Below are 112,627 nucleotides of genomic sequence, written 5' to 3'. Positions count from 1 at the left end.
CGGGCGTGTGCCCGCAACAACCTGCTCAAGACCGCGCTGTTCGGCAACGACCCGAACTGGGGGCGGGTGCTGGCCGCGATCGGCACCACCGACGCCGCGTTCGCGCCCGACCGGGTGGACGTGACCATCAACGGGGTCACCGTCTGCCGGGGTGGCGCGATCGGCGACCCGCGGGAGGGTGTGGACCTCACCGGCCGGGCGATCAGCATCGACGTCGACCTGGGCGCCGGGTCCGAGCAGGCCACCATCTGGACCAACGACCTGTCCATCGCCTACGTGCACGAGAACTCGGCCTACTCCACATGAGCATCGACTCCGCACAGGACCTGACCCGCCCCGACACCGTGCAGGACCCCACCCCGCCCGACGTCCGCGTCGGCGAGGCGCCGCCCGGGATCCCGGCGCCCCCGGCGCCGTCCGGCTCCCGGTCGGGCGAACCGCCCTCCGGCGACAGCCCCGACGAGGCGCCGTCCCGGCGGCCGCGGCGCCGGATCGGCAGCAGCCGGGTCATGCGGACCTACGACCCGGAGGGCGACGCGCTCAAGGTCGCCGTGCTGACCGGGGCGCTGCCGTGGCTCAAGGAGTTCCACGGCAACGTGGTTGTGATCAAGTACGGCGGGCACGCGATGGTCGACGAGGACTGCCGCCGGGCCTTCGCCGAGGACATGGTGTTCCTGCGGACCTGCGGCATCCTGCCCGTCGTCGTGCACGGCGGCGGCCCGCAGATCACCAGCATGCTGCAGCGGCTGGGCATCCAGAGCGAGTTCCGCGGCGGCCTGCGGGTGACCACGGAGGAGAGCGTCGAGGTCGTCCGCATGGTGCTCACCGGCCAGGTGGGGCCCGAGGTGGTCAACCTCATCAACCAGCACGGGCCCTTCGCGGTCGGGCTGTCCGGGGAGGACGGCGGGCTGTTCACCGCCCAGCGCACCACGGCGGTCGTCGACGGCGAGGAGGTCGACGTCGGCCTGGTCGGCGAGGTCGCCGAGGTGGACCCCACGACCGTCGGCGCGATCATCGACGCCGGGCACATCCCCGTGGTGTCCACCGTGGCGCCGGACCCCAGCGGCCAGGTGCACAACCTGAACGCCGACACGGCGGCTGCCGCGCTGGCCGTGGCGCTGGGTGCGGTAAAGCTCGTCGTCCTGACCGACGTGGAGGGGCTCTACGCCGACTGGCCCGACCGGGGGTCGCTCGTGCAGAAGATCGACACGCGTGAGCTCGCGGAGATCCTGCCCAGCCTGGACTCCGGGATGGTGCCGAAGATGGCCGCCTGCCTGCGGGCGGTCGAGGGCGGGGTGAAGCGGGCCACCGTGGTCGACGGCCGTGCCCCGCACGCCCTGCTGCTGGAGATGTTCACGACCGAGGGCACCGGCACGATGGTCCTCCCGGCGGTCGACGAGGCGAGCCCGGGTCCGGCCGGCAACGGGGAGGCTGCGCGGTGATCCGCACGGAGGAGCTGGCCGGCCGGTGGTCGGCGGTGATGATGCACAACTACAAGGCCCCGCCGGTGGCGCTGGCCCGCGGCGCCGGGGCCACGGTGTGGGACGTGGACGGCCGCGCCTACACCGACCTGCTCGGCGGCATCGCCACCACCATCCTCGGCCACGCCCACCCCCGGGTCGTCGAGGCCATCACCCGCCAGGCGGCCACCCTGGGGCACGTGTCCAACCTGGCCATGCACGAGCCCGGGGTCACCCTGGCCGAGCGGCTGATCGAGCTGGCCGGCCGCCCGGGCCGGGTGTTCTTCTGCAACTCCGGCGCGGAGGCCAACGAGGCCGCCTTCAAGCTGTCCCGGCTGACCGGCCGCACCCAGGTGATCACCGCGCAGGGTGCCTTCCACGGCCGCACCATGGGCGCCCTGGCGTTGACCGGGCAGCCGGCCAAGGCCGCGGCGTTCGCCCCGCTGCCCGGCGGCGTGCAGTACGTGCCCTACGGCGACGCGGAGGCACTGGGGAGCGCCGTCTCGGAGCGGACGGCGATGGTGTTGCTGGAGCCGATGCTCGGCGAGGGCGGCGTGCTACCCGCCCCGGCGGGCTACCTGGCCGCCGCCGCCGACACCGCACGGGCGGCGGGGGCGCTGTTCGCCGTGGACGAGGTGCAGACCGGCACCGGCCGCACCGGGCACTGGTTCGCCTCCGCCGCCGACGGCGTGGCCCCCGACGTGATCACCCTGGCCAAGTCCCTCGGCGGCGGCCTGCCGCTGGGCGCCACGCTGGCCTTCGGCCCCGCCGCCGAGCTGCTGCAGGCCGGCTCGCACGGCTCCACCTTCGGCGGCAACCCGATCGCCGCCGCCGCCGCGCTGGCCGTGCTGGACACCATCCGCGACGAGGGCCTGCTGGAGCGCGCCAAGGAACTCGAACACCGGTTCACCGCCGGCATCGAGAGCCTGGCCCACCCAGGCATCAGCGGCGTCCGGGGGCGGGGCGCGCTGCTCGGCGTCGTCCTCACCGCGCCGGTCGCCGCCGCCCTGGAGACCGCGCTGCGGGACGCCGGGTTCCTCACCAACGCCGTCGCCCCAGATGTGCTGCGGCTGGCGCCCTCCCTGGTGCTCACCGACGCCCAGGTCGACGCCTTCCTCACCGCCCTACCCGCCGCCCTCGACACCGCTCTCCGCGAGGACGGTCGCTGACCCGGTAGGTCCCCGGCGGTCGACCGCTGTCGCTGCCCCGGGCGGACCACCCGCGGGCTCGGTGCTGCCTGCTCGCCCTGGGTGCTGCGCTGCGACGAGGACGTCGAGGCGCTCCCCGCTGCGGCGCGACACCCCCACGGCGGAGGTCCTCCCGCGCCACGACGGCCGTCGATGACCAGGTAATCGGTGTCCCGCCGTCCTCGGGAGGATGCGGTCAAACGGAACTGATGCGCTGCGCAACCGGATGGGGATAGTGACGCTCTGTAGATCTCGGCCCGGCGTGTACGTGACGCGTGCCTCAACCAGTTGACGCCCGCCCGGATCTCCACCAACAGTCGGTCGAGGTGACGGGGGGAGAAGACCCCGGTCGCACGCCACATCGTCGTCCGAACGGATGTGGTCCAGGAGCGGGAAGTGCAGACGAGCGGGGTCGACGACGCGAGGGTGTGCGGTAGTTCCGCGTCACTCTCCGTAGTCGCATCCCCCTCGACCGTGCTGCCGCCGTGGGCCCGTCGGGTCCTCCTCGTCGCCGTGTTCCTCGGGGTCGCCTGGGTGGCGGCGGTCGTGTCCGCCGGCTCCGCGGCTGCCCAGACGCCGGACGAGGCGCCCGCGGCCGAGCAGGGCGAGCCCCTGTCGCTGCCTGCACCGGCGGCCGACGGGCACGTCGTCGAACCGCCGGAACAGCCGGCGCCCGTGCCGCACGACCACGCCACGGACCAGGGCGAGGACGACCCGGCAACCGACCCCGGTACCGCCGAGGGGTCGGCGGGCGACGCCCCGCCGGCCGAGCCCGTCGGCTCCTCCGACCGCGGTGCGGCCGCTCCGGAGTCCCCGACCGGCTCCTCGGGGGACGAGCCGGCCACTCCTGCCCCGGCCCCGGTGGCCGAGCCCGCGCCCGTGACGCCCACCCCCGTGACGCCCGAGCCCGAGACGCCCGAGCCCGAGAAGCCCACGGCTGAGACGCCCCTCCCGGCGACGCCGGCACCGGCGTCGCCGGGAGGGGAGCCCCCGGCTGCCCCGGCGGCTCCTGGGTCGACGCCACCGGGCCCTCCGGGGGCCGTGACCCCCGGGACGACCACCCCGGGGAGCGCGATCCCCGGGACGCCCACGACCGGGACCGCGCGCCCAGGGACGACGTCCCCCACGACCACCACGCCCGGGACCGCGACGCCGGGGACCACGACGCCCGGGACCGCGACGCCCGGGACCACGACGCCCGGGACCGCGACGCCGGGGACCGCGACGCCCGGGACCGCGACGCCCGGGACCACGACGCCCGGCACCACGACGCCTGTGACGGAGACTCCGGGGACGACGACCCCCACGACGGCTGTCCCCGTGACCGCGGACGCCGCCCCCATGACCGCGGACGCCGCAGCGCCGGCCGTGGGAACCGGCGCACTCCCCGCGGCCGAGACGGCCACGACCACCACGGACACCGCGGTCGCAGGCCCCGAGGGTGCCGGTCCCGGCGCGGAGACGGTCGCCGTCCCCACCCCGCACGCCCTGCCGGCCCCGACGCCGTCGGTCCTCCGCGAGGTGCTGCTGGCCCCGGCCGACCACGACGCGCCGCTGCAGAGCAGTGCCACCGTGTCGCGGCAGGGGTTCGCGCCCTCGGCCGAGCGGGACCGCTCTGCTCCCGGGGCGTCCGCGCCCACGGCCGTCGTCGCCGCCGACGAGGTCCCGGCCACCCCGCTGCCGGCCCCGGCGCCGCCGATGCCCGCTCCCGCGGCCCCGCCCCCGGCCCCACCGGTCGCGCCGAGCGCGCCGATGACGGGCGCGCACGCGTCCTCGGCCTCGTCCGGTCCGGGCAGCGAGTGCGCGTTCGGCCTCCCGGTGGCGGTCCTGCCTGCCGCCCTGGCGGCACCGTCCCTCGGTGCCGCCGTCCTGGTCCGGTCCGGTGTGGCCGGATCGGTCGTCGGTGGTGCCGACGACCCGGGCTGCCGCCCCGACTGACCTCTCCTCCTCCCGGCTGATCCGCCTCGCCCGTCCACGGGCGTGCTGAGCGGCAGCCGGTCTCTGGCGTGCCGCCACTCCTGCAGTGCTGCCCACGACACCACACACGCCTGCATGCCCACGTGATCCGAGGAACTCAGCCATGAGGCCATCCCTGACCCCGACATCTGTCCCCGCCCCCTCCGGGCGGCGGTGGAGGACCCTGCACGCTGCTCCCCAGAGCCCGCCCGTCCTCGTCGGCACCGCCGGCCAGGCGGTGCTCCCCGCCACGGCCGACGCGCTCCAGCACGGCGCGCCGGTGGACCGGGCGCTGCCGGTCGACGGCCGCGGCTCCCGGTTCGGGGAGACGCTCCGCCCGCTCACCCCGGCGGACGTCCCCGACCTGCTCCGCTTCCTGACCTGCGCCGACCTCACGGGCAGCGGCCTCCGGGACCCGGCCGTGCGGCTGTGGGTGCTGCGCGACGCCACCGGACAGGTGCAGGGCTCTGCCGGGTACGAGCTGTCGGAGGACGGTCGGCAGGCGCTGATCCGGAGCGTCGCCGTCGACGCGTCCCGGCGGGGTGAGGGCCTGGGTCTGCGGCTGGCCGGCTTCACGCTGCAGCGGGCGGCCGAGGAGGGCGCCCGGCAGGCGTGGTTGTTCAGCCGCCACCGCGGCGCCTTCTGGCGGCGGCTGGGTTTCGAACCCGCCGACCGCGACGCCCTCGCCCGCGTGCTGGCCGGCACGCACCAGGTCCGGCTCTTCCACAGCAACGGCCAGATGCAGCACGAGGTCGCCTGGCGGCGGTCCCTCGTCGGGCTGCGCGACGGCGGGGGTTGAAGCCCGATGCCGCACCACCGGACGCGCGCTGACCTCGACCGCGGCTCCCGGAGGACCCCTCCCGGACCCGCACCCCGTCCCCTTCCAGACGTCTACGGGAACTCGGTGTACTCGTCATGACACAGCAACTCACGGAGAACTTCGTCGTCACCCCCCGGGTGGACCGCACGCTCTCGACGCCGCGGCCCCGTCGGCGGATCGGCACCACGCGCGTGATGCGTACCTACGACCCGGAGGGTGACCGGCAGAAGGTCGCCGTCCTGACCGGGGCGCTGCCGTGGCTCAAGGAGTTCCACGGCAACGTCGTGGTGATCAAGTACGGCGGGCACGCGATGGTCGACGAGGAGTGCCGCCGGGCCTTCGCCGAGGACATGGTGTTCCTGCGGACCTGCGGCATCCTGCCCGTCGTCGTGCACGGGGGTGGCCCGCAGGTCAGCGCGATGCTCGACCGGCTCGGCGTCGCCAGCGAGTTCCGCGGCGGCCTGCGGGTGACGACCGAGGAGACGATCGAGGTCGTCCGCATGGTGCTCGTCGGCCAGGTGGGCCCGGAGGTCGTGGGGCTGATCAACGAGCACGGCGGGCGCGCGGTGGGCCTGTCCGGTGAGGACGGCGGGCTGTTCACCGCCGCCCGCACGCACGCGGTGGTGCAGGGCCGCCCGGTGGACGTCGGCCTGGTCGGTGACGTGGTGGCGGTCGACCCGACCCCCGTCACCACGCTGCTGGAGGCGGGGCACATCCCCGTGGTCTCCACGGTGGGACCGGACGCGAGCGGCCGGGTGCACAACCTGAACGCCGACACGGCGGCTGCCGCGCTGGCCGTGGCGCTGGGTGCGGTGAAGCTCGTCGTCCTCACCGACGTGGAGGGGCTCTACGCCGACTGGCCCGACCGGGAGTCCCTGGTCCAGAAGATCGACACCCGCGAGCTGGCCGGGGTCCTGCCCACGCTGGACTCGGGGATGGTGCCGAAGATGGCCGCCTGCCTGCGGGCGGTCGAGGGCGGGGTGAAGCGGGCCACCGTGGTCGACGGCCGCACCCCGCACGCGCTGCTGCTGGAGATGTTCACCTCCGAGGGCACCGGCACGATGGTCCTCCCGGCCGTCGACGACGCGAACCCCGCTCCGGCCGGCAGCGCGGGGGCCACCGTGAGCCGCACGGGTGAGCCGTCCGGCACGGGCACCGGGCGGACGGCGACGCCGCAGCCGTCCCGAGGGCCGACCGACGCGCAGTTCGACGCCGTCCCCACCGCCCTGCCCACCGTCCTCGACCCCGCGACCGGGACGGCCGGCGCCAGGACGGACTCGAACCGCAGACCCCTGAGCGGCCGTGCACCGGTCGCCGACAGCGGGTCGCTCCCCACCGACCGACAGGAAGTGAACTGATGATGTCGCGTCAGGAAGACCTCGACTTCTTCTCCCTGTTCACGGACGGCCGCGAGGAGTCACTCGCCACGACGAGTGGTCCCCGGAGCCAGGGCAGCCCGACCGGGTATCGCTTCCACGACAACCTCGTCGCCGAGATCTCCGGGCAGCGCTCGCTGGTCACCCGGCTGAGCCGGTTCTTCGAGCTGTCCTGCGACCGCCGGCCGGCCGCCATCGCCCTGGAGTGCGAGGGCGAGCGGATCTCCTACGCGGACCTGGACCAGCGCGCCAACCGGCTGGCCAACCTGCTCATGAGCCGGGACATCCGGGCCGGGTCACGGGTCGGCATCCTGCTCAACCGCTCGGTGGACACCTACGTCGCCCTGCTCGGGGTCACCAAGACGGAGGCGACGTTCGTCCCGATCGACCCGGCAGCGCCGGCCGACCGGCTGCTGTACATCGCCGAGGACTCCGCCCTGGACCTGGTGGTGACCACGACGGAGTTCGCCGCGTCGACGGCCGCCCTGCCGTGCGCGAGCCTCCACCTCGACGAGGCGCGGCCGCAGCTGGCGATGCAGCCGAGCACGCGGCCGGCCCTCGGGACCGACGGCGACCCGGTCTGCTACATCATCTACACGTCGGGCTCGAGCGGCCGCCCCAAGGGCGTGGCGGTCGGCCAGTCGAGCATCTGCAACTTCGTCGGGATCGTGCCGTCGCTGTACGGGGTGGAGCCCACCGACCGCGTGTACCAGGGCATGACCATCGCCTTCGACTTCTCCATCGAGGAGATCTGGCCCACCTGGGCCGTGGGCGCGACCGTGGTGGCCGGTCCGACCGACGGCCGCCGGGTGGGGTCGGGGCTGGCCGACTTCCTCGAGGACAACGAGATCACGATGATCTACTGCGTCCCGACCGTGCTGGCGACGCTCGACCGTCTCCTCCCCCGGATCCGGACGGTGAACGTCGGCGGCGAGGCCTGCCCCCGCGAGCTGGTCGACCGCTGGGGCCCGGGCCGCCGGATCCTCAACACCTACGGGCCCACCGAGACCACCGTGACCTGCACGATGGCCGAGCTGCGGCCGGGCAAGCCGGTGACCATCGGCCGCCCCCTGCCGACCTACCGGGTGATGCTCCTGGACGACGACCGGCAGCCGGTGCCGGCGGGAGGGGTCGGGGAGATCTGCGTCGGCGGGCCGGGGGTGGCCGTCGGCTACGTGAACCGGCCCGACCTGACCGCCGACCGCTTCATCCCCGACCCCCGCGGCATCCCGGGTGAGCGCATCTACCGCACCGGCGACCTGGGTCGCTTCCTGCCCGACGGCGAGCTGGAGTACCTGGGCCGCGCGGACAGCGAGGTCAAGGTGCGCGGTCACCGCGTGGACCTGCAGGAGATCGAGAGCGTGCTCCTCGAGCACGACGAGGTGACCGGGGCGGTCGTGACGCTCCTGCCGTCGCCCGAGACCGGCGGGGAGCTCGCCGGGTACGTCGTCCTGCGGGACGGCTCCGCGGCGGACCCGTCGGGCGACCGGGTCGACGAGGTCGTCGACGAGCTCCACCGGCGCCTGACCAACCAGATGCCGCCGTACATGGTGCCGGCCTACCTGGACGTGGTCGCCGCCATCCCGATGCTGCCCAGCGGCAAGGCCGACCGCGGCCGGCTGCCCGCGCCGAGTCGTCCCCGGCTCATCCGCTCCGACCAGGAGTACCTGCCGCCGACCACGCCGGCGGAGGCGTGGATCGCCGGCGTGTGGGAGGAGACCCTCCGACTGCCCCCGGGCTCGGTCTCGGTGGACGCCGACTTCTTCGACGCGCTGGGCGGACACTCCCTCGTCGCGGCGAACGTCGTCTCCACGATGCGGGAGAGCGACCTGGGCGCCGGCCTGTCCATCCTGGACTTCTACCGGCACCCCACGGTGCGGGCCCTGGCGGCCTTCCTCGAGGCCGGTGTCGGCGCCCAGCCGGACGCCGACGGACTCCCGCTCCGCGAGCCGCGGCCCGAGCCGCCGTCCACCGCGCGTGTGGTCGGGTTCGGCGCCGCGCAGGCAGCCGTCGTCGTCGCCGTCGTCCTGCTGTTCCTGTGGCCGGTCGCGCTCGTCTACGGGCTGAACGGCGGTCAGCCCTCGCTGGCCATGGTGGTCCAGCTGGTGGTCGCGCTGCCGACCGTCTACCTCCTGACCCGGTGGGTGCTGCCGATCGTCGGCTCCCGGCTGCTGTCCCGCGGGCTGGCAGTCGGCGACCACCCGCTCTGGGGCGCCGTGCACCTGCGCGTGTGGACGCTCGAGAAGCTCATGACCATCTCGCCGCTGACCGTGCTCAGCGGCTCCCCGTGGGCGGCGACCTACCTGCGGCTGGCCGGCGCCCGGGTGGACGGCGAGTCCCACGTCGGGTCGGCGGCCATCTCGCTGCCCGCGCTCCTGCGGGTGCACACGGGTGCCACCGTCGGCTACGGCACGCAGCTGCACGCCCACCGGGTGGCCGAGGGGGTCCTCTCCATCGCCCCCGTCACGGTCGGCGCCGGCGCGGTCGTCGGGTCCGAGTGCGTGCTGGAGTGCGGATCGGAGGTGGGTGCCTCGGCCATCCTCCGCGAGCAGTCGCTGCTCCAGTCCGGGCAGACGATCCCGGACGGGGAGACCTGGGCGGGCTCGCCGGCTCGACCGGCACCGGAGGCGATCGACCCGGTCGTCGACCTCATGGCCAGTTGCGCGGCCGCGCCGCGGACCTGGTCGCGCGCGCTCCTGACCGGTTTCGCCGGTGGGGTCCTGCTGCTCGAGCTGCTGCCGTTCCTGGTCATGCTGCCGGTGGTGGCCGTCGTCTGGTGGGCCCTGCTGACCTACGGGACGGCGGTCGCGCTGCTCGCCGCCGCCCTCTCGGGTCCGCTGTTCGTGGCTGCCTCGTGCGCGCTGATCCTGGGGATCCGCCGCCTGGTCCTGCCCGCGACACCGGAGGGTGTGCACCACCTCCGGTCCCAGCTCGGCCTCGAGAAGTGGCTCGGCGACAAGCTCCTCGAGCTGAGCCTGCTGCTGAACAACACGATGTACTCCACGCTCTACACGCCCCTCTGGCTGCGCGCGCTGGGGACGAGGATCGGCAAGGGCGCCGAGGTCTCGACGATCTCCCACATCGACCCCGACCTGTTGACCCTGGGTGAGGGCTGCTTCGTCGCCGACATGGCCACCGTCGGCAGCGCGACGTACGCCAACGGCCACGTGGCCTTCCGGCGGACCGAGATCGGCTCCCGTGCCTTCGTCGGGAACGCCGCGTACGTCCCGTCGGGCACGGTCATGGGGAACGGTTCGCTGATCGGTGTCCGCAGCGTCCCGCCGCCCACCGGGGTGGAGGCCGGGACGTCGTGGCTGGGCTCCCCGCCCTTCTACCTGCCGCGCCGGGAGTTGTTCGAGGACTTCACCGAGGCGGAGACGTTCACCCCGTCCAGGCGGCAGGTCCGTGCCCGCTACGCCATCGAGTTCCTCCGGATAGTGCTGCCGAGCTCCCTGCTCGCCGTCGCCATGTTTGCCACGCTGTACGGCCTGTCCGCGCTCGCCGTCTCGTGGGGCACCGTGGCGACCGTCCTGCTCGCCCCCGTGGTGGCGCTGGGGTCCAGCGTCGGCGTCCTGCTGTTCGTGGCTGCGCTCAAGTGGGCCGTCGTCGGGCGTTACCGGCCGCGGGTGCGACCGCTGTGGAGCGGCTTCGTGCGCCGGACGGAGTTCGTCACGGGGATCTACGAGGCGGCGGCGGTGCCGGCGCTGCTGACCTTCCTCACCGGCACCCCGATGCTCGGCGCGGCGCTGCGGCTGTTCGGCGCCCGGGTCGGCCGGCGGACGCTGATCGGCACCACCTACCTCACCGAGTTCGACCTCGTGACCATCGGGGACGACGTCTCGGTGGGCGCCAACGCGTCGCTGCAGACCCACCTGTTCGAGGACCGCGTCATGAAGATGGACCACGTCACCCTCCGCGACCGCGCCACCATCGGCGACAAGGCCGTGGTCCTCTACGGCTCGGTAGTGGAGGAGGACGCCACCCTGTCGGCGATGTCGCTGGCGATGAAGGGCGAGGTGCTGCCGGCGGGCACGACCTGGTGCGGCATCCCGGCGCAGAAGGTCAACCGCGCGCCGACGCCACCGCCGGCACGGAACGGACGCCGGGGTCTGACCGGCTCCGCCATGACGGAGGCGCAGCGATGACGGCCGGCCCGCAGGTGCCGCAGCGGGAGGTCCCAGCCCCGTCCGGCGAGGCCGGCCCGGCAGACGCCGCGACGCCGCTGAGCCACGCCTGCGAGCCGGGCGCCTCGGGGGACGTCCCCGGCACGCCGACGAGCACGGGCACGCAGGCGGACGGGCGTCCGCGCGCCCGCCTGGTGGGCATCGACGCCGCCCGCGGGATCGCCCTCGTCGGCATGATGGCGGTCCACAACTTCGAGGCCACGGACCAGGACGGGGGGCTGTCCCTGGCGTGGAGCCTGGCCGCCGGGAAGTCGGCCGCGCTCTTCGCGCTCCTCGCCGGTGTGGGGATCGCCTTCGCCAGCGGCGGCCGGCGCCGTCCGACGGGACGCCGGTGGACCGCCGCGGCGGCCTCGCTGCTCGTCCGCGCCGTCCTGATCGGCGCGGTGGGCCTGCTGCTGGGCTACGTGGTGCCGGCCGACTTCGCGTCGGTCATCCTGCCCTACTACGCGGTGCTGTTCCTGCTGGCCGTGCCACTGCTGTCCCTGTCCATCCGCACCCTCGTGGGGCTCGCCGCGACTATCGCCGTGGCGATGCCGCTGCTGAGCCACGTGCTCCGCGCCGGCACGGAGCTGGTGGACCCCGTCCCGAACCTGACCTTCGGCGCGCTGGTCGACGACCCGCTCCACGCGCTGCGCGAACTGGCCCTCACCGGCGTCTATCCCGCGTTGCCGTGGGCGGCCTACCTGTGCGCCGGTCTGGCCGTGGGTCGTGCGCTGCTGACCTCGCGCCGCACCGTGCTGGTCGTCCTGCTGGTCGGGGCCGGCCTCGCCGTGGCCGCGCGGACCACCTCCTGGTTGCTGCTCGACGTCCTCGGCGGGCGGGCGCGGCTGGAGTCGGTCGCCCTGCAGTCCATGGGCCAGGAGGAGTTCGCGGCGTTCGTGCGGGAGGGGGCGACCGGGGTCACGCCGACGGACACCCCGTGGTGGCTGGCGACGACCCTGCCGCACTCCAGCACCCCGCTCGACCTCGCCTACACGATCGGCGTCGGGTTGGTGGTGGTGGCGGTCTGCCTCTTCGTCGGCCGTGCCACCACGGCGCTCCTCCGGCCACTGGCAGCTGCGGGGAGCATGACCCTGACGCTGTACAGCTTCCACCTGCTGCTGCTGAGCTCCCCCGACCTCCCCGGGGGCGCGAGCGGGTTCGTCCTCCAGTCCGCCGTGGTGGTGGTGTTCGCCCTGGTGTGGAGCCGCTACCACGCCCGGGGTCCCCTGGAGGAGATCGTCGCCCGGCTGTCGGGAGCGGCCGGTCGAGCCGTGCAGCACGGTCGAGGACCGGGTGCCGCCGGGGCGCTCCCGCCGGCGTGAGGGGCCGTCGCCCGCGGTCGACGGGCGGACCTCCCCGAAGGTGCGTCCGGACGACCCACGGGACGGGAAGAGGGTTCGGCCGGTCTCGCGGACTCGGGGCCGCGAGACCGGCCGGAGGCGACTCGTCCTAGGCTCGGGCGCCGGAGTCGCCCGTCCGGGATCGAGCGAGAGGCCGGGGTGCCCATGACGTGGCTGGTCACCGGCGGAGCCGGGTACATCGGGTCGCACGTCGTCGTGGCCCTGCGTGCCGCGGGCGAGGACGTCGTCGTGCTCGACGACCTCTCCTCGGGCGTGCCGACGCGGGTCGGCGGCGTCCCCCTCGTCCTGGCCGACGTCGCCGACGGCGGGGCGGTGACCCGGACCGTGCGCGAGCACGGGGTCCGCGGGGTGGTGCACCTCGCGGCGAAGAAGCAGGTCGAGGAGTCGGTCCGGCAGCCGCTGCGGTACTACCGGGAGAACGTCGAGGGGCTGCGCGCCCTCCTCGAGGCGGTCACGGCCGCGGGTGTGGAGCAGTTCGTCTTCTCCTCCAGCGCCGCGGTCTACGGCTCCCCGGACGTCGACCTGGTCGACGAGCGCACGCCGTGCCTGCCGGTGAACCCGTACGGGCGGACCAAGCTGATCGGCGAGCAGATGCTGGCCGACGTCGCCCCCGCCACCGGGCTGCGGTACGCCGCGCTCCGGTACTTCAACGTCGCCGGCGCCGCGGACCCGGCGCTGGCCGACCGAGGCGCGGCCAACCTCGTGCCGCTCGTGTTCCGGGAGCTGAGCCGGCAGCGCCCGCCGCAGCTGTTCGGCGACGACTACGACACCCCCGACGGCACCTGCGTCCGCGACTTCGTGCACGTTGCCGACGTCGCGTCGGCGCACGTCGCCGCGGCGGCCGCGCTGACCGAGGGCCGCATCGGGGCGCTGACGGCGAACATCGGCCGCGGCGACGGGGTGTCGGTGCGCGAGATGGTCGAGACGATCCGGCGGATCACCGGCACCGCGGATCAGCCGTGGTCGGAGCCGGTGGTCGCCCCGCGCCGCGCCGGCGACCCGGCGCGGGTGGTCGCCTCGGCCGAGCTGATCCGTCGCGAGCTCGGCTGGACGGCGGCCCACGGCATCGAGGAGATGGTCGCCTCGGCGTGGGCGGGCTGGCAGGCGCAGGCCGCGCAGACGGTCTGAGTCAGCCCCGGGCCCAGGCCAGCAGCTCCTCGGCGCTCCGCGTGTTGACCACCCGCTCCGGCGGGACGCCGCACTCGACCGCCCGCTCGCAGCCGTTGCCCTGCCAGTCGAGCTGGCCGGGCGCGTGCGCGTCGGTGTCGATGGCGAACGCGCAACCCAGCTCGACGGCCAGGGACAGCAGTCGCAGCGGCGGGTCCAGCCGCTCGGGGCGGGAGTTGATCTCCACCGCGGTGCCGTGCTCGACGCAGGCGGTGAACACCGCTTCGGCGTCGAAGGCGCTCTCCGGCCGCGGCCGCTGGCGTCGTCCCTCGCGCTGCTCGCGCGGGATGAGCAGCCGGCCGGTGCAGTGCCCGAGGACGTCGGTGTGCGGGTCTGCGACCGCGGTGAGCATCCGACCGGTCATCGCCGCGGCGTCCGCGCGCAGGTCGGAGTGGACGCTGGCGACGACGACGTCCAGCCGCCCGAGCAGCTCGTCGGTCTGGTCGAGGCTGCCGTCGACGTTGATGTCGCACTCGATGCCGGTGAGGATCCGGAAGGGAGCGAGCTCCTCGTTGAGCGCGGCGACGACGTCGAGCTGGCGTTCGAGCCGCTCGGGGGACAGGCCGTTGGCGACGGTCAGCCGGGGCGAGTGGTCGGTCAGCGCCAGGTAGTCGTGACCCAGTCCGATCGCGGCCTCGGCCATCTCGCGGATCGGGCTGCCGCCGTCGGACCAGTCCGAGTGCACGTGCAGGTCGCCGCGCAGCAGCGACCGGAACTCCGCGACGTCGTCGGCGAGCGGCACCAGCTCGCCGTACGTCTCCTCGAGGCGGGCCAGGTACTCGGGCACCTCGCCGGCGTGCGCCTGCACGATCGCCGCGCCGGTCTTGGGCCCGATGCCGCGCAGGTCCGTGAGCGTCCTCGTGCGGATCCGGCGGTCGAGCTCCTCGGGCCCGAGCGTGTCGACCACGGCCGCGGCGGTGCGGAAGGCCGAGACGCGGTGCGTGGGCTCGCGGGCGCGCTCCAGGAGGAAGGCGATCCTCCGGAGCGCGGCCGCGGGCGGGAGCGGGTCGCTCAGCGGGAGCCCTTCTTGTACTGCTTCTCGGCCTTCCGCTGGGCCTTGGCGGCCCGCTTCTGCGCCCTCTCCAGGCTCTTCTCGGTGCTGTCGGCGGCCCTCGAGGCGGCCCGGCGGGCGCGGTAGCCGACCGACGGCTTGCCCTCGGTGTCGACGGCGGCGATCAGCAAACCGCCGAGCATGCTCAGGTTCTTGAGGAAGTGCGCGGTCTGACCGAAGCGCTCCTTGGGGTCGTCGTGCTCCCAGAAGCGGTGCCCGGCCAGGGTCGTCGGCACCAGACTCGCCGAGAGGACCAGCGCCGACAGCCGGGGCAACCGGCCGAGGGCCAGCAGGGAGCCGGCCGCGACCTGCGCGGCGGCGTTGATCTTCACGTACTGCTCGACGTCGCGGGGCACCTGCACCGGCAGCTGCTGGTCGGCCGTCGTGGCGATCTGGTCGACGACCGGCGCGGCACCCGGCACCCGGCTCTGCGGGTTGCGCAGGGTGTCGATGCCGCCGTAGACGAACGACGACGCGAGCAGCGGCCGGGCGATCCGGCGGACCAACATGGGTGACCTCGTTTCGGTTCGGGGACTCTCGTCGGTTCAGTGCCCCGGTCGGCGCCGGGACACCCCTGCTCGGACCGTAGTGAGGTCGCCGCCACTCCGCTGGGTCAAGCCGTGCGGTGGCAGTAGACCGTCAGCGTCCCGTGCTTGGCGAAGTCGAACGCGGTGGCCGGCGCCGCGGTCTCACCGTCGTAGGCGACCACCTGCGGTCCCGACCGGGACACCACCCGCACCCGCCGCGCCTGGGTCTCGGCGTAGCCGGAGACGTGCGCGCTCACCCCCAGCAGCGAGCCGAGGACGGCTCGGGTGCGGCTCAGCCGGACGTCGGCGCGCAGGTACTGGACGTCGAGCACCCCGTCCTCGAGCCGCGGCCGCCAGGCAGGGGCCAGCCCGCGCGGGGTGTAGCGGCAGTTGCCGACGAAAAGGATCCAGACCGACACCGGCCGCCCGTCGAGCAGCAGCGACACCGGCGTCCCCCGGCGGAGAGTCTGGGCCGCGGCCCACGCCATGGCCGCCCACCGGCCCAGCCGGCCGGCCAGCGCGTCGCGGCGGCGCACCATCTCCGGGTAACTGCCGATGCTGGCGGTGTTGAGGAACGGCGTCCCGTTGACCTCGGCGACGTCCACCTCGACCGCCTCCCCAGAGGCGACGGCCTCGGCCGCGGCCTCGAGGGTGTGCACGCCGACGTCGCGGGCGAAGTGGTTGAGCGTGCCGGCGGGCAGCACCGCCAGCGGCAGCCCGGCGGCCACCGCCACGGCCGCGGCCGCCGCGACGCTGCCGTCGCCACCGGCCACGCCCAGCGCCCGCGCCCGGCCGGTGCGCGCCGCCTCCTCGAGCAGGCCCGCGATCGTCGTCCCCACCGTCTGCTCGCGCACCTCGGCGCGGGGCAGCAGCCGGCGCACCTCCGCGGCGGGGTCGTAGTCCGCCGGGCCCGACCGCGGGTTCACCGCGACGACCAGGCCGTCGCCGCCGGGGAGCGCCGGTGCGCGGCGCGCCGTCCGCACCCGGGCGGGCGCCGAGGGCCGCACCGGCCACCAGCGCCGACCGCAGGCGGCGACCGTCGCGCCGACGGCCAGCCCGGCGGCGACGTCCCCGGGGTAGTGCACGCCGACGTGCACCCGCGAGTAGCCGACGGCCACCGCCAGCGGGGCGAGCGCGACCCCGACCGCCGGGCACTCCAGCGCCACGCCGGTGACGAAGGCCCCGGCCGAGGAGGCGTGCCCGCTGGGGAAGGAGTGCGTGGTCAGCGACTGGTGCAGCAGTCGGTGCACCGGGTGGGCGCCCAGGTCGGGGCGGCGGCGGCCGAAGACCGGCTTGAGCGCGGTGTTGACCAGCCCGCTGGAGACCGCCAGGGAGGCCAGCCCGCGGATCGCGCCCCGCCGCAGGGCACCGCGACGGAGGAGGAGCAGGGCGCCGATCGCCGTCCACAGGCGGCCGTGGTCGGCAGCGGTGGTGAGCCGGCGCAGCCAGGTGTCGGCGGGAGACTCCGGCAGCCCGCCGACCAGGGAGTGCAGCCGCGCGTCCCAGTGCCGGGCACCCCGCATGCCCGCGACGCTAGTAGAAGGACCCCGTCCTCCTCACCGCTCGCACGCTCGCGGCGGGGCCCTGGAGGGAGGGCGCCGGGCTGCGGCCGCGCGGCGCTCCTCTTCAGCCCCGGCGGCGGGCGCGGTAGGCGGCGACCGTCGAGCGGCTGGCGCAGGTGTTCGAGCAGTACCGGCGGCTGGCGTTGCGCGAGGTGTCGACGTAGACGTCGTCGCAGCCCTCGGCCGAGCAGACGCCGATCCGCTGCCAGCCGTGCTGGACGACGACCTGCGACAGGCCCATCGCCACCGTGGTCGTCAGCTGCTCGAGCAGCGGCACGTCGGGGCGGGCGTAGTGCAGGTGCAGCTCGCCGTCGTGGTCGGTGGCGTAGGGCTGGGGGGAGGCCAGCGCGAGCAGCGCGTTGAGCCGGTCGATCACCTCCGGCTGCGTCGTGGCGACCGCGACCGCCCGCACCAGGTCGGCGGTCGCCGCCGCCTGGCCGGCCTCGTCGGGCGAGAGGTCCACGACGGTGCCCGGCTCGAACCACTCGCCGTGGGCGCGCAGGAAGGCCGTCGCCCAGTCCGGACCGGCGTCCCGGTCGGCGTTGGCCAGGTCGATGGCCAGCTCGACCGCACTGGACCCGTAGGTGTCGTAGTCCATGGAATCCCCTGCCGCTGGTGGGCCGCTGACACGCCGTAGGCGTCGTAGGTCGCTTGACCACCTACGCCGCCGTCCGTAGCGTGTAGGGAGTCAACAGTGTTTGACTCCCTACCCTTCCTGTTCCGCGTTGCTGATCGAAGTGAGCCCGTCGTGCGTTCGTACCTGTCCGTCTGGCGGCTGCCGTCCGCTCCGGTGCTGCTCGTCGCCGGCTTCGCCGGTCGTCTCCCGTCGGCCATGGTCCCGCTCGCGCTGCTGCTCATGGTGCAGCAGCAGACCGGTTCCTACGCCGTCGCCGGTCTCGCGGCGGCCACCTACGGGCTGGCGATGGCCGGGATGGCGCCGGTGCTCGGCCGGCTGGCCGACCGCCGCACCCCCCGTCCGGTGCTGCTCGCCCAGGCCGCGGCCTACCCGCTGCTGCTGACCCTGCTCGTGGCCGTGGTCCTCGGGGGAGCCCCGACCGTGGCGATCGTCGCCGCCTCGGCCGCCGCCGGCGCCGGGACGCCGCTGGTGTCCGGTGCCGTGCGCGCGCTGTGGTCCCGGGTGGACCCGCGGGTGCGGGGCACCGCGTTCGCCCTCGACGCCACCGCCACCGAGCTGGTCTTCGTCGCCGGCCCGACCCTCGTCGCCGCGCTCGCGGTGCTGGCCGCGCCGGCGTGGGCGGTCGCCGTCGCGGGGGTGCTGGCGGTGGCCGGCGCCCTCGGCATCGCGACCTCGACCGCGATGCGGGGCTGGGTGCCCGTGCCGGCCGCACACCGCGCCAGCCCCTTCGCCACGGTGCTCACCCCGGGCATGCCGAGGGTGCTGCTCAGCGGCTCGGCGCTGATGCTCGGCTTCGGCGCGCTCGAGGTCGCGATCCCCGCGTTCGCCGACGCCGCCGGGTCGCCGGGGCTGTCCGGCGTCCTGCTGGCCCTCTGGTCGCTGGGGTCGGTGGCCGGCGGGCTGTGGTTCGGCGCCCGGGTGGTCAGCGCCTCGCTGCCGCGCCAGTACCGCTGGCTGCTGCTCGGCGTGACGATCGGCCTGGCCCCGCTCGCCGCGGCGTCGAGCCCGTGGGTGCTCGGCGCGCTGCTCTTCCTCGGTGGGACGGCGATCGCCCCGACGCTGACGGTGCAGAACTCGCTGGTCGGCGCCATCGCGCCGGTGCACGCCACGACCGAGGCGTTCACCTGGCTGTCGACGATGGCCACCGGCGCCTCCGCGGTGGGCGCGGCGCTCGGCGGGGCGCTGATCGAGGGCCGGGCCGGGGTCAGCGGCAGCCTGCTGCTCGCCGTCGCCGGGGCCGCCGCGGCCGTGCTGGTCACCCTGGTGCCCGGCCGGCGCCCGGCCCGCGAGCAGGCGTCCGAGCCCGTCGCCGTCTGAGGTCGGGGCCCCTGGCCGAACGCCTCCCGGGGCGCTGGTAGTCTCTCCTCGGTGGTTCCGGGGGGACCCGGACCCCGGGAGGCTTCGCCTAGTCCGGTCTATGGCGCCGCACTGCTAATGCGGTTTGGGTTAATCCCCATCCCGGGTTCAAATCCCGGAGCCTCCGCGCACGACAACTGCACAGCACGCACCCGTAGCTCAACGGATAGAGCATCTGACTACGGATCAGAAGGTTAGGGGTTCGAATCCCTTCGGGTGCACGTCTGGTTGAGACAGCACAGCGGCTCCGTCCTCCGGGACGGGGCCGCTGTCCTCTGCTGAGCCACTGCCGCCGCGGACCCGTCGCCACGCCCGGCGGTGCGCGTGCGCCGCCCCTCGCCTCCCTCTTGCCCCCAGACCTCCGAGTTGATCATGGGGTCGTTGCAGGCGACTCGCGCAGACACGCCGGTCGCAGCGGCAACAACCCCATGATCACGGCGGACGGCGGACGGCGGACGGCGGACGGCGGCGCACGGCGGTCACGCCCGGCGCGTGGGGCCCCACGGCTTCCAGATGGCGAGGACCGCGGCGACCAGCAGGGCCGTGCCGGACACGACCGCGGGGAACAGCAGGTCCAGCGGGATCCGCCCCAGCCGCTCGACGAGACCCGCGTCGACGTGGCGGGCCTGCCGCGCCACCTCGGCCAGGCGCGGCTGCAGCAGTACCGGCACCAGCGCGACCAGCACGAGGTTGATCACCAGCTTGACCAGCACCCACGTGGTGCGGACGACGCCCCAGCGGCTGGCCAGCCCCAGCAGCAGGCCGGAGCCGAGGCTGCCCAGCCCCAGCACGAGCAGGACCGGGACGGCGAAGACGTGGAGCGCCGTGTAGCAGGCCGCCACGAGCGCAGGGTCCTCCGCGAGGAAGCCGGTCCCGGCCAGCACCCCCAGGACGAGGTCGGCACCGAGCCAGCCCAGCGACGTGGCGAGGTGGACCAGCAGGACGACCCGGCGGGCGTTCCGGCCCAGGTGGACGCGGACGGGTGGGGACGTCGGCATCGCGGTTCCCTCCGTCGGGACTCGGCCACGGACCAGTCTAGGCCGGATCGTGAGGTACCGAAAGGTCAGGCACCGAACGATCCTGCTAGCCTGCCGTCGTGCCCCGACCTCCCGGCGACCTGCCCATCGGGCTGCTCCTCGACCGCGTCGCCCGCGAGGTCAGCCGGGCGTTCGACGTCCGGCTGACGGCCGCCGGCGGGTCCCGCCCCGTCTGGCTGGTGCTGCTCGCCCTGCGCCGCGGACCGGTCGCCAGCCAGCGGGAGCTCGCCGACGCGCTCGGACTGCGCGCGGCCACGCTGACCCAGCAGCTCGACACCATGGAGTCCGCCGGGCTGGTCGCCCGGACCGCGGATCCGGCCAACCGGCGGGTGCACCGGGTGGAGCTGACCGAGGCGGGCCTGGGGTTGTTCGACCGGCTGCGGAACGCCGCGCGGGCGCACGACGAGCAGCTCCGCGACGGCCTCGACGGGAGCGACGTCGCGCGGGTCGCGGCCGCGCTGGAGCGGATGCGCCGCAACGTGGGCCGCAGCTGAGGAGTGTGGGGGCGGGGGGCCGGTCCTGACGGTCTGGCCGCGTTGGTCGGTCCTCCCAGCAGTGGGAGGCCACTCGTTGCCGGCTGCCCCCGCCCGCGACAACTGTGACCCACGCCACTCCCGAGGGTCAACCCCACCCCGGCGTGTCGGCAGGGCCCGTCGAGGGCACCGCCCCGAGCCTGCGAGGGATGGGGAGGACGAGCCCCTCCCTCAGCCGACTGCGCGCAGCACCTCGGGCGAGAGCTGGTCGACCGCCGTGTGGCCGGTCAGGCCCAGTGTGAGGTCGAACTCGCCCAGCACGTCGGACACCACCTGGCGCACGCCCTCCTCCCCGGCCAGCGCGAGCCCCCACACGAAGGGTCGGCCGAGCAGCACCGCCTGCGCGCCGAGCGCGACCGCGGTGAGGACGTCGGCGCCGCTGCGCACCCCGCTGTCGAGCAGCACCGGCGCCCGGTCGCCGACCGCGGCCACCACGTCGGGCAGGGCGTCGAGCGCCGCGATCGAGCGGTCCACCTGCCGTCCGCCGTGGGTGCTCACGACCACGCCGTCCACACCCTCGTCGAGCGCCCGGCGGGCGTCGTCGGGGTGCAGCACGCCCTTGAGCACGATCGGCAGCCGGGTGCGGGCGCGCAGCCAGGCGAGGTCGGCCCAGGTGATCGAGGGCCGGGAGTAGATGGCGAGGAAGGTCTCGACCGCGGCGCGCGGCAGCGGCGAGCGCAGGTTGTCCAGCGTCGATCCCGGCCACGCCCGCGCCATCCCGACCAGCGCGCGCACGGCCGCCAGCGTGGGCCGCGGCCGGCGGTCCCGACCGGCGGCGGCACCGGGGTCGGTGGGTGCCGGAGCCGCGGACGCCGCCGCCCGCTCCTCGGCGAGCCGCCGGAACACCGGGTCGGAGCTGTACTGCGCGATGCCCAGGCCCCGCGCGAACGGCAGGTGGCCCAGGTCCAGGTCGCGGGGCCGCCAGCCGAGCATGGTGGTGTCCAGGGTGACCACCAGCGCGTCGCAGCCACTGGCCTCCGCCCGTCCGACCAGGCTCTCCACCAGCTCGTCCGACGTCGACCAGTACAGCTGGGACCACCGCGGGGCCGAGCCCATCGCGGCGGCGCACTCCTCCATCGGGACCGATGCCTGGTTCGAGAAGACCATCGGCACGCCGAGGGACGCCGCGGCGCGGGCCACCGCGAGGTCGGCCGCCGGGTGCACCAGCTCGAGCGCGCCCACCGGCGCCAGCAGCAGCGGTGCGGGCAGCCGCCGTCCGAACAGCTCGACCGAGGTGTCCCGGACGCTCACGTCCCGCAGCACCCGGGGGACGACGGCCCACCGGTCGAACGCGGTGCGGTTGGCCCGCTGGGTCGCCTCGTCCCCGGCGCCGCCCGCGACGTAGGAGTACGCGTGGGCGCCCAGCCGCTCGCGGGCCCGGCGCTGCAGCGCCCGGGCCGCGGTGGGCACCCGCGGCCGGCGGCCGTACACCCCCGCGCGGTAGACCTCGTCCTGCCGGCGGCGCCCGGTGCCCGCTGCTGAGTCCACGCGGACACGGTAGTGAGCGCCGGGTTCCGCGCTCCCCTCGCCGGCGCTCGTCGACCACGTGCCGGTGGGTGCGGTGTCCCCGCGGGACCTCGCGGGCTCGGTTCCGTCCCGCCGGACGGTCGCGAGCCGGATTTCTGCCGACACGCCGGGAGGACACGCCAGTCCGGTCGGTGACCCCGGGTCACCGGGCCCGTTCCCCCGGCATCATGGTCGGCACCGGTGCGCCGCAGGCAGGCCGGCGCGGAACCAGGGGGAAGCGCACGTGCAGGTGGCCACCCGGCCTCGTCGTCGGTCGTCGGTCGTCGTCATGGCGCTCGCCCTGCTCGCGGCCGGCACCGCCCTCGCCGCGCCCGCGGCCGCCGTCGACGACCCCACCCGGCCCGACGTCCGCGTCACGCACGGCCCCAGCTGCCGTCCCGGCGGCGTCGTCGTCGAGGTCACCGGAGGCACCGTCGGCCACGCGGTCACGCTGGGTACCGGACGCCGTCCCGCGGGGGAGGACGCCGCCGACGTCGCGCCCGGTGCCGTCGTCGTGCTGACCACCGCGGACGTCGACTGGGGCGAGACCATCGACCCGTTCCTCGAGTTCACGGCCCTGGACGGCTCGGGCGCCGGCTGGGTCGACGAGCTGCCCGGCTACAGCTTCACCCGGCCGGCCGCCGAGGACTGCGCGGCCATCCGCCCGCCCAGCGGCGCCGCGGTGGTCCCGCAGGCCGGGCAGACCGTGCCGATGCCGACCGGCATCGCCGGCGGGACACCGGCCGTCGCGGTCTCCGCGCAGGAGGCGGCGGCGGTCACCGGCGGCGTCCCGTGGCCGCTGCTGGCCGCCGGTGGGTCCCTGGTCGTCACAGGCGCCGGCCTCGCCCTCGTCGCCGGGAGCCGGCGGCCGGGAGCGCGGCGCCGGGCACCGGTGTCCAGCGGGGGCGCCTGAGCGTTCCGTCGGCGACGATGGACCGGTGGCCCGCCCCGAGGACGCCCAGGCTCTCGACCTCCCCGCCGAGCACGTGCCCGGGGACGTCGCCGACGTCCCGGGCGCGGTACCGCGGCCGGCCGAGACCTGGCTGCGCATCGTGCAGGTGCACGACCGCATCACCCGCCGGGTCGACTCCGCCCTGCACCGCCGGCACGACCTCTCGCTCACCGGGTACGAGGCGCTGCGTCGGATCGCCGAGGCCCCCGGTGAACGGGCCACGATGGGGGAGCTCGCAGAGGCGCTCGGCATCTCCCGCGCCGGGGTGACGAGCACCGTCACCCGGCTGGTCGCCGAGGGCCTCGTCGTCCGCGAGCGCTCGTCGGGCGACAAGCGGCTGCTCCACGCCCGGCTGACGCGCGCCGGGTGGGCGAAGGTCGAGGAGGCCCGGCCGACCCACGACGACCTGGTGGCCCACCTGCTCACCCTGTTGGGGGACGACGCCGCCGTCGTCACCGACGCCCTCGCGCGCGTGTCAGCAGCCGCCCGCACGCGCCGCTGAGCTGCGCCTCCACGTCACGAAGGGCCCTCGTCGACGCTCGCCCACCGGACACTTCAAGCCCATAGTGTTTCCACTCCAGTCAGGACGGGCAGGACGCGATCATGCAGGTGGGGATCGAGCAGTGCTCCGTGGTCGTGCCGACCGTCGGCCGGCCGTCGCTCGACGTGCTGCTCGACGCCCTCGCGCAGGCCCCCGGTCCCCGTCCGGCCGAGCTGGTGCTGGTCGACGACCGGCCCGCCGGCGAGCCGCTGCACCCCGAGCGGCCCGGCCTGCCGCCCGTGCGCGTGGTGCGCACCGGCGGCGGTGGTCCGGCCCGCGCCCGCAACCTCGGCTGGCGCAGCGTGCGCACCGCCTGGGTGGCCTTCCTCGACGACGACGTCGTCCCCGACCCCGGCTGGTACCAGCGGCTGGCCGAGGACCTCTCCGACCTGCCGGCCGACGTCGCCGGCAGCCAGGGCCGGGTGCGGGTGCCGCTGCCCGCGGACCGCCGGCCCACCGACTGGGAGCGCGGCACCGCGGGCCTGGCCACCAGCTCCTGGATCACCGCCGACCTCGCCTACCGCCGCGCCGCCCTGGCCGCCGTCGGCGGATTCGACGAGCGCTTCCCCCGCGCCTTCCGCGAGGACTCCGACCTGGCCCTCCGGGTCATGGACACCGGCGCGCGGCTGGTCCGCGGGCGCCGCTGGATCACCCACCCGGTGCGCCCGGTCGACCGCTGGGTGAGCGTCCGCGTGCAGGCCGGCAACGCCGACGACGTCCTCATGCGGCGGCTGCACGGCCCCGGCTGGCGGGAGCGCGCCGACGCTCCGCTGGGCCGCCGGCCGCGGCACCTGGCCGTCACCGCCGCCGGGGTCGCCGCCCTCGGTCTCGCCGTCGCCCGCCGGCCGCGCGCCGCGCTCGCCGCCGCCGCGGCCTGGGCCGCCGGCACCGGTGAGTTCGCCCGGGCCCGGATCGGGCCCGGCCCGCGCGACCGCGCCGAGGTCACCACCATGCTCGCCACCAGCGCGTTGATCCCGCCGCTGGCCACCTGGCACTTCCTGCGCGGCGCGGTGCGGCACCGCCGGGTGCGGCCGTGGCGCGGGCTGCCGGACCTGGTGCTGTTCGACCGCGACGGGACCCTCGTGCGGGACTACCCGTACAACGGCGACCCCGCGCTGGTGACGCCGGTGCCCGGTGCGCGGGAGGCCGTCGACGCGCTGCGCGCCCGCGGCGTGCGGGTCGGCGTGGTGAGCAACCAGTCCGGCGTCGCCCGCGGGCTGATCACCCGCGAGCAGGTGGACGCCTGCATGGCCCGGCTCGACGAGCTGCTGGGCCCCTTCGACACCGTCCAGATCTGCCCGCACGGGCCGGACGACGGCTGCAGCTGCCGAAAGCCCGCGCCCGGCATGGTCAAGGCCGCCTGCGCCGAGCTCGACGTCGACCCGGCCCGCTGCGTGGTCGTCGGGGACATCGGGGCCGACGTCGAGGCCGCCGCGGCCGCCGGCGCGCGCGGGATCCTCGTCCCGACGCCGGTCACGCGGCGGGCCGAGGTCGAGGCGGCGCCCCACCGCGGCGCCACCCTTACCGAGGCGGTCGATCAGGTCCTGGCGGGCTGCTGGTGACGGCCCGCGGCCCCGCCCCCCGCCGCACGGTCCTGGTCGCGCGGCTGGACTCGGTCGGCGACGTCCTGGTGCAGGGGCCGCTGGTGCGGGCCGTGGCCGCCGGCGCCGAGCGGGTCGTGTTCCTCGCCGGCCCGGCCGGTGCCGACGCGGCGCGGCTGCTGCCCGGCGTCGACGAGGTGTGGACCTGGGCCTGCCCCTGGATCCTCGGCGACCCGCCGCCGGTCGACGCGGGGGACCTCGCGGGGCTCACCGACCGGGTCCGCGCCCTGGCCCCCGACGAGGCCGTGATCTCCACGTCCTTCCACCAGTCGCCCCTGCCCCTGGCACTGGTGCTGCGCACTGCCGGCGTGCCGCGGATCTCCGCGATCAGCGTGGACTACCCCGGGTCGCTGCTCGACGTCCGCCACCGGGTCGACGACGACCTGCCCGAGCCCGAGCGGGCCCTGTCCCTCGCCCGCGCCGCGGGCTTCGACCTGCCGGCCGGCGACGACGGCCGGCTCGCCGTGCGCCGACCCCTGCCCGACCTGCGAGATCTGCACAGTGGGGACCATCCGGGACCTGATGGCCACCACTGTGCAGATCTCGCGGGGGGCTACGTCGTCCTGCACCCGGGCGCGAGCGTGCCCGCGCGGGCGTGGCCCGCGCACCGCTGCGCCGAGGCGGTCGAGGCGCTGGCCGGCGCCGGCCACCGGGTGCTGGTCACCGGCGGGCCGGGGGAGCGGGAGCTCACCGCGGCCGTCGCCGGCGCCCGCGGCGTCGACCTCGGCGGTGCGCTGAGCCTGGCGGAGCTGGCGGCGGTGCTGGAGGCGGCGGCCGCGGTGGTCGTCGGCAACACCGGCCCGGCACACCTGGCCGCCGCCGTCGGCACGCCCGTGGTCTCGCTCTTCTCCCCGGTCGTGCCGGCCGTCCGGTGGGCGCCCTACGGCGTGCCGACCGTGCTGCTCGGCGACCAGGACGCCGCCTGCCGGCTGACCCGGGCGCGTGAGTGCCCGGTGCCCGGCCACCCCTGTCTCGCGTCGGTGACCGCCGCCGACGTCGTCGCCGCCGTGGAGAAGGTGATCGCCGCGTGAGGGTCCTGCTGTGGCACGTGCACGGCTCGTGGACGACGGCCTTCGTCCAGGGGCGGCACGAGTACCTGATCCCGGTGACCCCGGACCGCGGCCCGGACGGCCTCGGCCGGGCGCGCACCTGGGACTGGCCGGCGTCGGCCCGCGAGGTGACCCCGGAGCAGCTGCGCGACCAGGACGTCGACGTCGTCGTCCTGCAGCGCACCGGCGACCTGGAGCTCGTGCGGGAGTGGCTGGACCGCGAGCCCGGTCGCGACCTGCCCGCCGTCTTCCTCGAGCACAACGCGCCGGGGCTGGAGCCCGGTGACGGGCCGGTGCCCCACACCCGGCACCCGCTGGCCGACCGCGACGACATCCCGATCGCGCACGTCACGCACTTCAACCAGCTCTTCTACGACAACGGCCGGGCGCCGACGACGGTGATCGAGCACGGCATCGTCGACCCCGGCGAGCGGTACACCGGCGAGCTGGCGCGGGCCGCCGTGGTCACCAACGAGCCGGTCCGCCGCGGCCGCACGGTCGGCGCCGACCTGCTGCCCGGGCTGGCCGCCGTCGCGCCGGTCGACGTGTTCGGCATGGGGCTGGCCGGGCTGCACGAGCGCTACGGCCTCGACCCCGGCCGCGTCGCGCTGCACGACGACCCACCGCAGGCCGCGATGCACACCGAGCTGGCCCGCCGCCGGGTCTACGTGCACCCGGTCCGCTGGACCTCCCTCGGGCTCTCGCTGCTCGAGGCGATGCACCTGGGCCTGCCGGTGGTCGCCCTGGCCGCCACGGAGGTGGTGGAGGCGGTGCCGGCCGAGGCCGGCGTGCTCTCCACCCGTCCCGACGTCCTGTGGGACGCCGTCCGCACCTACCTGCACGACGAGGACGCCGCCCGGCTGGCCGGCAAGGCGGCACGCGCCGCCGCGCTGGAGCGGTACGGGCTTCCCCGGTTCCTCTCCGACTGGGATGCGCTACTCGAGGAGGTGACCCGGTGAACGTCGATCTGGTGTCCGAGCACGCCAGTCCGCTCGCCGCCATCGGCGGCGTGGACGCCGGCGGACAGAACGTGCACGTCGCCGCGCTCGCCGCGGGTCTGGCCCGCCGCGGGCACGCGGTGACCGTGCACACCCGGCGGGAGGACCCCGACCAGCCGGACCGGGTGACCACCGCCGACGGCTACGACGTCGCGCACGTGACCGCCGGGCCGGCCCGGGTGCTGCCCAAGGACGACCTGCTGCGGCACATGCCCGAGTTCGCCTCCGAGCTGCGCCGCGAGTGGGCGCAGCGGCCGCCGGACCTGGTGCACGCGCACTTCTGGATGAGCGGGCTGGCGTCGGTCGCCGCCGCCGGGCCGATCCCCGTGCTGCAGACCTTCCACGCGCTCGGCTCGGTCAAGCGCCGTCACCAGGGCGCCGCCGACACCTCGCCGCCGCAGCGGGTCGAGCTGGAGCGGTCGCTGTGCCGCAGGGTCACCCACGTCGTCGCCACCTGCTCCGACGAGGTCTTCGAGCTGCGCCGGCTGGGCCTGGACAGCGACCGGGTCTCGGTCGTGCCGTGCGGGGTGGACACGAGCGTTTTCACCCCGCGCGGCGCGGTCGCCCCCCGCGGCGAGCGCCGGCGGCTGCTGGTCCTCGGCCGGCTGGTCGAGCGCAAGGGGCAGGAGGACGCCGTCCGCGCGCTGGCCGCCGTCCCCGACGCCGAGCTGGTCGTCGTCGGCGGCCCGCCGGTCGCGCAGCTGGACGACGACGCCGAGGTGCGCCGGCTGCGCGCGGTCGCCGCCTCCCTGGGCGTCGCCGACCGGCTGGTCTTCACCGGCGCGGTGGCGCGCGCCGACGTCCCGGCGTGGATCCGCTCGGCCGACGTCGTGCTGGCCGTGCCCTGGTACGAGCCCTTCGGCATCACCCCGCTGGAGGCCATGGCCTGCGGCCGTCCGGTGGTCGCCACCGCGGTCGGCGGGCTGCAGGACTCCGTGGCCGACGGCGTCACCGGCGACCTGGTCCCGCCGCGGGACCCGGCCCGGCTCGGCGCGGTGCTCGCCGACCTCCTGGCCGACGACGCCCGCCGCGCCGCCTACGGCGCGGCCGGGGTGCAGCGCGCCCGCAGCCGCTACCGGTGGGCCCGCGTGGTCGCCGACACCGACACCGTCTACCGGCAGGTCCTGGCCAGCCGCGATCCCGTGGAGGTCGCCCGATGAGTGTTCCGCCCCACTCCGCCGGCGAGGTCGTCTCGCCGGACGCCTGCACCCACCTGACCGGCGCCGACCACGTCGCCTCGCTGACCACCGCGCTGCGGTCGCTGGACGGCCAGCTCGACACCCTGGACCGCTGGGGGCGGCTGCTCGCCGACGTGCTGTGCGGGGAGCACCGCGGCCGGCTGCTCGCGGCGGGCAACGGCGGCAGCGCCGCGCAGGCCCAGCACCTGACCGCCGAGCTGGTGGGCCGCTACCGGGCCGACCGGCCGCCGTTCTCCGCGATCTGCCTGACCGCCGAGACGTCGTCGCTCACCGCCATCGCGAACGACTACCCGGCCGACGAGCTGTTCGCCCGGCAGGTCGAGGCGCACGGGCGGGCCGGCGACGTGCTCGTGCTGCTGTCGACCTCCGGCCGCAGCCCCAACGCCGTCGCCGCCGCCCGCCGGGCCCGCGAGTGCGGCATCACCGTGCTGGCGATGACCGGCCCGGCGCCCAACCCGCTCGCCGCCGTCGCCGACGACGCGGTCTGCATCGACTCCCCGTGGACGGCGACCGTGCAGGAGTGCCACCTCGTCGCGCTGCACCTGGTCTGCGCCGCCTTCGACGCGGCCGTGCTCGTCGAGCCGGCGCGCGTGCCCGAGACCCGGCTCGGGATGGCCCGATGAGGCCGCTCGTCGTCGTCGGCGACGCGCTGCTCGACGTCGACCTGGTCGGGACGGCGTCCCGGCTCACCCCCGACGCCCCCGTGCCGGTCGTGGAGGACGTCGAGACCCGCGAGCGGCCCGGCGGTGCCGCTCTGGCGGCGGTCATCGCGGCCCGGGCGACCGGCCGGGAGGTCGTGCTGGTCACCCCCATGGCCGACGACGCCGACGCCGACCGGCTCCGGGCGCTGCTGGCCGGCCGGGTGCGGCTGGTCGAGATCCCGGCGACCGGCGGGACGGCGGTGAAGCGCCGCGTGCGGGTGGGCGACCACTCGGTGGCCCGCATCGACAGCGGCGCCCCGGTGGCCGGGCTGGGCGCGCTGCCCGCGGCCGCGGCCGACGTCGTCCGCGGCGCCGCGGCGGTGCTGGTCGCCGACTACGGCCGGGGGACGACGGCCGACCCCGCCGTCCGGTCGCTGCTGACCGGGGCCGGCGGGCCGATCGTCTGGGACCCGCACCCGCGCGGCGCCGACCCGGTGCCCCATGCCCGGCTGGTCACGCCCAACTGTGCCGAGGCCGCCCGCGTGGCCTCGTTGGCCGGGATGGCCGCCGGGGGCGACGGGCTGGCCGCGGTCGGGGCGCGGGCGGAGGCGTTGATCCGGCACTGGGGCGTCGGCGCGGTCGCGGTGACCCTGGGCGCCCGCGGAGCGCTGCTCTCCTACGGCGAGGGCGCGCCGATGGTCGTGCCCGCGACGCCGGTGACCGGCGGCGACCCGTGCGGCGCCGGCGACTCGTTCGCGGCCGCCGCGGCGCTCGCGCTGGCCGACGGCGCGGTGACCGGCGAGGCGGTGGCGGCCGCGGTCGCGTCCGCCGGCGCCTTCGTCGCCCGGGGGGGTGCCTCGGCGTGGGACGCGGTCGAGCCGGACGTGGTCGCCGAGCCCGGGGCGGAGGGGGTGATCGCCCGGGTCCGCGCGGCGGGCGGGACGGTGGTCGCCACCGGCGGCTGCTTCGACCTGCTGCACCCCGGCCACGTCGCGACGCTGCGGGCCGCCCGCGGGCTGGGCGACTGCCTGGTGGTGTGCATCAACTCCGACGACTCGGTGCGCCGGCTCAAGGGCCCCTCGCGGCCGCTCGTGACCGCCACCGACCGGGCCCGCGTGCTGGAGGCGCTGGAGTTCGTCGACGCGGTCGTCGTGTTCGACGAGGACACCCCGGCCGAGGTGATCGGCCGGCTGCGCCCGGACGTGTGGGCCAAGGGCGGGGACTACGCCGGCGCCGACCTGCCCGAGGCCGCGGTGCTGCGGCGCTGGGGCGGCCAGGCGGTCGTGCTGCCCTACCTCGACGGGCACTCCACGACGGCCCTGGTCGAGCGCTCGCGAGTGTGAGAAAGGACCCTGCTGCCCCCCTGGAAGGACCACGTCCCCCTCACCCCTCGCAGACTCGGGGCGAGCCTCCGGACGCGGCCGTAGAGGCTCGGCGCGGGCCCCTGCAGCAGGGCCGTTCCAGGCCCGCTGCGGGCCGGCCTGTCGCCGTCGTTCTGCGGCCGCTGGGGCTGGGCGACCTGCTCACCGGCGTGCCGGCCATCCGGGCGGTGCGCGCCGCGGTGCCCGGCCACCGGCTGGTGCTGGCCACGACGGCGGCGCTCGAGCCGCTCGCCTCGCTGGTCGACGCGGTCGACGAGGTGCTGCCCGCCCGCGAGCTCGAGCAGCTGGACTGGTCCGGCCCGCCGCCGGAGCTCGCCGTCGACCTGCACGGCAAGGGCCCGGCCTCGCACGTCGTGGTCGCCGGCCTGGGGCCGCGGCGGCTGCTGACCTTCGACAGCCCGGGTTATCCCGGGCCGACCTGGTACCCCGACGAGCACGAGGTGCGGCGCTGGTGCCGGCTCGTGTCGGAGGGGCTGGGGGTGGACGCCGACCCCGACGCGCTCGACCTCGCCGTCCCCTCGGTGCCCTCCCCGGCGCCGGCGGGCGTCGCGCTCGTCCACCCGGGGGCGGCGTTCCCGGGCCGGCGCTGGCCGGCCGAGCGGTTCGCCACCGTCGCCCGGCACCTGGCCGCCGCGGGGCTCGACGTGCGGGTCACCGGCGGCCCGGCCGAGGTGCCGCTCGCCCGGACGGTGGCCGAGGGCGCCGGGCTGGGGGAGCACGCCGTGCTCGCCGGGCGGACGACGACCCTCGAGCTGGCCGCTGTGGTCGCCGGTGCGCGGGTCGTGGTCAGCGGCGACACGGGCATGGCGCACCTGGCGACGGCCTACCGCCGTCCCTCGGTGGTGCTGTTCGGGCCGGTGTCGCCCGCGCTGTGGGGGCCGCCGGTCAGGGCCGGGGGGCAGGGGGCACTACACGTCGTCCTCTGGCACGGCGATGGCACCGGCGACCCGTGGGGCACCGAGCTCGACCCGGCGCTGGGGGAGATCACCGCCGAGGAGGTCACCGCGGCGCTCGCCGACCTGCTCGCTCGGACCTGAGAGAGGACCCCCTCCTCGCCACGACTCGCAGGCTCGGTGCGGGGCCCTGAGGGGGGCCGCGGGAGTGGGTCAGCGGCGCCGGACGAGTGGCACCCGGCCGAGGTGCGGCCCGGGGGACCGCGGTGTCAGCGCTGGCGCAGCGCGTCGAACAGCACGGTCTGCAGGTCGGTCGGGTCGACCGCGGAGTAGGCCGCGCCGCCGGTCGCGTCGGCGATCTGCTCGAGCGCGCCCAGGTCGGCGTCCGGTCCGAGGGCCACCCCGATGACCTTGATCGGCCGCTCCGGGTCGGCCTCGCTGCGCAGCGTCTCCAGCAGCTCGTCGAGGTCGACGCCCCGGGAGTCCTCGTTCGTCCCGTCGGTGACGACCAGCACGCTGTTGACGGCAGTCGGGTCGAAGTCGCCGCGCGCGGCCCGGACCGCGTCCAGCGTGGTGTCGTACAGCCCGGTGCCGCCGGGGCTCAGCCGGTCCGGGATGGTGTCGAGCTCCTCGTCGAGCAGGTCGCGCTGGAGGGTGCCCCCGACCTCCGCCTCGAGCGCCCGCGTGGGCACCGCCTCGGTCCAGTCGCGGTCGCCCTCCAGCTCGGCGGCGAAGAACCACAGACCCAGCGCGAAGTTCCCCGGCACCAGGGTGAGCGTGCTCTTGGCCGCGTCGCGGGCGAGCGTGGCGCGGGTGCCGTCGCCGGCCGGGGCCTCCATGGAGGTCGAGATGTCGAAGACGGTGAGGATCCGGGACGGCGCGGCCAGCTCCGACAGCTGGGCGAGCAGTGCCTGCACCTCGGCGGGGTCGAGCTGCAGCGCCTGTGGGGCGGCCTCCTGGATGCCGGCGGCCCCGGCGCCGGCCGGTGCGGTGCCCTCGGTGTCGCGGAAGCCCGCCTCCAGGGCGGCGGTGCGCGCCGCGTCCGAGGTCAGCGCCCGCACGGCGGCGTCGACCGCGGCGGCCTCCGGAGCCGAGGCGGTGCCGACCCGGACCAGGGGGTAGTCCAGCACCGGCGAGCCCTCCGCCGGGTAGACGGCGACCAGCTGCACGTCCTCGGCGTCGGCGTTGGCCGCCCACACCTCCTGCTCGCTCACCGGGACCAGCGGTGCGTCGGGCGAGCCCTCGCTCCCGTCCCGCAGCGCGTCGGCCGGCGAGACCGCCGGGCCGCGCCCGGCGGCCAGCACCGTCTGCACCACGGCGTTGTCGGCCTCCTCGCCACCCCCCAGCGCGGTCCGGACCGCGCTCAACGCGGTCAGGGCCTCGGCGCTGGTCGCCAGGTCGGGGACGGCGATGCCCTGCTCGCCGGCCAGCGCCGCGGCCCAGCCCGGTGCCCCGTCGGCCCAGCCCAGCGCGTCGACGGCGGCCTGGCTGGTGGCCAGCACGACGGGGGAGGCGGCGACCGACCCGACGGCCTCCAGGGCGGAGTCCTGGGCGCGGGCGGTCCACAGCGAGGAGTCGGGCACCCACAGGTGCGGCAGGTCCCCGGCGTCCAGCGCCCCGAGGTCGCCGACGGTCTGGACCGGCTCCTGGGCGGTGACCCGGGCGGAGGCGCAGTCCTCGGGGCGCAGGCCCTCCGCGTCGGTGAGCACCTGCTCGGCGACGGGGGCCAGCTCGGGGGCGACGGCGACGCGCACCACCGCGGTGCGGTCGCAGTCGCCGCTCCCGGCACCGACGGCCCACCACGTGATGCCGCCGGCCAGCAGCACCACCGCGGCCACCGCCAGGGCGATGAGGACCTGCGGCGTCAGCTGGAGCGACCGGCGCCCGGCTGAGGTGTCGGCGTGGCGCCCCATGGTGCAGCTCCCCCGTCGAAGTGGTCAGGGTCTCCGGCGACCCCGCGACCGCCCCTTACACCGTAGAGGCGATCGCTGACCGGCCGTGGCTCACCCGGCGCGGACGTCGGCCGCCTGCAACTGCTCGGCGAACCACGCCACGGTGTGCCGCAGCCCCTCCTCCGAGGGCACCGTCGGCCGCCAGCCCAGCAGCTGCTCGGCGCGCGTGGTGTCGGGACGCCGGACCTTCGGGTCGTCCACCGGGAGGTCGACAAAGGTGATCTCCGACGACGAGCCGGTCAGCTCGACGATCCACTCGGCCAGCCGCAGCATCGACAGCTCGTCGGGGTTGCCGATGTTGACCGGCCCGGTGTGGTGCGAGAACGCCATCGCCAGGATGCCGCGCACGGTGTCGTCGACGTAGCAGATCGACCGGGTCTGCGAGCCGTCGCCGGCGACGGTCAGCGGCCGGCCGGAGAGCGCCTGCCCGACGAAGGCCGGGATGGCGCGGCCGTCGTCCGGGCGCATGCGGGGCCCGTAGGTGTTGAAGATCCGGACGATGCCGGTGTCGGTGCCCTTCGACGTCCGGTAGGCCGTCGTCATGGCCTCGCTGAAGCGCTTCGCCTCGTCGTACACGCCGCGCGGGCCCACCGGGTTGACGTTCCCCCAGTACTCCTCGTCCTGGGGGTGCACCAGCGGGTCGCCGTAGACCTCCGAGGTGGAGGCGAGCACGTACCGGGCGCCCTTCTCATGGGCCAGCCCCAGGGTGTGCAGCGTGCCCAGGCTGCCGACCTTGAGCGTCTCGATCGGCATCCGCAGGTAGTCCAGCGGGCTGGCCGGCGAGGCGAAGTGCAGCACCAGGTCGACCTCGCCGGGCACGTGCACGAAGTCGGTGACGTCGCAGCGGACCAGCCGGAAGCCGGGGTGCTCCATCAGGTGGACGACGTTCTGCGGGGAGCCGGTGAGGAAGTTGTCGAGGCAGACCACCTCGACGCCCCGGTCGAGCAGCTGCTCGCAGAGGTGGGAGCCGAGGAAACCCGCGCCCCCGGTCACCACCGCCCGCCGGATCGTCCGTGCCGCGCGCACCATGCCTGCTCCCTCCGCACCCGGACGCGCGACCACGCGCGCCGCGGCGGCTCCTACCCGGAGATCACCAGCGCACACTTCGACGTCTAAGTGTTCGGCCCCGTCCCGGCCCCTCGCAGGGGCCCGCCGCGAGCCTGCGGGCGGTGGGGGGCGAGGGGGTCCTCTTACTGCAGGTAGCCCTCGACCTGCTGCTCGGACCGCGGCTCGGCCTCGTCGGGGTCCTCGCCGTACTGGCGCTTGGCGTCCCGCTGGCGCAGCAGGTCCCAGAGCTGGTCGCGGTCCTCCTCGATCTGCTGCAGCCGGGCGCGCTGTTCGGCGGTGTGCTCGCCGCTGTTCCGCAGTCGGTGCTCCTCCTCGACCAGCGCCTCGATGCGGCCGCGGATCTCGCTGTCGTCCATGGACGCTCCCTGCCCGCCGGGGGGCGGGCGAAACGGTCAGCCGGCGTCAGTCGACAGCCGGCACGTAGCCCTCGACGAACGCCGCCAGCCGCCGGGTCACCGCTCCGCCGGCCCGGCCCAGCGACAGGAGCGCGGCCCGCTCCAGGGGCACCCGCACCGGACGCCGTCCCGCCGGGCTCCCCGCGCGGACGGCGTGCCCGGCCGCCACCAGCTCCGGCCACGGCCGCGCCAGCTGCGCCAGCACCCGGGCCAGCGCGGCCGCCGTCGGACCGGCGTTGCCCTGCACCATCGCGGTGACGAAGCCCGGGTCGCTGCCGATCACCCGGGTGCCGTCGCGGAAGCTGCCGGCGGCCAGCGCGAGCGCCAGCGGGCCGGCCTCACCGGCGGCGGCGGCCAGGGCCGCGGCGAGCAGATGCGGCACGTGGCTGACGGCCGCGACGGCGTCGTCGTGCTCGGCCGCGGTCGCCGGCACCACCTCGGCGCCGACGGCCAGCGCCACCTCGGCCACCCGCAGCCAGCGCGCCAGGTCGGTGCCGGGCTCCACGCACAGCGCCCAGCGGGCTCCGGCGAACAGGCCGGGGTCGGTCGCCCCGTGCCCGGAGCGCTCGGTGCCGCACATCGGGTGCCCGCCGACGTAGCGCCCGCCCAGCATCGGCCCGAGCTCGGCGAGCACCGGTGCCTTGACCGACCCGAGGTCGGTGACGGTGGCCTCCGGGTCGACGCCGAGGCCCGCCAGCGCCCCGGCCATCGCCGGCAACGGGACGGCGAGGACCACCACGCCGGTCAGCTCGCGGGCGATCCGCACCCCGCGCGCCGCGGCGGCGTCCCGGGCGGCGGGGTCGACGTCCCACCCGGTCACCTCCCGGCCGGCCGCGACGAGGGCGGCGGCCAACGACCCGCCCAGCTGGCCCAGCCCGACGACGCCGACCGGCGGAGCGGGCACGGTCGGCACGGGGAAGGCGGTCACCGGTCGGCCCAGGCGGTCTCCGTGCGGAACACCCTGGCCAGCGCGGTCGCCACCAGCCGACCGTCCTGGGCGCGGGCCTCGATGCGGTAGACCGCGGTGCGGCGGCTGCGGTGCACCTCGGTGCCCTCGGCGACCAGCCGGTCGCCCGGCCGGCCGGGGGCGAGGAACTCGGTGTGCACGTCCTGGGCCACCGCGATCGTGCCGTGGCTGTTGCTGACCGCCGCGTGGACGACGTCGAGCAGGGCCATCGTGGCGCCGCCGTGCGCGGTGCCGACCGCGTTGAGCAGCTGCGGGCCCACCGTCATCGCCGCGCGGGCGTACCCGGGCCGGACCTGCTCCAGCTCGATGCCCAGCAGGTCGGCCAGGGGGTCGGCGGCCAGCCGGGCGAACAGCGCGGGGGCGACGTCGGCTCCGTCGTCCGGAGCGGGATCGGCCATGATCAGAGGCTATGACGGCCTCCTCGTCGACCTGCGGCTCCACGCCATGACCCCGCGGTCGTTCCTCCTGACGCCGGAACTCGCCGACTACGTGCGCGCCAACTCCGAGCAGCCGGACGACGTCGCCGCCGACCTGCTCGCCGAGACGGCGGCGATGGCCGACCGCGGGGAGGTGCCGGCGACCTTCCAGATCGCGCCCGAGCAGGGCACCTTCATGCAGCTGCTCACCCGCGCCCTCGGCGTCCGCCGGGCGGTCGAGATCGGCACCTTCACCGGCTACTCGGCGCTGTGCGTGGCCCGCGGGCTGCCCGCCGACGGGTCGCTCCTGTGCCTGGACGCCAGCGAGGGGTGGACGGCGGTGGCGCAGCGGTACTGGGCCCGCGCCGGGCTCGCCGACCGGGTCGTGCTGCGGCTGGGTGACGCGCACGAGTCGTTGCGGGCGCTGCCGACGGAGCCGACCTTCGACCTGGCGTTCGTCGACGCGGACAAGACCGGCTACGCCGATTACGTCGAGCAGCTGCACCCGCGGATGACCGACGGCGGCGTCGTGCTGCTCGACAACACGCTGCGCAACGGCCGCGTGCTCGACCCGCAGACCGACGACGACCGGGCGCTGGTCGAGCTCAACGCGGCGCTGGCCACCGACCCGCGCTGGGAGACGGTGCTGCTGCCGCTGGCCGACGGCCTGACGATGCTGCGGCGCCGATGAGCGCACCCGGGGCGCCGGCCAGCTGGGCGGTTCGGGTCAGCCGTCCGGGCGGGGGCTGGCGCGTGGAGATGCTCGCGGCGGACGCCGGGGACGAGCTGCCGGCCCTGGAACGGGCCCTGGGCGACCCGGGCGGCGCGGACTGGCCGGGGCCGTTCGTCGTGGTCGTCGACTCGCGGCTGTACTTCGTCGTCCTGCGGCACGGGCCCGGCGGGCTGGTGCGGGCGCTGATCTCCGACGCGACCATGCAGGAGTGGCTGCTGGCCGCCGAGGTGGTCGAGCGCTACGGCATCGCGGTCGACGACGAGGGCGCCTTCGACGACGACGAGACCGGCTGGCCCGGCGGCGACCTCGACGTCTTCGCCGACGACGGCCTGCCCGCCGACCAGCTGCGGCCGATCGTCACCGCCGACGACCTGTGGGCCGACGAGATGGTCGCCGCGATCGCGACCCGGCTGGGCTTCGCCGACGAGCTGGCCGCGGCGGTGCGGTCGTGAGCGGCTCTGCCGTCCCACCGGCTCCGCCGGGCGGGAGCGAACCGGAGGACGTCGTGAGCGCGGTGGCGTCGGCGGTCGTCTTCGACCTCGGCGGGGTGATCACCGAGAGCCCGATGACCGCCTTCACCGCCTACGAGACCGAGGCGGGGCTGCCCGAGGGCCTGATCGTGCGGCTCAACAGCACCGACCCCGACACCAACGCCTGGGCCCGCTTCGAGCGCAACGAGCTCGACGCCGCCGGGTTCACCGACGCCTTCGAGGCCGAGGCGCTGGCTGCGGGACACCAGGTGGACGCCCGGCGGGTGCTCGCCGCGCTGGCCGGCGAGCTCCGCCTGGAGATGGTCGAGGCGGTGCGGCGGCTGCGGGCGGCCGAGGTCCCGCTGGCGCTGCTGTCCAACAACGTCGCGCCGATGGAGCGCACCGGCCGGCTGGGGGAGCTGCTGGAGCTGTTCGACGCGGTGGTGGAGTCCTCGGTCGAGGGTGTGCGCAAGCCCGAGCCGGAGATCTATCGCCGCGCGCTGGCCCGGCTGTCGGCGGCCGTCGGCCGGGACCTCGCGTTCTCCGACTGCGCCTACCTCGACGACCTCGGCATCAACCTCAAGCCCGCCCGGGCGATGGGCATGCACACCGTCAAGGTGGTCGACCCGGCCGTCGCCCTGGACGAGCTGTCGGCGCTGGTCGGCATCGAGCTGCGGGACGGCCCCGCCTCGTGACCCCGTCCCCGGCACGTGTGCCCCTCCCGGTGCTCGGCCCCTGCTCACAGGGGGAAGCAGGGGCCGACTCCCCGGGGACCTGGTCGGTACCGGCCTCTCCGGAGCAGAACCGGTGACCGGAGACGTCGACGCCGCGATGGGCCGCGCGCTCGAACTGGCCGCGGCCGCCGTCGCGTGGGGCGACACGCCCATCGGCGCCGTCGTCCTCGGGCCGGACGGCGGCGTCCTCGCCGAGGCGGCCAACGAGCGGGAGAAGCGGGGCGACCCGACCGCGCACGCGGAGGTGCTGGCGCTGCGCGCCGCCGCGCGGGTGCACGGCGACGGCTGGCGGCTGACCGGGACGACGCTCGTCGTCACCCTCGAGCCCTGCACCATGTGCGCCGGTGCGAGCGTGCTGGCCCGGGTCGACCGGGTCGTCTACGGCGCCGACGACCCCAAGGCGGGCGCGGCCGGGTCGCTGTGGGACGTCGTCCGCGACCGCCGGCTCAACCACCGTCCGCAGGTCACCGGCGGGGTCCGGGCCGAGGAGTGCGCCGCGCTGCTGCGCGCGTTCTTCCGCCGTCAGCGGGGCCTGTAGTCTGTTCGACGGTGGCGTGTCCGAGCGGCCGAAGGAGCACGCCTCGAAAGCGTGTGAGGTGCAAGCCTCCGTGGGTTCAAATCCCACCGCCACCGCCCGCAGGAACCGACGGCGGCGCCCTCCCGGGGGCGTCGCCGTCGTCGTTCAGGCCCCGTCCAGGGCACCGCCCCGAGCCTGCGAGGGGGAGGACGGGGTCCTTCGTCAGGCGACGAGGTCGAGGTCGACCAGCCAGTCCCCGCCGTCGGCCCGCACCAGGCGGACCTGGTGCCGCTCGGTGCGCTCGCGGCCGTCGTCCCCGGTGAACTCGACCTCGGTCGTGGCCGTGATGACGCCCTCCTCGGGCTGCTGCACCCCGCGCACCTCGCGCAGCTCGACTTCTGCCCACGGCTCCCAGAAGTCGCGGAAGTAGCCGGGGCTCGCCTGCGACTGCAGGAACGGGCCGGTCAGGTCGTAGGCGGTGTCGGGGTCGTCGGGCAGCAGGCCGTAGTACCGGTCGAGGGTGTCCTCGACGACCTCCTCCGGGTCCTCCACGGGCGACGGCGCCGGCTCGGACCCCGCGGTCTCCGACGAGGGGGACGGCTCCTGCGTCGGGTCGTCCTGCGTCGGGGTCTCCTGCGCCGGGGTCTCCTCCGCCTGGCCGTCCGCCGGCGCGGGGCTGGTGTCGCCGGCGGGAGCGGACGACGCGGCGGGGGCGTCGGCGCTGGTCCCGGCGTCGCCGCGGCTGGTCAGCCACAGCGCGCCACCCCCGGCCAGCAGGACGGCGAGCAGCAGCGCGGCCAGCACCGGTCCGCGCCGGCGCCGGTGGCGGTCCGTTGCGACCGGGCGCGGTGGGGCCGCCGGCGCTGGGGTGGCCGGCCCGGCGGGCACGTCCTGCACGACGGTGCCGGGGTCGCGGGCGTCGACCGCTGCCGCCGTGGCCGCACCGGCGGCCGGCACCGCCCCGGAGCCCAGCTCCGCCGTCCGGTCGCGGTTGGTGGAGGAGCGCAGCCGGGTCCGGGCCATCAGCACGGTCGTCGGGTCGCCGTCGCGGCCGACCGCCAGGCGGGCGAGCTCGTCGCGGACCTCGGTGGTCGTGGGCCGGTCGGCCGGGTCGGTGGCCAGCATCCGGGTGAGCGTGTCTCTCATCGAGCCGGCGCGGCGCGGCGGGATGATCTCGCCGCCGGCGACCCGGTGCATCAGCCGCAGGGCGTTGTTGTCCATGCCGAACGGCGGCTGGCCCTCCAGGCAGGTGTAGAGCGTCGCGCCGAGCGAGAATATGTCGCTCTCGGACGTCACCTCGCTACCGCGCGCGACCTCGGGGGCGAGGAAGGCCGGCGTGCCGGTGATCTGGCCGGTCTGGGTGAGCGTCACGTCGTCGCTGGCGTGCGAGATGCCGAAGTCGGTGATCTTGACCAGGCCCTCGACCCCCGGCCCGCGCCCGATGAGGATGTTCGCCGGCTTCACGTCGCGGTGCACGATGCCGGCGGCGTGCGTGGCGGCCAGTGCGTCGGCCACCTGGGCGCCGACCTGCGCGACCTGGTCGACCGGCAGGACGCCGTCCTCGTGCAGCACCTCGGCCAGGCTGCGCGAGGGCAGGTACTCCATGACCAGCCAGGGCGCGCCGTCCTCGACGGCGACGTCGTAGACGGTGACCGCGTGCGGGTGGGACAGCCGGGCCGCGATCCGCCCCTCGCGCAGCGCCCGCTGGCGCTGCTGGGCGACCGCGGCCTCGTCTGCGGTCGGCGGCGGGAGCACCTGCTTGACGGCCACCTGGCGCCCGAGCAGCTCGTCGGAGGCCAGCCAGACCGCCCCCATCCCGCCGCCACCGATGCGGTCGAGCAGGCGGTAGCGACCGGCCACGAGGTGGCCGGGAACGCTCACCGGGCGTCCGCCATGCTCGCCGTCGGGGTCCCGGTCAGACGCCGGTCGGGACGCCGTACCGGCGGGCGTACTCCTCCTGCGCGCCCGCGGGGAGGACGTCGTAGAGCTCGCCGAGCTCCTCGACCACGTCGGCGGAGAGGTCGTCGAAGAGGCGCTGCCAGGTCGGGGGCTCGTCGTAGCTGCGGGTCAGCAGCAGCTCCCACGCCCGGGTCTGCCGGTCCCGCTTGCTGCGCTCGGCGACGAACTCCGACAGGTACCTGTCCTTGGCGGCGTCCTTCTCCTCCTTGGTCGCGGAGGCCGGCAGCTCGGAGGGGTCGGCACCCTTCAGGACCGCGACGATCGCCTCCACGACGTCGGGCCGGAGCCGTTCGGTGTCGCTCATGGGGGCTGCTCTCCTGTCGTCGGCGCGCCGGGGGCCCGGCGTTCCGGTCCAGCGTGCCCCACCCGGTAGAGCCGTAACCACCCGATCCGCCACCGCGCCGGGTGCCCGGCGACCCGGCGCGCGGGGCCCGGTATCCTGGCGGGCGCAGTTGGAGGATTCGCCTAGTGGCCTATGGCGCTCGCTTGGAAAGCGGGTTGGGGGCAACCCCTCGGGAGTTCGAATCTCCCATCCTCCGCCGGGACGGCCGGGCCCCTCGGGGCCCCGCAGCCGTCGTTCCCGGGCGCAGCCGTGCGGTACGCGGGCCTCGTGCCGGGCCACGGCCGGACGCCGCAGGGAGAGCCCCGCCACCGCCGCCAGCACCGGCGCCCCGAGCGGCAGCCGCTCGCCCAGCAGGGCCGTGGCCGGCACGGTCGCCATCACGGGCTCCAGCAGCGTGACGATCCCCGCGATCGCGCCGGGCACCGTCCGCAGTGCGCGGAGGAACGGCGCGTGGGCCGCGGCGCTCGGCACCGTCCCCGGGTCAGGAGCGCGGCGGGGGCGGACAGAACACCCCGTCCTCCTCACGCCTCGCAGGCTCGGGGCGAGCCTCGGCACGGGGCCACGGCGTCACGGCCCGGAAGGTAGCGAGGGGTGCGCCCGGCCCGCGCGGGGTTTCCTCTACAGTGGGTGCAGACCCCTCGTGTGGCGTCACCCCGTGAACCTCCCCAGGGCCGGAAGGCAGCAAGGATAAGCGGGCTCTGGCGGGTGCGCGGGGGGTCCCTGCTTTCCCGGCTCGGGGTGTGCGAGATCGCCGATCTCGCCGCGGGGTGCGGCGGAGGTCGCCGTTCTCGTCCGGACCGCCACGTAACCTGCCTGCGTGGCTCTGGCGCTCTACCGGAAGTACCGCCCGGCGACCTTCGCCGAGGTGGTCGGCCAGGAGCACGTGACCGCCCCGCTGGTCAACGCCGTCGACGGCGGGCGGATCAACCACGCCTACCTGTTCAGCGGGCCGCGCGGCTGCGGGAAGACCTCCTCGGCACGGATCCTCGCCCGGTCGCTGAACTGCGAGCAGGGGCCGACGTCGACACCCTGCGGCGTGTGCACGTCGTGCGTCTCCCTGGCGCCCGACGGACCCGGCTCGATCGACGTCATCGAGATCGACGCGGCCAGTCACGGCGGTGTCGACGACGCCCGCGACCTGCGCGAACGCGCCTTCTTCGCGCCGGTGAACAGCCGTTTCAAGGTCTACATCGTCGACGAGGCGCACATGGTCACCACGCAGGGCTTCAACGCCCTGCTCAAGGTGGTCGAGGAGCCGCCGGAGTTCCTCGTCTTCGTCTTCGCGACCACCGAGCCGGACAAGGTGCTGCCCACCATCCGCTCGCGCACGCACCACTACCCGTTCCGCCTGGTGCCGCCCACGACGCTGCGGGGCCTGCTGGAGAAGACCTGCACCGCCGAGGGGGTGCAGGTCGAGCCCACCGTTTACCCGCTGGTGGTTCGCGCCGGGGGCGGCTCGGTCCGCGACTCGCTGTCGATCCTCGACCAGCTGCTCGCCGGTGCCGGCTCCGAGGGCGTCACCTACCGGGACGCCGTCGGCCTGCTCGGCGTCACCGACGACGCGCTGCTCGACGAGACGATCGACGCGCTCGCCGCGCACGACGCGCCCGGGGTCTTCCGCGCCGTCGACCGGGTGGTCGAGGCCGGGCACGACCCGCGCCGGTTCGCCACCGACCTGCTCGACCGGCTGCGGGACCTCATCGTGCTCGACGCCGTCCCCGACGCCGGGGGCAACGGGTTGCTCGACTGCCCGCCCGACCGGCTGGACCTGATGAGCTCGCAGGCGCAGGCCCTGGGCTCGGCCACGCTGTCGCGGATGGCCGACACCGTGCACGCCGGCCTGACCGAGATGCGGGGGACGACGGCCCCGCGGCTGCTGCTCGAGCTGGTGTGCGCCCGGATGCTGCTGCCCGGCACCGACGACTCGGCGGCGGCCACCCTGCAGCGGCTCGAGCGCCTCGAGCGGCGGATGTCGATCGCCGGCGAGCACGCCGGCCGGCCGGGAGCCGAGCCGGTCGGCGCCGCCGCGCCGGTGCGCGAAGGGCGGCCGGCGCCCGCCGACGCCGTGCCCGAGCAGCCCGCCCGCCCGGTCCGTGAGTTCGTGCGCAGGTCGCAGGCGGGAACCCAGGCGCCGAGCGCACCCGCGCAGCCGGCACCGAGGGCACCCGAGCCCGCCCGCGCCGAGCCCGCTGAGTTGGAGTCGGCCGAGCCCGCTGCGACTCCTGCCGAGCCGGTCGCCAACCGACCGCCGGCCGACGACGGCTGGCCGGAGACCACGCCGCCCGGCTCGGGCGCGCCGTCCCGCCCGAGCTCACCGCTCCCGGCGCCGGCCGAGGAGCCGCGGCCCCGGGTCGCCGTGGGCGAGCCGGACATCCCGCTCCCGCCCGAGCCCACCGACGACGAGGACTGGCCGCACCCTGCCCGGCCGGCCGCTGCCGCCGCCGCGGCGGCCCGGGTCGACCAGCCCCGCCCGGCCGCGACGTCGGCGCCGCGGGCCGCTGCGGAGTCCTCGCCGGCCCCGCGCGGCAGCGAGCCGATGCCGGTGGTCACGGCCAACCCGCCGGGGGCGGCCGCCGACGGCGAGCTGGACGTCGGTGACGTCCGCCGGGTGTGGCCCGAGCTGTTGAAGGTCGTCCGGGGTCAGAAGCGCACGACCGAGGCGCTGCTCAGGAGCGCCCAGGTGCAGGACCTCACCAACGGGGTGCTCACCCTCGCGGCGACGTCGCCGGCGTTGGCCAAGATGCTCGGCGACGACCTCAACAAGGACATCGTCCGGCAGGCGCTGCAGGAGCTCCTCGGCGTCCGCTGGAAGGTGCAGGTCGTGGTCGCGGGGGCCGGCCAGCCCGCGCCCGGCCGCACCGTCTCCCCGGAGGCCGCCCGCGAGGCGGCGCGGGCCGCGGAGGCGGCCGAGGCGAGCGAGCTCATGGCCGAGCGGGCCGCTGAGGGTGCCGGGGACGACCGGCCGCACGAGCCGGCGGCCGACCCCGAGCAGGCTGCGCTGTCGCTGCTGCGCACCCACCTCGGCGCACGCCCGATCGACTGAAGGACCCCGTCCTCCCCACCCCTCGCGAGCTCGGGGCCGGGCCCCTGGACGGGGCCGCTCGTGCCCGTCCCCGAGCTCAGCCGCGGGCGAGGACCTCGTCGAGCCGCTCGTAGCCCTCGCGGACGCCGACCTCCATGCCGCTGGCGACGAACGCGTCCCGGTCGGCGAAGGAGTCCACGAGCGAGGTCGAGGTCAGCCGGGTGCGGCCGCCGCCGAGGTCCTCGAGGACCAGCTTCTCCAGCGCGACACCCTCGGGCATGCCCTCGAAGGTGAAGGTCTGCACGATCAGCTTGTCGGGCCGCACCTCGTGGAAGCAGCCGTGGAAGCCGTACTCCTCCTCCCCCTGGCGGTGCAGGTAGCGGTAGGAGCCGCCGGTGCGGCAGTCGTAGTGGTCGATCGTCATCTCGAGTCCGCGCGGGCCGAGCCACTGGGCGACCAGCTCGGGGTCGGTGTGGGCGCGGAACACCTTGGCCGGCGGGGCGTCGAACTCGCGGGTGATCCGGACGAGGGGGACCTCGGGGTCGACGTCGATCCGGGTCTCGTGCGTGCTGGTGGTCATGACGGGTTCCCTCCCTGAGGGGTGGTGGGGGTGTCCGAGGTGTCGTCGGGCATGGCCGCGAGGACGTCGTCGAGACGGCGGTAGCGCTCCTCGGCCTGTCGCCGGTAGCGCTCGATCCACTTCGTCATGAGGTCGAGGACCTCGGCTTCCAGGTGCACCGGACGCCGCTGGGCGTCCCGGCTGCGGCTGACCAGGCCGGCGTCCTCGAGCACCCGCAGGTGCTTGGAGACGGCCTGGACGCTGACGTCGTAGGGCTCGGCGAGTTCGCCGACGGTGGCGTCGGTGACCGCCAGCCGGGCGACCATGTCGCGCCGCGTGGGGTCGGCCAGGGCCGCGAAGACCCGGGAGAGCGGATCGGCGGCCATCGGGTGTCCTCCCTTCCTCAACCGTTAAGTTGAGGAAGAGCGTGGACCTCCCTGCCGGTGTTGTCAACCATCTGGTTGACGATGGCGACGTCCCCGCACGTGTCGCCCCCTCGGCCTACGCTCGGGTCATGTTCCCCGGAGGCCAGCCCGACATGGCACGCCTGCTCGAGCAGGCGCAGCAGATGCAGCAGCAGCTGGCTGCCGCGCAGGAGCAGCTGGCGCAGGAGGAGGTCACCGGCACGGCCGGCGGCAACCTGGTCAGCGTCACGATGACCGGGCAGGGCGAGGTCACCGCGGTCACGATCGCGCCGGCGGCCGTCGACCCCGACGACGTCGAGAGCCTGCAGGACCTGATCGTCGCGGCCTTCCGCGACGCCTCGCGTGCCGTCAACGAACTCACCGCCAGTCGCATGGGGCCGCTCGCCGGCGGCCTCGGTGGCGGCCTGGGGCTGCCCGGCCTCTGAGCCGCGGCGGACCCCCCTGACGAGAGGGACACCGTGTACGAGGGGGCCGTCCAGGACCTCATCGACGAGCTCGGCCGGCTGCCCGGCGTCGGGCCGAAGAGCGCCCAGCGCATCGCCTTCCACCTGCTGGCGGCGGAGTCGGCGGACGTCGACCGGCTGGTCGCGGCGCTGCAGCGCGTGCAGGCCGAGGTCCGGTTCTGCAGCACCTGCTACAACGTCGCCGAGGGCGAGCAGTGCCGGATCTGCCGCGACCCGCGGCGCGCCGACGACGTCATCTGCGTCGTCGAGGAGCCCAAGGACGTCGTGGCGATCGAGCGCACCCGCGAGTTCCGCGGCCGCTACCACGTGCTCGGCGGCGCGATCAGCCCGATCGAGGGCGTCGGCCCGGACGACCTGCGGGTCAAGGAGCTGATGACCCGGCTGATGAGCGGCACGGTGACCGAGCTGATCATCGCCACCGACCCCAACCTGGAGGGTGAGGCGACCGCCGCCTACCTGGCCCGGCTGGTCGGCCCGCTCGGGCTGGCGGTCTCCCGGCTGGCCAGCGGCCTCCCGGTGGGTGGCGACCTGGAGTACGCCGACGAGGTCACGCTGGGCCGCGCCTTCGAGGGCCGCCGCCGCATCGACGCCTGACGACGGCGACGCCGTGCGCGGGTGTGCAGTTCCGGGCAGCCGGACTGCGCATCCGCGCATGCCGTCGGTCCGGCGGCACCCCGCTCCTGACCTGCTGCGTCACCAGGTCACAGGATGGTGTCGATGAGGCTTCCCGGCTCACCGCCGCGTGGACGACACGCCTAGGGTCCGACCCACGTCCGTGAGGGCTTGCGCCCCGCGGTCGCGAAGTCGGGAACTCATCCGGCCCACGGGGGCCGAGAAGGCAGGTCTTCCGCGATGCAGCGTCGTCCCCAACGCGTGCTCGCCGCCTCGGCGGCCGCGCTCACCGCAGTCACCCTGGCTGCCTGTGCCTCCAGCGACCGGGACTCCGGTAGCGGCGAGGGCGGCGGTGAGACAGCACAATCCGGCGGCACCATGGTCTTCGGCGCCACCGGCGACCCCGCGATGCTCGACCCGGCGTTCGGCAGCGACGGGGAGACCTTCCGGGTCTCCCGCCAGATCTTCGAGGGCCTGCTCGGCAACGAGATCGGGGGCACCGACCCGGTGCCCGAGCTGGCCGAGGACTGGCAGGTCAGCGAGGACGGGCTGGAGTACACGTTCAACCTGCAGCAGGGCGTCCAGTTCCACGACGGCACGGAGTTCAACGCCGAGGCGGTCTGCTTCAACTTCGACCGCTGGTACAACTTCGAGGGCCTGGCGACCAGCCCGAGCGCCTCGTACTACTACCAGGCGGTCTTCGGCGGCTTCGCCAGCACGCCGGACACCCCGAGCATCTACGAGAGCTGTGAGGCGACCGACGAGAGCACCGCGGTCATCCGGCTCACCCAGGTCACCTCGAAGTTCCCCGCCGCGCTGGCGCTGCCGGCGTTCTCCATCCAGAGCCCGACGGCCCTGCAGGAGTACGACGCCGACAACCTGTCCGGCAACGCGGACGCGCTGACCTACCCCGAGTACGCCCTCGAGCACCCGACCGGCACCGGGCCCTTCCGGTTCGAGAGCTGGGACCGCGGCAACGGCCAGGTCACCCTCGTCCGCAACGAGGACTACTGGGGCGAGCCGGCGCTGCTCGACGAGCTGATCCTCCGCACCATCTCGGACGGGAACACCCGCCGTCAGGAGCTGCAGGCCGGCTCGATCGACGGGTACGACTTCGTGGCACCGGCGGACTACCAGACGCTGGAGGACGAGGGCTTCCAGGTCCTGGTCCGCGATCCGTTCAACATCCTGTACCTCGGCCTCAACGGCGGGAACGTCCCCGGCACCAGCGCCAACCCGGCGCTGCAGGACCCGCGGGTGCGGCAGGCCATCGCACACGCCATCGACCGGCAGACGATCGTCAACTCACTGCTGCCCGAGGGTGCCGAGGCGGCCGTCGAGTTCATGCCGCCGACCGTCGACGGCTACGCCGAGGACGTCACCACCTACGCATACGACCCCGACCGCTCACGGCAGCTGCTGCAGGAGGCCGGAGCCGAGGGCACGACGCTGCGGTTCTACTACCCGACCGAGGTCAGCCGGCCCTACCTGCCGGACCCGGCCGCGATGTTCCAGGTCATCAGCCAGAACCTGACCGACGCCGGCTTCACCATCGAGCCGGTCGCGCTGCCGTGGAACCCCGACTACCTGAACGCCGTGCAGGCCGGTCAGGCCGACATCCACCTGCTCGGGTGGACCGGTGACTACAACGACGCCTACAACTTCATCGGCACCTTCTTCGCCGAGGCGTCGAACAACCAGGCGTCGGCGGAGTTCGGTGCGTTCAGCGCGCCGGAGATCTTCCAGGCGCTGGCCCGGGCCGACCAGGAGCCGGACCCGGCCGCCCGCACCGCGCTCTACCAGGAGGCGAACCGGCTGATCATGGACTACCTCCCCGGTGTCCCGATCTCCCACTCGCCGCCGGCGCTGGTCGTCGCGGAGAACGTCACGGGTCTGGAGCCCAGCCCGCTGACCGCCGAGGTCTTCTCCACGGTCTCCATCAGCGAGTGACCCCGCCCGTCCCCGCCGGCGGCCCCGGGGCCGCCGGCGGGGACGGTGCCGGAACCGGCTCCTGACCGAGGGAAGGGCGACCCGCACGCCGTGCTCCGCTTCATCGTCCGACGGCTCCTGCAGCTCGTCCCGATCCTGCTGGGCCTGTCGGTCCTGCTCTTCGCCTGGCTGCGTGCCCTGCCCGGCGGCCCGGCCCAGGCCGCCCTGGGCGAGCGGGCGACACCCGAGGCCATCGCCCGCTACAACGAGCTGTTCGGTCTCGACCAGCCGATCTGGGTCCAGTACCTGCGCTTCCTGGGGCGCGCCGTCCAGTTGGACTTCGGGACGTCGTCCCGCACCGGCCGCACGGTGACCACCGAGTTCCTCGAGCGGATGCCGGGCACCGTCGAGCTGACGCTGTTCGCCATGGTCTTCGCCGTCGGTGTCGGCATCCCGCTGGGCTACCTGGCCGCCCGCAAGCACGGCAACTGGCTGGACTCCACCGCCGTCGTCGGCTCCCTGCTGGGTGTGGCGATCCCGGTCTTCTTCCTCGCCTACCTGCTCCGGCTGCTGTTCGCCGTGGAGCTGGGCTGGCTGCCCGGGTCGGGCCGCCAGGAGGTGCGCATCGACGCCACCCACATCACGAACTTCTACGTCCTCGACGGCCTGCTGACCCGTGAGTGGGACGCCGCCTGGGACGCCCTCCTGCACCTGGTCCTCCCCGGGCTCGCCCTGGGCACCATCCCGCTGGCCATCATCGTGCGGATCACCCGCGCCTCCGTGCTCGATGTCGTCAACGAGGACTACGTCCGGACGGCGAACGCGAAGGGCCTGTCCGCCGACACCGTGCGCCGCCGGCACGTGATCCGCAACGCCCTGCTGCCGGTGTCCACGACGATCGGCCTGCAGACCGGCCTGCTGCTGTCGGGGGCCGTGCTCACCGAGTCGGTCTTCGCCTTCGGCGGGATCGGGTCGGCCATCTACGACGCGATCTTCACCCGTGACTTCGCCGTCCTGCAGGGCTTCATCCTCATGCTGGCGGTGATCTACGTGTTGGTGAACCTTCTGGTCGACATCTCCTACGGCCTCCTCGACCCGCGGGTGCGCGTCCGATGACGCCTGCGGAATCGGACCGGTCGGCAGAGCCCATGAGCTCGCGCACCGGACGGGGGCAGAGCCGATGACGGCTGTGGGGGACGTGCGACGGCGGCGGATCGACGAGCTCGCCGCCCGCGCGGGGCAGGTGCCCGAGGGTGAGGGCGGGGTGTCGCTCACCACGAGCGCCTTCCGGCGGCTGCGGCGCAACCCGGTGGCGATCCTGGGGGCGGTCATCGTCCTGGTCTTCCTGGTCGTCGCCGCATTCGCACCGTGGCTGGCCCCCCGCGACCCGCTGGCGCAGACCCTGCTCAGCGAGGTCCGCCCCGGCTTCATCCCCGGTCCGCAGGAGGGCTTCCCGCTCGGCGCCGACCAGCTCGGCCGCGACCTGCTCTCCCGGCTGGTCTACGGCTCGCGGCAGTCGCTGCTCATCGGCGTGGTGTCGACGGTGCTCGGCGCGGTGGTCGGGATGGCCCTGGGTGTGCTGGCCGGGGCCTTCGGCGGCTGGGTGGACACCGTGGTCATGCGGGCCGTCGACATCCTGCTGTCCATTCCGAGCCTGCTCATGGCGATCAGCATCTCGGTGCTGCTGGGCCAGAACCAGTACGCGTTGATGATCGCCATCGCGGTCACCCAGGTGCCGGTCTTCGCCCGGTTGCTGCGCGGTTCGATGCTCGCCCAGCGCGGCAACGACTACGTGCTCGCGGCGCGGGCTCTGGGTGTGAGGAAGGGCCGGATCGTCTTCGGCCACGTGCTGCCCAACTCGCTGTCGCCGGTGATCGTGCAGGCCACGCTCTCCCTGGCGACGGCGATCATCGAGGCCGCCGCGCTGTCCTTCCTCGGCCTGGGCGACCCGGACGTCGCCCGGCCGGAGTGGGGCGCGATGCTGTCCACCGCGCAGTCCTTCCTGTCGGTCCGGCCGGCCCTGGCCGTGTGGCCGGCGCTGTGCATCATCGTGGTCGCGCTCGGCTTCACCCTGCTCGGGGAGTCCCTGCGGGAGGCCCTCGACCCGAAGTTCCGCCGATGACGACGTGCGAGCGAGCATCGCAGCGAGCGCCAGCGAGCGAGGAGCGGAACGAGCGCGGAGTCGAGCACGAGGCAGGGAGGTAGGCGCGGTGAGCATCGAGGCGATGCCGCCCGAGAGCGGCCTGCGGACCGACGTCCCCGTGCTCGAGGTCGAGGACCTCTCGGTGACCTTCGTCCGGCGCGGCGAGCAGCCCACCCGGGCCGTCGACGAGGTCAGCTTCTCGGTGGCCGCGGGCGAGACGATCGGCCTGGTGGGGGAGTCCGGCTGCGGCAAGTCGGTGACCTCGCTGGCGGTCATGGGCCTGCTCCCGCGGCGCGGCGTGCAGGTCGGCGGCTCGGTCCGGCTCGGGGGCACCGAGCTCCTCGGGGCGTCGGACCGGACGCTGCGGCGGCTGCGCGGCTCGGAGATGGCGATGGTCTTCCAGGACCCGCTGTCCTCGCTCAACCCCACCGTGCCGATCGGCACCCAGGTCACCGAGGTGCTGGCCGAGCACCGCGGTCTGGGGAAGAAGGAGGCGACGGCGGAGGCGGCGGAGCTGCTCGACCGGGTGGGCATCCCCGACCCGACCCGCCGGCTCAAGGAGTACCCGCACCAGCTCTCCGGCGGCATGCGGCAGCGGGCCCTGATCGCGATGGCGCTGGCCTGCTCGCCCCGCCTGCTGATCGCCGACGAGCCGACGACGGCCCTCGACGTGACCATCCAGGCGCAGATCCTCGAGCTGCTGCGCGAGCTCGTCGTCGACACCGGGACGGCGCTGGTGATGATCACCCACGACCTCGGCGTCGTCGCCGGCCTCTGCGACCGGGTGCACGTCATGTACGCCGGCAAGGTCATCGAGACCGCCGACCGGCACGACCTGTTCGCCCGGCCACGCCAGCCCTACACCGGCGGCCTGTTGGCCTCGGTGCCCCGGCTGGACGCCGGCCGCGGGGTCCCGCTCACGCCGATCCGCGGCTCGGCCCGCGACGCCATCCCGTGGGCCGAGGGCTGCGCCTTCGCCCCGCGCTGCGACAACGCCCAGGACGACTGCCTCACCGAGGTCGCGGGGAGCACCGTGCCACTGGAGTACGACGGACCCGGCCGCGAGCTGCGCTGCCGCCACCCGCTCACCTATCCGCCGTCCCCCACGGGGGCCACGTCGTCCGGGAGCACCGCCTCGGGAGCCGGCCGGTGACCGCGGCCGGCGAGCCCCTGCTGCGGGTCGAGGGCCTGCGGGTGCACTTCCCGATCCGGCGCGGGGTGTTCTTCGACCGCACGGTCGGCCACGTCCGCGCCGTCGACGGCGTCGACCTCGCCATCGACCGCGGCACGACCTACGGGCTGGTGGGGGAGTCCGGCTGCGGCAAGTCCACGCTGGGCCGCGCCGTCCTGCGGCTGGTCGAGCCCACCGGCGGCCAGGTGCTCTTCGACGGCACCGACGTCGCCTCGCTGAAGGGCGAGGCGCTGCGGACGATGCGCCGGCGCATGCAGATGGTTTTCCAGGACCCGCTGGGCAGCCTGGACCCGCGCCAGGACGTCGAGTCGCTGCTCTCCGAGCCGCTGCGCGCCCACGGGCTGGGCGGTGGCACCGCGGGCATCGCGGGGCGGGTCCGGGAACTGATGGACGCCGTCGGGCTGCCGTCCGCGGCGCTGCGCCGCTACCCGCACGAGTTCTCCGGTGGGCAGCGGCAGCGCATCGGCATCGCCCGCGCCATCTCGCTGGAACCGGACCTGCTGATCGCCGACGAGCCGGTCTCCGCCCTCGACGTCAGCGTGCAGGCGCAGGTGGTGAACCTGCTCGAGGAGCTGCAGCGGCGGCTGGGCCTGACCTACCTGGTCATCGCGCACGACCTCGCGGTGGTGCGGCACATCAGCGACGTCGTCGGCGTCATGTACCTGGGGTCCCTGGTCGAGCAGGCGCCGTCGGGGGTGCTCTACGACGAGCCGCTGCACCCGTACACGCGGGCGCTGATGAGCGCCGTCCCGGTGCCCGACCCCGTGGTGGAGGAGCGACGCGAACGGATCCTGCTCGCCGGCGACCTGCCCTCGCCGGCCAACCCGCCCAGCGGCTGCCGGTTCCACACGCGCTGCCCGTGGCGGCAGGAGACGCGCTGCGACGACGAGGTGCCGGTCCTGCGCGAGCTCGCACCGGGGCACCTGGTCAGCTGCCACTGGGCGGAGGAGATCCGGGACGGCGTGCTCGCGCCGAAGTCGCCGGAGGAGGTCGCGGCCATCCAGGGCGTGACGGTGCGCGCCACAGGTGCGGAGGCGATCGAGAGCGACGCGCTGGTGCAGGGCCTCGACGAGCCGATCGAGCGGCGATGAGGCGATGACACTGTCGGCCTACCGGCCGACACCGCCACCACGTGCCGTCCCCGACTCGGGCTGAGCCGCTGCGTCCCGCCTGCGCGGACCCCTCCGGGGCCCACTCGACGCGACAAGACACCGCCACCACGTGCCGTCCCCGACTCGGGCTGAGCCGCTGCGTCCCGCCTGCGCGGATCCCTCCGGGGCCCACTCGGCGCGACGAGAGAGCCGTAGCCCGGCTGCCGGGTCATTCCTCGGGTCCCGGGATCTCACTCCAGGACGACGTCGTCCCCGCGGCGCAGTGCCCGGCGGACCCGTAGCCGCAGCACCTGGCTGTAGGCCCGGACCAGCTGCGTGTAGCCCGGCGTCCGGCCGTGGTAGCCGAGGAAGCCGCGCGGCCCCTCCACCATCCGCCCGGTGCGGACGTCGTAGCGGGCCTGGTGCCACGGGCAGACCAGGCACCCGTCCGGTCCGATGCTGCCCTCCGACAGGTCGGCCAGCTGGTGGCGGCAGCGGCGCGAGACGGCGAAGTACTCCCCGTCGCGGTTGCCGACCGCCCAGTCGCCGACGCGACGGACCGCTCGGGGCGGCAGGTCGGCGGCGGGGATCCGGTCGGGCTCGTCCATCGGGGCCTCCATGGTCTAGGGGCCCGAGGCCCTACCCCGCGGACCGCCGGTCAGACCTCGCGTCCTGGGTAGGGTCGCCGCAGTCGATCCCGGAGGTGCCCCGTGCGCCGGCTGCCCGCCGTCCTCGCCCTGCTGGCCGCCCTGGTCCTCCTCGGCGGGGGACCCGCGCTGGCCGAGCCGCCGTTCGACGTGCCGGAGCAGGTCACCGACCGCGCCGGCGTGCTCGTCGGGGACGAGTCGTCGGTCGAGGCCGCGGTCGCCGAGCTGCAGGCCGAGGACCAGCTGCAGCTGTTCGTCGTCTACGTCGACTCCTTCGACGGGCTCGACCAGGAGGAGTGGGCGACCCGGACCGCCGAGCTGTCCGGGCTGGGCGGCAACGACGTCCTGTTCGCCGTCGCCGTCGAGGACCGGCTGTACGCGTACAACCCGCCGGCGGACTTCCCGCTCTCCCGCGAGGAGATCGAGGAGATCATCGCGTCCGACGTCGAGCCGGAGCTCAGCGCCGGGGACTTCGACGGGGCGGCCATCGCCCTCGCCGAGCGCCTGGGCAGCAGCGGTGGCGGCGACGGCGGCGACGGCGGCAGCGGGGTGGGCACGGTCGCGGTGGTGGGGGGCATCGCGGCGGTCGCGGGCGGGGCCTACCTGGTCTCGCGGTCCCGCCGGCGGCGGCAGGGGCCACCGCCCACCCAGCGGATCGAGCGGCCCGACCCGCACGCCGGCGTCCCGACCGAGCAGCTCGAGGCGCAGGCCAGCACGGCGCTGCTGGAGCTGGACGAGGCGGTCAAGACCTCCCGGCTGGACCTCGACTACGCCCGGCTGCAGTACGGCGCCGACGCGGTCGCCGGGTTCGCCGAGGCGCTCACCGCCTCCGAGCAGGATCTGTCCCGCGCCTTCACGCTCCGGCAGGAGCTGGACGACGAGCACCCGGAGGACGAGCCGACGAAGCGGCGGATGCTCACCGAGATGCTGCAGGCCACGGCCGCGGCCGACGCGCGGCTCGACGAGCAGGCCGAGGGCTTCGACCGGCTGCGCGACCTGGAGCGCACCGCCCCACAGGCGCTCGACGCGCTCGCCTCCCGCGCCACCGCGCTGCGCGGCCGGCTGCCGGCCGACGAGGAGCGCCTCGCCGCCCTGCAGCGCCGGTACGCCCCGGCGGCGCTGGCACCGGTCGCCGACAACCCGGCCCAGGCCCGGGCGCGGCTCGACGCGGCCGAGCAGGAGATCACCGAGGCGCGCAGCGAGCTCGCGGCCGGGCGCGCGGCCGCCGCCGTCGGGGACATCCGCGTGGCCGAGGACGCCCTCGCCCAGACCGGCACGCTGCTGGACGCCCTCGTCCGGCTGGGCGACGACCTGCAGGCCGCCGAGGCGCGGGTGGCGCAGGTGCGGGCCGAGACCGAGGAGGACCTGGCCGAGGCGCGTGCGCTGATCGCCGGTGGCACCGGTGCGGGGCTGCGGTCCCAGGTCGCCCGCGCCGAGGCGGCGCTGACCGCGGCCGACGCCGCGGCGCGCCCGGGGGACGGCGGCCTGCCCGACCCGCTGGCCGCGCTGCGCCAGCTGGAGGAGGCCGACATCGCGCTGGAGCAGGCCCTCGGCGTGGCCCGCGACGCCGAGCAGCGCGCCCGGCGGGCCGCGGCGTCGCTGGACCAGGCGCTGCTCACCGCCCGGTCGGGCATCGCGGCCGCCGGCGACTTCATCAGCACCCGCCGCGGCGCCGTGGGCCCCGAGGCCCGGACCCGGCTGGCCGAGGCGCAGCGGCACCTGGACCTCGCGGTCGCGCAGGGCCGCACCGACCCGGTCGGCGCGCTGCGCGAGGCCCAGCTGGCCGACACGCTGGCCCAGGAGGCGCTGCGGCGGGCGCAGTCGGACGTGGCCGGCTGGGGCGGCGGCGGGTACGGGCCCGGCGGGTTCGGCGGCGGGCACGGGCCGGGTGGGTTCGGCGGGGGCCGCGGCGGCGTGGACCTCGGCAGCCTGGTGCTCGGCGGCATCCTCTTCGGCGGCGGTGGCGCCGGCGGCTACGGCGGCGGGTACGGCGGGGGCTCGCGCGGCGGTTTCGGTACCGGCGGCGGGTCCCGCGGCGGAGGGCGCCGCCCGGGCAGCTTCGGCGGCTCCCGCAGCCGCGGCCGCTCCGGTGGGGGGCGGTTCTGATCGCCGTCCCCGAGACCCTGGGAACTGTCGGTCCCGGGTGCCACGGTGTCCTCTCTGAACCGATGAGGAGGAGCGATGCCCACTCGCAACACCCCGTGGCCGGCCGGCACCCCCTGCTGGATCGACTACGGCGCCTCGGAGATCGACGCAGCCAAGGAGTTCTACGGCCGCCTGTTCGGCTGGGAGTTCACCGGCGGTGACCCCGAGTACGGCGGGTACCTCACCGCCACCCGCAACGGGGAGCAGGCCGCGGGCCTCGGCCCGCTGATGAACCCGGGGGACTCCCCGGGCTGGACGACGTACTTCGCGACCGACGACGCCGCGGCCACGGCCGCCCGCATCCGCGAGGCCGGCGGCACCGTCGTCGTGGAGCCCATGGAGGTCGGGCCGATGGGCACGATGGTCATCGCCGCCGACCCGCAGGGCAACGCGTTCGGCCTGTGGCAGTCCGGCGAGCACACCGGCTACCGCGTCTTCAACGAGCACGGGTCGCTGGTGTGGAGCGAGGCCGCGGTCGACGACCCGGCCGCCGCGCGGGACTTCTACACGGCGGTCTTCGGGTTCACCTGGGCGGAGGTCCCCGGCGCGGAGGGCTACACCACCTTCGCCGGCGGCGACCGCCCGCTGGGTGGCCTGGGCGGCCACCAGCCGGGCTCGCCGAAGGGCTGGACGGCGTGCTTCGCGGTCGACTCCACCGACGACGCGGTGGCCACGGTCGAGTCCGGCGGCGGCAAGGTGACGATGGCGCCGATGGACACCGATTTCGGCCGCTTCGCCGTGGTCGAGGACCCGTGGGGCGCCCCATTCTCGGTCATGCAGGTCCCGGCCGAGAGTTGAGCGGCGTCGCCGCGAGCCGGCACGGGGGTGCGCCGGCTCGCGGCCCCGTCCCGGGTCGGCCCCGTTCAGAGGCCCACCGCGAGCCTACGAGCGGTGAGGAGGACGGGTCCTTCTCCAGAGCGGTGAGGAGGACGGGGCCTTCCCCGGTGAGGGGGACGGGGTCCTCCCGCTAGCCGCGCAGCTGCCCGTAGGTGTGCTGGGGGCGCAGCCGGACGACGAGCCGGCGGTCGGTGACCATGGCCGCGCGGTATGCGTCCCAGTCGTCGTGCTCGCCGCTGAGCGCGCGGTAGTACCCGATCAGCTCCTCGACCGTGGCGTCGTGCGGGTCGGCCGCGACCGAGCTGAGCTCCGCGGTGCCCTCGACGGCGACCCACGTCCAGAAGTCCGGCGAGGTCACGTGGAGGGTCGCCCGGGGGTCGGCCTGCAGGTTGCGGGTCTTCGCGCGGTCGGCGGTCACCGAGATGCGGGCCAGCCGCTGCTCGTCGTCCCACGCGTAGAAGAGGTTGGACAGCTGCGGCCGCCCGTCGCGCTTGACGGTGGCGAGCACGCCGGCGTGCTGAGAGGCGACGAAGGCGAGCATCCGCGGGTCGACGGTCATGCCGGCGGCAACGCCGTCCCCCGAGCCGTTGTGCCCGGTCCGGACCGGACCCGGTGTCAGCGTCCCGACGACGCGAGCATCCCGGACCGGGGCCCGTCCGGGGCCACCGCCCCGATGCGGTCGGAGGACACCGGAGGTGTGCAGGCGCGGTCCCGCCCGGTGTGCTTCGCGTGGTAGACGGCGGTGTCGGCCGCGGCCAGGAGCCCCACGGGGTCGGTGTACGTGACCGTGGCCGCACCGACGCTCACCGTCGCGGACCAGGGCGCGGCGGCGATACGCACCTCGGTGACCAGCCGGTCGGCGATCGCGGTGGCCTCCGGCAGACCTGCACCCGGCAGCAGGAGCGCGAACTCGTCGCCACCGAGCCGGCCGACGGCGTCCCCGGCCCGGGTCAGGCCGGACAGCGTCTCGCCGACCGAGCGGAGCACGGCGTCCCCGGCCAGGTGACCCAGGGTGTCGTTGACGGTCTTGAACTCGTCGACGTCGACGAGCAGCAGGCTGAGCGGCCGCTCGGCCGTGGTGGAGGCGGCCTCCGCGCGCAGCCGCACGTGGAAGGTGCGGTGGTTGAGCGCGCCGGTGAGGCCGTCGCGCTCGGCGAGCAGGCCGACCTGCCGGGCGTAGGCGGCGGTGCGCTGGTAGGCCCGCTGGTGGTTCGCCGACGCGAACGCACAGGTGCCGGTGGCCACGACCAGAGCGAGGGTGCCGACCAGGACCTCGTCGGCCGGCACCCCGCCGACCCTCAGACCCAGGCCCAGGTACCCGAGCAGGATCCCCGTACCGGCCAGCGCGACGCCGGCCGGCGGGTAGGCCAGCGCCGCGTGCGCCAGCAGGACGAACAGGAAGAGGGTGTACGGGCTGCCGGCACCGCCGTCCAGCAGGCAGAACGCGATGACCAGGGCGATGCCCACGGCCTCCCAGACGTCGAAGAACAGCCGGCCGCGAGGATGGCGGACCAGCCGGTCGACCGGGAGCAGCGCCAGCAGCGGCGCGGGACCGGCCACCGCCGCGGCCAGCCCGAGGACGAGTCCCTCGTGAGGCACATCGGTCATGACGGTCCGCACGGCGATGATTGCCGGCATCACCTCGCAGAGGACGATGCCGCTGACGGTGTGCCGCCGCCAGAAGGCAACCCGCTCCTCGTCCTGCGCCAGCGCTCTCATGCCCCGGCCATCGTCCGGGCGGGCGCGCGGCTGGAGCCGCCCCACCCCCACCACCCCCCGTCAGGGGCAGACGGGCACCTGAGCGTCGGCGTCAGCAGGGGGTTGCAGCCCCTTGGGGGTGGGTTACGGCCGATCCTGTTCAAGTAGCGGGCTGTCCCGACGATGCAGGAGACGTGTCCGAGTACCGAGCCCCCTGGGCGGTCGAGCGCCGAGGCCCCAGGCGTACGTCCGCGCCCCTGCACGCCCTGCAGGGGGTCGCGCTGATCTCCGGCGTCCCGTACCTGGTCTCCCTGCTGCCGGGAGCACGGGTCGACGCCGGTTTCGACGTGCTCCTCGACGGCTGGTGCCAGCAGGTCTTCCTCCTCTGCATCGTGGGGCTGGGCCTGCTGCGCGGTGTGCGGCACCGGGCCGACCGGGTCGCCTGGCTGGTCTTCGCCGGCGGCCTGGCCTGCTACCTGGCGGGCAACGTCGCCTACTACCTGCAACTGCCCGCGATCGCCTACCCCGGGTGGCAGGACCTCGGGTGGGTGCTCCTCTACCCCGCGGCCCACGCCGCTCTCATGCTCATGCTGCGTGCGCGCGTGCCCTCGGCGGGTGCCGGCCTGTGGCTCGACGGACTCGTCGCCGGGCTGACCGCCGCGGCATTCGCAGCCGCGTTCGCGCTCGGCGCGGCGTTGCAGGCCGTCGAGGGCAGTGCCGCCGCCGTCGTCGTCAGCCTCGCCTACCCGGTGGCGGACCTCGTGCTCCTGGCGATGGTCGCGGCCGCCGTCACGGTCATCGGCCGCAGCGCCGGCGGCGCGTGGTGGTGGCTCGCGGGAGGTGTGGCGCTGTTCGTGGTGGTCGACACCGTGTACGCCGCCCAGATCGCGGCGGGCACCTACGTGGACGGCGGTCCGGTCGACCTGGGCTGGGCGCTGGCCTTCCTCTGCTTCGGCCTGGCGGCGAGCTGCCGGCCGGCCCCCGGGCCGTCGCGCAGGTCCGAGGGCGTCGGTGTCCTCGCGGTGCCGGGGCTGTGCGCGCTGGCCGCACTCGGCCTGCTGGCGCACGGCTACGCCACTGGTGGCGACCTGCTCGCCGGCTGGCTCGCCCTCGCCGCGGTGGCGGGCGCGCTGGCCCGCACCGCGCTGACCTTCCGCGAGGTCCAGGCGCTCGCCGACAGCCGACGGCAGGCGCGGACCGACGAGCTGACCGGACTGGTCAACCGCCGCGGTGTGTACCAGCGCCTGGAGGAGGCGGACCGTCAGCTGCAGGCAGGCGACGGGCTCGCGGTCCTGCTCGTCGACCTGGACCGCTTCAAGGAGATCAACGACTCCCTCGGCCACGCTGCCGGCGACGCGGTCCTCCGTCAGGTCGGGCCGCGCCTGACCGCGAACCTCCGGAGCGGTGACCTGCTGGCCCGGCTGGGCGGCGACGAGTTCGTCGTCATGGCCCCCGACCTCGACGTGGAGCGGGCCCAGGAGCTGGCGGACCGGCTGCGCCGAGTGCTGCAGCAGCCGTTCCGGGCCGGCGCGAGCGAGCTGTCCGTGGACGCCAGCATCGGGATCGCCGTCGGGCCGGTGCACTCGGTCAGTGCCGAGGAGCTGCTGCAGATGGCCGATCTCGCGATGTACGTCGCCAAGCGCCGGCGGGTCGGCGTCGCCGTCTACGACGAGGCCCGTGACGGCGAGGGCCGGCACCGCCTCGAGCTCGCCCAGCAGCTGCGTGAGGGGATCGCCCGCGGCGAGCTGGTCCTGCACTACCAGCCCAAGCTCGGCCTCGACAGCGACCGGGTGGTGGGGGTCGAGGCGCTCGCGCGCTGGGCGCACCCCCAGCGCGGGCTGCTGTACCCCGACGCCTTCATCGACGTGGCCGAGTCCTCCGGGCTGATGGGGGACCTGACCCTCGCGGTGCTCGACGGGGCGCTGGCCCAGTGTCGCGCCTGGCGGGACGATGGGCAGGTGCTCAGCATGGCCGTCAACGTGAGCCCGTCCAACCTCGTCGACGACCGCTTCCCCGAGGAGGTCGACGAACGCCTCGCCGCCCACGGTCTGCCGGCGTCGGCCCTGGTCCTGGAGGTGACCGAGAGCCTGCTGATGGAGGACCGCGAACGGGCCGTGAGCGTGCTCGGCCGGTTGCGCGCCGCCGGGGTGGGCATCGCCATCGACGACTACGGCACCGGCTACTCCAGCCTGGCCTACCTGGCCGAACTGCCCGTCACGGAGCTGAAGCTGGACCGCTCGTTCGTCGGCAGCATGACCGACAGCCCGCGCAACTCGGCGATCGTCACCTCGACCCTGCAGCTCAGCCGCGCGCTCGGGCTGGTCCTGGTGGCCGAGGGCGCCGAGGACCAAGCGACCGTGGACGCGCTGGTCGAACTCGGCTGCGACCAGGTGCAGGGCTACCACCTGAGCCGCCCGCTCCCCGCGGACGGGGTGCTGCCGTGGCTCGCCGGACGTCGGGTGGAGTCCGTGCAGGTCGGGAACTGAGCCGGACGGCGGGGGACCGCCGGGCCCGTGGTCGCCGGCGCGGTCCTCAGCGCACCCGGCCCCGGGCCTTGAGCGGCACCGGGGGTAGCGGCGGGGCCGCCAGCCGGTCGCCGTCGTAACCGACGACGGCGCCGAAGCGCTCGTCCTCGGCGTTCCACGCCTGCGCGTAGTCGGTGATCTCCTCGCCGGAGCGGCCGACGAAGTTCCACCACATGACGATCCGCTCCTCGAACGGCTCGCCGCCGAGCAGCAGCAGCCGGGTCGGCTCGGCCGCCCGCACCCGCACCCTGCGCCGCCCGGTGCCCAGGTAGAGCATCGCCCCGACCTCCAGAGGCGCGTCCTCCACCTCGGCCGCGCCGGAGGGGGCCAGCAGGGCGTACTCGAACTCCGGCTCGAGCGGCAGCTCGACGTCCGCGCCGGCGGCCAGGTCGAGGTCCACGCCCACCAGCGGGGTGTGCGCGGTGCCCGGCGAGGTGGCCCCGCCGAGCGAGCCCATCAGCACGGTCGCGGTGAGCCCGTCGGAGGTGAACCCGGGCAGCGCCGTGTGGTGGGCGAAGGCCGGGGCGGTCTCCCGTGCGGCCTCGGGCAGCGCCACCCACAGCTGGGCGCCGTGCAGGTAGCGGGGGTGCACCGCGGGGGACTGCTCGGAGTGCGCGATGCCGTGCCCCGCGGTCATCAGGGCCAGCTCGCCCGGGCGGATGCGGGCGTCGCTGCCCAGCGAGTCGCGGTGGTGCACCTCGCCCTCGAGCAGCCAGGACACCGTCTGCAGCCCGGTGTGCGGGTGCGGCGGCACCTGCATGCCGGGGGAGGAGGTGACGTCGTCGGGGCCGTAGTGGTCGACGAACGCCCACGCGCCGACCAGCCGGCGGCCCAGGGTGGGCAGCAGCCGGCGCACCCGGGTGCTCTCGCCGAGCAGCACCTCCTTGCCCGGCAGCAGGTCCAGCACCGGGCCGGCGGGCGTGCCCTCCGTCCCGCCGAGCTCGCGCGCGGGCGGGCGGCGGTCGAGATTGCTCATCGCGTGGACCTCCGGATGGCGGGACGGGACGGCGGGGTCATCGGGGCTCGGGTGCGGTCGGACAGCGCAGGGCGCCGAGGTCCCACCCCGCGCGGCGGGCGCCGGCGACGTAGGCGCTCTCCAGGAAGTCCAGGACGACGGCGCGCGGGTCGGCCGCGGTGCGCACGTCCTCGTAGGTGAGCAGCGCCAGGTGCGCCCCGCGGCTCTCGACCCAGCGTGCCGCCGCCGGCCGCAGCGGCTCGTCGACCAGCCCCGGCGGCTCGGGCGCGGTGTAGGAGTAGAAGGCCGGCTCGGGCACCTGGTCGTCGCCGAACCAGAAGCCGGCGCTGATGACCTCGTGCGAGTAGGCCTCGCGGGTGACCGGGTCGACGTGCGCCGGCTGCTCCACCCGCCGGTCGGAGAAGCGGGTGACGGCGATGTCGAAGGTGTGCCAGAAGTGGTGCACCGGGCTGGTCTTGGCGTAGCTGCGGCCGGCGAACTCCTCGAGCACCTGTGCCACCTGGCCCAGCACCACCCAGTAGCGGGTTACCCGGTCCCGGTCGTAGGAGGCGTGGTGCCCGTCCTCGGCGAACGGGGTGCGGTCGGCCAGGTCGAACGGGACGGGGAGCTCGACGGTCGCCGGCAGGCCGAGCGCCGCGAGCGTGTCGAGCAGCTGCCGGTAGAACTCCGCCACGCTGAGCCCGGGCAGCGGGAACGAGGCCCGCCGGCCGTCGGCGACGGACACCTCCAGCCGGTGGTCGACCAGGTCGAGGTCGATGGCGAACACCGGGTTGAAGCCCATCGGGCGGGTGGTCAGGCCCCGGCCGGTGAGGTGGAACGGGATGTGCCACCAGTGGTTTCGCCGCGGGGCGTTGGCCAGCCGCAGCTTCCCGACGACCTGCAGGAACCGGTGCAGCGTCTCCTTGGTGTCGGCCCACTCGGCCAGCGGCAGGGGCGGGAAGACGGACACGGGCGCCTCCTGGCGTCGGGTTCCGGTGGCGGTCAGCATGCAGCCCCCGGCGGCGGCGCGGAAGCCGCCGCCGGGGGAGCGGTCACGGCGTGGTCTCGCCCCGGACGGTGCCGTGCGGCACGCGCTGGGTGGGGACGGTGCCGAGCCGCCCGGCCTGGAAGTCGGTGAACGCGTCGAGCACCTCCTGCCGGGTGTTCATCACGAACGGCCCGTACATGGCGATCGGCTCGCGGATGGGCCGGCCGCCGAGGACGACGACGTCCAGCGCCGGCGTCCGGGACTCCTGCCGCACCGCGCCGTTGACCGTCACGGTGTCACCCGGGCCGAGGACGGCGAGCTGGCCGGTGCGCACCGGCGCCCCGTCGATGCCGACCGAGCCGGCGCCGGAGAGCACGTAGACGAGCGCGTTGAAGTCCGGTCGCCACGGCAGGTCGAGCGTGGCGCCCGGCGCGATCGTGGCGTGCACCATCGCCATCGGCGTGTACGTCGAGCCGGGTCCGGTGTGCCCGCCGACGTCCCCGGCGATGACCCGCAGCAGGGCGCCGGCGTCCGCGCTGGCGAGGAGCACCGACTCCTGCGCCCGCAGGTCCTGGTACCGCGGCTCCACCCACTTCTGGGCCCTCGGCAGGTTCACCCACAGCTGCAGGCCGTGGAAGAGCCCGCCGCTGACCACCAGGTGCTCCGGCGGCCGCTCGATGTGCAGCACGCCGCCGCCGGCGGTCATCCACTGGGTGTCGCCGTTGCTGATGGTCCCGCCGCCGCCGTGGGAATCGGCGTGCTCGAAGGTGCCGTCGATGATGTAGGTGACGGTCTCGAAGCCGCGGTGCGGGTGCCACGAGGTGCCCTTGGGCTCGCCGGGCGCGTACTCGACCTCGCCCATCTGGTCCATGTGGATGAACGGGTCGAGGTCCCGCAGGTCGACGCCGGCGAAGGCGCGGCGGACCGGGAAGCCCTCGCCCTCGAAGCCGGACGGCGCGGTCGTGACCGAGCGGGTGCGACGGCGCACCGTGCGCGGGGCGGGCAGCGGGACGCGGGGCAGTGCGGTGGTGTCGGCGACGGTCACGGCGGGCATGCCGGCCTCCTCTGTTGAGCACTCAACCAGTGGCGACTGTAACCCGGCTCGCACCCGCTGTCTTCCCCGTCGGGCCTGTCCACAGCGCGAGGCACGTGCCCGCTCGCCGGTCCCGGCTGCGCAGGGGTGCGAGGCTGCGGCCCATGGGGACCCTGGAGAGCGGCGACGGCACCCGGCTCGGCTACGCGGACCTGGGCGACGGGCCGCCGCTCGTCTGCCTCCCCGGCGGCCCGATGCTGCCCGCCGAGTACCTCGGCGACCTCGGTGGGCTCACCGCGCACCGGTCGCTCGTGCTGCTGGACCTGCGGGGCACCGGGCGCTCGGCCGTCCCGGCCGACCTCGCGACCCAGCGCTGCGACCGGCAGGTCGATGACGTCGAGGCGCTGCGCGCGCACCTCGGCCTGGAACGGGTCGACCTGCTCGCCCACTCCGCCGGCGCCGCGCTGGCCCTGCTGTACGCCGTCCGGCACCCCGGACGGGTCCGCGGTCTCACGCTGGTCACGCCGAGCCAGCGCGTCGTCGGCCTGGACGTGACCGACGCCGACCGCCGGCGGGTCGCGGAGCTGCGCCGCGGGGAGCCCTGGTTCCCCGCGGCGTGCGCCGCCCTCGAGCGCATCTGGTCCGGGGAGGCCACGGACGCCGACTGGACGGCGATCACGCCCTTCACGCACGGCCGGTGGGACGACGCCGCTCGTGCGGCCGCCGCCCGCGCCGACCGGCAGCGCGACCCGGACGCGGCCGCCCGCTACTACGGCGACGGCGTGCCCGACCCCGCGGTCGTGCGGGCCGCCCTCGCGGCGCTGCGCGTCCCGGTCCTGCTGGTCGCCGGGGAGTACGACGTCGCCCTCCCGCCGTCCCGGGCCGCCGAGTACGCCGACCTGTTCCCCACCGCCCGGCTGGTCGTCCAGCCGGGCGCGGGCCACTCCCCCTGGGAGGACGACCCCGGGGCCTTCGTCCGGGCCGTCGCCGGCGCGGGCTGACGGCGTGTCCCCCGCGGACACGCCGTAGGACGGCAGGAGGCCGCGCCCGACGGCGGTTACCCGGCGTCGATCCGCCCCTACGGTCGCCCACTGCGGCGTCCGCAACACCGGACAGGGCGGTGGCATGGTGCACCAGTTGGTGGAGTTCCCACTGCAGGACGGCGGCACCGTGGTCGTCCAGGTCGAGGACGGCCACGGGGGCGGTGGTCAGGTCACCCGCGGCTGGGGGGACCAGCAGCCGCCCAGGGTCGTCGAGCAGGCCAGGCAGACCTTCGAGCAGGCGGTGGGCCGCGTACAGCCGGCGGTGCAGGCGCTCCTGGGCCAGCTGCGGACCCTGGCGGAGGCGCCGGAGGAGGTACAGGTCGAGTTCGGCCTGCAGTTGAGCGCCGAGGTGGGGGCCTTCGTCGCCGGCGCCAGCTCGACGGGCAACTTCAAGGTGTCGATGACCTGGCACCGGCGGCCCGGGCCCGGCGGCCCCTAGTCGCGCTCCTACAGGCGGCCGGGGGAGGCGCCATGCCGCAGCACACCTACGTGGACTTCGACCTCCTGGTCGAACCCGGGGAGGATGACGGCTACCGGGCGCGGGTGCTCAACTCCCCGGTGGGGGAGACCCGACCGGTCCCCGTATCGCTGCCGTTCTCCGACCTGGAGGTCGAGAACTTCCTGCTGCGCATCGGCCGGCCACGCCGGCAGACCACCCGGGGGGAGGGGACGCCGGAGGCCGCGGCGGTGCGGGAGTTCGGGAGCCGGCTGTTCGACGCGGTGTTCACCGACCGAGTGCGGCGGGCGCTGACCAGCAGCCTCGACCAGGTCGAGGGGCGGGAGGACACCGGCCTGCGCGTCCGGCTGCGGCTGGCCGACTGTCCCGAGCTCGCCGAACTGCCCTGGGAGTACCTCTACGACCCCGACGCCCGCCGGTTCCTGGCGCTCTCGCCGTGGACGCCGGTCGTGCGCTACCTCGAGCTCCCGCGGCGGATCCGCCCGCTGACGGTGCGGCCCCCGCTGCGCATCCTGATGATGGCCGCGAGCCCCACCGACTTCCCCCGGCTCGACGTCGTGGCGGAGTGGGAGAAGGTGCGCGACGCGCTGGCCGACCTGCAGGACGCCGGCCGGGTGGAGCTCCACCGGGTGCCCACGGGGCGGCTGGCGGACCTGCGGAGCTCGCTGCGCCGCGACGACTTCCACGTCTTCCACTTCATCGGCCACGGTCGCTACGACCCGCTGGCCGAGGACGGCGTCCTCGCGCTGGAGGGCCCGGCAGGGCGGGCGCAGCTCTTCAGTGGGGCCGACCTCGGCGCGCTGCTGTCCGATCACAAGAGCCTGCGACTGGCGGTGCTCAACTCGTGCGAGGGAGCCCGGGGTGGCCGCGCCGATCCCTACTCCGGAACGGCGCAGAGCCTGGTCCACCAGGGCATCCCCGCGGTCGTGGCCATGCAGTTCGAGATCACCGACGACGCGGCCATCACCTTCGCGCACAGCCTCTACGAGGCCGTCGCCGACGGCTACCACCTCGACGCCGCCATGGCCGAGGCCCGCAACGCCGTCCGGGACGAGCCCAACCCCGTCGAGTGGGCGACCCCGGTGCTCTACCTGCGGGCGCCGGACGGGCGCATCTTCGACCTCCCGGCGCGGCCGGCCCCGTCCGTTCCCACCGGGCAGGGGGCGGTCGCCGAGCCGGTCCCCGCCGACCGGCCCGCCGTGCCGCCGCCACAGCGGGACGACGCGGCGGCCCGCCCGCCGCGCGACCGCGTCCCCCCACCGACCCCGCGGGCCCGCCCGACCCCGAAGCCGGCCGCCGGCGCACGCCCGGCCGCGGAGCCGGCCACCGGCGCACGCCACGGCGAGGTGGCCGGGTCGTCGGGCCCGCCTCCCACCCCGGGCCTGCCCACGACACCCACCCGGGTCGTCTCGCCGGCCCCCGCGCCGGCGTCCCGGCCCACGCCGGCCGTCACGCCGACGGCGCCCGTCACCCCGACGCCGCCCGTCACCCCGACGCCGTCCGGCGGCCGTCGGCGGGACCGGCTGGTGGCGGGCGCGGTCGGCCTCGCCGTCCTGGCCGGCGCCGGGATCGGCGGCTACCTGCTCCTGGGGGACCCCGACGCCCCGTACGAGGAGCCGCGGACACCCACGACCACCGCGCCCGCCCCGACGCCCGACCCCCTGCTGCCACAGGGGCCTCCGCTGTCTCCCACCACCCTCGTCGTCCCGCGGGCCGTGGACGAGGACACCGATCTGTACCTCATGGACGCCGGCGGGGGCGTCGGGCAGCGACTGACCACGGAGCCGGGCGAGGACGTCGGCCCGCTGATCTCGGCCGACCGGTCGACGATCGTCTACCAGCACGCGTTCGCGCCGGGTCAGTACGAGCTGCGCGCCATGGGCACCGACGGCTCGGGCGACCGCCCGCTGCCGGTGGAGGGCTGCCCGTCCCCGGACCGGCCCGCCTGGAACCCCGCCGACAGCACCCAGCTGGCGGTGGCCTGCACCGTCGAGGGCAGGACCGACCTGCGGATCGTGACCGTGGACGGGACGACCGTCCGCGACGACCTCGACCCGGGCGTGTCCTAGCTCAGCGACCTCACGTTCTCCGCCGACGGGAAGCAGGTCGTGTACTGGGGGACTGACACCCCCGACCTCGACGGGGACGGGCACCTGTACTCCCTCCCGGTCGACGGGTCGGGGGGCGCCGTCCAGTTGACCGACGTCGCGGGCAACGCGGACCCGGTCTTCTCGCCCGAGGGCACGGAGATCGCCTTCCGGAGGGCCGCGGGAGAGGAGAGCCGCATCTACGTCATGGCGGCCGACGGCTCCGCCGAGCGGCCGGTCACTCCCCGGGGCGGGTTCGACCAGGACCCCACCTGGTCCCCGGACGGGCAGTCGATCGCCTTCAAGAGCAACCGCCCCGGTGACCACCCCGGCGACCAGGTGTGGGTCGTGGGCCTGTCCGGGGACGGGCTGCGGCAGCTGGGGGCCCCGGACGGCGTGGCCGTCAACGCACCGGCCTGGAGCAACCGGTGAGCCGGAGCAGCGGCGGCGGGACGCCAGCGCGGCGGGCGGCCCGGGAGGCCGGGTCAGCAGGCGCGCCCGTGCAGGTCCTCGTCGTCGGCGTGCAGGGTCGCCAGCGCCGTGGCGGCGACCTCGGCGTCGTCCAGGTGGACCGCGTCGCGCGGATCGGTGGTGTCCAGCAGCCGCGTCTCGTGGCCGCGGCCCACGACGAGGACGACGTCGGCCGGCCCGGCAGCGCCCACCGCGGCGGTGATCGCCTGCCGCCGGTCGGGCACCGTGCGCACCGGAGCCGTCGAGCCCAGCAGGCCGACCCGCAGCTCGGCGCGGATCGCGGCCGGGTCCTCGCCGTGGCTGCCCTCGTTGGTCAGCCACACGCGGTCGGCGGCGCGCGCCGACTCGCCCAGCCCCTGGCGCTTGTGGCGGTCCCGCCGGCCACGCGCGCCGAGCACCAGGTGCACCCGCCCACCGCTGCCGGTGAGGTCACGGGCGGTGTCGACCGCGGCGGCCAGCGCGCCCGGCGTGTGCGCGTAGTCGACCACGACGACCGGGCGCCCCCGCCCGCCGAGCACGGTGTTGCGCCCCAGCGGTGGGGCCACCGCAGCCAGGCCGGCGGCGATCCGGTCCGGCGGGACGCCCAGCACCCGGCCGGTGGCCCAGGCCGCGGCCAGGTTGGTCACGTGCACCCGGCCGACCAGGGGGCTGGACACCCGGTGCCCGCCGGTGTCGTCCGCCAGCAGCACCTCGGTCCCCGCCGCGCCGGTCCGCCAGCCGAGCACCCGCACGTCGGCGTCCGCTCCCGACCCGACCCGGGTCACCGGCACCACCGCCTGGTCGGCCAGCCGGCGTCCCCACAGGTCGTCGGTGACGACGACGCCTGCGCCGGTCCGGCCGGCCTCGAACAGCCGCGCCTTGCTGGCCCAGTACTGCTCGAGGGTGCCGTGGTGGTCGAGGTGGTCCTCCTCGAAGCCGGTGAACACCGAGACCTGGAACGCCAGCCCGTCCATGCGGCCCACGTCCAGCGCGATGGAGGAGGCCTCCACCACCGCCCGCTGCGCCCCGGACTCGACCATCGCGGCCAGCAGCTCGTGCAGCTCGGGCGCCTCCGGCGTGGTCAGGGCCGTGCCCCACGAGGTACCGGCGACCTGCGCGCCGAGGGTGCCCACGACGCCCGTGCAGTCACCACCGGCCTCGAGGACGCCGCGTACGAGCGCGCTGGTCGTCGTCTTGCCGTTGCTGCCGGTCACCCCGACCAGCCGCAGCGCTCGTGCCGGGTCGCCGGCCAGCAGGGCGCCGAGCGGACCCAGCTGCGCCCGGACCGTGGGCACGCACAGCTGGGGGAGCCGGCTGTCGACCGGCCGGTCGACGAGCAGGGCCGCGGCCCCCGCGGCCGCCGCGGCGGGGACGTGACGGTGGCCGTCGCTGGTCGCGCCCCGGACGCAGGCGAACAGCGACCCGGGGACGACGCGCCGCGAGTCGGTGACCAGGCCGCGCACGGTCAGCTCGTCGGCGCCGCCGGACCGCGTGACCGGCCCGCCGGGGACGGTGCGGGCCCGCCGCTCGACCTCTGACCAGGGGATCCACGGCAGGCGCACCGCACCGAGGGTAGAGCCACTCCAGCAAGCGCGCCGACCGGAGCGGGGTCGACACCGGTCGGGCAGCGAGGCCACGGACGGTCGGCTCCTCGGCCGGGAGCGGCCGCGCGGATACTGGCGGGTGATGAGCGCGCCCCTCAACCTGGTCAACCTCGAGCGGGTGCACAAGGCCCACGGCACCACCGTCCTGCTCGACGACGTCTCGCTCGGCATCGCGGCCGGCGAGCGGATCGGCGTGGTCGGCCGCAACGGCAGCGGCAAGTCCACGCTGCTCGGCGTCCTCACCGGTCGCGAGGAGCCCGACTCCGGCCGGGTGACCCGCCGAGGGGACCTGCGCGTAGGCGTCCTCGACCAGTCCGGCACGCTGCCGCCGGGTGCGACGGTGCGCGACGTCGTCCTGCCCGAGAGCCTGTTCGCCGCCGAGCACGAGTGGGCCGCCGACCCGGCCGTGCGCAGCGTGCTCACCGGCCTGGAGCTCGACCGGCTGGGGCTGGACGCCCCGGTCGCGCCGATGTCCGGCGGCGAGCGGCGGCGGGTGGCGCTGGCCGCGCAGCTGGTCCGGCCGCTGGACCTGCTGGTGCTCGACGAGCCGACCAACCACCTCGACGTCGAGGGCGTCGCCTGGCTGGCCGACTACGTGCGGGACCGGGTCGGCGCGCTGGTCGTCGTCACCCACGACCGCTGGTTCCTCGACGAGGTCTGCACCCGGACCTGGGAGGTCGCCGACGGCCGGGTGCAGGCCTACGAGGGCGGCTACGCGGCCTACACCCTCGCCCGGGCCGAGCGGGCCCGGATCGCGGCGGTCACCGAGGAACGCCGGCTCAACCTGGTCCGCAAGGAGCTGGCCTGGCTGCGCCGCGGGCCGCCCGCGCGCACCAGCAAGCCGCGGTTCCGCATCGAGGCGGCCCAGGCGCTGATCGAGGACGAGCCGCCGCCGCGCGACTCGATGGCGCTCCAGGGCTTCGCCGCCCGCCGGCTCGGCAAGACCGTCTACGACGTGGAGGACGTCGACCACGCGGTCCCGACCGACGACGGCCCGCGGACCCTGTTCCGGGACCTCACCTGGCACGTCGGCCCCGGCGACCGGATCGGCCTCGTGGGCGTCAACGGGGCGGGCAAGACCTCGCTGCTGCGGCTGCTGATCGGGGAGACCGAGCCCGACCGCGGCCGGGTGGTGCGCGGGCAGACTGTCGCGCCGGCGTACCTGTCCCAGCACGTCACCGAGCTGCCCGGCCGGCTGCGCGTGCTGGAGGCCGTCCAGGAGATCGCCCGCATCGCCCGGATCGGCAACCAGGAGATCTCCGCGTCGTCCCTGGCCGAGCGGTTCGGCTTCCCGGCGTCCCGGCAGTGGACCCCGGTCGGCGACCTCTCCGGCGGCGAGCGGCGCCGGCTGCAGCTGCTGCGGCTGCTCATGGCCGAGCCGAACGTGCTGCTGCTCGACGAGCCGACCAACGACCTGGACATCGACACGCTCACCGCGCTCGAGGACCTGCTCGACGGCTTCCCCGGCACCGTGCTGGTGGTCAGCCACGACCGGTACTTCGTCGACCGGGTGTGCGACTCGGTGGTCGCGCTGATGGGCGACGGCTCGCTGGCCGCGCTGCCCGGTGGGGTCGAGGAGTACCTGGCCCGCCGCGCGGCGGGGGAGGCGGCGCTCCCCTCGGCCGCCGCGCCGGCCCGGGCGCCGGCGGCGTCCGCCGCCCCGGCCCGCTCGGCCGGCGAGGTGCGCGCCGCCCGCAAGGAGGCCGCCCGGCTGGAGCGGCGGCTGGAGAAGCTCGCCGCCGAGGAGGAGGACCTGCACGGCCGGCTGGCCGCCGCCGCGACCGACCACGCGCGGGTGCTAGAACTCGACGAGCGGCTGCGCGCCGTGCTCGCCGAGAAGGAGCAGGTCGAGACCGACTGGCTGGTGGCCGCGGAGCTGGCCGAGGGCTGAGCCGGGATCGTCGTCCCCCGGTGGGACGGTGACCCCGCCACCGGACGGTGGCGCTGGGCGACGACGGGACGAGGCAGCCATGCAGGACGTGGAGGTGCGCCGGCACGTGGCGGCACCGGTCGAGCGGGTATGGGAACTGGCCACCGACCTCGAGGGCGCGCCACGGGTGGTCAGCGGGATCGAATCGGTCGAGGTGCTCACCCCGGGGCCCTTCGCCGTCGGGACGCGGTGGCGTGAGACGCGGCGGATCTTCGGGAGGTCGGCGACCGAGGAGATGACCGTGACCGCCGTCGAGCCGCACCGGTCCTACACCACCGAGGCGTCGGGCCCGGGCGTCCGGTACGTGTCGGGGTTCGCGTTCGCGCCGTCCGCAGGGGGTGGGACGGACGTGACGGCGAGCTTCGGCGCCGAGCCGACGACGACGGTGGCGCGGGTCCTCGGGGCGCTCACCGCACCGCTCGGCCGGCGCGCCATCGCGAAGGCGCTGGCGCAGGACGTGGCCGACATCGCCACGGCGGCCGAGCGGGGCTGACGCCTCCGGTCCCGGGCGCCGCAGCGCCCGGGACCGGTCCAGGCGGTGGCCTCCGCCCACGAGAGCGGGCTGATCCGGCCCGGCAGGTAGGCTGAGGTCACCGCCGGCCGTCGTCCGACCGACGTCGCTGGTGTTCCCGAGCCGCCCAGCGACTCCCGGAGACACGTGACCGAGCGTGCGAGATCACGCATGAACGCAGCCTCGTCGAGCACGCAGACGACGAGCGCCAGCGAGGAGGATGCGTGCTCGTACTGCTGCTCCTCCACCTGATCGCCGGCGTCCTGGCGCCCGTGCTCGTGCAGTGGTGGGGGCGGCAGGCGTTCCTCGTCCTCGCGCTCGTGCCCGCCGCCGCCTTCGGCTGGGTGCTGTCGCGCCTGGGCCCGGTGCTCGCCGGCGAGGACGTGCGCGAGACGGTGCCGTGGATCCCGGCGCTCCAGCTGGACGTCGCCCTGCGGCTGGACGCCCTGGCGCTCGCCTTCGCCGCGGTGGTCACCGGCGTGGGGGCGCTGGTGCTCGTCTACTGCGCCCGCTACTTCGCCCCGGGCGAGGAGGGCACCGGCCGCTTCGCCGGCTGCCTCACCGCGTTCGCCGGCTCCATGCTCGGCCTCGTCGTCGCCGACGACCTCTTCCTGCTCTACGTGTTCTGGGAGCTCACCACCGTCTTCTCGTTCCTGCTGATCGGGGGCTCGGGACGGCGGCTGGCCGCACGGCGGGCGGCGTCGCAGGCGCTCGTCCTGACCACCGCCGGCGGGCTGGCGATGCTGGTCGGGCTGATCCTGATCGGCCAGGCCAGCGGCTCGTTCCTGCTCTCGGAGGTCGTCGCCGACCCCGGCAGCGGCCCGGCCACGACCGCCGGGACGGCGCTGGTGCTGGCCGGCGCGGTCACCAAGTCCGCGCTGGTGCCGTTCCACTTCTGGCTGCCCGCGGCCATGGAGGCGCCGACGCCGGTCAGCGCCTACCTGCACGCCGCGGCGATGGTGAAGGCCGGCGTCTACCTGGTCGCCCGGCTGGCCCCGGGGCTGGCCGACGTCCCCGGCTGGCGGCCGGTCGTGCTCGGCCTGGGCGTGGCGACCATGCTGGTCGGCGGCTACCGCGCGCTCCGGCAGAAGGACCTCAAGCTGCTGCTGGCCTTCGGCACCGTCAGCCAGCTCGGCTTCCTGGTGGCGCTGGTCGGCGCGGGCAGCCGCGAGCTGGCCGCTGCCGGGCTGGCGATGACGCTGGCGCACGCCCTGTTCAAGTCCACCCTCTTCCTCACCGTCGGCGTGATCGACCACGCGACCGGCACCCGTGACCTGCGCCGGCTGTCCGGGCTGGGCCGGCGGCTGCCGCTGCTCGCCGCGATCGGGACCGCCGCCGCCGCCTCCATGGCCGGCCTGCCCCCGCTGCTGGGCTTCGTCGGCAAGGAGGCGGCGTTCACCGCGCTGCTGGACGGCGGCCTGGCCGACCGGACCGCCGCCCTCGTCGTCCTGACCGGGCTGGTGGCGGGCTCGGTGCTCACCGCCGCCTACACCGCGCGCTTCGTGTGGGGTGCGTTCGCCCGCAAGCCCGGCGTCGAGGACACCGAGCTCGAGCACCCGCCGGAGCCGCTGTTCCTCGCCGCCCCGGCCGTCCTGGCGCTGACCGGGCTGCTCCTCGGGCCGGCCAGCCCGCTGCTCGACCCGCTGGTGGGCGCGTACGCGGACACGCTGCCGCTGCTGGCCCCGGAGGTCGAGCACCTGGCGCTGTGGCACGGCTGGCAGCCGGCGCTGGCGCTGTCGGCGCTGACGATCGTCGGCGGCGCCGCGCTGTTCGCCGTCCGCGGGGCGGTCACGCGGCTGCAGCGGCGGCTGGCCGTCGGCGCGTCGGCCGACGAGGGCTACTGGAACGTCGTCCAGGGCGTCGACCGGCTGTCGGTGCTGGTCACCGGCACCACCCAGCGCGGCTCGCTGCCGGCCTACCTCGGCACCATCCTGGTCGTGGTGCTGGCCCTGCCCGGCACCCTGCTGCTCACCCGCGCCCCCTGGCCGGGCGAGTGGCGGGCCTGGGACACGCCGGTGCAGGCGGTGGTCGGCGTCGTCGTCGTGACCGCCGCCGCGCTGACGCTGCGGATCCGCCAGCGGCTCTCGGCCGTGCTCGTCGTCGGTGTCACCGGCTACGGGATCGCCGTCGTCTTCGCCCTGCAGGGCGCCCCCGACCTCGCGCTCACCCAGTTCCTCGTCGAGACGCTCACCCTCGTCGTGTTCGTGCTGGTGCTGCGCAAGCTGCCCAAGGACATCTCCGAGCGGCACCGGCCGCGCGAGCGGGCCGTCCGCGGCGTCATCGCCGTCGCGGTGGGCGCGTTCATGGCCGCCGTGGGCGCAGTGGCGCTCTCGGCCCGCACCGCGACGCCGGTCTCGGCGGCCTGGCCCGGGCCGGCGTACGACTTCGGCGGCGGCAAGAACGTCGTCAACGTGACCCTGGTCGACATCCGCGCCTGGGACACCCTCGGGGAGATCTCGCTGCTGGTCGTCGCCGCCACGGGCGTGGCCAGCCTGGTCTTCCTGCGGCGCCGCACCGGCGGGGTGGACCGCGTCGACCGCGCGCAGCTGGCCCAGGGCCGGGAGCGCGCCCGCCGGGCGCCGCGGGACCGCTGGCTGGCCGCGACCGCGACGCTCGACCCGGCGCGGCGCTCGGTCGTGCTCGAGGTGGTCACCCGGATCCTGTTCCACACCATCGTGGTCTTCTCGCTGTACCTGCTGTTCAGCGGTCACAACGAGCCCGGTGGCGGCTTCGCCGGCGGTCTGGTCGCCGGCCTGGCGCTGGTCCTGCGCTACCTGGCCGGCGGCCGCTACGAGCTGGGTGAGGCCGCGCCGGTCGCGCCGGGCCTGCTGCTCGGCGGCGGGCTGCTGTTCGCCGGCGGCACCGGCGTGGCCGGCCTGGCGCTCGGGGAGGATGTGCTGCAGACGGCGATCCTGGAGGCCACGCTGCCGGTGCTCGGCGACGTCAAGCTCGTGACCTCGCTCTTCTTCGACATCGGCGTCTACCTGATCGTCGTCGGGCTGGTCCTCGACGTGCTGCGCAGCCTGGGCGCGGAGCTCGACCGCCAGGAGGACCAGGAGGACGAGATCGAACTGTCGCCCGGGGAGGTGGTGCTGCGATGACCCCCACGGTCGTGCTGCCGGTGATGATCGGCGGGCTCTACGCGGCGGGGGTGTACCTGCTGCTCGACCGCAGCCTCACCCGCGTGCTGCTGGGGTTCCTGCTGCTGGGCAACGCCACCAACCTGCTGGTGCTGTCGACCGGCGGGCCCGCGGGGTCGGCGCCGATCCTGGGCTACTCCGAGCCGGAGGGGTTCAACGACCCGCTGCCGCAGGCGCTGATCCTGACCGCGATCGTGATCACCTTCGGTGTGGCCGCCTTCCTGCTGGCGATGATCCACCGCTCGTGGCGGCTGGCCCGCAACGAGGCGGTCGGCACCGACGAGGAGGACCGCCGGGTCGCCGCCCGGAGGGCGCTCGACGCCGACGAGCTCGACCCCGACGAGCTGGCTCCCGACGACCGCGCCGCCGGGCACGCCGACAGCCTGCACGGGGACGTCGAGGAGCTGGCGGACGACATCGACCTGCCCGCGGGGAGCGGTAGCCGGTGATCGAGGTCCTCGCCCCGCTGCCGGTGCTGCTCCCGCTGCTGGGGGCGGCCGGTGCGCTGCTGGTCTCCGGGCACCCGTCGTTCCAGCGCACCCTCAGCACCACCGTGCTCACCGCGGTGCTCGCCGTCTCGGTGGTGCTGCTGTTCGTGGCGGACGCCGAGGGCGCCAGCTCGGTCTCCGTCGGCGGCTGGCCGGTGCCGCTGGGCATCGTGCTGGTCGTCGACCGGCTGTCGGCGCTGATGCTGGTGGTCGCCTCGACCGTGGCGCTCGGCGTCCTCGTCTTCGCCGTCGGCCAGGGCGCGGCCGACGGGTCGGAGGAGACCCCGCTGTCGATCTTCCACCCGACGTTCCTGGTGCTGGTCGCGGGCGTGAGCAACGCCTTCCTCGCCGGCGACCTGTTCAACCTCTACGTCGGGTTCGAAATTCTGCTGATGGCCTCGTACGTGCTGCTCACCCTCGGCGGGACGGCGGCGCGCATCCGCGGCGGCATCACCTACATCGTGGTCAGCCTGACCAGCTCGCTGGTGTTCCTGGCCGCGATCGGGCTGGTCTACGCCGCGACCGGCACGGTCAACATGGCCCAGCTGGCCGTCCGGCTCGGCGAGCTGCCGGAGGGCACCCAGGTGCTGCTGCAGTCGATGCTGCTCATCGCCTTCGGCATCAAGGCCGCCGTCTTCCCGCTCTCGGCGTGGCTGCCCGACAGCTACCCGACCGCCCCCGCCCCGGTCACCGCGGTGTTCGCCGGCCTGCTCACCAAGGTCGGCGTCTACGCGATCATCCGCACCCAGACGCTGCTGTTCCCCGGCGGCGCGCTCGACGACCTGCTGCTGTGGGCGGCGCTGGCCACGATGGTGGTGGGCATCCTCGGCGCGGTCGCCCAGAGCGACCTGCGCCGGATGCTGTCGTTCACGCTGGTCAGCCACATCGGCTACATGGTGTTCGGCATCGCCCTGGGGACGGCGGCCGGGCTGGCCGGCGCGGTCTTCTACGTGGCCCACCACATCGCCATCCAGACGACGCTGTTCCTGGTCGCCGGTCTGGTCGAGCGCCAGGGCGGCACCACCAACGTCGACCGGCTCGGCGGACTGGCGCGGCGCTCCCCGCTGCTGGCCGTGCTGTTCTTCGTGCCGGCGATGAACCTGGCCGGCATCCCGCCGCTGTCGGGGTTCATCGGCAAGCTCGGCCTGCTGCAGGCCGGGGTCGCCGTGGGCAGCGCCGAGTCGTTGGCCCTGGTCGCCGGCGGGGTGGTCACCAGCCTGCTCACGCTGCTCGCGGTCGCCCGCGTGTGGACCCGGGCGTTCTGGCGCAGCCCGAACCAGTCGCCGGCCGAGGACACCGCCGGCGCCGCCGCCGCGGACGCCACGCTGCGCCGCCGGCCGGGGCCCCCCGACGGTGCGGGCGCGTTCGACGGGGCGGAGTCCGCCGACGGCCCGGCCCGGACCGCGCTGCAGGACGCGTGGCGACGGCACACCGCGGTGGCGACGGCGTCCGAGCCGGACCTCCCGCCGGCCGCGGGCGCGGTCCGGGCGCTGCGCCCGCTGCCGCGCACGATGGTGGGCGCCACGGCGGCGCTGGTGGTGCTGACGGTGGCGCTCACCGGGCTGGCCGGACCGCTGTACGGCCTGGCCGACCGCGCGGCCACGGACCTGCTCGACCGCACGCCCTACGTCTCGTCGGTGTTCGGGGAGGGTGAGGTCCCGTGAGCGAGCTCGCGAGCTCACGCGTGAGCACAGCAGCCACGGTCACCGAGTCGACGAGCGCCAGCGAGGAGACTCCGTGACCGTCGAGCCCGCCGCCACCCGGCTGCGCCACCAGGTGCCGCTGGTCGCCTGGCTGGTGCTGGTCTGGATGCTGCTGTGGGGCACCTGGTCCTGGGCGAACCTGCTCTCCGGCCTGCTCGTGGCGCTGACCGTCCTGACGCTGTTGCCGCTGCCGCACGTGGTCGGCGGCGCCCGGGTGCGGCCGCTGCCGCTGCTGGTCTTCCTCGGCCACTTCGTCGTCGACCTGTTCGCGTCCGGGGCCGAGGTCGCCTGGCAGGCCGTGCGCCCGGGCGGGGTGCACCGGACGGCGATCGTGCAGGTGCAGCTGCGCGCGGACTCCGACCTGATCCTGACGATGGTCGCCGAGGCGACCTCCCTGGTGCCCGGCTCGCTGGTGCTCGACCTGGACCGCGAGCAGCGGGTGATGACCCTGCACCTGCTGCCCGTCCGCGACCACGACGAGGTGGAGCGCAAGAAGGCGCACGTCCTGGTGGTCGAGCGGCGGCTGGTGCAGGCGTTCGGCTCGGCCGCGGACCTCGCGGCGCTCGACGGCCACCGGAGGGACGAGGTGCCGGCGTCGTGACGGTCGTGGAGTTCGCGCTGTACGCCCTGATCGGCGGGGGAGCGCTGCTGGCCCTCGTGCGGCTGGCGCGCGGTCCCTCGCTGCTGGACCGGGTGGTGGCGACGGACACGCTGCTGGTCATCATCTCGGCGGGCCTGGCCGTGCACGTCGCGCTGGTGCAGGACCCGACGCTGGTGCCGGTGCTGGTCGTCGTGGCGCTGCTGGCCTTCGTCGGCTCGGTGTCGGTGGCCCGCTACGTCGGTGGCATGCTGCTGCGCTCGAGCACCGGGGACGGCCGGGACCTCGGCCTGCCGGTCGCCGCCGAGGAGCGGGAGTCCGGAGTGGAGCGGTGAGCACCGTGTCCGAGGTCGTGGCCTTCGCCTGCCTGCTGGCCGGCGCCGCGCTGTGCCTGACCGCCGGGCTGGGCCTCGTGCGGTTCCCCGACGTGCTGTCCCGGATGCACGCCGGCACCAAGCCGCAGGTCCTCGGCGTGCTGCTGGTGATGGTGGGCGCGGCGATCCGGCTCGACGGGTGGGCCAACGCCTGGATGCTGCTGCTCGTGGCGGCCTTCCAGCTGCTGACCGCACCGGTCAGCGCGCACCTGATCAGCCGGGTCGCGTACCGCCGCCGGCACGTGCGCCGCGACCTGCTCCTGGTCGACGAGTACGGCGGGCGTGGTCACCAGGACGAGCGGTACCGCGGTGACGAGCCCGGTGACGCCCCACCAGAGCGGCCCGGACGCGGTTCAGCGGGCTGAGCCACTCGGGTCCTCTCAGGCCGGCTGGGCCAGCCAGAAGCGCAGTCCCTGATCGTCCCGGCACTCCGCCGTCCGGCCGTGGGGTCGGTCGGTGACCTCGCCGGCCTGCCCGCCGGCGGTCCGGACCGCGGCGACGGCGACCTCGATGTCGTCGACCGCGTAGGCGGGCACGGTGCCGACCTCGCCGTCCCCACCGCCGATGCCGACCATCGGCACCACGCCGTCCACCTGCCAGCCGTCGGCGACCCGCCCGGGCACCGACGTCCAGCCGAGCACCGACTCGTAGAAGTCGCGGGCGCGGGCGCCGTCGGGCACGCGCAGCGTCAGGTACACCGCGTCGCCGGGGCGCACCGGGGGACGCGGCTGCGGGTCGGCCGACGCCGGGGTCTGCAGCAGCCAGCGGTGGCCGAAGGGGTCAACGACGACGCCGGTGCGGCCGTGGTCGGTGTCGGACGGCGGCCGCTCCACGGCAGCACCGCACGCGGCGGCCCGGTCGACGGCGGCGTCGACGTCGGACACGGTCAGGTGCAGCGTGACGCTGACTCGCCCCGGATCCGGTGCGGCCAGCCCCAGCTCGGGGTACTCGTCGGCGAGGTAGAGCGTGGCCCCGCCGACGTCCAGCTCGGTGTGCCCGATGCGGTCGTCGTCCATCACGTACGGCTCGCCGACGACGTGGGCGCCCAGCGCCTCGGCGTACCAGGACATCGCGGCGCGGGCGTCGCGCACGGCGAGATACGGGGTCAGCTGTGCCACCGCCCGATGATGACTCGACCGGACGCGGGGCGGGGCGTCGTCGGACGCCCCGCCCCGTCCGTCCTCAGCGCTGCGCCCGGTTCACCGCCGAGACGACCGCCCGCAGCGACGCGGTGACGATGTTCGGGTCGATGCCCACACCCCACAGCACGCGGTCGCCGACCGCGCACTCGACGTAGGCGGCGGCCTTCGCGTCCCCACCGGCGGACATGGCGTGCTCGGCGTAGTCGAGCACCCGGACGTCGACGTCCACCGAGTGCAGTGCGTCGACGAACGCGGCGATCGGTCCGTTGCCGCGGCCCTCGATCGTCGCCGGGACGCCGTGGTCGACGAGTTCGACCACCATCTCGTCGACGGTGTCGCCGTGCGCCCGGTGCCGGTGGCCGGTCAGGGAGAAGCGGCCCCACGGGGCGTCGGGGTCGGGCAGGTACTCGTTGGAGAAGGCCGCCCACATCTGCTGGGCGGTCACCTCGCCGCCCTCGTCGTCGGTGTGCCGCTGGACGACGCCGCTGAACTCGATCTGCAGCCGGCGCGGCAGGTCCAGCTGGTTCTCGGTCTTCATGATGTAGGCGACGCCGCCCTTGCCGGACTGGCTGTTCACCCGGATCACGGCCTCGTAGCTGCGACCGACGTCCTTGGGGTCGATGGGCAGGTAGGGCACCGCCCACGGCATCTCCGCGACCGGCTTCCCGGCCGCCTGCGCGTCGGCCTCGAGCGCCGTGAAGCCCTTGTTGATCGCGTCCTGGTGCGAGCCGGAGAAGGCGGTGTAGACCAGGTCGCCGCCGTAGGGGTGCCGCTCGTGCACGCCCAGCTGGTTGCAGTACTCGACGGTGCGGCGGATCTCGTCGATGTCGGAGAAGTCGATCTGCGGGTCGATGCCCTGGCTGAACAGGTTCAGCCCGAGGGTGACCAGGTCGACGTTGCCGGTGCGCTCGCCGTTGCCGAACAGGCAACCCTCGATGCGGTCGGCGCCGGCCCGGTGGCCCAGCTCGGCGGCGGCGACGGCGGTGCCCCGGTCGTTGTGCGGGTGCAGCGACAGGACGACGGCGTCACGCCGGCCCAGGTTGCGGTGCATCCACTCGATCTGGTCGGCGTAGACGGTCGGCTCGGCCATCTCGACCGTCGCCGGCAGGTTGATGATCGTCGGCCGGTCGGGCGTGGGCTCCCAGACGTCGGTGACGGCGTTGCAGACCTCGACGGCGAAGTCCAGCTCGGTGCCGGTGAAGGACTCGGGGGAGTACTGGTAGCGGATGTCGGTGTCGCCGGCCTGCTCGGCCAGCTTGCGGACGACCTGCGCGCCGTGGACGGCGATGTCAACGATGCCGGCGCGGTCGGAGCCGAACACGACGCGCCGCTGCAGCGTGGACGTCGAGTTGTACAGGTGGACGATCGCCTGCTTCGCGCCGCGCAGGGACTCGAAGGTGCGCTCGATCAGCTCGTCGCGGGCCTGCGTCAGCACCTGGATGGTGACGTCGTCGGGTACCAGGTCGTCCTCGATGAGCTGGCGGACGAAGTCGAAGTCGGTCTGGCTGGCCGCCGGGAAGCCGACCTCGATCTCCTTGTAGCCCATCCGGACCAGCAGCTCGAACATCCGCCGCTTGCGGTCGGGCGTCATCGGGTCGATCAGCGCCTGGTTGCCGTCACGCAGGTCGACGGCGCACCAGCGCGGGGCCTCGATGGTGACCGCCTCCGGCCACGTGCGGTCGGGCAGCACGATCGGCGTGAAGGGGGCGTAGCGGGAGATCGGCATCCGCGACGGCTGCTGCGGGTGCCGGACGTGCGGGTGGTTCTCGCTCAGGTTCCTGCTCACGGGGTTCTCGCTCCTCTGGGCGCGGGCTGGACGCAGCTCCGGGTGGGGCGGTCAGCAGGCGCCGGGAACGCACTCGGCACGACAGGTCTCCGCGGCGAGGGGGCCGACCTAGGAGAGGGCCTCGCCGCGGCGGGTAAGCAGGAGGCTGCCGCGCACACCGCCACGGTAGCAGCGCGTCAGCCGAGGTCGCAGCCACACGCACAGGCCGCGGCGTGCCTGGGCGGGCCCGAGCCGTCGTCGACCTCGTCGCACGCCGGCGGACAGGTGCAGGTCAGGTCCTCGTCGGCCGGCCACCCGAGGGTCGCGCGCCGGCGCCGGCGTCGCTCTGCGGCACGTCAGCGCGCCGCCTCCCGCCGCCGGTTGCGCCGCTCGGCCGGCGAGTCCCCGGGGACGGGGACGTCGTGGTCCTCCGGCGTCCCCGCCCGCGCCCGCTGGCGGTCCCGCGCGGCCCGGTCGAGGCCGAAGGTGAACCACGGCTGCTCCCGACCCGGGCGGTGCGCCCACCGGTCGGCGACCTCGTCGGTGTGCTGGGTGTCGAGGTGGGCGGGCAACCGGCGCCGGGTCGCGTCCCGGGCGCCGTCGGGGTCCATGCCGGTCACCTCCCGCCCGTCCGCGTCGAGCAGGGCCAGCCGCAACCCGGCCAGCCCGGCCGCCCGCGCGAGGGCGCGCGAGGGCAGGTCCCGGGTGCCCGCCTCGGCGTGTCCCACGGCCGACGCGCTCAGCCCGGCCGCCGCGGCCAGTTCGCGTTGTGACACGTCGGCGGTGCGCCGGATGCGCCGCAGCACCCTGCCCAGGTCGAAGCCGTCCGCCACGGGGGACATGGTGCGGTGGGGACTGCACGTGTGGGCCCCGCCGGCCGAACCTGTGGACGGGTCCTGGCCGGGGGGAGCCGGGTCAGGGGTGTTCCTCCGCAACCTCTCCCTCTGCTCACAGGGGGGAGCAGCGGGTGAGTCCTCCTCGACCCCTGCTCACAGTGCGAAGCAGGGGGAGAGCGCTCCCTCCACCCCTGCTCACAGTGCGAAGCAGGGGTGGAGGTTCCGGGAGGACGAGGTGCGGGTGGGCCTCCCTGCCCCGCTGCAGATCCGGGTGGTGCAGGTCAGAACGCCTTGCGCAGCCGCATGCGCAGCGGGCGGCCGTCGGGGTCGTCGACCAGGCGGTAGACCGGCGTCGCCCACAGCCGCGTGGGCAGCGACAGCCGCGGGGGCCGGTGCTCGCGGAGCCGGCCTCGCGGGCGCGGGCCGCGGCAGCCACCGGAGTACCAGGCGTCGAGGTCGGCGGCCGAGGACTCCAGCGTCCGCACGAACTCCGCGGGGTCGATCAGGTCGTCGTCCTCGCTGCCGTCGGCCGCCCGGTCCAGGTGCTCGCGGGCCAGCTCCAGGCGCAGGTCGCGGGCGAGGGTGCGGGCGCCGTCGCCGGTGCCGGCCGGGTCGCGGGGCTCGCGCGGGTCCCGGGTCGTGTCCAGCACGGCCGAGGAGAGCTCGCTGTCGTGGGTCCAGGAGCGGCGGTTGAAGTTGTCGCTGCCCACGCTGGCCCAGACGTCGTCGACCACGCAGACCTTGGCGTGCACGTAGACCGGCGTCCCCTCGTGGTTCTCCACGTCGAAGACGTGCACCCGGCCGCGTCCGGCCCGCCGGCACATCTCCAGCGCCTGCCACCGGCCGACGTACTGCGACCGCTCGGCGATCGCGCCGTCCTGGTCGGGCACCCGCGGCACCACGACGACCAGGTGCAGACCCGGGTTCTCGGCCAGGGCTCTCGCGAACAGGCGGGCGATGTCGGCCGACCACATGTACTGGTCCTCCAGGTACACCAGCCGGCGGGCCTGCTTGATCGCCTTGGAGTACCCGCGGGCCACCGACCGCTCGCCACGCGGCGCGAAGTCGTAGGGCGGCCGGATCGCCGGGTAGGTCCGCAGGTTCTGTACCACGTGCGGACCGCACGGCGGCGGCGGCGGCAGCTGCGGCGGCAGCGGGTCGGGGTCCAGGCGGGCGCCGCGCAGCCGGTCGAGCACCCACGCGATCGGGTTGCCGGAGTCGGCGTTGGTCGGGTCGTCCCAACGCTCGCGGAACACGGTGTCCAGGACGCCAACCGTCGGCCCGCGCAGCAGCAGCTGGACGTCGTGCCACGGCGGAGTGTCCCCGTATGCCACGGACATCGCCAGGGACTGCGGGTCACCCCGGTGCTCGGCGTCGTCCCGGCGGCTGTGGCACAGGTCGATCCCGCCGACGAAGGCGACGTCCCGGGTCGGGTCCTGGTCGTGCCGGCAGACGACGAGCTTCTGGTGGTGGCTGCCGCCGCGGCGCACCCGCTGGTCGAGGATCACCTCGCCGCCGCCGTGCTCGACCTCGTCGTCCAGTGCTCGGTTCTCGTGCGCGCTGAACGACATCCAGTCCACGTGCGAACGCCAGACCAACCCACGCACGCAGACGCCGCGGCGCACCGCGTCGGTGAACAACTGGGCGACGGTCGGGCCGCCCGGGCGCAGCTGCTCGTCGGGGTCGCCCCGCCAGTCGGTGAAGAACAAGTGGTCGCCGGCGTCCAGACGCTCGACGCACTCGACCAGCCGGTCGAAGTAGGTGACGCCGTGCACGAGCGGCTCGACGAGGTTGCCCTCGGTGTACGGGGGCAGGGACGTCGTCGGGTTGCCGCGCTCCTCGGCGGTCAGCAACCAGCGCTCGACGTCGTCCACCGGGTGATCACAGCGCTCCGCGAAGGGGGACGCAACCACGGTCGTCGCGGGAGCCTCGGTAGCCTGTGGACCCGTGGCCCTCGTCGTCCAGAAGTACGGCGGCTCGTCCGTCGCCTCCGCAGCGCACATCAAGCGCGTCGCCGAGCGGATCGTGGCGGCCAAGGAGAACGGCGACGACGTCGTCGTCGTGGTCTCCGCGATGGGTGACACGACCGACGAGCTGCTCGACCAGGCCGCGCAGATCACCGACCAGCCGGCCGGCCGCGAGCTGGACATGCTGCTCACCGCGGGCGAGCGCATCTCCATGGCCCTGCTGGCGATCGCGATCAACACCCACGGCTACGAGGCCCGGTCGTTCACCGGTTCCCAGGCCGGGGTGATCACGACCTCGAGCCACGGCAAGGCGCGGATCATCGACGTCACGCCGGGCCGGCTGCGCAACGCCCTCGACGAGGGCTCGATCGTGATCGTCGCCGGGTTCCAGGGCGTCAGCCAGGACACCAAGGACGTCACCACGCTCGGCCGCGGCGGGTCCGACACCACCGCCGTGGCCGTCGCCGCGGCGCTGCGGGCCGACGTCTGCGAGATCTACACCGACGTCGACGGCGTGTTCACCGCCGACCCGCGCATCGTCCCGAACGCCCGGCGGCTCGACACCATCACCTACGAGGAGATGCTCGAGCTCGCCGCCTCCGGGGCGAAGGTGCTCGTGCTCCGCTGCGTCGAGTACGCCCGCCGCTACGGCATCCCGGTGCACGTCCGCAGCTCCTACTCCCAGCTCTCCGGCACCACGGTGACCGGCTCGATGGAGGACCTCACGGTGGAACAGGCGATCATCACCGGCGTCGCGCACGACCGCTCCGAGGGCAAGATCACCGTCTTCGGGGTGCCGGACCGGCCGGGTGAGGCCGCGCAGCTGTTCCGCGTGCTCGCCGAGGCCGAGGTCAACGTCGACATGATCGTGCAGAACGTGTCGACGGAGGCCAGCAAGCTCGCCGACATCTCCTTCACGCTGCCCAAGAGCGACGGGCCGGCGGCCCTCGCCGCGCTGGAGAAGGTCAAGAACACCGTCGGCTACACCGACGTCACCTTCGACCAGCACATCGGCAAGGTGTCGCTGGTCGGGGCGGGCATGCGCTCCCACCCAGGCGTGTCAGCGCGCTTCTTCGGCGCGCTGGCCGACGCCGGTGTCAACCTGGAGCTGATCAGCACCTCGGAGATCCGCATCTCCGTGGTGTGCCGGGACACCGACGTGGACGTCGCCGTCCGCGCGGTGCACGACGCCTTCGACCTCGGCACCGACGAGGCGCAGGCGGTCGTCTACGGAGGGACGGGACGATGAGCACGCTGTCGAGTGGGCACGGCTCCAGCGACGGGCTGCGCGTCGGCGTCGTCGGCGCCACCGGCCAGGTCGGTGCCGTGGTGCGCACGCTGCTCGCCGAGCGCGGCTTTCCCATCGGCGAGCTGCGCTTCTTCGCCTCCGCCCGCTCCGCCGGCAGCACCCTGCCGTGGGCCGACGGCGAGATCACCGTCGAGGACGCCGCGACCGCCGACCCCACCGGGCTCGACATCGCGATCTTCTCGGCCGGTGCCTCCACCTCACGGGTGCAGGCGCCGCGGTTCGCCGAGGCCGGCGTGACCGTCATCGACAACAGCTCGGCCTGGCGCCGCGACCCCGACGTCCCGCTGGTGGTCGCCGAGGTCAACCCGCACGCCCTCGCCGACGTGCGCAAGGGCATCATCGCCAACCCGAACTGCACCACGATGGCCGCGATGCCGGTGCTCAAGCCGCTGCACGACGAGGCCCGGCTGGTCCGCGTCGTGGCCAGCACCTACCAGGCGGTCTCCGGCAGCGGCCTGGCCGGCGTCGAGGAGCTCGACACCCAGGTGAAGGCGGTCGTCGACAAGGCCGCGGAGCTCACCCACGACGGGTCGGCGGTGCCCTTCCCGGAGCCGGTCAAGTACGTGCGGCCGATCGCGTTCAACGTGCTGCCGATGGCCGGCTCGCTGGTCGACGACGGCACGTCCGAGACCGACGAGGAGCAGAAGCTCCGCAACGAGAGCCGCAAGATCCTCGACATCCCCGACCTGCGGGTGTCGGGGACCTGCGTGCGCGTGCCGGTCTTCACCGGTCACTCGCTGTCGCTGAACCTGGAATTCGAGCGTGAGCTCACCGTCGAGCGGGCCACCGAGCTGCTGTCGGCCGCGCCGGGCGTGGAGCTCACCACCGTCCCCACGCCGCTGCAGGCGGCCGGCCGCGACCCGAGCTACGTCGGCCGCATCCGGCAGGACCCGGGTGTCGACGGCGACCGCGGCCTGGCGCTGTTCGTGAGCAACGACAACCTGCGCAAGGGCGCCGCGCTGAACACCGTCCAGATCGCGGAGTTGATCGCGGCGAGACGCAGGTAGCCGGATTCGCCCGGACGCGGGGGCCGGAGGCCTCCCGGCCGGGTGGATGGCCGAGCTCAGCGCGTGTCGGGGACGGCACGTGGCCGCGGTGTCGGCCGGTAGGCCGACAGTGTCAGGGCTTGACGTGGCGCAGGGCGAAGTCCAACGCGACCTCGACCTGGCGGATGGTCTCCTCGATGACCAGCGAGCCGTGGCCGGCGTCGAAGCGGTACACCTCGTGCGGCTTGCCCAGCTCCGCCAGCCGCACCAGGTAGTTGTCGATCTGCCGGATCGGGCAGCGCGGGTCGTTCGCGCCGGCGACGACGAGCACCGGCGCGGCGACGTCCTGCGCGTAGGTGATCGGCGAGGAGCGCACGTACACGTCGCGCACCTCCTCCGGTGAGCCGCCGAACAGCGCCCGGTCGTAGGCCCGCAGGCCCTCCATCTCGTCCTCGTACGCGGCCAGGTAGTCGGCCACCGGCACCTCGGCGATGCCGGCGGCCCAGCGCTCCGGCTGGGTGCCCAGGCCCAGCAGGGTGAGGAACCCGCCCCACGAGCCGCCCGAGATCAGCGCCCGCGACGGGTCGAGGAAGCCCTCCTCGGCCAGCGCGTCGTAGACCGCGGCGACGTCCTCGAGCTCGGTGAGCCCCGGCCGGCCGGTGAGCGCGTCCCGCCAGGCGCTGCCGTAGCCGGTCGACCCGCGGTAGTTCACGTGCACCACGGCGTACCCGGCGTCGACGTAGGCCGCGCGGCGGGCGCGGTAGGAGTCGTCGTCGGCCGCCTCCGGGCCGCCGTGCACGAGGAACGCCGTCGCGTACGGAGGCGGGCCGGTCGGCCGCACCACCAGCGCGTGCACGTCACCGCCCGGGCCGGGCACCCAGCGGTCCTCGACCGGGTAGGCGGCCGGCGGCTCCTCGCCGGGGGCGGCCAGCACGACCGGACCGTCGGCCCGCCGGATCACCGGCGGCCGCTCGGAGTTCGACCACGCCAGCTCCACCGCGCCGTCCGGGCGGGCGGTGGCCCCGCGGACGACGCCGCGCGGGGTGTCCAGCCGCTCCAGCGCGCCGCTGGCCAGGTCGTAGCGGTACAGCTCGCTGCGCGCGGCGTGGTCGTGGCCGACCAGCAGCGCGGAGCCGTCGGGGTACCAGCCGGCGGTCACGTCGCCGGGCAGGTCGAGCACGATCTCGGTCTCGGTGTCGCCGCCGACGTCCCACACGAGCAGCTCCTCGCGGCCGCGCCGCTCGTGACCGACCAGCAGCCGCCGGTCGCCGGGCAGCGGCGCGAACTCCAGCGCGTGCAGGCCGCGGCCCTCGCCGTCCCACTTCTCGGCGACCACGGCGTCGTCCTCGGTCCGCAGCACCCGCAGCGCGGGGTAGCGCGGGTCGCCGTGCTCGGAGTGCGAGACGACCAGCAGGTCCTCGTCGTGGGTGAGCGCGTCGACCGAGGCCGGGTCCTCGTGCCGGTAGACCACCCGCGGCGCGCCGCCGGAGGGCGCCAGCCACAGCTCCGAGCCGTCGTCGGTGGAGCGGCCCATGGCGACCACCGAGCGGCCGACCTCCAGGCCCGCCGGGTAGGCCGGCCCGACCTCGGGGACGGCGACGCGGTCGTCCCCGCCGGCGAAGGGCTGGGTCATCCAGACGCCGAACTCGTCGCCGTCGGTGTCGGCGAACCACCAGATCGTCTCGCCGTCCGGGCTCAGGGTGCCGATCAGCGTGCCGTTGGCCCGGTCGGTCGCCTGCCGGTGGACGTCGGTGGTGCGGTCCCACGCGTACTGCTCGACGACGCCGCTGACGTCGGAGGCGTACAGGTTGCGGTCGGGGGCCTCCAGCGCCCAGTCGGGCAGGCTCACCCGAGGCGCCCGGAAGCGGGCCTGCCAGCGGGCGGTGACCTCGGGGGAGAGGGCGGGGGTGGTGGACTCGGCCGTCACCGTCTCATCTTCCCCCGGCTCCGGCACCGGCCTCCGCACCGCCCCGGGCCGGGTCCCCGAGCCGGCGGGAGGTCTCGGCGGCCGCGTCGCGGATGTCGCCGATGAGCCGCTCGAGGACGTCCTCCAGCGCGACCAGGCCGACGGTGCGCCCGCCGTCGACCACCCGGCCCAGGTGCGCACCGGCGTCCCGCATCGCGCTGAGCACGTCGGGGAGCGTCGAGCCGGGGGCCAGCGGGATGAGGCCGATGACGAGCTCGTCGGCGATCGGCAGGTCGCGGGCCGCGGCGTCGACGCCGAGGACGTCCTTGACGTGCACGTAACCGAGCAGCTCGCCGTCGTCGTCCCGGATCGGGTAGCGGCTGTAGCCGTGCTCGGCGACGACGGCCTCCAGCTGCCGGGGCGTCGTCGAGCGGGGCACGGTGACCAGGCGGTCGAGGGGGAGCAGCACCGACTCCAGCTCGTCCCGGTCGAAGGTCAGCGCCCCCGCGGCCAGTTCGCCGACCTCGCTGCCCAGCCGCCCCTCGCGCCGCGACTGGTTGATCATCGACCGGATCTCGGCCTCATCGAAGCTGGCCGCCACCTCGTCGGTGGGCTGCACGCCGGCCAGCCGGACCAGCCCGTTCGCCGCCGCGTTGAACAGCCGGATCACCGGCCCGAGCAGCCGGACGAACGCCGCGAGCGGCGGACCGAGCACCAGCGCGGCGCGGTCGGGCCCGGCGATGGTGATGTTCTTGGGCACCATCTCGCCGAGCACCATGTGCAGCACGGTCACGATCGAGAGCGCGATGACCAGCGCGATCGGGTGCAGCAGCCCCTCCGGGACGCCGACGGCGGCCATCGGCGCCTCGATGAGGTGCGCCACCGCGGGCTCGCCGACCGCCCCCAGGCCCAGCGAGCACAGCGTGATGCCCAGCTGGGCGCCGGCCATCATGGCGGAGACGTTGCGCATCGCCCGGATGGTCGTCCGGGCCCGCGCCGAGCCGGCCGCGGCCCGTGGCTCCAGCTGGTCGGGCCGGGCGGTGACCAGCGCGAACTCGGCGGCCACGAAGAAGGCGTTGCCCAGCAGCAGCGCCACCAGCACGAGCAGGCTGAGGACGTCGCTCACGCTGCGGGCTCCTTCTCGTCGTCCTCGACGAGCCGGACGGCGGTCGCCCCCGACGCGTACCCCTCGCGCATCCGGGCCCGCACTCGCGCCACCCGCCGTCCCTCGACGGTCTCCACCGTGAGCTCGCCGCCCTCGACCGGCACCGTGTCCCCGGCCTCCGGCAGCCGCTGCAGCTGTTCGGCGAGGTAGCCGCCCAGCGTCTCGTAACGGCCCTCGGGCACCGGGACCCCCGTCCGCTCGCGCACCTCGTCGGGGCGCAGCAGGCCCGACAGCAGCCAGGTCCGCGGGTCGACCCGGCGCAGCAGCCGCAGCGGGCGGTCGGTCTCGTCGGCGATCTCGCCGACGACCTCCTCCACGATGTCCTCCAGCGTCACGACGCCGTGCGTCGCACCCCACTCGTCGACGACCAGGGCGATCTGCAGGCCCTCCTCGCGGAGCAGGTCCAGCAGCCGCTCCACCCGCAGCAGCGACGGCACGGTGAGGATCGGCACGGCCAGCTCCTCGGCCGGGACGTCGTCCCGGCGGTCCTCGGGGACCGCGACGGCGTGCTTGACGTGCACCAGCCCGGTGACCTCGTCGAGGCCCGCGCCGTAGAGCGGGAACCGGGAGCTGCCGGAGGCGACCGCCGCGGCGAGGACGTCGGCGGCGGTGGCGTCGGCGCGCAGCGCCCACATCCGCGTGCGCGGGGTCATGACGTCGGCGGCGACCTTGTCGCGCAGCGCGAGCGAGCGTTCCAGCAGGCGGGCCGCCCGCGGTGAGAGGTCGCCCTCCTCGGCCGAGCGGCGGGCCACCGCGGCCAGCTCGTCGGCCCCGCGGGCGGACTCCAGCTCCTCGCGGGGCTCGAAGCCCAGCCGCCGGACGATCGCGTTGGCCACGCCCTGCAGCCCGTGCACGACGACGCCGGCGACCCGGGTGAACGCCCGCATCCCGGGGGCCACGGCGGCGGCGACCGGCAGCGGTCGGGCGATGGCCAGGTTCTTGGGGCCCAGCTCGCCGATCAGCATCTGCAGCGTGGTGGCCAGCGCCAGCGCCAGGCCGTAGGAGAGGCCGGTCACCCACCCGGCGGGCAGGTCGGCCGCCTCCAGCGGGCCGCGCAGCAGCTGGCCCAGCGCGGGCTCGGCCAGGTAGCCGACGACCAACGTGGTGATCGTGATACCGAGCTGGGCGGCGGAGAGCTGGGTGGACAGCGTGCGCAGCGCCGCGAGGACGCCGTGAGCCCCGCGGTCCCCGGCCACCGCGGCCTGCTCGGCCCGCCCGCGGTCGACCGTGGTCAGGGAGAACTCGGCGGCCACGAAGAAGCCGGTCAGTGCCGTCAGGAGCACGGCGGCGAGGAGGAGCAACCACTCGGTCATCGGGAGGCACGGTGCCCGGATGGGGTCACCGCCAACCCATGACCCGGCACACCGCCCCCGGGACGACTCAGGGGCCGCCTCGCGGCGGCCCCTGAGCAGGGTCGGGGTGACAGGATTTGAACCTGCGACCTCGTCGTCCCGAACGACGCGCGCTACCAAGCTGCGCCACACCCCGAGGCCTGCGGCGACCACTGTACCTTCCTGCTCCCCGCGGCCCCTCTGCAGGGTCCCGCTGCGAGCTCGCGAGCAGTGGGGGGCAGAGGGGTCCTTCTTCAGGTCCGACGGGCGGTCGCGGTGGTCGCCGCCGGTGAGCCCTGGCGGGCGGTGAGGGTGAGGAGCGTCGCCTCGGGCGGGCAGGCGAAGCGGTACGGCGCGTAGGGGCTGGTGCCGAGACCGGCGGAGACGTGCAGCCAGGTGCCGTGCGGGCTGGCCGCCGACGGCTCGGACCAGCGGTGCAGCCAGCGGACCCGGTCGCGGTCGATGCCGCAGTTGGTCACCAGCGCTCCGTAGAAGGGCACCCGCAGCTGACCACCGTGGGTGTGCCCGCACAGCAGCAGGTCGGAGCCGTCGCCGGCGAAGCGGTCGAGCACCCGTGGCTCGGGGGAGTGGGCCAGCCCGATGCGCAGGTCCGCGGCCGGGTCGGCGGGGCCTGCGACGAGGTCGTAGCGGTCCCGCCCGAGGTGCGAGTCGTCGACGCCGGCGAAGGCGATCCGCCGCCCGCCGACGACGAGCTCGCCGCGGGCGTTGGTGAGGTCCAGCCAACCGCGGGCGGCCATGGCGTCGCGGAGGTCCCGCCAGGGGAGCTCGTCGCCGTGCACCCGCTCGTGATCCCGCTTGAAGTACTTGAGCGGGTTCTTCGGCCGGGGCGCGTAGTAGTCGTTGCTCGCCATGACGAACACGCCGGGCAGGTCCAGCAACGGCTCCAGCGCCCGGAGCGTCCCCGGGACGGCGTCCATCCCGGCCAGGTTGTCGCCGGTGTCGACCACCAGGTCCGGCTCGAGCTCGGCCAGCGAGGCCACCCACTCCTGCTTGGACCGCTGCCCGGCGGTCATGTGCAGGTCGGACAGGTGCAGCACGCGCAGCGGCGCCGACCCGGGCGCCAGGACCGGGACGTCGAAGCGGCGCAGCGTCCAGCGGTTGCGCTCGTAGAGGGAGGCGTAGGCGATCCCCGCGGTCGCCGACCCGAGGACGGCGGCGGGGAGGACTGTGGTCGGGCGCACGACAGCCCAGATTACGGGCGCGCCGCCGGAGAGCGCCGTGCGAGGCTACGGCCCGTGTCCGACCTCAAGGAACAGCTGCGCGCCGACCTGACCACCGCGATGAAGGCCCGGGACGAGCTGCGCACCGCCACGCTGCGGATGGTGCTCGCCGCGGTCAGCGCCGAGGAGGTGGCCGGCAAGGAGGCCCGCGAGCTCGGCGACGACGAGGTGCAGGCGGTGCTGCGCCGCGAGGCCAAGAAGCGCCGGGAGGCCGCCGACGCCTTCGCCACCGCCGGCCGCAGCGAGCAGGCCGACCGGGAGCGGGCGGAGGGGGACGTGGTCGCCGCCTACCTGCCCGCACAGCTGGCGGACGCGGACCTCGCCGCGCTGGTGGCCGACGTCGTCACCCGAACCGGTGCCAGCGGCATGCAGGACATGGGCCGGGTCATGGGAGCGGTGCAGCAGGAGGTCGCCGGCCGGGCCGAGGGCGGCCGGGTGGCCGCCGAGGTCCGTCGCCAGCTGGGCTGAAGCAGGACCCCGTCCTCCTCACCCCTCGCGAGCTCGGGGCGAGCCTCGGGACGGGGCCGGGGGGAGCGGGGGCCGGCTCGGCCGGCCGGCGGACCGGGTCAGGGGCCCGCCGGCCGGGGTCCTCAGCCGTTCTGCCTGATGGTCACGGGTCCCTCGTCGCTCTCGCAGAGCGTCCTCGCCTCCCCGTCGCGGTCCACCGCTCGGCCGAGGACGGCGACGGGCCCGACCTGCACACCGCAGACCTGGGCCGCGACCTGTGCGGCCGGAGCGACCCGCACGTCCTCGAGGATCGTCAGCCCACGGTGACGTTGACCAGGCCGTCTTGTTCCGGCTGCGCGGCAGCCGGCGTCGCGGCGGCGACGATCGCCGCGCCGGCGAAGACGGGGACGACGGCCTTGCGCGCCCATGCGTTCATCACGGGGAGCCCCCTTGCTCGTGGGCCGTCCCGGCGTTGCTCGCCGGAGGAGTGCGGCCCTGCACGGGTGAAGACGTCGTCCTCCGGAGCGGCTGACGAGTGCCGCCGGGCGGCTCCACCCGGTCGCCGTCCTGGTGTCTCCGCTGGTCGGAGCGGAGCCCCGGCGACTGGCGCGTCAGCAGGACCGCTCGGCTCCCGCCGTCATGCGCGGGGCGTGGAGGCGTCCGGGAGGACGGGCGGTGCGGTCGGCGGGCCCGGAGGGGGCTGCCGGGCGTACCGTCTCGCGGATGGCGGCCGTCGAGCCGGCGGCGACCCCGGGAGGGGACCGCGGGTCTGCAGACGTCGCAGCGCTCATCCCGCTGGTCCGCCGGATCGTCGCGTCCCGCGTCCCGGACCCGGCGACAGCCGACGACCTGGTCCAGGAGACCCTGACCCGGGTCCTCGCCGCCGCCGGCCGGGTGGAGCCGGGGATGCTCGAGCCCTACGCGATCGTCACGGCGCGCAACGTCGTCACCTCGATGTGGCGGGACCAGGACCGGCAGCGACGGCACCAGCACCGCGTGGTCGACCTGCGGCCGTCCGAGGCGCCCGACGAGGGCGTCCTCGCCCGCGAGGACCGCGCCGCCGTCTCGGAGGCCCTGACCCGGCTGTCGGACCGCGAGCGGGCGACGCTGCTCGCCCACGAGGTCGCCGGCCAGGACACCCGGTCCCTGGCGGCCGAGCTCGGGTCCACCGCCGGCGCGGTGGCCGCCCAGCTCAACCGCACCCGGGCCCGGCTGCGGGTGGAGTACCTGCTCGTCTCCGAGCGGGTGGAGCCGCCGACGGAGCGCTGCCGCCCCGTGCTGCTGGCCATCTCCAGCGGCGACCGCCGTCGCCAGCGCGAGGTCGACGCCGCCCGCCACCTGCTGGAGTGCGACCTGTGCGCGCGGCTGTCCGAGCCCCTGGTGGGACGGGGACGATCCCGGGACGACGCCGTGCGGGTCGCCGTCCGGGTCGACGCCGACGTCGTCGCCGCCCGGCAGGCCGCTCGTGAGATCGCCACCCGGCTGGGGTTCTCCGCCACCGACGTCACGCTGATCGCGACGGCGGTGTCGGAGATCGCCCGCAACATCGTGCGCTTCGCGGACTCCGGCGAGGTCGTCGTGACGGAGCTGCACGAGCCCCGGACGGGGATCTCCTTCGTCGCCCGCGACGCCGGCCCGGGGATCCCCGACGTGGACCAGGCGCTGCAGGACGGCTACAGCACCTACCGGGGGCTCGGCTTGGGGCTGCCGGGCGCCCGACGGCTGATGGACGAGTTCGCGGTGGTCTCCGAGACCGGCCGCGGCACGACGGTGACGATGACGAAGTGGCGGGGAGAGGCATGACCAGGTACGAGGACCCGAGCCTGACCGTGGCTCCGACGGGCGCCACAGGCGATCTCGACGGGGACACCCTCCTCCCGCAACTGGTGGCGCACCTGCGCGAGCACCGCACCCGGCTCCGTCAGGAGTGGGTCGGCCGCATCCAGCAGGCACACCTCCTGCAGGCGATGACCGCCCAGGAGATGTCCGCCGAGACCACGCTGGTCTACGACAACTACGTCGAGGTCCTGGAGACCGGCAGCGTGGAGGCACTGCAGCACTACGCCCGCGACCTGTCCGAGCGGATCATCCCGCGCGGCGTGGAGACCCACGAGGTCGTCGGCATCGTGCTCCTGCTGCGCGACGTCCTGGCCCGGTCGCTGTTCGAGAAGTACCAGCGCGACTTCGCGTTGCTGAACCGCGTGCTCGACGCCTACGAGCCGGCCGCCAACCGCATCGCCAACACCGTGGCCGTCAGCTTCGTCGAGGAGCGCGAGCGGGTCATCCGACAGCAGCAGGACTCCATCCGCGAGCTCTCGACCCCGGTGCTGCCGGTCCGCGAGCGGCTGCTGATCCTGCCGATCATCGGGGTCCTGGACCGGGAGCGCGCGCGACAGCTGACCGTGCAGCTGCTCGGTGGCATCCGCACGCACCGGGCGAAGGTCGTCGTCGTCGACATCACCGGCGTCCCGGACGTCGACGAGTCCGTCGCCAACCACCTGGTGCGGACGGTCGACGCCTCGCGGCTGATGGGCGCCAGCGTGATCATCACGGGGCTGTCCCCGGAGATCGCCCAGACGTTGGTCACCATCGGTGTCGACCTGTCGAAGATGAACACCATCGGCGACCTGCAGGGCGGCCTCGAGGAAGCCGAGCGGCTCCTGGGGTACGCGGTGTCCCGCGAGGACGGGAACGGTGGTCCGTGAACGGTGGCCCGCGGCTCTTCTCGATCCTGCGGCAGGGCCCGTACCTGATCGCGTCGATCCACACCGCCCTGGACGACTCGCAGCTGGTGCGGTTCCAGCAGGACCTCGTGGAACGGATCGGCTCCGACCGTGCGCGCGGGGTCGTCATCGACGTGGCCGCACTCGACGTCCTGGACTCCTTCGCGTCCCGGACGCTGCGCGACATCGGCGAGATGGCCCGGCTGCGCGGAGCGGTGACCGTGATCGTCGGGATCCAGCCGGACGTCGCGTTCGCCATGGTGGAGCTCGGCATGGACACCGGCCGGGTGGTCACCGCACTGGACCTGGAGGAGGGCCTGGCCGAGCTGGACACCTACGCCGCGGCACCGCCGGCGCCGCGGCGATGACGGCCCGCGAGACCCTGCTCCGGGACTACCGGGCCGCGCTCCTGCGGTACCTGTCGTGGCACGAGGAGTCCGCGCTGCACGGCGGCTACCAGCTGGGGCGCGGTGCCCTGGCCGACGGCCGGAGCCTGCTCGAGGTCGTCCAGGTCCACCACGACGTCCTCGCCGAGGTGCTCCGGGACAGCCCGGCCGCCGAGGCGCCCCTCATCGCCCGGTCGGCGTCGGACTTCCTCGTCGAGGTCCTGGCCAGCTACGACATGGCGCGGCGCGGCCCCGGCTCCTGAACGACACGGCCCGCGTCATCCCCGCACCCCGGGCGCGTCTCCTCCGGTGACAGGCCATCGCCGATCGCGAGGAGGTGGCGACCGTGACCGTGCGCGGCGCCGTCGGCAGCAGTCCGTCCCGGCTCCCCGGAGCACCCGGTGGGGGGTCGTCACCACGCCGGCCGTCGTTCACGTCCCGTCGGGAGATCCTCGACCTGCTGCGCCGGTTCGCCGTGCACCTGGAGACCGCCCGGGTGCTGGACGAGCGGGCCGGGCGGTGCCGCAGCCCCCACCTCGCCGCGATCCTGCGGGAGCGCGCCGGGACCCACCGGCGGATGGCCGAGCGGGTGCGGGCCGAGCTGATCCGCCAGGGCGCCCTCGACGTCCGGCCGCGTCCCCCCGACACGGGGACGGGGCGTCGCGGGAGGTGACACCGCCGGTGTCGGCAGCCGGGCTCAGCCGCCGGTGCGGTCGTCCCGGCCGTCCCGGTCCGCCCCGGTGTCGCCGGCCACGGCGCCGGCTGCCGGGTCGACCGGGGCCGCCGGCGGCTGGGCGGCCGGGTCGACCGGCACCGGCGCGACGGCGGCCGGGTCGGCAGCGGGGTCGGCGGGCGCCGGGGACGGCGCGGCCGCGGCGTCCGCCGCCGGCTGGGCCACCGCCGGAGCCGCCGGTGCGGGAGCCGGGGCGGGCGCGGGTGCGGTGAACGGCACCGCCGGCTGCCCGGCCAGGATCGGCGCCATCGCGTGGTAGAAGATCGTCGCCGGCATCCCGCCGCCGAAGCCGCGGACCTGCTCGCGTTCCTTGGGGTTGTAGACCATCACGCTCGCCGTGTACTGCGGCGTGTAGCCCACGAACGCCACCGAGAGGTTGTCCTGGCTGGTGCCGGTCTTGCCGGCGATGTCGTGTCCGGGGATGGCGGCGTTGCGGCCGGTGCCGAAGGGCGACACGGTGTCGCCGACCAGCACCTGGTTGAGGGTCGTCGCGACCTCGGTCGGCACCGCACCGGGCGTGCACGTGTCGCCGGTGACGACCGGCCGGCCGTCCTCGCCCGTGAGCGGGTCGCCGTTGCGGTCGAGCACGGCGGTCACCGGAGTCGGGTCGCACTGGGTGCCGTCGGCCGCCAGCGTGGAATAGGCGCTGGCGAGGGCGAGGGGGCTGGTCGACTCGGGGCCGAAGGTGAACGACCCCCGGTTCTCGTCGATGATCTGCTGCGGCAGCCCCGGGTCGTTGAACTGGAACAGGCCCATCCGCTCGGCTGCCCGCACCGGGCCCTCCACGCTGCCCAGCTGGTCCTCGAGGGCCAGGAAGTACGTGTTGGACGAGCGCACCAGGGCCTCGGACATCGACAGCGTCCGGGGGTAGCTGTTGCCGACGTTCTCGACGTCGTAGCGCCCGGCGCCGTCCTTGTACACGCGCGAGACGTAGGGCTCGCTCGCCGTGATGACGTGCGAGATCGGAAGGCCCTGCTCGAGCGCGGCGGCCGCGGTGAAGACCTTGTAGGTGGAGCCGGAGCCCTGCCCGGGGACGACGTTGAGGTTCACCGACTCGCACTCGGGGCCGTCGCAGCCGAAGCGGCGGTTGGCGCTCATCGCCAGCACGTGGCCGGTGCCCGGCTCGACGGCGGTGAACGTGCCGGCCAGCGAGTCACCCATGGCCAGTTCGCGCAGGACCGCCTGGTCACCGGAGCGCTGCAGGTCCGGCCGCAGCGTCGTCTGGATCGTCAGGCCGCCGTTGTCGATGAGCTCCTGGCTCAGGCCGAGCGTGCGGGTGAGGTGGTCGGCCAGGTAGGCGCAGAAGAAGCCGCCGACGGTGGCGTCGATGCAGCCGTTGGGCGGGGCGGCGCCCTGGGCGACCTGCACCGGCTGCGCCGAGACCTCGACGAACTGGGCCTGATCGATCTGGCCGAGGTCCAGCATCCGCTGCAGCACCTGGTTGCGGCGGTTGACGGCGTTCTCCGGGTTGGTGACCGGGTCGTCGTTGGACGGGCTCTGCACCAGGCCGGCGAGCATGGCCGCCTGCGGCAGGGTGAGGTCGGCGGCGTCGACGCTGAAGTAGCGCTGTGCCGCGGCCTGCACGCCGTAGGCGCCCTGACCGAAGTACACGAGGTTGAGGTAGCGGGTGAGGATCTCGTCCTTGGAGTACTCCTCCTCCAGCGCGAGGGCCATCCGCGCCTCCCGCAGCTTGCGGCCCACGCTCTCCTCGGTGGCCGCCTGCCGCTCCTCGGCGGTGTCGGCGGTCTGCGCGAGGGTCTGCTTGACCAGCTGCTGGGTGAGCGTCGAACCACCCTCCTGCACCGAACCGGCCGCCACGTTGGTCGCCAGCGCCCGCAGCGTGCCCTGCACGTCGAGGCCGTTGTGCTCCTCGAAGCGGGAGTCCTCGATCGCGACCAGCGCCTGCTTCATGACCGGGGCGATCCGGTCGGAGGGCACCGGCGACCGGTTGTCGCGGTAGAAGTTCGTGATCAGCGACCCGTCGGCGGCCAGCACGCGGGTGTTGCCCGTCGGCGTCTCGTCGGTCAGCTCGACCGGCAGGGCGTCGAGCAGCGAGGCCGAGTTGCGCGCGGCGAGGCCGGTGCCGCCCACGAAGGGCAGCAGCATGCCGGCGACCAGGGCACCGGCGAGGACGATCGTCGCGGCCAGCTTCGCGAGGACCCGGGCGCGGTCGGGGGCGTCGGGAGACATCGGGCGCCAATGTACGTGGCGCCCGGCTGCGGGGCCCGCGCGCTCAGCGACGGCGCGCGGGGAGGATCCGTCGCCGCGGCACACCGGTCGGCGTGTCGCCGTCCGGACCGGTCAGCGCGTCGGCCATCCCCCGCAGCCCGTCGAGGTCGTGCACGTCGCCGGCGGCCGCCGGCACGGTGCGGACGGCGACCTCCGGGTGGGCGCTGGTGAACCGGTCGGCCAGGTGCTGCTCGCGGGAGGCCTGCGTCATCCGCTCGGCGTGCACCCGCAGCGCCCCGGCGGCGAGCTCGGCGCCCTCGCCACCGGCCTCGAGGACCTCCTCGGCGGCCCCGTCCGCACGCGTCGACGACAGCGCCGTCGTCGTGGGCGGGTGGGTGCGGTTGAGCACCAGGCCGGCCAGCGGCATCTCCTCGGCCGACAGCCGGTCGACGAAGTAGGAGGCCTCCCGCAGCGCGTCGGGCTCCGGCGTCGCGACGACGACGAACCAGGTGCCCGGCCGGCGCAGCAGCTCGTACGTCGCGGTCGCGCGCTCCCGGAAGCCACCGAACATGGTGTCCAGCGCGGCGACGAAGGAGGAGATGTCGCGCAGCAGCTGCCCGCCGAGGATCTTGGAGATGATCCGGCTGAAGAACAGGAAGCTGGCGCTCGCGATCTTGAACCCGGTCCGGCTCGGGGCGGTGAGCAGCCGGATCATCGTGCCGTCGAGGAAGCGGCTCATCCGGTTCGGTGCGTCGAGGAAGTCCAGCGCCGACCGCGAGGGCGGGGTGTCGACGACGATGAGGTCCCACCGGTCGCCGGCGCGCAGCTGGCCCAGCTTCTCCATCGCCATGTACTCCTGCGTCCCGGCGAAGGACGAGGACAGCGTCTGGTAGAAGGGGTTCTCGAGGATCTGCTGGGCCCGATCGGGCGTCGAGTGCGCCACGACGATGTCGTCGAACGTGCGCTTCATGTCCAGCATCATCGCGTGCAGCTCGCCCTTGGCCCCCGGGACGTCGACCCGCCGCGGCTCGTTGTCCAGCTCCACCAGGCCGAGGGACTGGGCCAGCCGGCGGGCCGGGTCGATGGTGAGGACGACGACCGTGCGGCCGGCCTCCGCCGCGGCCAGCGCCAGCGCCGCCGACGTCGTCGTCTTGCCCACGCCACCGGCGCCGCAGCAGACGACGATCCGGGTGTCGGGGCCGGTGATCAGCTCGGCGAGCTCGAGCGGCAGGGCCTCCGGCGCGGGCGGCGCCGGCGGGCGCGGGGCGCGACGGGTGCGTTCGGTCGTCTGGGTCATGCCGTGCCTCCGCTCGCTCCTGCGGGGCGCTCCGCTCCTCGCTCGTTCCTCGCTGCGATGCCCACGCCTCCGTCCGCTCGCCCCACCTCGGTCCGCAGGTGCTCCTCGAGCCGGCCGGCGAGCTCGAACAGCGCGCCGAGGTCCATGGGGCCGGGTAGCAGCGGCAGCTCGACGGTCGGACGGCCCATCGCCTCGACCTCGTCGCGCAGCTCGTCCTGGGCCGCCCAGCGCCGGGCGTGGTCGGTGGCCTCGGCGGCCAGCGCGTCGGCCAGCCCCGGGAGGTCCCGCAGGCCCGCCGCGGCCAGGGCCGGTGCCAGGTCCGCGCCGGTCAGCCCGGCCCCGGCGGCGCGGGCGAGCTCCGGCTCCGGCAGCGCCGGTTCGGCGGCCATGTTGACCACCACCGAGCCGACGGGCAGACCGGCCGCGGTGAGCTCGGCGATGGCGTCGGCGGTCTCCTGGACCGGCATGTCCTCGAGCAGCGTCACCAGGTGCACCGCCGTCTGCGGCGACTTGAGCACCGCCATCACGCCGTCGCTCTGCGTCTTGATCGGGCCGGAGCGGGTCAGCCCCGCCATCTCGCCGGTGACGTTGAGGAAGCGGGTGATGCGCCCCGTCGGCGGGGCGTCGACCACGACGGCGTCGTAGACCGGGCGGCCGTCGTGGCGGCGGGTCACCGCCTCCTTGACCTTGCCGGTTAGCAGCACGTCGCGCAGGCCCGGGGCGATCGTCGTGGCGAAGTCGACGGCGCCGACCCGGCGCAGCGCCCGGCCCGCCCGGCGCAGGTTGTAGAACATCTCCAGGTACTCGAGGAGGGCCTCCTCGACGTCGATCGCCAGCGCCTTGACCTCGCCACCGCCGCGGGCGACGGCCACCCGCCGTTCCTCGTAGGGCAGCGGCGGGGTGTCGAACAGCTGGGCGATGCCCTGGCGCCCCTCGGTCTCGACGAGCAGCACCTGGCGGCCGTCGGCGGCCAGGGCCAGCGCGAGGGACGCGGCGACGGTTGTCTTCCCGGTCCCGCCCTTCCCGGTGACGACGTGGCAGCGCACGGAGGAGGGGGCAGGACTCACGGACACGAGCCTAGAAGGACCCCCTGCCCCCCACCGCTCGCAGGCTCGCGGCGGGACCCTGCAGGGGCCGGGGGTCGGGGCCCTGCAGGAGGGCCGCCCGCAGGCCGCCGGGAACCCGCAGGGGCCCGGGACGGGGCCGGGGGGCTGCGCTAGCGTCGCGGCCATGAGCGAACCGGCCCGCGTGAAGTGGGAGTACGCCACCATCCCGCTGCTGATCCACAACACCAAGGCGATCCTCGACTCCTGGGGCGTCGACGGGTGGGAGCTGGTCACCGTGCTCCCCGGCCCCGGCGGAGCCGACCAGCCCGTGGCCTACCTCAAGCGCCCCGCCGGCTGACCCGGTCATGACCAGCCCGCAGACCTCCAGCTGGCACGCCCGGCTCGCCGAGCTCGGCATCCGGCTGCCCGCGGTCGCCGCTCCGGTCGCCGCCTACGTGCCGGCGGTGCGCAGCGGCCAGTTGGTCCACACCTCCGGCCAGCTGCCCTTCGTCGATGGCGGCCTGCGCCGCACCGGCAAGGTCGGCGGCTCGGTCGACCCCGAGGACGCCGCGCACGACGCCAAGCTGTGCGCCCTCAACGCCCTGGCCGCCATCGACGACCTGGTGGGACTCGACGAGGTGGCGCGCGTCATCCGGGTCGTCGGCTACGTGGCCAGCGCGGAGGGCTTCACCGGCCAGCCGCGGGTGGTCAACGGCGCCAGCGAGCTGCTCGGCCGGGTCTTCGGCGAGGCCGGCCGGCACGCGCGCAGCGCCATCGGCGTGGCCGAGCTCCCCCTGGGCGCCCCCGTCGAGGTCGAGCTCACGGTCGAGCTGCGATGACACCGCAGCCCTCCGGGCAGCACCGCCGTGACACCGTCGCCCTCCCGGGCGACACCGCCACCAGGTGCCGTCCCCCGGTCGCGTCGAGCCCTGCCCCGTGGACCGGTCGGTGGGAGGACCCCCTCCTCCCCACCCCTCGGAGAAGGACCCCGTCCTCCCCACCCCTCGCAGGCTCGGGGCGGGACCCGGGACGGGGCCGGGTGCCCTGGACGGGGCCGGGCCCCCGCGACCGGTCTACCGCTGACGCGGCTCGCCTCTCGTGACCCCGGCCTCTCCCAAGCAGGCGGCGACCGTGCTGCTGCTGCGCGACGGCACCCCCGGCCTGGAGGTCTACCTGCTCCGGCGCACCCGGGGCATGCCCTTCGCCGGGGGGATGACCGCCTACCCGGGCGGCGGGGTCGACCCGCGGGACGGCGACGTCGAGACCGCGTGGGCCGGGCCGCCGCCCGCCGAGTGGGCGCACGCCTTCGGCTGCGACGAGCGGACGGCGCGGGAACTGGTCTGCGCGGCGGTCCGCGAGACGTTCGAGGAGGCCGGCGTCCTGCTCGCGGGCGCGGCCGCGGGGGACGTCGTCCCGGACGTCTCGGGGGAGGACTGGGAGGCGCAGCGCCAGGCCCTGCTCGCCCGCGAGCTCTCGCTCGCCGAGCTGCTCGCCGACCGCGGGCTGGCGCTGCGGTCGGACCTGTTGCGGCCCTTCGCGCACTGGATCACCCCGCCGGCGGAGCCGCGGCGCTACGACACCAAGTTCTTCGCCGCGGCGCTGCCGGTCGGCCAGGAGGCCCGGCACGTCACCGGGGAGGCCGACGAGGTGAGCTGGCTGACGCCGTCCGCGGCGCTGGCCGAGATGACCGCCGGCACCCGGCCCATGTTGCCGCCGACGATCCACACCCTCGGGCAGCTGGAGCCCTTCCCCGACGTGGCCGCGGCGCTCGCCGGATCGCCGCCGGAGCCGCTGCACCCCATCTGCCCGTCGTTCGACGACGAACCCGACGGCCGCTGGGCCGTGCTGCCCGACGGCACCCGCATCCGCATGGTCGTGCCGCTTCCCTCGTGACCCACCGGGTCACACCGCGGGCGGCCTCCCTGCAGGGGCCCGTCGCGAGCGTGCGAGTGACGGGGGGCAGGGAGGTCCTTTCTCACCGCGCGCGGCGGCGCAGGCGCTCCTCGTCGAGCACGACGACCGACTTCCCCTGCAGCTGGATCCAGCCGCGGTGCACGAAGTCGGCCAGCGCCTTGTTCACGGTCTCGCGCGAGGCGCCGACCAGCTGGGCGAGCTCCTCCTGCGTCAGGTCGTGCTTGACGCGCAGGCCCTCGCCCTCGCGGCTGCCGAACCGGTCGGCCATCTGCAGCAGCGCCTTGGCGACCCGGCCGGGGACGTCGGTGAAGATCAGGTCGGCCACCGAGTCGTTGGTGCGGCGCAGCCGGCGGGCCAGCACGTGCAGCAGCCGCTCACCGACCTCGGGGTGCGCCTCGATCCACGGACGCAGCACCGACTGCGGCATGCGGGCCAGCTTGACATCGGTGACCGCGGTGGCGGTCGCGGTGCGCGGACCGGGGTCGAAGACCGACAGCTCACCGAACTGGTCGGAGGGGCCCATCACGGCCAACACGTTCTCGCGGCCGTCGGGCGACCGGCGGGAGAGCTTGATCTTGCCGGAGATGACGATGTAGAGGCTGTCGCCCGGCTCGCCCTCGTTGAAGACCACGCGGCCGCGCGGGAGCGTCACGGTGTCCAGGCGGCTCGCGACCGGGTCCACCGCATCCTGCGGCAGCCCCTGGAAGAGCCCCGACTGGGCCAGCACCTCGTCCACTACGCGTCCTCTCGCACACACACCTGGGGACACCGGCACTCAGCCGGCCTCGTCGGCGAGCCGCCTCGTCGCGACGCCGTCCGGGGTGAGTCTAGGGGTCTGTGCGGGTCGTCTCTCGATCGGTGCGCCCCGCGGCCACCCCGAGGGGGGAGGAAGCGCAGGTCAGAGGGCGTCCGCGTGCGTCCGGTCGTCGTCCCGGGCTAGACGACGGGCGGTTCGGCCTCGCGGCGGACCCGTGACCGCCGGCGGCGCCGCCAGCGGGCCATGGCGCGGCGGATGCCGGAGTTGGCCAGCGTGTCGACCTCGCCGGCGCTCGCGGTGGTGAGGAACTCGGCCACCTCGCGGGGGCCGGCCGGCCGGCGCAGTGGCTCCTCGACGCGCTCCATGACCAGCAGGAAGGCGATGACCAGGGGCGGGAACAGGATGACGCTGAGGGCGACCACCGGCTCCTCCTCCTCTCTCCTCGTCGCAGGACGCGGACCGGCCCGGCCCGGCCGGCTCGCGCGTGCACTCCCGTGTACCCCGGGGCGTCGCGCGGGAAGCCCCGGCGACGGCGGTCGCGATGATGGCACGGGCCCTGTCAGCCGATCCGCCTACCCTCGACCGCGTGTCCTCGCCCGCCTACGCCCGGCCCGTCCCGCCGCGCGCCCGTCGCGCTGCTGCCCGGGGCGGCTCCCCGTTCGACCCGCAGGAGACGCCGCTGGCGCGGACCCGCCGGGCCCGGCGGATGGCCCGCGAGCTGGCGCTGATCCACCCCGACGCGCACTGCGAGCTCGACTTCACCAACGCCTTCGAGCTGCTGGTCGCCACCGTGCTGTCGGCGCAGACCACGGACAAGATGGTCAACCGGGTCACCCCGACGCTGTTCGCGAAGTACCCGGACGCGCAGGCGCTCGCCGGCGCCGACCGCGCCGAGCTGGAGGAGATCCTCAAGCCAACCGGCTTCTTCCGCGCCAAGGCCACCTCGGTGCTGGGCCTCGCGCAGGCGCTGCTCGAGCGGTTCGGCGGCGAGGTCCCCGGCCGGATGGCGGACCTGGTCACCCTGCCCGGCGTCGGCCGCAAGACCGCCAACGTCGTCCTGGGCAACGCCTTCGACGTCCCCGGACTGACCGTCGACACCCACTTCGGCCGGCTGGTCCGGCGCTTCGGCTGGACCGCCGAGGAAGACCCGGTCAAGGTCGAGGCCGAGATCGCCGAGCTGATCCCCAAGCGCGACTGGACGATGTTCAGCCACCGGGTGATCTTCCACGGGCGGCGGGTCTGCCACGCCAAGAAGGCCGCCTGCGGCGCCTGCGGCCTGGCGCAGTGGTGCCCCTCGTACGGCATCGGCCCGACCGACCCGGAGGTCGCCACGAAGCTGGTCAAGACCCCGGCCGCCTCCGACACCGAATGAGGACCCGCACCAGGACGGCGGCCGGCGTGCTGGCGCTCGGGCTCGCGCTCGGCGGGTGCACCCCGGGCGCCGCGGAGGAGCCGGACGGGGCGGCGGCGACCCCGACGCCCGACCCGCTCGCGGCGCTGGCGCCGTGCCCGGAGCAGCCCGACCGCGCGGCCGAGGGCGCCGAGATGCCGCCGGCTCTCGAGCTGACCTGCCCGGGTGGCGGCTCGCTCGACCTCGGCCGCGCCCCCGGCGTGCCCACCGTGCTGAACCTGTGGGCGAGCTGGTGCGGCCCCTGCCGCGAGGAGCTGCCGCTGGTGCAGCAGCTGTCCGAGGCCGGCGGCGACCGGCTGGCCGTGGTCGGCGTCATCAGCCGGGACGGCGCCCCGCAGGCGGCGTCCTTCGCCGCGGACGCCGGCGCCACCTTCCCCAGCGCCTTCGACGGGGACGGCGAGCTCATGGCCGAGCTGGGCCTGGCCGGGCTGCCCTACACCTACCTCCTCGACGCCGACGGTGGGATCGCCCACGTCCAGGTGGGCCCGGTCGCCGACCTCGCCGAGCTCGAGGGCCTGGTCGCCGAGCACCTGGGGGTGACGCTGTGACCGGCACGCCCGCGGCCGACCCCGCCCTGCCGGGGTACCTGCGCCGGCTGCTCGCCGCGGGCGACGACCTGCCGCTGCGCCACCGGATGCCCCGGCCGACGGCGACCGCCCGGCGCTCGGCCGTGCTCATCCTCTTCGGCGAGGGCCCGCGCGGCGCCGACGTGCTGCTCATCGAGAAGTCCGCCCACCTGCGCACCCACGCCGGTCAGCCCGCCTTCCCCGGCGGCGGCGCCGACCCCGGCGACGACTACCCGGTCGGCACCGCGCTCCGGGAGGCCGAGGAGGAGGCCGGCATCGACCCCGACGGCGTCCGCGTGCTGGCCACGCTGCCGGAGCTCTTCCTCGGCCCCTCCGACAACCTCGTGGTGCCGGTCGTGGGCTGGTGGGACGACCCGCGCGAGGTCACGGTCGGCGACCCGCGCGAGGTGGCCCGGGTGGCGCGGGTGCCGCTGGCCGACCTCGCCGACCCGGCCAACCGCTTCCGCATCCGGCACCCGTCGGGCTACGTCGGCCCGGCCTTCGGCGTCGCCGGCATGGTGGTCTGGGGCTTCACCGGCGGGCTGCTCGACGCCATCCTCGAGGCCGCCGGGCTGGCCCGGCCGTGGGACCCGGCCGACGTCCGGCCGCTGCCGGCACTCGGCGCCCGGCGCCCCCAGCTGCCCGGGACCCTCGACCCGGTGGAGGACGAGGACGCCGCCGCGCCGACGGTCGCCGACCCCGCGGCCGACGGCCCCCCGGCAAGTACCGTTCCCCCGCGATGAGGGGGCTGGGGATGTCGCGACGCGGCCGGGCGCTGCTCGCCGGGGGGGTGCTTGTCGCCACGGTCCTCACCGGCTGCAGCGGCGGGGAGACGGCCGGGCAGGAGCCGGCCCCGTCGTCCGGGCCGGCGCTCGGCACGGTCACGACCGCGCCCGACGGCGTCCAGGAGGTCACCCTGCAGACGCAGGACGACTACGTCTTCACCCCGAGCACCTTCACGGTGGCGCCGGGCGAGGTGCGGCTGACCGTGGTGAACGTCGCCGAGCAGATGACCCACAACTTCCGCTTCACCCCCGGCGACGGCCCCGCGCCGATCGACCCGGAGATCCCGCTGCTGACGCCGGGGGAGAGCCGCACCGTCGAGTTCAGCGTGACCACGCCCGGTGAGTACGGCTTCGAGTGCAGCTTCCACACCCAGCTGCAGCAGTACGGCACCATGACGGTCAGCGGGTGAGCACCGGCATGTCGATCGTCGACCTCATCCTCATCGGCCTGGCGCTCGTCTTCGCCTTCTCGGGCTTCCGGCAGGGCGTCATCGTCTCGGCCACCTCCTTCTTCGGCTTCTTCGGCGGCGCGGTCCTCGGTGCCCAGCTGTCCCGGCCGGTGGCGGACCGACTCGACGGGACGGCGACCACGCGGGTGTTCGCGGCGCTGGTGGTCGTCCTCGCCGCGGCGCTGCTCGGGCAGGTGCTCGCCGGCGCGGTCGGCCGGGCGGTGCGCCGCCGCGTGACGTGGCAGCCGGCCGAGATCGTCGACTCGGTGGCCGGGGCGGTGCTGTCGGCGGTCGCGGTGCTGCTGGTCGCCTGGATGGTGGCGACCCCGCTGGCCAACGCGCCGTTCCCGCAGGTGTCCAGCCAGGTGAAGCAGTCGGCGCTGGTGCAGGCGGTCGACCGCACCGTCCCGGCCGGCGTCCGCGGGGTGTACGACTCGCTGCGGGAGGCGATCGACCGCAACGGGCTGCCCGACGTCCTAGACCCGCTGACGCCCACGCAGGTCCCGGACGTCGCGCCGCCGGACGAGGCGCTGCGGTCCAGCGAGGTCGTGGAGGACGTGGCGGGGTCGGTCGTGCAGATCAGCGGGGTCGCGCCGTCGTGCTCCCGGCAGATCGACGGCTCCGGCTTCGTCTACGCCCGGGAGCGGGTGATGACCAACGCGCACGTGCTCGCCGGCGTCACCGACCCGGTCGTGGCCGCGGAGGGCGAGGAGTACGAGGCCGTCCCGGTGTACGTCGACGAGGACACCGACGTCGCGGTGCTGGCCGTCCCCGGGCTGCCGCAGGTCCCGCTGGGCTTCTCGTCGGGGCCGGCCGAGTCCGGCGACAGCGCGATCATCATGGGCTACCCCGGTGGCGGCGGGCTGTTCGTCGGGCCGGCGCGGGTGCGCGACCGCACCGACATCAGCGGCCCCGACTTCCGCAACGAGCAGACCGTCGTCCGCGACGTGTACGCGCTCTACGGCGAGGTGCGCGCCGGCAACTCCGGCGGCCCGCTGTTCGACCCCGAGGGCCAGGTGCTCGGCGTCGTCTTCGCCTCGGCCATCGACGACCCGCTCACCGGCTACGCCCTCACCTACGCCCAGGTCGAGGACGCCGCCGTGACCGGTCAGGCCTCCTCGTCCGCGGTGCCGACGGGCACCTGCGAATGAAGGACCTCCCTGCCCCCCTTGAAGGACCCCCCTGCCCCCCACCGCTCGCAGGCTCGCGGCGGGACCCTGCAGGGACGCCGTTCCAGCACGTCACCGGGCTCGGCACGGGGCCCGGGAGGGTGGCCGTTCCAGCACCTCACCTGGCTCGCGGCGGGACCCTGCAGGGGGCCGTTCCAGTCCGTCACCGGGCCCAGGCGGTCAGCGCCGCGTTGACCTCCTCGGGGACCTCCTCGTGCGGGAAGTGCCCGACGCCCGGCAGCTCCCGCCACTCGTAGGCCCCGGCGACGTAGCGGCCCGACCCGCGGGCCGACGACGGCAGCACGCAGGGGTCGAGGACGCCGTGCAGCTGCAGGGTCGGCGCGGTGACCGGAGCGGCCATCCGGCGGGCGTAGCGCAGTCCGTCGGGGCGCAGCTGGGAGCGGCCGGCCCAGCGGAAGTACTCCATCGAGCCGTAGGCGGCCTGCGGGATGCGGGCGGCCGAGCGGTAGCGGGACACCGCCTCGGCGAAGCCCGCGGTGGCGGTCCAGTCCGGTCCGGCCCAGCGGCGCATCAGCTCGGCCACCGGGTCGTCGTCGGCGCGGGTCAGCCGGCGCTCCGGCAGCCGGGGCAGCTGGAAGCCCAGGATGTGGCGCAGCGCGCGCCGCTGGGCGCCGTCCTGCAGCGCGGCGCGCAGCTGCCGGGGATGCGCCATGGAGAGCACGGCCAGCCGGCGGACGCTGCGCGGGTGCAGCGCGGCCATCGTCCAGGCCACCAGCCCGCCCCAGTCGTGGCCGACGACGACGGAGTCCTGCTCGCCGAGCGCGCGGACCAGTGCGGCGACGTCGGCGGCCGCCGTCGGCAGGTCGTAGCCGCGCGGCGGCTTGTCGCTGCCCCCGTAGCCGCGCAGGTCGGGCGCGACGGCACGGAAGCCGGCCGCGGCCAGCGCCGGCAGCTGCGACCGCCAGGCCCACCAGAACTCGGGGAAGCCGTGCAGCAGCAGCACCAACGGGCCCTCGCCGGCCTCGGCGACGTGCAGCCGGACGCCGTTGGCCGACAGGTCGCGGTGGGTCCAGGGCCCGGGCAGCAGAACGCTGGTGGCGTCCGGCCGCTCGTCGGAGGTGCCCACCGGGGGCGCGACGCGCCCGGTCAGACGGTGTAGTTCTCGCTACCGCGCAGCTGCACCCGGCCGTTGGTCACCGTCGGCACCTCGCGGCGACGCTGGCCGGGGGCCTCGCGGTGCATGACCTCGGGCAGGTCGCGCAGCGTCTCCAGCGTGCGCTCGGGCTTCTCGATCTTCTTGAGCTGCCCGCGGCCGACGAGCGCGGCGATGCCGGCGAGGACCACCAGCAGCAGCCAGACCAGCAGGTAGGAGATCCATCGGATCAGGCCGAGCCAGGTGAGGAACTCGGCGATGGTGACGAACAGGAAGATGCCGGAGAAGAAGAGCAAGGCCCCCGCGGCTCCGAAGGCGCCGGCGCCGATGCCGGCCTTCTTCGCCGACTTCCCGACCTCGGCCTTGGCCAGTTCGATCTCGCTGCGGATGAGCGTCGAGACGTCGGCCATGGCGCTTTGCACCAGGGCGCCGACGGAGGGCTCCTCCGGGCGGCTGCTGGTCCGTGCCCCGGACGGGCTCGACGGTGCGCTGTGGGCCACGAGGGGCACCTCCTGAGGACGACGGGCGGACACCGGGTCGCCCTTCGCGAGCGGACCCACCTGGGGGAATCGTGCCCCATGATCACCGGTCGCGCGCCCCGGCCTCCCGCGCACCAGCGCGGGAGACCGGGGCGGCGGCCCTCGGTGACGTAACTGGAACGGCCCCTGGTGACGTGCTGGAGCGGCCACGCTCCAGGGGCCCGCGCCGAGCCCTGACGGCCCCCTTGCCGGCTTTCAGTCGTCGGAGGACGAGCCGGCCGGCAGCTTGTCCTTGATCAGGCCCATTACCGACGAGTCGGTGAGGGTCGTGACGTCACCGAGCTCGCGGTTCTCCGCGATGTCGCGCAGCAGCCGCCGCATGATCTTGCCCGAGCGGGTCTTGGGCAGCTCCTGCACGACCATGATCTGCCGGGGGCTGGCGATCGGGCCGATGTCCTTGCGCACGTGCTGGCGCAGCTCCTTGACCAGGTCGTCGCCGGAGTCCTCGGCGCTCCCGCGCAGGATGACGAAGGCTACGATCCCCTGCCCGGTGGTGGGGTCGCTGGCGCCGACGACCGCCGCCTCGGCCACCGCCGGGTGCGCCACCAGCGAGGACTCGACCTCGGTGGTGGAGATGCGGTGGCCGGAGACGTTCATGACGTCGTCCACCCGGCCGAGCAGCCAGATGTCGCCGTCGGCGTCCTTCTTGGCGCCGTCCCCGGCGAAGTAGACCTGCTTGCCGAACCGGGACCAGTAGGTGTCGACGTACCGGTCGTCGTCGCCCCAGATGGTGCGCAGCATCGACGGCCACGGCTCGGTGAGGACCAGCAGGCCGGTGGTGTCGTCGCCGAGCTCGTTGCCCTCGTCGTCGACGACCTTGGCCGAGATGCCGGGGAACGGCGTCTGCGCCGACCCGGGCTTGAGGCTGGTGACGCCGGGCAGCGGGTTGATCATGTGCGCCCCGGTCTCGGTCTGCCACCAGGTGTCCACGATCGGGCAGCGGCCGCCGCCGATGTTCTTGTGGTACCAGAGCCAGGCCTCGGGGTTGATCGGCTCACCGACCGAGCCGAGGAGCCGCAGCGAGGTCAGGTCGAACCCGGCCGGGATGTCCTCGCCCCACTTCATGAAGGTGCGGATCACCGTGGGGGCCGTGTACATGATCGTGACCCGGTACTTCTCGATGAGCTCGAACCAGCGGCCGCGATGCGGAGTCTCCGGCGTCCCCTCGTACATGACCGAGGTGGCCCGGTTGGCCAGCGGCCCGTAGACGATGTAGCTGTGGCCGGTGACCCAGCCGATGTCGGCCGAGGTCCAGAAGACGTCGGTGTCCGGCTTGAGGTCGAAGGACGCCCAGTGCGTGTAGGCGACCTGGGTCAGGTAGCCGCCGCTGGTGTGCAGGATGCCCTTCGGCGATGCCGTGGTCCCGGAGGTGTACATGATGTAGAGCGGGTGCTCGGCGTCGAAGGCCTCGGCCGTGTGCTCGGTCGACTGCCGGTCGACGACGTCCTGCCACCACAGGTCGCGGCCCTCGGTCCACGCCACGTCCTGCTCGGTCCGCCGGACGACGAGCACGTTGCGGACGCTGTCGGTGCGGCCGACGGCCTCGTCCACCGCGGGCTTGAGCGCGCTCGGCGAGCCGCGCCGGTAGCCGCCGTCGGCGGTGACCACCAGGACGGCGCCGGAGTCGGTGATCCGGCTGGCCAGCGCGTCGGAGGAGAACCCGCCGAACACCACCATGTGGACCGCGCCGATGCGGGCGCAGGCCAGCATCGCGACGACCGCCTCGGGGATCATCGGCATGTAGATGGCCACCCGGTCGCCGGCCTGCACGCCCAGCTCGACCAGAGCGTTCGCGGCCTTGCAGACCTCGTCCTTGAGCTGGGCGTAGGTGATCGTGCGGGTGTCGCCCGGCTCGCCCTCCCAGTGGTAGGCGACCTGCTCGCCGTGACCGGCCTCCACGTGCCGGTCGACGCAGTTGTAGGCGACGTTGAGCTTGCCGCCGACGAACCACTTCGCGAACGGCGGGTTGCTCCAGTCCAGGACCTCGTCCCACCGCTGCGCCCAGGTCAGCCGCTCGGCCGCCTCGGCCCAGAAGCCCAGCCGGTCCTGCGCCGCCCGCTCGTAGACGTCGGGACCCACGTTGGCCTGCCCCGCCAGCTGCTCCGGCGCCGGGAACCGGCGGCCCTCCAGCTCGGTCGACTCGCTCATGCGACTCCTCCTGCTCCCGGCGTCGTCGTCGACGCCTGCCCTGTGTCCGGTGCCGTGGTTGCGTTCCGCTGCGGAACCGCACCGGCCGATACAGCGTGCTCCCCACCACACCGTATTGCCCACCACGCGCTGCGTCTGCCCGGCGCAGCGAGGCGCGTGGTCCGGCCCCCCCGTCCGGCGGCCAGACTGGCCGGGTGACGGCACAGGTGCAGGCGGCGGTGGCCGCACGGGTACCCGGTGCGGCGGCGCTCGGGCTGCTCGCGCCGCCGTCGGCGTCCGCCGTCCCGGCTGCGCTGTTCGCCGACGCCGCCTGGACGGCCGGCCGGCTGACCGCGCTCGGCGCGCGGTACGCCTCCGCCGACCGGCGGGTGCTGGGCACCGTGTGGTGGTACTCGGCGTCGTCGGTGCTGCTCACCCCGGCGCTGGCCGGGCTGGCCACCGGGCTGCCGCTGTCGGCCCGGCTGGCCGACACCTCCGTGGCCCTGCTCGGGAGCGGCACGCCGATCGCCGCCACGTCGTCCGCATCGGGGACGGACACCGCCGCTGAGCTCCGGGAGAGCCTGGCCGCGGTGGTGGACGCCGTGGCCGGGGCCGGCGGGGTGCGGGCGCGGCCGCTGTGGGCGATCGCGACCGACTCGCTGGCCAACCGGCTCCTCGCCCTGGGCCGGGCGCTCGGGGACGAGGAGCGGGTGACCGCGCTGGCCGCGCCCCTGGCCGCCGCCGTCGGCCCGCCGCTGCCGGCGCCCCGCTACGTCGACGTCGCCGGCGTGCGCTTCACCCGGCGGGTGTCGTGCTGCCTGCTCTACCGGCTGCCGCCCGAGCCGCTGTGCACCTCGTGCCCGCGCCGGCCGGCCGCCGAGCGGCAGGTCCTGCTCGAGGACACCGCCGAGCGGATGCGCTGAGAGAGGACCCCGTCCTCACCCCTCGGAGGCTCGGGACGGGGCCTCGGTGCGGGTTCCGGCCGGAACGGCCGGGTCCACCAAGAGGGGTCACGCCGGTCCCCGAACACGGTGACGCGACGGGGTGTCCCGGTCGTGGCGGCGCCGCCGTCCGCCGCGGGGACTCCTGTCGACGACGGGGGCCACCTCGCCGCGCGGCCCCTGGGCCCGGCCCGGGGTCTCGGCCACCGGCCCACCCCTCACGGCAGGAACAGCATCGTGTCCCCAAACTCGTGCCACAGGTAGCCGCCGGTGACGGCCCGCGCGTAGGCCCGGTCGACCGGCTCGCGGCCCGCCACGGCCTCGAGCAGCAGCAGGTGGCTGGCGTCGGGCGCGTGCAGCCCGGTGAGCAGGCCGGTGACGACCCGGGCCGGGCGGTCGGGGCCGAGCACCAGGTCGGTCCAGCCGGCGGCCGCACGGGTGACGCCGTCCTCCCCGGTCGCCGTCTCCAGTGCGCGGGTGACCGTCGTCCCCACGGCGACCACCCGGCTCCCGGCCGCGCGCGTCGCGTTCACGAGCCGGGCGGTGACCTCGGGTACCCGGTAGCGCTCCGGCGCGGGCGGCTCGTGGAGCTCGGGGCTGGAGACGCCGGCGTGCAGCACCACCGGGACGACGGGGACGCCGCGGGCCATCAGCCGGACCAGCACCCGGTCGGTGAACGGCCGCCCGGCGCTGGCGTTCTCCGCGCTGCCGGGTTCGGTGGCGTAGACGTTCTGCGCGTCGGCCAGCGGGACGGCGGCACCGAGGTAGCCGTAGCGGATCGGCGTGCCGTGCCGCTGCAGGTGCCCGACCGCGGGGACGGCCGGGTCGGGGCGGGCCCGCCACAGCCGCGACGCCCGCGCCGGTGCCGGGAAGCCCTCGACCAGCCGCAGCCGGACGCCGCCGGGCAGGTCGAGCACCGTCCCGGGCTCCACGCCGCGGTCGGGGCCGTCGTTGTCCGGACGGCGCAGCTCCACCACCCAGTCGCCGTCGTCCAGCGTCGTGGCGACGTGCAGCGGAGCGCGGACGCCGTCGGCCCGCCGGACGTCGAGGCGCGCGGGCAGCGTCGCCGAGGTGTTGACGACGACGAGGTCGCCGGGCTCGAGCATCTCGGGCAGGTCCCGGAAGGTCGTCTCGGTGATCCCGTCCGGCCGGACCGCCATCAGCCGGACCTGGTCGCGGGCCAGGCCGCGGCGCTCCGGCGGCGCGGCCGCCTCGGCGCCCATGGCGAGGGCGCTCATCGGACG

At 75.2% G+C, this 112,627-nt stretch carries 106 protein-coding genes, 5 tRNA genes and 1 other RNA gene (1 of these 112 running past the window's edge); 69 read left to right on the top strand and 43 right to left on the bottom strand.

The features are described from left to right. The 9 genes from BLW63_RS10240 to galE all read left to right on the top strand — a co-directional run. The coding region (locus BLW63_RS10240) for a bifunctional ornithine acetyltransferase/N-acetylglutamate synthase (RefSeq protein WP_170856717.1) at positions 1-306 on the top strand (306 nt) is incomplete at its 5' end. Continuing rightward, positions 303-1,442 (top strand): acetylglutamate kinase, encoded by a 1,140-nt coding sequence (gene argB / locus BLW63_RS10235; RefSeq protein WP_211517067.1) that lies wholly within the window; start codon positions 303-305, stop codon positions 1,440-1,442. The genes BLW63_RS10240 and argB (BLW63_RS10235), both read left to right, overlap by 4 nt. After that, complete coding sequence (locus BLW63_RS10230; protein ID WP_091154709.1) at positions 1,439-2,629, top strand: acetylornithine transaminase; 1,191 nt, start codon at positions 1,439-1,441, stop codon at positions 2,627-2,629. Before argB (BLW63_RS10235) ends, BLW63_RS10230 begins: the two co-directional genes overlap by 4 nt. Before the next feature lie 1,338 nt (positions 2,630-3,967). Then, positions 3,968-4,585 (top strand): hypothetical protein, encoded by a 618-nt coding sequence (locus BLW63_RS26095; protein WP_139263512.1) that lies wholly within the window; start codon positions 3,968-3,970, stop codon positions 4,583-4,585. 142 nt (positions 4,586-4,727) lie between these two features. Beyond that, entirely contained in the window at positions 4,728-5,402 is a 675-nt protein-coding gene (locus BLW63_RS10220) for a GNAT family N-acetyltransferase (protein ID WP_091154698.1), read from the top strand. Positions 5,403-5,518: 116 nt separating this feature from the next. Then, entirely contained in the window at positions 5,519-6,781 is a 1,263-nt protein-coding gene (gene argB, locus BLW63_RS10215; protein ID WP_244522478.1) for an acetylglutamate kinase, read from the top strand. A gap of 2 nt (positions 6,782-6,783) precedes the next feature. Beyond that, positions 6,784-10,944 (top strand): Pls/PosA family non-ribosomal peptide synthetase, encoded by a 4,161-nt coding sequence (locus tag BLW63_RS10210; RefSeq protein WP_091154932.1) that lies wholly within the window; start codon positions 6,784-6,786, stop codon positions 10,942-10,944. Beyond that, a complete protein-coding gene (locus BLW63_RS10205; RefSeq protein ID WP_091154695.1) occupies positions 10,941-12,287 on the top strand; it encodes a heparan-alpha-glucosaminide N-acetyltransferase domain-containing protein in 1,347 nt (448 codons plus the stop codon). Before BLW63_RS10210 ends, BLW63_RS10205 begins: the two co-directional genes overlap by 4 nt. Before the next feature lie 183 nt (positions 12,288-12,470). Further along, entirely contained in the window at positions 12,471-13,454 is a 984-nt protein-coding gene (gene galE, locus BLW63_RS10200) for a UDP-glucose 4-epimerase GalE (protein ID WP_091154692.1), read from the top strand. Position 13,455: 1 nt separating this feature from the next. Here the strand turns inward: galE and BLW63_RS10195 are convergent, their stop codons facing one another. The 4 genes from BLW63_RS10195 to BLW63_RS10180 form a co-directional block, all read right to left on the bottom strand. After that, positions 13,456-14,508 (bottom strand): PHP domain-containing protein, encoded by a 1,053-nt coding sequence (locus BLW63_RS10195; RefSeq protein ID WP_091154689.1) that lies wholly within the window; start codon positions 14,506-14,508, stop codon positions 13,456-13,458. Further along, a complete protein-coding gene (locus tag BLW63_RS10190) occupies positions 14,505-15,053 on the bottom strand; it encodes a DoxX family protein (protein ID WP_091154686.1) in 549 nt (182 codons plus the stop codon). Before BLW63_RS10190 ends, BLW63_RS10195 begins: the two co-directional genes overlap by 4 nt. A 104-nt stretch (positions 15,054-15,157) precedes the next feature. Next, positions 15,158-16,594, bottom strand: coding sequence for a bifunctional phosphatase PAP2/diacylglycerol kinase family protein (locus BLW63_RS10185; protein WP_091154682.1), 1,437 nt, complete (start codon positions 16,592-16,594; stop codon positions 15,158-15,160). A 103-nt stretch (positions 16,595-16,697) separates the two neighbouring features. Beyond that, the gene (locus tag BLW63_RS10180; protein ID WP_091154677.1) at positions 16,698-17,231 is read right to left on the bottom strand and encodes a CGNR zinc finger domain-containing protein; all 534 of its coding nucleotides are present in this window, start codon (positions 17,229-17,231) and stop codon (positions 16,698-16,700) included. A gap of 150 nt (positions 17,232-17,381) precedes the next feature. Between BLW63_RS10180 and BLW63_RS10175 the strand changes: the two genes are divergently transcribed. The 3 genes from BLW63_RS10175 to BLW63_RS10165 all read left to right on the top strand — a co-directional run bounded on the left by BLW63_RS10175 (position 17,382) and on the right by BLW63_RS10165 (position 18,847). After that, positions 17,382-18,587: an MFS transporter gene (locus tag BLW63_RS10175; RefSeq protein WP_091154673.1), complete on the top strand. Its 1,206-nt coding sequence runs from the start codon at positions 17,382-17,384 to the stop codon at positions 18,585-18,587. Between the two features lie 77 nt (positions 18,588-18,664). Next, positions 18,665-18,753 (top strand) — tRNA-Ser (locus BLW63_RS10170). Positions 18,754-18,774: 21 nt separating this feature from the next. Continuing rightward, a tRNA-Arg gene (locus BLW63_RS10165) sits at positions 18,775-18,847 on the top strand. A 258-nt stretch (positions 18,848-19,105) separates the two neighbouring features. Here the strand turns inward: BLW63_RS10165 and BLW63_RS10160 are convergent. Continuing rightward, positions 19,106-19,624, bottom strand: coding sequence for a hypothetical protein (locus BLW63_RS10160; protein WP_091154670.1), 519 nt, complete (start codon positions 19,622-19,624; stop codon positions 19,106-19,108). Positions 19,625-19,722: 98 nt separating this feature from the next. Between BLW63_RS10160 and BLW63_RS10155 the strand changes: the two genes are divergently transcribed. Continuing rightward, the gene (locus BLW63_RS10155) at positions 19,723-20,157 is read left to right on the top strand and encodes a MarR family winged helix-turn-helix transcriptional regulator (protein WP_091154667.1); all 435 of its coding nucleotides are present in this window, start codon (positions 19,723-19,725) and stop codon (positions 20,155-20,157) included. Between the two features lie 210 nt (positions 20,158-20,367). Here BLW63_RS10155 and BLW63_RS10150 read toward each other — a convergent pair whose 3' ends face one another. Next, a complete protein-coding gene (locus BLW63_RS10150) occupies positions 20,368-21,684 on the bottom strand; it encodes an alpha-hydroxy-acid oxidizing protein (RefSeq protein ID WP_091154664.1) in 1,317 nt (438 codons plus the stop codon). Between the two features lie 262 nt (positions 21,685-21,946). Here BLW63_RS10150 and BLW63_RS10145 point away from each other — a divergent pair, with 262 nt between their 5' ends. The 9 genes from BLW63_RS10145 to BLW63_RS10105 all read left to right on the top strand — a co-directional run bounded on the left by BLW63_RS10145 (position 21,947) and on the right by BLW63_RS10105 (position 31,102). After that, complete coding sequence (locus BLW63_RS10145; protein WP_091154660.1) at positions 21,947-22,615, top strand: hypothetical protein; 669 nt, start codon at positions 21,947-21,949, stop codon at positions 22,613-22,615. Between the two features lie 25 nt (positions 22,616-22,640). Beyond that, a complete protein-coding gene (locus tag BLW63_RS10140; protein ID WP_091154656.1) occupies positions 22,641-23,156 on the top strand; it encodes a MarR family winged helix-turn-helix transcriptional regulator in 516 nt (171 codons plus the stop codon). A 101-nt stretch (positions 23,157-23,257) separates the two neighbouring features. Beyond that, positions 23,258-24,757 (top strand): HAD-IIIA family hydrolase, encoded by a 1,500-nt coding sequence (locus BLW63_RS10135; protein WP_091154653.1) that lies wholly within the window; start codon positions 23,258-23,260, stop codon positions 24,755-24,757. Beyond that, complete coding sequence (locus tag BLW63_RS10130) at positions 24,754-25,827, top strand: glycosyltransferase family 9 protein (RefSeq protein WP_091154650.1); 1,074 nt, start codon at positions 24,754-24,756, stop codon at positions 25,825-25,827. Before BLW63_RS10135 ends, BLW63_RS10130 begins: the two co-directional genes overlap by 4 nt. Beyond that, positions 25,824-26,804: a glycosyltransferase gene (locus BLW63_RS10125; protein WP_091154646.1), complete on the top strand. Its 981-nt coding sequence runs from the start codon at positions 25,824-25,826 to the stop codon at positions 26,802-26,804. Before BLW63_RS10130 ends, BLW63_RS10125 begins: the two co-directional genes overlap by 4 nt. After that, the gene (locus BLW63_RS10120) at positions 26,801-28,003 is read left to right on the top strand and encodes a glycosyltransferase (protein WP_091154642.1); all 1,203 of its coding nucleotides are present in this window, start codon (positions 26,801-26,803) and stop codon (positions 28,001-28,003) included. The genes BLW63_RS10125 and BLW63_RS10120 overlap by 4 nt, the downstream gene beginning before the upstream one ends. After that, entirely contained in the window at positions 28,000-28,665 is a 666-nt protein-coding gene (locus tag BLW63_RS10115) for a D-sedoheptulose-7-phosphate isomerase (protein WP_091154639.1), read from the top strand. The genes BLW63_RS10120 and BLW63_RS10115 overlap by 4 nt, the downstream gene beginning before the upstream one ends. Continuing rightward, positions 28,662-30,026 carry a D-glycero-beta-D-manno-heptose 1-phosphate adenylyltransferase gene (gene rfaE2, locus BLW63_RS10110; protein WP_091154636.1) on the top strand — a complete coding sequence of 455 codons (1,365 nt, stop codon included), beginning with the start codon at positions 28,662-28,664 and terminating at the stop codon, positions 30,024-30,026. The genes BLW63_RS10115 and rfaE2 overlap by 4 nt, the downstream gene beginning before the upstream one ends. A gap of 188 nt (positions 30,027-30,214) precedes the next feature. Next, the gene (locus BLW63_RS10105; RefSeq protein WP_244522477.1) at positions 30,215-31,102 is read left to right on the top strand and encodes a glycosyltransferase family 9 protein; all 888 of its coding nucleotides are present in this window, start codon (positions 30,215-30,217) and stop codon (positions 31,100-31,102) included. A 125-nt stretch (positions 31,103-31,227) separates the two neighbouring features. Here the strand turns inward: BLW63_RS10105 and BLW63_RS10100 are convergent, their stop codons facing one another. The 5 genes from BLW63_RS10100 to BLW63_RS10080 form a co-directional block, all read right to left on the bottom strand. Beyond that, positions 31,228-32,871 (bottom strand): vWA domain-containing protein, encoded by a 1,644-nt coding sequence (locus BLW63_RS10100; RefSeq protein WP_091154633.1) that lies wholly within the window; start codon positions 32,869-32,871, stop codon positions 31,228-31,230. Positions 32,872-32,961: 90 nt separating this feature from the next. After that, the gene (locus tag BLW63_RS10095) at positions 32,962-33,939 is read right to left on the bottom strand and encodes a UDP-glucuronic acid decarboxylase family protein (protein WP_091154629.1); all 978 of its coding nucleotides are present in this window, start codon (positions 33,937-33,939) and stop codon (positions 32,962-32,964) included. A gap of 161 nt (positions 33,940-34,100) precedes the next feature. Further along, positions 34,101-34,334: a DUF2630 family protein gene (locus BLW63_RS10090; RefSeq protein WP_091154625.1), complete on the bottom strand. Its 234-nt coding sequence runs from the start codon at positions 34,332-34,334 to the stop codon at positions 34,101-34,103. 46 nt (positions 34,335-34,380) lie between these two features. Further along, positions 34,381-35,277: a prephenate dehydrogenase/arogenate dehydrogenase family protein gene (locus tag BLW63_RS10085; protein ID WP_244522476.1), complete on the bottom strand. Its 897-nt coding sequence runs from the start codon at positions 35,275-35,277 to the stop codon at positions 34,381-34,383. 20 nt (positions 35,278-35,297) lie between these two features. After that, complete coding sequence (locus BLW63_RS10080) at positions 35,298-35,738, bottom strand: PaaI family thioesterase (protein ID WP_091154618.1); 441 nt, start codon at positions 35,736-35,738, stop codon at positions 35,298-35,300. On the opposite strand from BLW63_RS10080, the gene BLW63_RS10075 reads away from it, so the two are divergent. From BLW63_RS10075 to BLW63_RS10055, 5 genes are all read left to right on the top strand, one after another. After that, entirely contained in the window at positions 35,737-36,447 is a 711-nt protein-coding gene (locus tag BLW63_RS10075) for an O-methyltransferase (RefSeq protein WP_244522475.1), read from the top strand. The two genes, BLW63_RS10080 and BLW63_RS10075, sit on opposite strands and share 2 nt — an antisense overlap. After that, the gene (locus BLW63_RS10070) at positions 36,444-36,941 is read left to right on the top strand and encodes a tRNA adenosine deaminase-associated protein (protein ID WP_091154614.1); all 498 of its coding nucleotides are present in this window, start codon (positions 36,444-36,446) and stop codon (positions 36,939-36,941) included. The genes BLW63_RS10075 and BLW63_RS10070 overlap by 4 nt, the downstream gene beginning before the upstream one ends. 53 nt (positions 36,942-36,994) lie before the next feature. Next, complete coding sequence (locus BLW63_RS10065) at positions 36,995-37,654, top strand: HAD-IA family hydrolase (RefSeq protein WP_091154610.1); 660 nt, start codon at positions 36,995-36,997, stop codon at positions 37,652-37,654. 112 nt (positions 37,655-37,766) lie between these two features. Beyond that, entirely contained in the window at positions 37,767-38,231 is a 465-nt protein-coding gene (gene tadA / locus BLW63_RS10060; protein WP_211517066.1) for a tRNA adenosine(34) deaminase TadA, read from the top strand. Between the two features lie 10 nt (positions 38,232-38,241). Next, positions 38,242-38,326 (top strand) — tRNA-Ser (locus tag BLW63_RS10055). Positions 38,327-38,432: 106 nt separating this feature from the next. On the opposite strand, the gene BLW63_RS27325 is transcribed toward BLW63_RS10055, so the two are convergent. After that, positions 38,433-40,091, bottom strand: a complete 1,659-nt coding sequence (locus BLW63_RS27325; protein ID WP_211517065.1) for a serine/threonine-protein kinase — start codon at positions 40,089-40,091, stop codon at positions 38,433-38,435. Positions 40,092-40,125: 34 nt separating this feature from the next. Further along, positions 40,126-40,473 (bottom strand): hypothetical protein, encoded by a 348-nt coding sequence (locus BLW63_RS10045; protein WP_091154605.1) that lies wholly within the window; start codon positions 40,471-40,473, stop codon positions 40,126-40,128. Positions 40,474-40,623: 150 nt separating this feature from the next. Between BLW63_RS10045 and BLW63_RS10040 the strand changes: the two genes are divergently transcribed. From BLW63_RS10040 to BLW63_RS10025, 3 genes are all read left to right on the top strand, one after another. After that, positions 40,624-40,708: transfer RNA gene (locus BLW63_RS10040), tRNA-Ser, on the top strand. A gap of 433 nt (positions 40,709-41,141) precedes the next feature. Continuing rightward, positions 41,142-41,237, top strand: an RNA gene (ffs, locus tag BLW63_RS10030) — signal recognition particle sRNA small type. Positions 41,238-41,329: 92 nt separating this feature from the next. Further along, positions 41,330-43,555: a DNA polymerase III subunit gamma and tau gene (locus BLW63_RS10025; protein WP_091154602.1), complete on the top strand. Its 2,226-nt coding sequence runs from the start codon at positions 41,330-41,332 to the stop codon at positions 43,553-43,555. A gap of 76 nt (positions 43,556-43,631) precedes the next feature. Here the strand turns inward: BLW63_RS10025 and BLW63_RS10020 are convergent, their stop codons facing one another. Beyond that, positions 43,632-44,114 (bottom strand): SRPBCC family protein, encoded by a 483-nt coding sequence (locus tag BLW63_RS10020; RefSeq protein WP_091154599.1) that lies wholly within the window; start codon positions 44,112-44,114, stop codon positions 43,632-43,634. Continuing rightward, positions 44,111-44,479: an ArsR/SmtB family transcription factor gene (locus BLW63_RS10015; RefSeq protein ID WP_091154595.1), complete on the bottom strand. Its 369-nt coding sequence runs from the start codon at positions 44,477-44,479 to the stop codon at positions 44,111-44,113. Before BLW63_RS10015 ends, BLW63_RS10020 begins: the two co-directional genes overlap by 4 nt. Positions 44,480-44,607: 128 nt before the next feature. On the opposite strand from BLW63_RS10015, the gene BLW63_RS10010 reads away from it, so the two are divergent. The 7 genes from BLW63_RS10010 (at position 44,608) to BLW63_RS09980 (ending at position 51,949) form a co-directional block, all read left to right on the top strand. Further along, the gene (locus BLW63_RS10010) at positions 44,608-44,943 is read left to right on the top strand and encodes a YbaB/EbfC family nucleoid-associated protein (protein ID WP_012946701.1); all 336 of its coding nucleotides are present in this window, start codon (positions 44,608-44,610) and stop codon (positions 44,941-44,943) included. Positions 44,944-44,976: 33 nt separating this feature from the next. Then, positions 44,977-45,576: a recombination mediator RecR gene (recR, locus tag BLW63_RS10005; protein ID WP_091154591.1), complete on the top strand. Its 600-nt coding sequence runs from the start codon at positions 44,977-44,979 to the stop codon at positions 45,574-45,576. 258 nt (positions 45,577-45,834) lie between these two features. After that, positions 45,835-47,544: an ABC transporter substrate-binding protein gene (locus BLW63_RS10000; RefSeq protein WP_091154586.1), complete on the top strand. Its 1,710-nt coding sequence runs from the start codon at positions 45,835-45,837 to the stop codon at positions 47,542-47,544. 90 nt (positions 47,545-47,634) lie between these two features. Further along, a complete protein-coding gene (locus BLW63_RS09995) occupies positions 47,635-48,639 on the top strand; it encodes an ABC transporter permease (protein ID WP_091154582.1) in 1,005 nt (334 codons plus the stop codon). Between the two features lie 64 nt (positions 48,640-48,703). Then, positions 48,704-49,645 carry an ABC transporter permease gene (locus BLW63_RS09990; protein WP_091154579.1) on the top strand — a complete coding sequence of 314 codons (942 nt, stop codon included), beginning with the start codon at positions 48,704-48,706 and terminating at the stop codon, positions 49,643-49,645. Between the two features lie 88 nt (positions 49,646-49,733). Then, positions 49,734-50,819 (top strand): ABC transporter ATP-binding protein, encoded by a 1,086-nt coding sequence (locus BLW63_RS09985; RefSeq protein ID WP_244522474.1) that lies wholly within the window; start codon positions 49,734-49,736, stop codon positions 50,817-50,819. Continuing rightward, entirely contained in the window at positions 50,816-51,949 is a 1,134-nt protein-coding gene (locus tag BLW63_RS09980) for an ABC transporter ATP-binding protein (protein ID WP_091154575.1), read from the top strand. Before BLW63_RS09985 ends, BLW63_RS09980 begins: the two co-directional genes overlap by 4 nt. A gap of 251 nt (positions 51,950-52,200) precedes the next feature. Here BLW63_RS09980 and BLW63_RS09975 read toward each other — a convergent pair whose 3' ends face one another. Beyond that, a complete protein-coding gene (locus BLW63_RS09975) occupies positions 52,201-52,557 on the bottom strand; it encodes a Rieske (2Fe-2S) protein (protein WP_091154571.1) in 357 nt (118 codons plus the stop codon). A 102-nt stretch (positions 52,558-52,659) separates the two neighbouring features. Between BLW63_RS09975 and BLW63_RS09970 the strand changes: the two genes are divergently transcribed. Together BLW63_RS09970 and BLW63_RS09965 are read left to right on the top strand one after the other, a co-directional pair. Next, positions 52,660-54,702, top strand: a complete 2,043-nt coding sequence (locus tag BLW63_RS09970) for a TPM domain-containing protein (protein ID WP_091154566.1) — start codon at positions 52,660-52,662, stop codon at positions 54,700-54,702. 75 nt (positions 54,703-54,777) lie between these two features. Further along, positions 54,778-55,539 (top strand): VOC family protein, encoded by a 762-nt coding sequence (locus BLW63_RS09965; RefSeq protein WP_091154563.1) that lies wholly within the window; start codon positions 54,778-54,780, stop codon positions 55,537-55,539. A 169-nt stretch (positions 55,540-55,708) separates the two neighbouring features. Here BLW63_RS09965 and BLW63_RS09960 read toward each other — a convergent pair whose 3' ends face one another. Next, positions 55,709-56,137 (bottom strand): PPOX class F420-dependent oxidoreductase, encoded by a 429-nt coding sequence (locus BLW63_RS09960; RefSeq protein ID WP_091154560.1) that lies wholly within the window; start codon positions 56,135-56,137, stop codon positions 55,709-55,711. 56 nt (positions 56,138-56,193) lie between these two features. Further along, complete coding sequence (locus BLW63_RS09955; RefSeq protein WP_091154556.1) at positions 56,194-57,297, bottom strand: GGDEF domain-containing protein; 1,104 nt, start codon at positions 57,295-57,297, stop codon at positions 56,194-56,196. A gap of 173 nt (positions 57,298-57,470) precedes the next feature. On the opposite strand from BLW63_RS09955, the gene BLW63_RS09950 reads away from it, so the two are divergent. Continuing rightward, on the top strand, positions 57,471-59,762 hold the full coding sequence (locus BLW63_RS09950) for a putative bifunctional diguanylate cyclase/phosphodiesterase (protein WP_091154553.1): 2,292 nt from the start codon (positions 57,471-57,473) through the stop codon (positions 59,760-59,762). Between the two features lie 46 nt (positions 59,763-59,808). Here the strand turns inward: BLW63_RS09950 and BLW63_RS09945 are convergent, their stop codons facing one another. From BLW63_RS09945 to BLW63_RS09935, 3 genes are all read right to left on the bottom strand, one after another. Then, positions 59,809-60,777, bottom strand: a complete 969-nt coding sequence (locus BLW63_RS09945) for a pirin family protein (protein ID WP_091154549.1) — start codon at positions 60,775-60,777, stop codon at positions 59,809-59,811. Positions 60,778-60,814: 37 nt separating this feature from the next. Further along, positions 60,815-61,726, bottom strand: a complete 912-nt coding sequence (locus BLW63_RS09940; protein WP_091154546.1) for a DUF5996 family protein — start codon at positions 61,724-61,726, stop codon at positions 60,815-60,817. 82 nt (positions 61,727-61,808) lie between these two features. Continuing rightward, positions 61,809-62,798, bottom strand: a complete 990-nt coding sequence (locus BLW63_RS09935; protein WP_091154542.1) for a pirin family protein — start codon at positions 62,796-62,798, stop codon at positions 61,809-61,811. Positions 62,799-62,941: 143 nt separating this feature from the next. Here BLW63_RS09935 and BLW63_RS09930 point away from each other — a divergent pair, with 143 nt between their 5' ends. From BLW63_RS09930 to BLW63_RS09915, 4 genes are all read left to right on the top strand, one after another. Beyond that, entirely contained in the window at positions 62,942-63,778 is an 837-nt protein-coding gene (locus BLW63_RS09930; protein ID WP_091154539.1) for an alpha/beta fold hydrolase, read from the top strand. Between the two features lie 124 nt (positions 63,779-63,902). Then, positions 63,903-64,259 (top strand): CU044_2847 family protein, encoded by a 357-nt coding sequence (locus tag BLW63_RS09925; RefSeq protein ID WP_091154535.1) that lies wholly within the window; start codon positions 63,903-63,905, stop codon positions 64,257-64,259. Positions 64,260-64,291: 32 nt separating this feature from the next. Further along, complete coding sequence (locus BLW63_RS28555) at positions 64,292-66,346, top strand: CHAT domain-containing protein (protein WP_091154531.1); 2,055 nt, start codon at positions 64,292-64,294, stop codon at positions 66,344-66,346. A gap of 39 nt (positions 66,347-66,385) precedes the next feature. After that, complete coding sequence (locus tag BLW63_RS09915) at positions 66,386-66,796, top strand: TolB family protein (RefSeq protein WP_091154528.1); 411 nt, start codon at positions 66,386-66,388, stop codon at positions 66,794-66,796. A 53-nt stretch (positions 66,797-66,849) separates the two neighbouring features. Here the strand turns inward: BLW63_RS09915 and BLW63_RS09910 are convergent, their stop codons facing one another. After that, on the bottom strand, positions 66,850-68,376 hold the full coding sequence (locus BLW63_RS09910) for a Mur ligase family protein (protein WP_091154525.1): 1,527 nt from the start codon (positions 68,374-68,376) through the stop codon (positions 66,850-66,852). 124 nt (positions 68,377-68,500) lie between these two features. On the opposite strand from BLW63_RS09910, the gene BLW63_RS09905 reads away from it, so the two are divergent. The 8 genes from BLW63_RS09905 (at position 68,501) to mnhG (ending at position 77,527) form a co-directional block, all read left to right on the top strand. Continuing rightward, positions 68,501-70,309 (top strand): ABC-F family ATP-binding cassette domain-containing protein, encoded by a 1,809-nt coding sequence (locus BLW63_RS09905; protein ID WP_091154522.1) that lies wholly within the window; start codon positions 68,501-68,503, stop codon positions 70,307-70,309. A 79-nt stretch (positions 70,310-70,388) separates the two neighbouring features. Next, positions 70,389-70,841 (top strand): SRPBCC family protein, encoded by a 453-nt coding sequence (locus tag BLW63_RS09900; RefSeq protein ID WP_091154518.1) that lies wholly within the window; start codon positions 70,389-70,391, stop codon positions 70,839-70,841. A 242-nt stretch (positions 70,842-71,083) separates the two neighbouring features. Beyond that, positions 71,084-73,960 carry a Na+/H+ antiporter subunit A gene (locus BLW63_RS09895; protein ID WP_091154515.1) on the top strand — a complete coding sequence of 959 codons (2,877 nt, stop codon included), beginning with the start codon at positions 71,084-71,086 and terminating at the stop codon, positions 73,958-73,960. After that, on the top strand, positions 73,957-74,448 hold the full coding sequence (locus tag BLW63_RS09890; RefSeq protein ID WP_091154512.1) for a Na(+)/H(+) antiporter subunit C: 492 nt from the start codon (positions 73,957-73,959) through the stop codon (positions 74,446-74,448). Before BLW63_RS09895 ends, BLW63_RS09890 begins: the two co-directional genes overlap by 4 nt. Further along, positions 74,445-76,151, top strand: coding sequence for a Na+/H+ antiporter subunit D (locus BLW63_RS09885; RefSeq protein WP_170856716.1), 1,707 nt, complete (start codon positions 74,445-74,447; stop codon positions 76,149-76,151). The genes BLW63_RS09890 and BLW63_RS09885 overlap by 4 nt, the downstream gene beginning before the upstream one ends. A gap of 73 nt (positions 76,152-76,224) precedes the next feature. Beyond that, a complete protein-coding gene (locus BLW63_RS09880) occupies positions 76,225-76,791 on the top strand; it encodes a Na+/H+ antiporter subunit E (protein WP_091154509.1) in 567 nt (188 codons plus the stop codon). Next, on the top strand, positions 76,788-77,123 hold the full coding sequence (locus BLW63_RS09875) for an MrpF/PhaF family protein (protein ID WP_091154504.1): 336 nt from the start codon (positions 76,788-76,790) through the stop codon (positions 77,121-77,123). Before BLW63_RS09880 ends, BLW63_RS09875 begins: the two co-directional genes overlap by 4 nt. Beyond that, positions 77,120-77,527: a monovalent cation/H(+) antiporter subunit G gene (gene mnhG / locus BLW63_RS09870; protein WP_091154500.1), complete on the top strand. Its 408-nt coding sequence runs from the start codon at positions 77,120-77,122 to the stop codon at positions 77,525-77,527. The genes BLW63_RS09875 and mnhG overlap by 4 nt, the downstream gene beginning before the upstream one ends. Positions 77,528-77,542: 15 nt before the next feature. Here the strand turns inward: mnhG and BLW63_RS09865 are convergent, their stop codons facing one another. From BLW63_RS09865 to BLW63_RS09850, 4 genes are all read right to left on the bottom strand, one after another. Continuing rightward, positions 77,543-78,280 carry a VOC family protein gene (locus BLW63_RS09865; RefSeq protein ID WP_091154496.1) on the bottom strand — a complete coding sequence of 246 codons (738 nt, stop codon included), beginning with the start codon at positions 78,278-78,280 and terminating at the stop codon, positions 77,543-77,545. Between the two features lie 64 nt (positions 78,281-78,344). Next, positions 78,345-80,090, bottom strand: coding sequence for a 2-isopropylmalate synthase (leuA, locus tag BLW63_RS09860; protein WP_244522473.1), 1,746 nt, complete (start codon positions 80,088-80,090; stop codon positions 78,345-78,347). A 335-nt stretch (positions 80,091-80,425) separates the two neighbouring features. Next, positions 80,426-80,902, bottom strand: coding sequence for a helix-turn-helix domain-containing protein (locus BLW63_RS09855; protein ID WP_170856715.1), 477 nt, complete (start codon positions 80,900-80,902; stop codon positions 80,426-80,428). A 284-nt stretch (positions 80,903-81,186) separates the two neighbouring features. Then, the gene (locus BLW63_RS09850) at positions 81,187-82,779 is read right to left on the bottom strand and encodes a phospholipase D family protein (RefSeq protein ID WP_091154488.1); all 1,593 of its coding nucleotides are present in this window, start codon (positions 82,777-82,779) and stop codon (positions 81,187-81,189) included. Between the two features lie 73 nt (positions 82,780-82,852). Between BLW63_RS09850 and BLW63_RS09845 the strand changes: the two genes are divergently transcribed. Then, positions 82,853-84,121 (top strand): aspartate kinase, encoded by a 1,269-nt coding sequence (locus tag BLW63_RS09845; RefSeq protein WP_091154485.1) that lies wholly within the window; start codon positions 82,853-82,855, stop codon positions 84,119-84,121. Beyond that, positions 84,118-85,188, top strand: a complete 1,071-nt coding sequence (locus tag BLW63_RS09840) for an aspartate-semialdehyde dehydrogenase (protein WP_091154481.1) — start codon at positions 84,118-84,120, stop codon at positions 85,186-85,188. The genes BLW63_RS09845 and BLW63_RS09840 overlap by 4 nt, the downstream gene beginning before the upstream one ends. Positions 85,189-85,300: 112 nt before the next feature. Here the strand turns inward: BLW63_RS09840 and BLW63_RS09835 are convergent, their stop codons facing one another. The 5 genes from BLW63_RS09835 to BLW63_RS09815 form a co-directional block, all read right to left on the bottom strand. Next, positions 85,301-87,094, bottom strand: coding sequence for a S9 family peptidase (locus BLW63_RS09835; RefSeq protein ID WP_091154477.1), 1,794 nt, complete (start codon positions 87,092-87,094; stop codon positions 85,301-85,303). Positions 87,095-87,098: 4 nt separating this feature from the next. After that, positions 87,099-88,199, bottom strand: a complete 1,101-nt coding sequence (locus BLW63_RS09830) for a hemolysin family protein (protein WP_091154474.1) — start codon at positions 88,197-88,199, stop codon at positions 87,099-87,101. After that, positions 88,196-89,551 (bottom strand): hemolysin family protein, encoded by a 1,356-nt coding sequence (locus BLW63_RS09825; protein WP_091154471.1) that lies wholly within the window; start codon positions 89,549-89,551, stop codon positions 88,196-88,198. The genes BLW63_RS09830 and BLW63_RS09825 overlap by 4 nt, the downstream gene beginning before the upstream one ends. 101 nt (positions 89,552-89,652) lie before the next feature. After that, positions 89,653-89,726 (bottom strand) — tRNA-Pro (locus BLW63_RS09820). 97 nt (positions 89,727-89,823) lie between these two features. Next, positions 89,824-90,771 carry a metallophosphoesterase gene (locus BLW63_RS09815; RefSeq protein WP_091154467.1) on the bottom strand — a complete coding sequence of 316 codons (948 nt, stop codon included), beginning with the start codon at positions 90,769-90,771 and terminating at the stop codon, positions 89,824-89,826. Between the two features lie 54 nt (positions 90,772-90,825). Here BLW63_RS09815 and BLW63_RS09810 point away from each other — a divergent pair, with 54 nt between their 5' ends. Then, positions 90,826-91,278 carry a GatB/YqeY domain-containing protein gene (locus tag BLW63_RS09810; RefSeq protein WP_091154463.1) on the top strand — a complete coding sequence of 151 codons (453 nt, stop codon included), beginning with the start codon at positions 90,826-90,828 and terminating at the stop codon, positions 91,276-91,278. Between the two features lie 122 nt (positions 91,279-91,400). Here BLW63_RS09810 and BLW63_RS27320 read toward each other — a convergent pair whose 3' ends face one another. Both BLW63_RS27320 and BLW63_RS28550 read right to left on the bottom strand, forming a co-directional pair. Further along, positions 91,401-91,556, bottom strand: coding sequence for a hypothetical protein (locus BLW63_RS27320; protein ID WP_211517063.1), 156 nt, complete (start codon positions 91,554-91,556; stop codon positions 91,401-91,403). Positions 91,557-91,570: 14 nt separating this feature from the next. Continuing rightward, positions 91,571-91,693 (bottom strand): hypothetical protein, encoded by a 123-nt coding sequence (locus BLW63_RS28550; protein ID WP_280140507.1) that lies wholly within the window; start codon positions 91,691-91,693, stop codon positions 91,571-91,573. A 287-nt stretch (positions 91,694-91,980) separates the two neighbouring features. Here BLW63_RS28550 and BLW63_RS09800 point away from each other — a divergent pair, with 287 nt between their 5' ends. The 5 genes from BLW63_RS09800 to BLW63_RS09780 all read left to right on the top strand — a co-directional run bounded on the left by BLW63_RS09800 (position 91,981) and on the right by BLW63_RS09780 (position 95,039). Next, positions 91,981-93,060: a sigma-70 family RNA polymerase sigma factor gene (locus BLW63_RS09800; protein WP_091154907.1), complete on the top strand. Its 1,080-nt coding sequence runs from the start codon at positions 91,981-91,983 to the stop codon at positions 93,058-93,060. After that, positions 93,057-93,962 carry an STAS domain-containing protein gene (locus BLW63_RS09795; RefSeq protein WP_244522472.1) on the top strand — a complete coding sequence of 302 codons (906 nt, stop codon included), beginning with the start codon at positions 93,057-93,059 and terminating at the stop codon, positions 93,960-93,962. Before BLW63_RS09800 ends, BLW63_RS09795 begins: the two co-directional genes overlap by 4 nt. After that, complete coding sequence (locus BLW63_RS09790) at positions 93,959-94,348, top strand: STAS domain-containing protein (RefSeq protein WP_091154460.1); 390 nt, start codon at positions 93,959-93,961, stop codon at positions 94,346-94,348. Before BLW63_RS09795 ends, BLW63_RS09790 begins: the two co-directional genes overlap by 4 nt. After that, a complete protein-coding gene (locus tag BLW63_RS09785) occupies positions 94,345-94,629 on the top strand; it encodes a phosphatase RsbU N-terminal domain-containing protein (protein WP_091154458.1) in 285 nt (94 codons plus the stop codon). The genes BLW63_RS09790 and BLW63_RS09785 overlap by 4 nt, the downstream gene beginning before the upstream one ends. A gap of 83 nt (positions 94,630-94,712) precedes the next feature. Further along, positions 94,713-95,039, top strand: coding sequence for a ferritin family protein (locus tag BLW63_RS09780; protein WP_170856714.1), 327 nt, complete (start codon positions 94,713-94,715; stop codon positions 95,037-95,039). Between the two features lie 24 nt (positions 95,040-95,063). Here the strand turns inward: BLW63_RS09780 and BLW63_RS09775 are convergent, their stop codons facing one another. Genes BLW63_RS09775 through bagA form a run of 3 tightly spaced genes read right to left on the bottom strand, consistent with a single transcriptional unit; the run spans position 95,064 to position 99,632 of the window. Beyond that, positions 95,064-97,289 (bottom strand): transglycosylase domain-containing protein, encoded by a 2,226-nt coding sequence (locus BLW63_RS09775; RefSeq protein WP_091154449.1) that lies wholly within the window; start codon positions 97,287-97,289, stop codon positions 95,064-95,066. A gap of 43 nt (positions 97,290-97,332) precedes the next feature. Next, complete coding sequence (gene bagB, locus BLW63_RS09770; protein WP_211517062.1) at positions 97,333-98,565, bottom strand: ATPase BagB; 1,233 nt, start codon at positions 98,563-98,565, stop codon at positions 97,333-97,335. Continuing rightward, on the bottom strand, positions 98,562-99,632 hold the full coding sequence (gene bagA / locus BLW63_RS09765; protein WP_091154900.1) for an ATPase BagA: 1,071 nt from the start codon (positions 99,630-99,632) through the stop codon (positions 98,562-98,564). The genes bagB and bagA overlap by 4 nt, the downstream gene beginning before the upstream one ends. A gap of 163 nt (positions 99,633-99,795) precedes the next feature. Between bagA and sp36 the strand changes: the two genes are divergently transcribed. The 3 genes from sp36 to BLW63_RS09750 all read left to right on the top strand — a co-directional run bounded on the left by sp36 (position 99,796) and on the right by BLW63_RS09750 (position 101,504). Beyond that, positions 99,796-99,969: a Sp36 family protein gene (sp36, locus tag BLW63_RS26770; protein WP_091154446.1), complete on the top strand. Its 174-nt coding sequence runs from the start codon at positions 99,796-99,798 to the stop codon at positions 99,967-99,969. Between the two features lie 7 nt (positions 99,970-99,976). Further along, positions 99,977-100,450, top strand: a complete 474-nt coding sequence (locus BLW63_RS09755) for a RidA family protein (RefSeq protein ID WP_091154442.1) — start codon at positions 99,977-99,979, stop codon at positions 100,448-100,450. A 259-nt stretch (positions 100,451-100,709) separates the two neighbouring features. Then, positions 100,710-101,504 (top strand): NUDIX hydrolase, encoded by a 795-nt coding sequence (locus BLW63_RS09750; protein WP_091154439.1) that lies wholly within the window; start codon positions 100,710-100,712, stop codon positions 101,502-101,504. Between the two features lie 82 nt (positions 101,505-101,586). Here the strand turns inward: BLW63_RS09750 and BLW63_RS09745 are convergent, their stop codons facing one another. Further along, positions 101,587-102,261 (bottom strand): Crp/Fnr family transcriptional regulator, encoded by a 675-nt coding sequence (locus BLW63_RS09745; protein WP_091154436.1) that lies wholly within the window; start codon positions 102,259-102,261, stop codon positions 101,587-101,589. Between the two features lie 200 nt (positions 102,262-102,461). After that, positions 102,462-102,704, bottom strand: a complete 243-nt coding sequence (locus tag BLW63_RS09740) for a hypothetical protein (RefSeq protein WP_091154431.1) — start codon at positions 102,702-102,704, stop codon at positions 102,462-102,464. A gap of 164 nt (positions 102,705-102,868) precedes the next feature. On the opposite strand from BLW63_RS09740, the gene nth reads away from it, so the two are divergent. The 5 genes from nth to BLW63_RS09715 are packed head-to-tail and all read left to right on the top strand — an operon-like array spanning position 102,869 to position 106,644. Beyond that, complete coding sequence (gene nth, locus BLW63_RS09735; RefSeq protein ID WP_244522471.1) at positions 102,869-103,654, top strand: endonuclease III; 786 nt, start codon at positions 102,869-102,871, stop codon at positions 103,652-103,654. Next, entirely contained in the window at positions 103,651-104,241 is a 591-nt protein-coding gene (locus BLW63_RS09730) for a TlpA family protein disulfide reductase (RefSeq protein WP_091154423.1), read from the top strand. The genes nth and BLW63_RS09730 overlap by 4 nt, the downstream gene beginning before the upstream one ends. Beyond that, positions 104,238-105,002: an NUDIX hydrolase gene (locus BLW63_RS09725; RefSeq protein WP_091154420.1), complete on the top strand. Its 765-nt coding sequence runs from the start codon at positions 104,238-104,240 to the stop codon at positions 105,000-105,002. The genes BLW63_RS09730 and BLW63_RS09725 overlap by 4 nt, the downstream gene beginning before the upstream one ends. Continuing rightward, positions 104,999-105,454: a plastocyanin/azurin family copper-binding protein gene (locus BLW63_RS09720; RefSeq protein WP_244522470.1), complete on the top strand. Its 456-nt coding sequence runs from the start codon at positions 104,999-105,001 to the stop codon at positions 105,452-105,454. Before BLW63_RS09725 ends, BLW63_RS09720 begins: the two co-directional genes overlap by 4 nt. After that, positions 105,451-106,644, top strand: coding sequence for a MarP family serine protease (locus BLW63_RS09715; RefSeq protein ID WP_244522469.1), 1,194 nt, complete (start codon positions 105,451-105,453; stop codon positions 106,642-106,644). The genes BLW63_RS09720 and BLW63_RS09715 overlap by 4 nt, the downstream gene beginning before the upstream one ends. A gap of 181 nt (positions 106,645-106,825) precedes the next feature. Here the strand turns inward: BLW63_RS09715 and BLW63_RS09710 are convergent, their stop codons facing one another. The 3 genes from BLW63_RS09710 to acs form a co-directional block, all read right to left on the bottom strand. Then, a complete protein-coding gene (locus tag BLW63_RS09710; protein WP_091154414.1) occupies positions 106,826-107,749 on the bottom strand; it encodes an alpha/beta fold hydrolase in 924 nt (307 codons plus the stop codon). A 20-nt stretch (positions 107,750-107,769) separates the two neighbouring features. Further along, a complete protein-coding gene (locus tag BLW63_RS09705; protein ID WP_091154411.1) occupies positions 107,770-108,276 on the bottom strand; it encodes a phage holin family protein in 507 nt (168 codons plus the stop codon). Between the two features lie 234 nt (positions 108,277-108,510). Beyond that, complete coding sequence (gene acs, locus BLW63_RS09700) at positions 108,511-110,463, bottom strand: acetate--CoA ligase (protein ID WP_091154407.1); 1,953 nt, start codon at positions 110,461-110,463, stop codon at positions 108,511-108,513. Positions 110,464-110,657: 194 nt separating this feature from the next. Here acs and BLW63_RS09695 point away from each other — a divergent pair, with 194 nt between their 5' ends. Further along, positions 110,658-111,365, top strand: coding sequence for a (2Fe-2S)-binding protein (locus BLW63_RS09695; RefSeq protein WP_091154402.1), 708 nt, complete (start codon positions 110,658-110,660; stop codon positions 111,363-111,365). A 236-nt stretch (positions 111,366-111,601) separates the two neighbouring features. Here the strand turns inward: BLW63_RS09695 and BLW63_RS09690 are convergent, their stop codons facing one another. Continuing rightward, positions 111,602-112,621 carry an S-adenosylmethionine:tRNA ribosyltransferase-isomerase gene (locus tag BLW63_RS09690; RefSeq protein WP_091154397.1) on the bottom strand — a complete coding sequence of 340 codons (1,020 nt, stop codon included), beginning with the start codon at positions 112,619-112,621 and terminating at the stop codon, positions 111,602-111,604. Beyond that, positions 112,618-112,627 carry the 3' portion of an SDR family NAD(P)-dependent oxidoreductase gene (locus tag BLW63_RS09685; RefSeq protein ID WP_091154393.1) on the bottom strand. 683 nt of this gene lie beyond the right edge of the window, so the window shows 10 of its 693 coding nt (coding positions 684-693); its start codon lies off the right edge, out of view; its stop codon occupies positions 112,618-112,620. The genes BLW63_RS09690 and BLW63_RS09685 overlap by 4 nt, the downstream gene beginning before the upstream one ends.

Source organism: Geodermatophilus africanus (assembly GCF_900107105.1).
Classification (GTDB): domain Bacteria; phylum Actinomycetota; class Actinomycetes; order Mycobacteriales; family Geodermatophilaceae; genus Geodermatophilus; species Geodermatophilus africanus.
The sequence above is the reverse complement of the archived record's forward strand: the minus strand, read 5'-3'. Positions and strand labels throughout refer to the sequence as shown.

Bases quoted from the DNA above. Each gene is read 5' to 3' on its own strand.
- BLW63_RS09730 (WP_091154423.1), top strand. From the start codon at position 103,651: ATGAGGACCCGCACCAGGACGGCGGCCGGCGTGCTGGCGCTCGGGCTC.
- BLW63_RS09945 (WP_091154549.1), bottom strand. From the start codon at position 60,777: ATGAGCAATCTCGACCGCCGCCCGCCCGCGCGCGAGCTCGGCGGGACG.
- bagB (WP_211517062.1), bottom strand. From the start codon at position 98,565: ATGACCCAGACGACCGAACGCACCCGTCGCGCCCCGCGCCCGCCGGCG.
- BLW63_RS10220 (WP_091154698.1), top strand. From the start codon at position 4,728: ATGAGGCCATCCCTGACCCCGACATCTGTCCCCGCCCCCTCCGGGCGG.
- BLW63_RS10090 (WP_091154625.1), bottom strand. From the start codon at position 34,334: ATGGACGACAGCGAGATCCGCGGCCGCATCGAGGCGCTGGTCGAGGAG.
- BLW63_RS10070 (WP_091154614.1), top strand. From the start codon at position 36,444: ATGAGCGCACCCGGGGCGCCGGCCAGCTGGGCGGTTCGGGTCAGCCGT.
- BLW63_RS10020 (WP_091154599.1), bottom strand. From the start codon at position 44,114: ATGACCACCAGCACGCACGAGACCCGGATCGACGTCGACCCCGAGGTC.
- BLW63_RS28555 (WP_091154531.1), top strand. From the start codon at position 64,292: ATGCCGCAGCACACCTACGTGGACTTCGACCTCCTGGTCGAACCCGGG.
- BLW63_RS10080 (WP_091154618.1), bottom strand. From the start codon at position 35,738: ATGGCCGATCCCGCTCCGGACGACGGAGCCGACGTCGCCCCCGCGCTG.
- BLW63_RS09965 (WP_091154563.1), top strand. From the start codon at position 54,778: ATGCCCACTCGCAACACCCCGTGGCCGGCCGGCACCCCCTGCTGGATC.
- BLW63_RS09840 (WP_091154481.1), top strand. From the start codon at position 84,118: ATGAGCACGCTGTCGAGTGGGCACGGCTCCAGCGACGGGCTGCGCGTC.
- BLW63_RS10015 (WP_091154595.1), bottom strand. From the start codon at position 44,479: ATGGCCGCCGATCCGCTCTCCCGGGTCTTCGCGGCCCTGGCCGACCCC.
- BLW63_RS10010 (WP_012946701.1), top strand. From the start codon at position 44,608: ATGTTCCCCGGAGGCCAGCCCGACATGGCACGCCTGCTCGAGCAGGCG.
- argB (WP_211517067.1), top strand. From the start codon at position 303: ATGAGCATCGACTCCGCACAGGACCTGACCCGCCCCGACACCGTGCAG.
- BLW63_RS10115 (WP_091154639.1), top strand. From the start codon at position 28,000: ATGAGTGTTCCGCCCCACTCCGCCGGCGAGGTCGTCTCGCCGGACGCC.
- sp36 (WP_091154446.1), top strand. From the start codon at position 99,796: ATGAGCGAACCGGCCCGCGTGAAGTGGGAGTACGCCACCATCCCGCTG.
- BLW63_RS09720 (WP_244522470.1), top strand. From the start codon at position 104,999: ATGAGGGGGCTGGGGATGTCGCGACGCGGCCGGGCGCTGCTCGCCGGG.
- BLW63_RS09755 (WP_091154442.1), top strand. From the start codon at position 99,977: ATGACCAGCCCGCAGACCTCCAGCTGGCACGCCCGGCTCGCCGAGCTC.
- BLW63_RS09785 (WP_091154458.1), top strand. From the start codon at position 94,345: ATGACGGCCCGCGAGACCCTGCTCCGGGACTACCGGGCCGCGCTCCTG.
- BLW63_RS09935 (WP_091154542.1), bottom strand. From the start codon at position 62,798: ATGCCCGCCGTGACCGTCGCCGACACCACCGCACTGCCCCGCGTCCCG.
- BLW63_RS10000 (WP_091154586.1), top strand. From the start codon at position 45,835: ATGCAGCGTCGTCCCCAACGCGTGCTCGCCGCCTCGGCGGCCGCGCTC.
- galE (WP_091154692.1), top strand. From the start codon at position 12,471: ATGACGTGGCTGGTCACCGGCGGAGCCGGGTACATCGGGTCGCACGTC.
- BLW63_RS10100 (WP_091154633.1), bottom strand. From the start codon at position 32,871: ATGGGGCGCCACGCCGACACCTCAGCCGGGCGCCGGTCGCTCCAGCTG.
- BLW63_RS09775 (WP_091154449.1), bottom strand. From the start codon at position 97,289: ATGTCTCCCGACGCCCCCGACCGCGCCCGGGTCCTCGCGAAGCTGGCC.
- BLW63_RS28550 (WP_280140507.1), bottom strand. From the start codon at position 91,693: ATGAACGCATGGGCGCGCAAGGCCGTCGTCCCCGTCTTCGCCGGCGCG.
- BLW63_RS10135 (WP_091154653.1), top strand. From the start codon at position 23,258: ATGCAGGTGGGGATCGAGCAGTGCTCCGTGGTCGTGCCGACCGTCGGC.
- BLW63_RS10095 (WP_091154629.1), bottom strand. From the start codon at position 33,939: ATGGTGCGCGCGGCACGGACGATCCGGCGGGCGGTGGTGACCGGGGGC.
- BLW63_RS09975 (WP_091154571.1), bottom strand. From the start codon at position 52,557: ATGGACGAGCCCGACCGGATCCCCGCCGCCGACCTGCCGCCCCGAGCG.
- BLW63_RS10205 (WP_091154695.1), top strand. From the start codon at position 10,941: ATGACGGCCGGCCCGCAGGTGCCGCAGCGGGAGGTCCCAGCCCCGTCC.
- BLW63_RS10075 (WP_244522475.1), top strand. From the start codon at position 35,737: ATGATCAGAGGCTATGACGGCCTCCTCGTCGACCTGCGGCTCCACGCC.
- BLW63_RS09990 (WP_091154579.1), top strand. From the start codon at position 48,704: ATGACGGCTGTGGGGGACGTGCGACGGCGGCGGATCGACGAGCTCGCC.
- BLW63_RS09960 (WP_091154560.1), bottom strand. From the start codon at position 56,137: ATGACCGTCGACCCGCGGATGCTCGCCTTCGTCGCCTCTCAGCACGCC.
- argB (WP_244522478.1), top strand. From the start codon at position 5,519: ATGACACAGCAACTCACGGAGAACTTCGTCGTCACCCCCCGGGTGGAC.
- BLW63_RS09955 (WP_091154556.1), bottom strand. From the start codon at position 57,297: ATGAGAGCGCTGGCGCAGGACGAGGAGCGGGTTGCCTTCTGGCGGCGG.
- rfaE2 (WP_091154636.1), top strand. From the start codon at position 28,662: ATGAGGCCGCTCGTCGTCGTCGGCGACGCGCTGCTCGACGTCGACCTG.
- BLW63_RS10190 (WP_091154686.1), bottom strand. From the start codon at position 15,053: ATGTTGGTCCGCCGGATCGCCCGGCCGCTGCTCGCGTCGTCGTTCGTC.
- BLW63_RS10210 (WP_091154932.1), top strand. From the start codon at position 6,784: ATGTCGCGTCAGGAAGACCTCGACTTCTTCTCCCTGTTCACGGACGGC.
- BLW63_RS10160 (WP_091154670.1), bottom strand. From the start codon at position 19,624: ATGCCGACGTCCCCACCCGTCCGCGTCCACCTGGGCCGGAACGCCCGC.
- BLW63_RS10185 (WP_091154682.1), bottom strand. From the start codon at position 16,594: ATGCGGGGTGCCCGGCACTGGGACGCGCGGCTGCACTCCCTGGTCGGC.
- BLW63_RS09690 (WP_091154397.1), bottom strand. From the start codon at position 112,621: ATGAGCGCCCTCGCCATGGGCGCCGAGGCGGCCGCGCCGCCGGAGCGC.
- BLW63_RS09890 (WP_091154512.1), top strand. From the start codon at position 73,957: ATGACCCCCACGGTCGTGCTGCCGGTGATGATCGGCGGGCTCTACGCG.
- BLW63_RS10045 (WP_091154605.1), bottom strand. From the start codon at position 40,473: ATGAGCGACACCGAACGGCTCCGGCCCGACGTCGTGGAGGCGATCGTC.
- acs (WP_091154407.1), bottom strand. From the start codon at position 110,463: ATGAGCGAGTCGACCGAGCTGGAGGGCCGCCGGTTCCCGGCGCCGGAG.
- BLW63_RS09795 (WP_244522472.1), top strand. From the start codon at position 93,057: ATGACCAGGTACGAGGACCCGAGCCTGACCGTGGCTCCGACGGGCGCC.
- BLW63_RS09825 (WP_091154471.1), bottom strand. From the start codon at position 89,551: ATGACCGAGTGGTTGCTCCTCCTCGCCGCCGTGCTCCTGACGGCACTG.
- BLW63_RS10180 (WP_091154677.1), bottom strand. From the start codon at position 17,231: ATGGACTACGACACCTACGGGTCCAGTGCGGTCGAGCTGGCCATCGAC.
- BLW63_RS09905 (WP_091154522.1), top strand. From the start codon at position 68,501: ATGAGCGCGCCCCTCAACCTGGTCAACCTCGAGCGGGTGCACAAGGCC.
- BLW63_RS09800 (WP_091154907.1), top strand. From the start codon at position 91,981: ATGGCGGCCGTCGAGCCGGCGGCGACCCCGGGAGGGGACCGCGGGTCT.
- BLW63_RS09900 (WP_091154518.1), top strand. From the start codon at position 70,389: ATGCAGGACGTGGAGGTGCGCCGGCACGTGGCGGCACCGGTCGAGCGG.
- BLW63_RS09925 (WP_091154535.1), top strand. From the start codon at position 63,903: ATGGTGCACCAGTTGGTGGAGTTCCCACTGCAGGACGGCGGCACCGTG.
- BLW63_RS09930 (WP_091154539.1), top strand. From the start codon at position 62,942: ATGGGGACCCTGGAGAGCGGCGACGGCACCCGGCTCGGCTACGCGGAC.